Origin of the sequence: Pseudomonas sp. R9.37, from assembly GCF_963878885.1 — a bacterium.
Classification (GTDB): domain Bacteria; phylum Pseudomonadota; class Gammaproteobacteria; order Pseudomonadales; family Pseudomonadaceae; genus Aquipseudomonas.
In genome coordinates this window covers 167,456-280,317 of the sequence record NZ_CAWNZA010000032.1, presented here as the reverse complement: position 1 = coordinate 280,317, position 112,862 = coordinate 167,456, and the positions used below count along the sequence as shown (strand labels likewise).

104 protein-coding genes (2 of these 104 running past the window's edge) are annotated in these 112,862 nt (G+C 58.8%); 68 read left to right on the top strand and 36 right to left on the bottom strand.

Features of this window, described 5'->3' with window-relative positions; translation table 11 throughout:
* From AACU78_RS17070 to AACU78_RS17040, 7 genes are all read left to right on the top strand, one after another.
* Positions 1 to 384 carry the 3' portion of a hypothetical protein gene (locus AACU78_RS17070; protein WP_106576938.1) on the top strand. The gene continues 54 nt to the left of window position 1, outside the view, so the window shows 384 of its 438 coding nt (coding positions 55-438); the start codon falls outside the window, past its left edge; the stop codon is at positions 382 to 384.
* Positions 385 to 879: 495 nt separating this feature from the next.
* Positions 880 to 3,027, top strand: a complete 2,148-nt coding sequence (gene fadB / locus AACU78_RS17065) for a fatty acid oxidation complex subunit alpha FadB (protein WP_106576937.1) — start codon at positions 880 to 882, stop codon at positions 3,025 to 3,027.
* Between the two features lie 29 nt (positions 3,028 to 3,056).
* Positions 3,057 to 4,232 (top strand): acetyl-CoA C-acyltransferase FadA, encoded by a 1,176-nt coding sequence (gene fadA, locus AACU78_RS17060; protein WP_106576936.1) that lies wholly within the window; start codon positions 3,057 to 3,059, stop codon positions 4,230 to 4,232.
* Between the two features lie 96 nt (positions 4,233 to 4,328).
* Positions 4,329 to 4,565, top strand: a complete 237-nt coding sequence (locus AACU78_RS17055; protein ID WP_021490990.1) for a DUF1653 domain-containing protein — start codon at positions 4,329 to 4,331, stop codon at positions 4,563 to 4,565.
* Positions 4,566 to 4,679: 114 nt separating this feature from the next.
* Positions 4,680 to 7,301, top strand: coding sequence for a type I DNA topoisomerase (gene topA / locus AACU78_RS17050; protein ID WP_106576935.1), 2,622 nt, complete (start codon positions 4,680 to 4,682; stop codon positions 7,299 to 7,301).
* A gap of 127 nt (positions 7,302 to 7,428) precedes the next feature.
* Positions 7,429 to 7,950, top strand: coding sequence for a DUF6586 family protein (locus tag AACU78_RS17045; RefSeq protein WP_106576934.1), 522 nt, complete (start codon positions 7,429 to 7,431; stop codon positions 7,948 to 7,950).
* Positions 7,951 to 8,211: 261 nt separating this feature from the next.
* Positions 8,212 to 8,445, top strand: a complete 234-nt coding sequence (locus AACU78_RS17040; protein WP_053255041.1) for a hypothetical protein — start codon at positions 8,212 to 8,214, stop codon at positions 8,443 to 8,445.
* A 298-nt stretch (positions 8,446 to 8,743) separates the two neighbouring features.
* Here AACU78_RS17040 and sulA read toward each other — a convergent pair whose 3' ends face one another.
* Complete coding sequence (gene sulA, locus AACU78_RS17035) at positions 8,744 to 9,217, bottom strand: SOS-induced cell division inhibitor SulA (protein WP_106576933.1); 474 nt, start codon at positions 9,215 to 9,217, stop codon at positions 8,744 to 8,746.
* 10 nt (positions 9,218 to 9,227) lie between these two features.
* Entirely contained in the window at positions 9,228 to 9,836 is a 609-nt protein-coding gene (gene lexA, locus AACU78_RS17030) for a transcriptional repressor LexA (protein ID WP_017137423.1), read from the bottom strand.
* A 263-nt stretch (positions 9,837 to 10,099) separates the two neighbouring features.
* On the opposite strand from lexA, the gene AACU78_RS17025 reads away from it, so the two are divergent.
* Positions 10,100 to 10,807, top strand: coding sequence for a TetR/AcrR family transcriptional regulator (locus AACU78_RS17025; RefSeq protein WP_106576932.1), 708 nt, complete (start codon positions 10,100 to 10,102; stop codon positions 10,805 to 10,807).
* A 144-nt stretch (positions 10,808 to 10,951) separates the two neighbouring features.
* Positions 10,952 to 11,962 (top strand): beta-N-acetylhexosaminidase, encoded by a 1,011-nt coding sequence (gene nagZ, locus AACU78_RS17020; RefSeq protein WP_106576931.1) that lies wholly within the window; start codon positions 10,952 to 10,954, stop codon positions 11,960 to 11,962.
* A 101-nt stretch (positions 11,963 to 12,063) separates the two neighbouring features.
* Here the strand turns inward: nagZ and AACU78_RS17015 are convergent, their stop codons facing one another.
* Genes AACU78_RS17015 through mfd form a run of 3 tightly spaced genes read right to left on the bottom strand, consistent with a single transcriptional unit; the run spans position 12,064 to position 18,794 of the window.
* A complete protein-coding gene (locus AACU78_RS17015) occupies positions 12,064 to 14,754 on the bottom strand; it encodes a DEAD/DEAH box helicase (protein ID WP_106576930.1) in 2,691 nt (896 codons plus the stop codon).
* Positions 14,755 to 14,763: 9 nt separating this feature from the next.
* The gene (locus tag AACU78_RS17010; protein WP_106576929.1) at positions 14,764 to 15,333 is read right to left on the bottom strand and encodes a CsiV family protein; all 570 of its coding nucleotides are present in this window, start codon (positions 15,331 to 15,333) and stop codon (positions 14,764 to 14,766) included.
* 11 nt (positions 15,334 to 15,344) lie between these two features.
* Positions 15,345 to 18,794, bottom strand: coding sequence for a transcription-repair coupling factor (gene mfd / locus AACU78_RS17005; RefSeq protein WP_106576928.1), 3,450 nt, complete (start codon positions 18,792 to 18,794; stop codon positions 15,345 to 15,347).
* A gap of 340 nt (positions 18,795 to 19,134) precedes the next feature.
* Between mfd and AACU78_RS17000 the strand changes: the two genes are divergently transcribed.
* The gene (locus AACU78_RS17000) at positions 19,135 to 20,598 is read left to right on the top strand and encodes a glyceraldehyde-3-phosphate dehydrogenase (protein ID WP_023659083.1); all 1,464 of its coding nucleotides are present in this window, start codon (positions 19,135 to 19,137) and stop codon (positions 20,596 to 20,598) included.
* Positions 20,599 to 20,762: 164 nt separating this feature from the next.
* Here AACU78_RS17000 and AACU78_RS16995 read toward each other — a convergent pair whose 3' ends face one another.
* Together AACU78_RS16995 and AACU78_RS16990 are read right to left on the bottom strand one after the other, a co-directional pair.
* The gene (locus AACU78_RS16995) at positions 20,763 to 22,061 is read right to left on the bottom strand and encodes an MFS transporter (RefSeq protein WP_106576927.1); all 1,299 of its coding nucleotides are present in this window, start codon (positions 22,059 to 22,061) and stop codon (positions 20,763 to 20,765) included.
* A gap of 150 nt (positions 22,062 to 22,211) precedes the next feature.
* Positions 22,212 to 22,754: a chalcone isomerase family protein gene (locus tag AACU78_RS16990; protein ID WP_106576926.1), complete on the bottom strand. Its 543-nt coding sequence runs from the start codon at positions 22,752 to 22,754 to the stop codon at positions 22,212 to 22,214.
* Positions 22,755 to 22,989: 235 nt separating this feature from the next.
* Between AACU78_RS16990 and sthA the strand changes: the two genes are divergently transcribed.
* Complete coding sequence (sthA, locus tag AACU78_RS16985; RefSeq protein WP_005786183.1) at positions 22,990 to 24,384, top strand: Si-specific NAD(P)(+) transhydrogenase; 1,395 nt, start codon at positions 22,990 to 22,992, stop codon at positions 24,382 to 24,384.
* A 42-nt stretch (positions 24,385 to 24,426) separates the two neighbouring features.
* Here sthA and AACU78_RS16980 read toward each other — a convergent pair whose 3' ends face one another.
* Both AACU78_RS16980 and AACU78_RS16975 read right to left on the bottom strand, forming a co-directional pair.
* Entirely contained in the window at positions 24,427 to 25,149 is a 723-nt protein-coding gene (locus AACU78_RS16980) for a glycerophosphodiester phosphodiesterase (protein ID WP_106576925.1), read from the bottom strand.
* Between the two features lie 44 nt (positions 25,150 to 25,193).
* Positions 25,194 to 25,778 (bottom strand): PilZ domain-containing protein, encoded by a 585-nt coding sequence (locus AACU78_RS16975; RefSeq protein WP_106576924.1) that lies wholly within the window; start codon positions 25,776 to 25,778, stop codon positions 25,194 to 25,196.
* 94 nt (positions 25,779 to 25,872) lie between these two features.
* Between AACU78_RS16975 and AACU78_RS16970 the strand changes: the two genes are divergently transcribed.
* The 3 genes from AACU78_RS16970 to AACU78_RS16960 are packed head-to-tail and all read left to right on the top strand — an operon-like array spanning position 25,873 to position 29,119.
* Positions 25,873 to 27,123: a lipoprotein-releasing ABC transporter permease subunit gene (locus AACU78_RS16970; RefSeq protein ID WP_106576923.1), complete on the top strand. Its 1,251-nt coding sequence runs from the start codon at positions 25,873 to 25,875 to the stop codon at positions 27,121 to 27,123.
* A gap of 7 nt (positions 27,124 to 27,130) precedes the next feature.
* On the top strand, positions 27,131 to 27,814 hold the full coding sequence (lolD, locus tag AACU78_RS16965; RefSeq protein ID WP_164487915.1) for a lipoprotein-releasing ABC transporter ATP-binding protein LolD: 684 nt from the start codon (positions 27,131 to 27,133) through the stop codon (positions 27,812 to 27,814).
* Between the two features lie 60 nt (positions 27,815 to 27,874).
* Complete coding sequence (locus tag AACU78_RS16960) at positions 27,875 to 29,119, top strand: lipoprotein-releasing ABC transporter permease subunit (protein WP_106576921.1); 1,245 nt, start codon at positions 27,875 to 27,877, stop codon at positions 29,117 to 29,119.
* 115 nt (positions 29,120 to 29,234) lie between these two features.
* On the opposite strand, the gene AACU78_RS16955 is transcribed toward AACU78_RS16960, so the two are convergent.
* On the bottom strand, positions 29,235 to 30,590 hold the full coding sequence (locus AACU78_RS16955; RefSeq protein ID WP_106577290.1) for a heavy metal sensor histidine kinase: 1,356 nt from the start codon (positions 30,588 to 30,590) through the stop codon (positions 29,235 to 29,237).
* Positions 30,587 to 31,267 carry a heavy metal response regulator transcription factor gene (locus tag AACU78_RS16950; protein ID WP_106576920.1) on the bottom strand — a complete coding sequence of 227 codons (681 nt, stop codon included), beginning with the start codon at positions 31,265 to 31,267 and terminating at the stop codon, positions 30,587 to 30,589. The genes AACU78_RS16955 and AACU78_RS16950 overlap by 4 nt, the downstream gene beginning before the upstream one ends.
* A 156-nt stretch (positions 31,268 to 31,423) precedes the next feature.
* Between AACU78_RS16950 and copI the strand changes: the two genes are divergently transcribed.
* Both copI and queF read left to right on the top strand, forming a co-directional pair.
* Complete coding sequence (copI, locus tag AACU78_RS16945) at positions 31,424 to 31,945, top strand: copper-resistant cuproprotein CopI (RefSeq protein WP_106576919.1); 522 nt, start codon at positions 31,424 to 31,426, stop codon at positions 31,943 to 31,945.
* A gap of 66 nt (positions 31,946 to 32,011) precedes the next feature.
* Complete coding sequence (gene queF, locus AACU78_RS16940) at positions 32,012 to 32,842, top strand: NADPH-dependent 7-cyano-7-deazaguanine reductase QueF (RefSeq protein WP_106576918.1); 831 nt, start codon at positions 32,012 to 32,014, stop codon at positions 32,840 to 32,842.
* Between the two features lie 141 nt (positions 32,843 to 32,983).
* Here queF and AACU78_RS16935 read toward each other — a convergent pair whose 3' ends face one another.
* Both AACU78_RS16935 and AACU78_RS16930 read right to left on the bottom strand, forming a co-directional pair.
* The gene (locus tag AACU78_RS16935; RefSeq protein WP_106576917.1) at positions 32,984 to 33,250 is read right to left on the bottom strand and encodes a DUF4404 family protein; all 267 of its coding nucleotides are present in this window, start codon (positions 33,248 to 33,250) and stop codon (positions 32,984 to 32,986) included.
* A 110-nt stretch (positions 33,251 to 33,360) separates the two neighbouring features.
* On the bottom strand, positions 33,361 to 33,969 hold the full coding sequence (locus tag AACU78_RS16930; RefSeq protein ID WP_106576916.1) for a phosphatase: 609 nt from the start codon (positions 33,967 to 33,969) through the stop codon (positions 33,361 to 33,363).
* A 196-nt stretch (positions 33,970 to 34,165) separates the two neighbouring features.
* On the opposite strand from AACU78_RS16930, the gene AACU78_RS16925 reads away from it, so the two are divergent.
* The gene (locus AACU78_RS16925) at positions 34,166 to 34,855 is read left to right on the top strand and encodes an MlaA family lipoprotein (RefSeq protein WP_106576915.1); all 690 of its coding nucleotides are present in this window, start codon (positions 34,166 to 34,168) and stop codon (positions 34,853 to 34,855) included.
* 60 nt (positions 34,856 to 34,915) lie between these two features.
* On the opposite strand, the gene AACU78_RS16920 is transcribed toward AACU78_RS16925, so the two are convergent.
* On the bottom strand, positions 34,916 to 35,212 hold the full coding sequence (locus tag AACU78_RS16920; protein WP_106576914.1) for a PilZ domain-containing protein: 297 nt from the start codon (positions 35,210 to 35,212) through the stop codon (positions 34,916 to 34,918).
* Between the two features lie 276 nt (positions 35,213 to 35,488).
* Here AACU78_RS16920 and rssB point away from each other — a divergent pair, with 276 nt between their 5' ends.
* Together rssB and rssC are read left to right on the top strand one after the other, a co-directional pair.
* Positions 35,489 to 36,670, top strand: coding sequence for a two-component system response regulator RssB (gene rssB, locus AACU78_RS16915; RefSeq protein ID WP_064451404.1), 1,182 nt, complete (start codon positions 35,489 to 35,491; stop codon positions 36,668 to 36,670).
* Positions 36,670 to 37,152, top strand: a complete 483-nt coding sequence (gene rssC / locus AACU78_RS16910) for an anti-sigma factor antagonist RssC (protein WP_003172602.1) — start codon at positions 36,670 to 36,672, stop codon at positions 37,150 to 37,152. The genes rssB and rssC overlap by 1 nt, the downstream gene beginning before the upstream one ends.
* 201 nt (positions 37,153 to 37,353) lie before the next feature.
* On the opposite strand, the gene tal is transcribed toward rssC, so the two are convergent.
* Together tal and dusA are read right to left on the bottom strand one after the other, a co-directional pair.
* Positions 37,354 to 38,280 carry a transaldolase gene (gene tal / locus AACU78_RS16905; protein WP_106576911.1) on the bottom strand — a complete coding sequence of 309 codons (927 nt, stop codon included), beginning with the start codon at positions 38,278 to 38,280 and terminating at the stop codon, positions 37,354 to 37,356.
* Positions 38,281 to 38,614: 334 nt separating this feature from the next.
* Positions 38,615 to 39,601 carry a tRNA dihydrouridine(20/20a) synthase DusA gene (dusA, locus tag AACU78_RS16900; protein WP_106576910.1) on the bottom strand — a complete coding sequence of 329 codons (987 nt, stop codon included), beginning with the start codon at positions 39,599 to 39,601 and terminating at the stop codon, positions 38,615 to 38,617.
* 1,174 nt (positions 39,602 to 40,775) lie between these two features.
* Here dusA and AACU78_RS16895 point away from each other — a divergent pair.
* Positions 40,776 to 41,132 (top strand): DUF6124 family protein, encoded by a 357-nt coding sequence (locus AACU78_RS16895; RefSeq protein WP_106576909.1) that lies wholly within the window; start codon positions 40,776 to 40,778, stop codon positions 41,130 to 41,132.
* A gap of 145 nt (positions 41,133 to 41,277) precedes the next feature.
* Entirely contained in the window at positions 41,278 to 41,499 is a 222-nt protein-coding gene (locus tag AACU78_RS16890) for a hypothetical protein (RefSeq protein ID WP_106576908.1), read from the top strand.
* 113 nt (positions 41,500 to 41,612) lie between these two features.
* On the opposite strand, the gene AACU78_RS16885 is transcribed toward AACU78_RS16890, so the two are convergent.
* Entirely contained in the window at positions 41,613 to 42,800 is a 1,188-nt protein-coding gene (locus tag AACU78_RS16885; protein ID WP_106576907.1) for an MFS transporter, read from the bottom strand.
* Positions 42,801 to 43,294: 494 nt separating this feature from the next.
* Between AACU78_RS16885 and mqo the strand changes: the two genes are divergently transcribed.
* Positions 43,295 to 44,950: a malate dehydrogenase (quinone) gene (gene mqo / locus AACU78_RS16880; protein ID WP_106576906.1), complete on the top strand. Its 1,656-nt coding sequence runs from the start codon at positions 43,295 to 43,297 to the stop codon at positions 44,948 to 44,950.
* A gap of 72 nt (positions 44,951 to 45,022) precedes the next feature.
* Here the strand turns inward: mqo and AACU78_RS16875 are convergent, their stop codons facing one another.
* Positions 45,023 to 45,688, bottom strand: a complete 666-nt coding sequence (locus AACU78_RS16875) for an NADPH-dependent F420 reductase (RefSeq protein ID WP_106576905.1) — start codon at positions 45,686 to 45,688, stop codon at positions 45,023 to 45,025.
* 99 nt (positions 45,689 to 45,787) lie between these two features.
* Between AACU78_RS16875 and AACU78_RS16870 the strand changes: the two genes are divergently transcribed.
* Positions 45,788 to 46,684: a LysR family transcriptional regulator gene (locus AACU78_RS16870; protein ID WP_106576904.1), complete on the top strand. Its 897-nt coding sequence runs from the start codon at positions 45,788 to 45,790 to the stop codon at positions 46,682 to 46,684.
* A gap of 4 nt (positions 46,685 to 46,688) precedes the next feature.
* Here the strand turns inward: AACU78_RS16870 and AACU78_RS16865 are convergent, their stop codons facing one another.
* A complete protein-coding gene (locus tag AACU78_RS16865; protein ID WP_106576903.1) occupies positions 46,689 to 47,537 on the bottom strand; it encodes a LysR substrate-binding domain-containing protein in 849 nt (282 codons plus the stop codon).
* Positions 47,538 to 47,635: 98 nt separating this feature from the next.
* On the opposite strand from AACU78_RS16865, the gene AACU78_RS16860 reads away from it, so the two are divergent.
* Positions 47,636 to 48,535: a DMT family transporter gene (locus tag AACU78_RS16860; RefSeq protein ID WP_106576902.1), complete on the top strand. Its 900-nt coding sequence runs from the start codon at positions 47,636 to 47,638 to the stop codon at positions 48,533 to 48,535.
* A 131-nt stretch (positions 48,536 to 48,666) separates the two neighbouring features.
* Entirely contained in the window at positions 48,667 to 48,996 is a 330-nt protein-coding gene (locus AACU78_RS16855; RefSeq protein ID WP_106576901.1) for a YXWGXW repeat-containing protein, read from the top strand.
* Positions 48,997 to 49,052: 56 nt separating this feature from the next.
* Here AACU78_RS16855 and AACU78_RS16850 read toward each other — a convergent pair whose 3' ends face one another.
* From AACU78_RS16850 to AACU78_RS16840, 3 genes are all read right to left on the bottom strand, one after another.
* The gene (locus AACU78_RS16850) at positions 49,053 to 49,427 is read right to left on the bottom strand and encodes a hypothetical protein (protein WP_106576900.1); all 375 of its coding nucleotides are present in this window, start codon (positions 49,425 to 49,427) and stop codon (positions 49,053 to 49,055) included.
* Between the two features lie 68 nt (positions 49,428 to 49,495).
* A complete protein-coding gene (locus tag AACU78_RS16845) occupies positions 49,496 to 49,891 on the bottom strand; it encodes a PIN domain-containing protein (protein WP_106576899.1) in 396 nt (131 codons plus the stop codon).
* Complete coding sequence (locus tag AACU78_RS16840) at positions 49,888 to 50,145, bottom strand: AbrB/MazE/SpoVT family DNA-binding domain-containing protein (protein WP_106576898.1); 258 nt, start codon at positions 50,143 to 50,145, stop codon at positions 49,888 to 49,890. Before AACU78_RS16840 ends, AACU78_RS16845 begins: the two co-directional genes overlap by 4 nt.
* A gap of 155 nt (positions 50,146 to 50,300) precedes the next feature.
* On the opposite strand from AACU78_RS16840, the gene AACU78_RS16835 reads away from it, so the two are divergent.
* Positions 50,301 to 50,693 carry a RidA family protein gene (locus AACU78_RS16835; protein ID WP_106576897.1) on the top strand — a complete coding sequence of 131 codons (393 nt, stop codon included), beginning with the start codon at positions 50,301 to 50,303 and terminating at the stop codon, positions 50,691 to 50,693.
* A gap of 1 nt (position 50,694) precedes the next feature.
* Here AACU78_RS16835 and ppnN read toward each other — a convergent pair whose 3' ends face one another.
* Both ppnN and AACU78_RS16825 read right to left on the bottom strand, forming a co-directional pair.
* Positions 50,695 to 52,068, bottom strand: coding sequence for a nucleotide 5'-monophosphate nucleosidase PpnN (ppnN, locus tag AACU78_RS16830; protein WP_106576896.1), 1,374 nt, complete (start codon positions 52,066 to 52,068; stop codon positions 50,695 to 50,697).
* A gap of 149 nt (positions 52,069 to 52,217) precedes the next feature.
* Positions 52,218 to 53,042 (bottom strand): aspartyl/asparaginyl beta-hydroxylase domain-containing protein, encoded by an 825-nt coding sequence (locus AACU78_RS16825; RefSeq protein ID WP_106576895.1) that lies wholly within the window; start codon positions 53,040 to 53,042, stop codon positions 52,218 to 52,220.
* A gap of 273 nt (positions 53,043 to 53,315) precedes the next feature.
* On the opposite strand from AACU78_RS16825, the gene fabV reads away from it, so the two are divergent.
* Positions 53,316 to 54,509 (top strand): enoyl-ACP reductase FabV, encoded by a 1,194-nt coding sequence (gene fabV / locus AACU78_RS16820; protein ID WP_106576894.1) that lies wholly within the window; start codon positions 53,316 to 53,318, stop codon positions 54,507 to 54,509.
* Positions 54,510 to 54,718: 209 nt separating this feature from the next.
* Positions 54,719 to 55,342 (top strand): HAD family hydrolase, encoded by a 624-nt coding sequence (locus AACU78_RS16815; RefSeq protein ID WP_106576893.1) that lies wholly within the window; start codon positions 54,719 to 54,721, stop codon positions 55,340 to 55,342.
* On the opposite strand, the gene AACU78_RS16810 is transcribed toward AACU78_RS16815, so the two are convergent.
* Positions 55,339 to 56,244 (bottom strand): LysR family transcriptional regulator, encoded by a 906-nt coding sequence (locus AACU78_RS16810; protein ID WP_106576892.1) that lies wholly within the window; start codon positions 56,242 to 56,244, stop codon positions 55,339 to 55,341. The genes AACU78_RS16815 and AACU78_RS16810 overlap by 4 nt on opposite strands.
* A gap of 103 nt (positions 56,245 to 56,347) precedes the next feature.
* Here AACU78_RS16810 and AACU78_RS16805 point away from each other — a divergent pair, with 103 nt between their 5' ends.
* Positions 56,348 to 57,517, top strand: a complete 1,170-nt coding sequence (locus tag AACU78_RS16805; RefSeq protein WP_106576891.1) for an aspartate aminotransferase family protein — start codon at positions 56,348 to 56,350, stop codon at positions 57,515 to 57,517.
* Between the two features lie 127 nt (positions 57,518 to 57,644).
* Here AACU78_RS16805 and punR read toward each other — a convergent pair whose 3' ends face one another.
* Positions 57,645 to 58,559, bottom strand: coding sequence for a DNA-binding transcriptional activator PunR (punR, locus tag AACU78_RS16800; RefSeq protein ID WP_106576889.1), 915 nt, complete (start codon positions 58,557 to 58,559; stop codon positions 57,645 to 57,647).
* Positions 58,560 to 58,681: 122 nt separating this feature from the next.
* Between punR and punC the strand changes: the two genes are divergently transcribed.
* Positions 58,682 to 59,866 carry a purine nucleoside transporter PunC gene (gene punC / locus AACU78_RS16795; protein ID WP_106576888.1) on the top strand — a complete coding sequence of 395 codons (1,185 nt, stop codon included), beginning with the start codon at positions 58,682 to 58,684 and terminating at the stop codon, positions 59,864 to 59,866.
* Positions 59,867 to 59,995: 129 nt separating this feature from the next.
* Here punC and AACU78_RS16790 read toward each other — a convergent pair whose 3' ends face one another.
* Positions 59,996 to 60,829, bottom strand: a complete 834-nt coding sequence (locus AACU78_RS16790; protein ID WP_106576887.1) for a nucleoside-binding protein — start codon at positions 60,827 to 60,829, stop codon at positions 59,996 to 59,998.
* Positions 60,830 to 60,987: 158 nt separating this feature from the next.
* On the opposite strand from AACU78_RS16790, the gene AACU78_RS16785 reads away from it, so the two are divergent.
* Entirely contained in the window at positions 60,988 to 62,490 is a 1,503-nt protein-coding gene (locus AACU78_RS16785) for a nucleobase:cation symporter-2 family protein (protein WP_106576886.1), read from the top strand.
* Between the two features lie 100 nt (positions 62,491 to 62,590).
* Here the strand turns inward: AACU78_RS16785 and AACU78_RS16780 are convergent, their stop codons facing one another.
* Positions 62,591 to 63,523 carry a proline iminopeptidase-family hydrolase gene (locus tag AACU78_RS16780; protein ID WP_106576885.1) on the bottom strand — a complete coding sequence of 311 codons (933 nt, stop codon included), beginning with the start codon at positions 63,521 to 63,523 and terminating at the stop codon, positions 62,591 to 62,593.
* A gap of 93 nt (positions 63,524 to 63,616) precedes the next feature.
* Positions 63,617 to 64,381 (bottom strand): LuxR family transcriptional regulator, encoded by a 765-nt coding sequence (locus AACU78_RS16775; RefSeq protein ID WP_106576884.1) that lies wholly within the window; start codon positions 64,379 to 64,381, stop codon positions 63,617 to 63,619.
* A 183-nt stretch (positions 64,382 to 64,564) separates the two neighbouring features.
* Here AACU78_RS16775 and AACU78_RS16770 point away from each other — a divergent pair, with 183 nt between their 5' ends.
* Genes AACU78_RS16770 through AACU78_RS16745 form a run of 6 tightly spaced genes read left to right on the top strand, consistent with a single transcriptional unit; the run spans position 64,565 to position 70,722 of the window.
* On the top strand, positions 64,565 to 65,452 hold the full coding sequence (locus AACU78_RS16770) for a proline iminopeptidase-family hydrolase (RefSeq protein ID WP_106576883.1): 888 nt from the start codon (positions 64,565 to 64,567) through the stop codon (positions 65,450 to 65,452).
* 3 nt (positions 65,453 to 65,455) lie between these two features.
* Positions 65,456 to 66,403 carry an ABC transporter permease gene (locus AACU78_RS16765; protein WP_106576882.1) on the top strand — a complete coding sequence of 316 codons (948 nt, stop codon included), beginning with the start codon at positions 65,456 to 65,458 and terminating at the stop codon, positions 66,401 to 66,403.
* On the top strand, positions 66,400 to 67,257 hold the full coding sequence (locus AACU78_RS16760) for an ABC transporter permease (RefSeq protein ID WP_106576881.1): 858 nt from the start codon (positions 66,400 to 66,402) through the stop codon (positions 67,255 to 67,257). Before AACU78_RS16765 ends, AACU78_RS16760 begins: the two co-directional genes overlap by 4 nt.
* On the top strand, positions 67,254 to 68,210 hold the full coding sequence (locus tag AACU78_RS16755; protein ID WP_106576880.1) for an ABC transporter ATP-binding protein: 957 nt from the start codon (positions 67,254 to 67,256) through the stop codon (positions 68,208 to 68,210). The genes AACU78_RS16760 and AACU78_RS16755 overlap by 4 nt, the downstream gene beginning before the upstream one ends.
* A complete protein-coding gene (locus AACU78_RS16750; protein ID WP_106576879.1) occupies positions 68,207 to 69,226 on the top strand; it encodes an ABC transporter ATP-binding protein in 1,020 nt (339 codons plus the stop codon). Before AACU78_RS16755 ends, AACU78_RS16750 begins: the two co-directional genes overlap by 4 nt.
* A complete protein-coding gene (locus tag AACU78_RS16745; RefSeq protein WP_106576878.1) occupies positions 69,208 to 70,722 on the top strand; it encodes an ABC transporter substrate-binding protein in 1,515 nt (504 codons plus the stop codon). Before AACU78_RS16750 ends, AACU78_RS16745 begins: the two co-directional genes overlap by 19 nt.
* A gap of 152 nt (positions 70,723 to 70,874) precedes the next feature.
* Here the strand turns inward: AACU78_RS16745 and AACU78_RS16740 are convergent, their stop codons facing one another.
* The 4 genes from AACU78_RS16740 to AACU78_RS16725 form a co-directional block, all read right to left on the bottom strand.
* Entirely contained in the window at positions 70,875 to 71,615 is a 741-nt protein-coding gene (locus AACU78_RS16740; RefSeq protein ID WP_106576877.1) for a YciK family oxidoreductase, read from the bottom strand.
* A 187-nt stretch (positions 71,616 to 71,802) separates the two neighbouring features.
* Positions 71,803 to 72,474, bottom strand: coding sequence for an N-acetylmuramic acid 6-phosphate phosphatase MupP (gene mupP, locus AACU78_RS16735; RefSeq protein WP_106576876.1), 672 nt, complete (start codon positions 72,472 to 72,474; stop codon positions 71,803 to 71,805).
* 4 nt (positions 72,475 to 72,478) lie between these two features.
* On the bottom strand, positions 72,479 to 73,177 hold the full coding sequence (gene ubiG / locus AACU78_RS16730; RefSeq protein ID WP_003189760.1) for a bifunctional 2-polyprenyl-6-hydroxyphenol methylase/3-demethylubiquinol 3-O-methyltransferase UbiG: 699 nt from the start codon (positions 73,175 to 73,177) through the stop codon (positions 72,479 to 72,481).
* A gap of 63 nt (positions 73,178 to 73,240) precedes the next feature.
* Complete coding sequence (locus AACU78_RS16725) at positions 73,241 to 74,572, bottom strand: TRZ/ATZ family hydrolase (protein ID WP_106576875.1); 1,332 nt, start codon at positions 74,570 to 74,572, stop codon at positions 73,241 to 73,243.
* Between the two features lie 109 nt (positions 74,573 to 74,681).
* Here AACU78_RS16725 and mtnA point away from each other — a divergent pair, with 109 nt between their 5' ends.
* The 24 genes from mtnA (at position 74,682) to AACU78_RS16605 (ending at position 103,402) form a co-directional block, all read left to right on the top strand.
* Positions 74,682 to 75,752, top strand: coding sequence for an S-methyl-5-thioribose-1-phosphate isomerase (mtnA, locus tag AACU78_RS16720; RefSeq protein WP_106576874.1), 1,071 nt, complete (start codon positions 74,682 to 74,684; stop codon positions 75,750 to 75,752).
* 424 nt (positions 75,753 to 76,176) lie between these two features.
* The gene (gyrA, locus tag AACU78_RS16715; protein WP_106576873.1) at positions 76,177 to 78,834 is read left to right on the top strand and encodes a DNA gyrase subunit A; all 2,658 of its coding nucleotides are present in this window, start codon (positions 76,177 to 76,179) and stop codon (positions 78,832 to 78,834) included.
* Positions 78,835 to 79,065: 231 nt separating this feature from the next.
* Positions 79,066 to 80,151: a 3-phosphoserine/phosphohydroxythreonine transaminase gene (gene serC / locus AACU78_RS16710; protein WP_106576872.1), complete on the top strand. Its 1,086-nt coding sequence runs from the start codon at positions 79,066 to 79,068 to the stop codon at positions 80,149 to 80,151.
* On the top strand, positions 80,151 to 81,245 hold the full coding sequence (pheA, locus tag AACU78_RS16705) for a prephenate dehydratase (RefSeq protein ID WP_003172650.1): 1,095 nt from the start codon (positions 80,151 to 80,153) through the stop codon (positions 81,243 to 81,245). The genes serC and pheA overlap by 1 nt, the downstream gene beginning before the upstream one ends.
* 9 nt (positions 81,246 to 81,254) lie before the next feature.
* Positions 81,255 to 82,367, top strand: coding sequence for a histidinol-phosphate transaminase (gene hisC, locus AACU78_RS16700; RefSeq protein ID WP_106576871.1), 1,113 nt, complete (start codon positions 81,255 to 81,257; stop codon positions 82,365 to 82,367).
* Between the two features lie 28 nt (positions 82,368 to 82,395).
* Positions 82,396 to 84,606 (top strand): bifunctional prephenate dehydrogenase/3-phosphoshikimate 1-carboxyvinyltransferase, encoded by a 2,211-nt coding sequence (locus AACU78_RS16695; protein WP_234452488.1) that lies wholly within the window; start codon positions 82,396 to 82,398, stop codon positions 84,604 to 84,606.
* On the top strand, positions 84,603 to 85,292 hold the full coding sequence (cmk, locus tag AACU78_RS16690) for a (d)CMP kinase (RefSeq protein WP_016971485.1): 690 nt from the start codon (positions 84,603 to 84,605) through the stop codon (positions 85,290 to 85,292). The genes AACU78_RS16695 and cmk overlap by 4 nt, the downstream gene beginning before the upstream one ends.
* Before the next feature lie 119 nt (positions 85,293 to 85,411).
* Positions 85,412 to 87,106 (top strand): 30S ribosomal protein S1, encoded by a 1,695-nt coding sequence (gene rpsA / locus AACU78_RS16685; protein ID WP_064451489.1) that lies wholly within the window; start codon positions 85,412 to 85,414, stop codon positions 87,104 to 87,106.
* Between the two features lie 163 nt (positions 87,107 to 87,269).
* Positions 87,270 to 87,554, top strand: a complete 285-nt coding sequence (locus AACU78_RS16680) for a hypothetical protein (RefSeq protein WP_106576869.1) — start codon at positions 87,270 to 87,272, stop codon at positions 87,552 to 87,554.
* Positions 87,555 to 87,686: 132 nt separating this feature from the next.
* Positions 87,687 to 87,983 carry an integration host factor subunit beta gene (ihfB, locus tag AACU78_RS16675; RefSeq protein WP_003218804.1) on the top strand — a complete coding sequence of 99 codons (297 nt, stop codon included), beginning with the start codon at positions 87,687 to 87,689 and terminating at the stop codon, positions 87,981 to 87,983.
* Positions 87,984 to 88,007: 24 nt separating this feature from the next.
* Complete coding sequence (locus AACU78_RS16670) at positions 88,008 to 88,253, top strand: lipopolysaccharide assembly protein LapA domain-containing protein (protein WP_106576868.1); 246 nt, start codon at positions 88,008 to 88,010, stop codon at positions 88,251 to 88,253.
* A gap of 1,016 nt (positions 88,254 to 89,269) precedes the next feature.
* Positions 89,270 to 90,400, top strand: coding sequence for a DegT/DnrJ/EryC1/StrS family aminotransferase (locus AACU78_RS16665; protein ID WP_106576867.1), 1,131 nt, complete (start codon positions 89,270 to 89,272; stop codon positions 90,398 to 90,400).
* A 2-nt stretch (positions 90,401 to 90,402) separates the two neighbouring features.
* On the top strand, positions 90,403 to 91,662 hold the full coding sequence (locus tag AACU78_RS16660; protein WP_106576866.1) for an O-antigen translocase: 1,260 nt from the start codon (positions 90,403 to 90,405) through the stop codon (positions 91,660 to 91,662).
* A 13-nt stretch (positions 91,663 to 91,675) separates the two neighbouring features.
* Positions 91,676 to 93,124, top strand: coding sequence for a hypothetical protein (locus AACU78_RS16655; RefSeq protein ID WP_106576865.1), 1,449 nt, complete (start codon positions 91,676 to 91,678; stop codon positions 93,122 to 93,124).
* Positions 93,121 to 94,356 carry a hypothetical protein gene (locus tag AACU78_RS16650; RefSeq protein ID WP_146151419.1) on the top strand — a complete coding sequence of 412 codons (1,236 nt, stop codon included), beginning with the start codon at positions 93,121 to 93,123 and terminating at the stop codon, positions 94,354 to 94,356. The genes AACU78_RS16655 and AACU78_RS16650 overlap by 4 nt, the downstream gene beginning before the upstream one ends.
* On the top strand, positions 94,331 to 95,224 hold the full coding sequence (locus AACU78_RS16645) for a hypothetical protein (RefSeq protein ID WP_146151418.1): 894 nt from the start codon (positions 94,331 to 94,333) through the stop codon (positions 95,222 to 95,224). Before AACU78_RS16650 ends, AACU78_RS16645 begins: the two co-directional genes overlap by 26 nt.
* Positions 95,205 to 95,894, top strand: a complete 690-nt coding sequence (locus AACU78_RS16640) for an acyltransferase (RefSeq protein WP_106576862.1) — start codon at positions 95,205 to 95,207, stop codon at positions 95,892 to 95,894. The genes AACU78_RS16645 and AACU78_RS16640 overlap by 20 nt, the downstream gene beginning before the upstream one ends.
* Positions 95,895 to 95,904: 10 nt before the next feature.
* Positions 95,905 to 96,999 (top strand): glycosyltransferase family 4 protein, encoded by a 1,095-nt coding sequence (locus AACU78_RS16635; RefSeq protein WP_106576861.1) that lies wholly within the window; start codon positions 95,905 to 95,907, stop codon positions 96,997 to 96,999.
* Entirely contained in the window at positions 96,989 to 98,095 is a 1,107-nt protein-coding gene (locus AACU78_RS16630) for a DUF1972 domain-containing protein (protein ID WP_106576860.1), read from the top strand. The genes AACU78_RS16635 and AACU78_RS16630 overlap by 11 nt, the downstream gene beginning before the upstream one ends.
* 2 nt (positions 98,096 to 98,097) lie before the next feature.
* Positions 98,098 to 99,108, top strand: coding sequence for a UDP-glucose 4-epimerase family protein (locus AACU78_RS16625; protein WP_106576859.1), 1,011 nt, complete (start codon positions 98,098 to 98,100; stop codon positions 99,106 to 99,108).
* Positions 99,089 to 100,213 (top strand): acyltransferase family protein, encoded by a 1,125-nt coding sequence (locus tag AACU78_RS16620; protein WP_106576858.1) that lies wholly within the window; start codon positions 99,089 to 99,091, stop codon positions 100,211 to 100,213. The genes AACU78_RS16625 and AACU78_RS16620 overlap by 20 nt, the downstream gene beginning before the upstream one ends.
* Before the next feature lie 20 nt (positions 100,214 to 100,233).
* On the top strand, positions 100,234 to 100,794 hold the full coding sequence (locus AACU78_RS16615; protein WP_106576857.1) for a sugar transferase: 561 nt from the start codon (positions 100,234 to 100,236) through the stop codon (positions 100,792 to 100,794).
* Between the two features lie 120 nt (positions 100,795 to 100,914).
* Positions 100,915 to 102,912 (top strand): polysaccharide biosynthesis protein, encoded by a 1,998-nt coding sequence (locus AACU78_RS16610; protein ID WP_164487916.1) that lies wholly within the window; start codon positions 100,915 to 100,917, stop codon positions 102,910 to 102,912.
* A gap of 157 nt (positions 102,913 to 103,069) precedes the next feature.
* Positions 103,070 to 103,402: a ComEA family DNA-binding protein gene (locus tag AACU78_RS16605; RefSeq protein WP_106576856.1), complete on the top strand. Its 333-nt coding sequence runs from the start codon at positions 103,070 to 103,072 to the stop codon at positions 103,400 to 103,402.
* A gap of 27 nt (positions 103,403 to 103,429) precedes the next feature.
* Here AACU78_RS16605 and AACU78_RS16600 read toward each other — a convergent pair whose 3' ends face one another.
* Complete coding sequence (locus AACU78_RS16600) at positions 103,430 to 104,008, bottom strand: TetR/AcrR family transcriptional regulator (RefSeq protein ID WP_106576855.1); 579 nt, start codon at positions 104,006 to 104,008, stop codon at positions 103,430 to 103,432.
* A gap of 133 nt (positions 104,009 to 104,141) precedes the next feature.
* On the opposite strand from AACU78_RS16600, the gene AACU78_RS16595 reads away from it, so the two are divergent.
* On the top strand, positions 104,142 to 104,786 hold the full coding sequence (locus tag AACU78_RS16595; RefSeq protein WP_106577288.1) for a GntR family transcriptional regulator: 645 nt from the start codon (positions 104,142 to 104,144) through the stop codon (positions 104,784 to 104,786).
* Between the two features lie 14 nt (positions 104,787 to 104,800).
* The gene (locus AACU78_RS16590; protein ID WP_106576854.1) at positions 104,801 to 105,649 is read left to right on the top strand and encodes an urea carboxylase-associated family protein; all 849 of its coding nucleotides are present in this window, start codon (positions 104,801 to 104,803) and stop codon (positions 105,647 to 105,649) included.
* 8 nt (positions 105,650 to 105,657) lie between these two features.
* Here AACU78_RS16590 and AACU78_RS16585 read toward each other — a convergent pair whose 3' ends face one another.
* Positions 105,658 to 105,825 carry a DUF2897 family protein gene (locus AACU78_RS16585; RefSeq protein ID WP_083359476.1) on the bottom strand — a complete coding sequence of 56 codons (168 nt, stop codon included), beginning with the start codon at positions 105,823 to 105,825 and terminating at the stop codon, positions 105,658 to 105,660.
* 110 nt (positions 105,826 to 105,935) lie between these two features.
* Positions 105,936 to 107,300, bottom strand: a complete 1,365-nt coding sequence (gene eat, locus AACU78_RS16580) for an ethanolamine permease (RefSeq protein ID WP_106576853.1) — start codon at positions 107,298 to 107,300, stop codon at positions 105,936 to 105,938.
* Between the two features lie 393 nt (positions 107,301 to 107,693).
* Here eat and kdpF point away from each other — a divergent pair, with 393 nt between their 5' ends.
* The 5 genes from kdpF to AACU78_RS16555 all read left to right on the top strand — a co-directional run.
* Positions 107,694 to 107,783 carry a K(+)-transporting ATPase subunit F gene (kdpF, locus tag AACU78_RS16575; RefSeq protein ID WP_003218754.1) on the top strand — a complete coding sequence of 30 codons (90 nt, stop codon included), beginning with the start codon at positions 107,694 to 107,696 and terminating at the stop codon, positions 107,781 to 107,783.
* A gap of 9 nt (positions 107,784 to 107,792) precedes the next feature.
* Entirely contained in the window at positions 107,793 to 109,487 is a 1,695-nt protein-coding gene (gene kdpA / locus AACU78_RS16570; RefSeq protein ID WP_106576852.1) for a potassium-transporting ATPase subunit KdpA, read from the top strand.
* A gap of 11 nt (positions 109,488 to 109,498) precedes the next feature.
* Complete coding sequence (kdpB, locus tag AACU78_RS16565; RefSeq protein WP_371924118.1) at positions 109,499 to 111,556, top strand: potassium-transporting ATPase subunit KdpB; 2,058 nt, start codon at positions 109,499 to 109,501, stop codon at positions 111,554 to 111,556.
* Positions 111,557 to 111,620: 64 nt separating this feature from the next.
* Positions 111,621 to 112,166, top strand: coding sequence for a potassium-transporting ATPase subunit KdpC (gene kdpC / locus AACU78_RS16560; RefSeq protein ID WP_106576850.1), 546 nt, complete (start codon positions 111,621 to 111,623; stop codon positions 112,164 to 112,166).
* 126 nt (positions 112,167 to 112,292) lie between these two features.
* On the top strand, positions 112,293 to 112,862 hold the beginning of the coding sequence (locus tag AACU78_RS16555; RefSeq protein WP_106576849.1) for a sensor histidine kinase. The gene runs 2,082 nt beyond the window's last position; only the first 570 of its 2,652 coding nucleotides appear in the window; it begins with the start codon at positions 112,293 to 112,295; its stop codon lies off the right edge, out of view.

The following is a 112,862-nucleotide window of genomic DNA, read 5'->3' as shown; positions in this document are numbered from 1 at the left end:
TGGTTGCGTCCCTCGCGCCATCAGAGTGGGCGCATGGCCCTGCGCATGGAGGCGCGCCGCATTGGCCTGGCCATGCAATTGGCGCCGCAGGACTGGCCGTACTGGCTCAAGCACGAGCCGCCAAGCCCTTGCGCGCAGTACTGCCGACCGCGCCGCGCCAGTGCGCCTGCCCTCTGGTGTTACTGGCAGCTGGAGCCCGGGGTTTGGGTCAATCAGTGGCGCGAAGTGTGCGTCGATGAAACGTTGTTGGCGCATTTTGCGACCCTGCCGGATAACGTCTACAAGGTCGAGGCGGACAAACAAATGATCGCCCTGTACTGGGGCGAGAAGGGCGAGGCGAGCGTGTTGAAGGATATTGATGCGTTGCTCAAGGCCCTGGCTTGATGCCTGTCGGATAAAACCCAGGCAATAAAAAGCCCGACATCATCATCGGGCTGGAGTTGGCCAGGCAGGCCGGTAAATCGGTAACGCATGCGTCGGATGTTCATCCAGGCGCATTAAGGTTGTCGCTAGCCTAGCGGCATATCCTGTTCTGTACAGCCTTTTCCCACATAATTTCCGTTATTGATTTCGTGAATAGTCGAATATTGGCGCGGCGCAAGCCGTGGGCCTGGGTTCTGAACTGACTGGAAAGTCGCGTTTTTCCTAGCCTTTCGAGCGATTGACAATTGCCCGGAATTGGATGAAGGTGACGTACCCAAATCAAACGGGCGTATGAATTGAGCGTTTGTCTGTCAGACCGCTCATACAGAACCCCGACTAGCGCGTTGGCGGGTGTGCCTGGCGGATTGGCATGAGCATTGACCCAATAATCAATGTCCAACCAGAGGCCAGCGTCCAATGTGTACTGTTCAGCTTCCATATCGTGGAGATCAGTTGATGATTTACGAAGGTAAAGCCATCACGGTTAAGGCTCTTGAAAGTGGCATCGTCGAATTGAAATTCGACCTCAAGGGTGAGTCCGTCAACAAGTTCAACCGTCTAACCCTGAACGAACTGCGTCAGGCCGTAGACACCATCAAAGCAGATGCTTCGGTCAAGGGCGTGATCGTCTCCAGCGGCAAGGACGTGTTTATCGTCGGCGCTGACATCACCGAATTCGTCGACAACTTCAAGCTGCCCGATGCCGAGCTGGTGGCTGGCAACCTCGAAGCCAACAAGATTTTCAGCGATTTCGAAGACCTCAACGTGCCAACCGTCGCCGCGATCAATGGCATCGCGTTGGGCGGCGGTCTGGAAATGTGCCTGGCCGCAGACTTCCGTGTCATGTCGGCCACCGCCAAAATCGGCCTGCCTGAAGTCAAACTGGGCATCTACCCAGGTTTTGGCGGCACCGTGCGCTTGCCGCGCATCATCGGTGCCGACAACGCCATCGAGTGGATTGCCGCCGGCAAGGAAAACAAAGCGGAAGACGCGCTGAAAGTCGGTGCCGTCGATGCTGTGGTTGCCCCGGACAAACTGGCCGAAGCAGCACTGAACCTGATCAAAGGCGCCATCAGCGGCGAATTTGACTACAAGGCCAAGCGTCAGCCGAAGCTTGAAAAACTCAAGCTCAACGCCATCGAACAAATGATGTCGTTCGAAACCGCCAAAGGTTTCGTGGCAGGCCAGGCCGGCCCGAACTACCCGGCGCCGGTTGAAGCGATCAAGACCATCCAGAAGGCCGCGAACTTCGGTCGCGACAAAGCCCTGGAAGTGGAAGCTGCAGGTTTCGTCAAACTGGCGAAAACCTCGGCAGCCCAGAGCCTGATCGGTCTGTTCCTGAACGATCAGGAACTGAAGAAAAAGGCCAAGGCCTACGACGAAATCGCCAAAGACGTGAAACAGGCTGCCGTACTCGGCGCCGGTATCATGGGCGGCGGTATCGCCTATCAGTCGGCCTCCAAAGGCACGCCGATCCTGATGAAAGACATCAACGAACACGGCATCGAGCAAGGCCTGGCGGAAGCCGCCAAGCTGCTGGTGGGCCGCGTTGATAAAGGTCGCATGACCGCAGCGAAGATGGCTGAAGTGCTTAACGGCATTCGTCCTACGCTGTCCTACGGTGATTTCGGCCACGTCGACCTGGTGGTCGAAGCGGTTGTCGAGAACCCGAAGGTCAAGCAAGCCGTACTGGCGGAAGTGGAAGCTCAGGTTAAAGAAGACACCATTCTGGCCTCGAACACTTCGACCATTTCCATCAGCTTGCTGGCCAAGGCCCTCAAGCGTCCGGAAAACTTCGTCGGCATGCACTTCTTCAACCCGGTGCACATGATGCCGCTGGTGGAAGTGATCCGTGGCGAGAAGTCCAGCGAGCTGGCGATTGCCACCACCGTTGCCTACGCCAAGAAAATGGGCAAGAACCCGATCGTCGTTAACGACTGCCCGGGCTTTTTGGTCAACCGCGTGCTGTTCCCCTACTTCGGCGGTTTCGCCAAGCTGGTCAGCGCCGGTGTGGACTTTGTGCGTATCGACAAGGTCATGGAAAAATTCGGCTGGCCAATGGGCCCGGCGTACCTGATGGACGTGGTCGGCATCGACACCGGCCACCACGGTCGTGACGTCATGGCTGAAGGCTTCCCGGACCGCATGAAAGACGACCGCCGTTCGGCGATCGACGCACTCTACGAAGCCAAGCGTCTGGGCCAGAAAAACGGCAAGGGCTTCTACGCCTACGAGGCTGACAAGAAGGGCAAGCAGAAGAAAGTGGCCGACCCTTCGGTTCACGAAGTACTCGCGCCGGTCATCTACGAGCAGCGTGAGGTGTCCGATGAGGACATCATCAACTGGATGATGATCGCCCTGTGCCTGGAAACCGTACGTTGCCTGGAAGACGGCATCGTTGAAACCGCCGCCGAAGCCGATATGGGCCTGGTGTACGGTATTGGTTTCCCTCCATTCCGTGGTGGTGCGCTGCGTTACATCGATTCGATCGGTGTGGCCGAGTTCGTTGCCCTGGCTGAAAAATACGCTGATCTGGGCCCGCTGTACCACCCGACCGCGAAGCTGCGTGAAATGGCCAAAAATGGCCAGAGCTTCTTCGGTTAAGCGCCCAGACGAATAGAGCGAGAATATTTATGAGCTTGAATCCAAGAGACGTGGTGATTGTCGACTTCGGTCGCACACCGATGGGCCGCTCCAAGGGCGGCATGCACCGCAACACCCGCGCCGAAGACATGTCGGCGCACCTGATCAGCAAGCTGCTGGAACGTAACGTCAAGGTTGACCCGAACGAAGTCGAAGACGTGATCTGGGGCTGCGTCAACCAGACCCTGGAGCAGGGCTGGAACATCGCGCGCATGGCGTCTTTGATGACCCAGATCCCGCACACTGCCGCTGGCCAGACCGTCAGCCGCCTGTGTGGCTCCTCGATGAGCGCGCTGCACACCGCTGCCCAAGCGATCATGACCGGCAACGGCGATGTGTTCGTGGTCGGCGGCGTGGAGCACATGGGTCACGTCAGCATGATGCACGGCGTCGACCCTAACCCGCACATGTCGCTGTACGCGGCAAAAGCCTCGGGCATGATGGGCCTCACCGCAGAAATGCTCGGCAAAATGCACGGCATTACCCGCGAAGCCCAGGACGCGTTCGGCCTGCGCTCCCACCAGCTCGCCCACAAGGCGACGGTGGAAGGCAAGTTCAAGGATGAAATCATCCCGATGAACGGCTATGACGAAAACGGTTTCCTGAAACTGTTCGACTACGACGAAACCATTCGTCCGGACACCACCCTGGAAAGCCTGGCAGCCTTGAAACCTGCCTTCAATCCAAAGGGCGGCACCGTGACAGCCGGTACTTCGTCGCAAATCACCGACGGTGCTTCGTGCATGATCGTGATGTCGGCGCAGCGTGCCCAGGACCTGGGTATCCAGCCGATGGCCGTGATCCGTTCGATGGCCGTGGCGGGTGTGGACCCGGCAATCATGGGCTATGGTCCAGTACCGGCCACACAAAAAGCCTTGAAGCGCGCGGGCCTGACCATCTCCGATATCGACTTCTTCGAGCTCAACGAAGCTTTCGCCGCACAGGCCCTGCCAGTGCTGAAAGATTTGAAAGTACTCGACAAGATGAACGAGAAGGTTAACCTGCACGGCGGTGCGATTGCCCTGGGCCACCCATTCGGTTGCTCCGGTGCACGTATTTCCGGCACTTTGCTTAACGTGATGAAGCAAAATGGCGGCAACCTTGGGGTTGCAACCATGTGCATTGGTCTCGGCCAAGGCATTTCCACCGTCTTCGAACGCGTCTAAGCGTTGCGTTGACGGAAGCCGGGGCCCAGTGCCCCGGTTTTTGTTTTTTGGGATTTTTAATATTTTTTTCAACAAATTTTGTAAGAGGGCCAGAGCATGAAAGTCGAACCAGGGCTCTACCAACATTATAAGGGGCCGCAGTACCGCGTTTTTAACGTGGCGCGGCACTCCGAGACCGAAGAAGAAGTGGTGTTTTACCAAGCACTGTATGGCGATTACGGCTTTTGGGTGCGCCCATTGAGCATGTTCCTGGAGACCGTCGAAGTTGACGGCGAGCAGGTCCCGCGCTTTGCTTTGGTCCAGGCCGAACCCAGTCTTTTTTCAGGGCAATAACGGCAGGTCGCGCAGAATGCTGCGCTTGACCTCACCTTGTTGCCACTATATATAGCGTTGCCGCGACAGGCGCCAACTGCCTTTCACTTCTCGAATTCAGGAATTTTCCGATCCATGGGCAAATCGCTGGTCATTGTGGAATCCCCGGCTAAGGCCAAGACCATCAACAAGTACTTGGGCAACGAGTACGTGGTGAAGTCGAGTATCGGCCATATCCGAGACCTGCCCACCAGCGGTTCGGCTAGCGCCAGCAAGGAGCCTGCCGCCAAGCGCGGCAAGGTGGCTGCGGGCGAAGGTCCGGTGCTCACGCCTAAAGAGAAAGCGCGCAAGCAGCTGGTCTCGCGCATGGGTGTAGACCCGGAACATGGCTGGAAGGCCAAGTACGAGATCCTTCCCGGCAAGGAAAAGGTCATCGAAGAGCTGCGCCGGCTCGCCAAGGATGCTGACACCATCTATCTCGCAACCGACTTGGACCGCGAAGGGGAAGCCATTGCCTGGCACCTGCGCGAAGCCATCGGCGGTGATGACAGCCGCTACAAGCGTGTGGTGTTCAACGAAATCACCAAGAAAGCCATCCAGGAAGCCTTCTCCAAGCCGGGCGAACTGGACATCGATCGTGTAAACGCTCAACAGGCCCGTCGTTTTCTCGACCGCGTGGTGGGTTATATGGTCTCGCCACTGCTGTGGGCCAAAATCGCCCGTGGCCTGTCGGCCGGTCGTGTGCAATCGGTGGCGGTAAAGCTGGTGGTGGAGCGTGAGCGCGAGATTCGTGCGTTCAACCCTGAAGAGTACTGGGAAGTGCACGCTGACCTCGGCACCGCCAAGGGTGCCAACGTGCGCTTTGAAGTGGCCCGCGAGAAAGGCGAGGCCTTCAAGCCGCTGAACGAAGCCCAGGCCATGGCCGCGCTGGAGAAGCTCAAGGCTTCCAGCTACAGCATCGTCAAGCGTGAAGACAAACCGACCAGCAGCAAGCCGTCGGCGCCGTTCATCACCTCCACCCTGCAACAGGCCGCGAGTAACCGCCTGGGCTTTGGTGTGAAGAAAACCATGATGATGGCTCAGCGTCTGTATGAAGCTGGCTACATCACGTATATGCGTACCGACTCCACCAACCTGTCGCAAGACGCGGTGGCGATGGCGCGTACTTATATTGAAACCGAATTCGGCAAGAAGTACCTGCCGGAGAAGCCGAACGTCTACAGCAGCAAGGAAGGCGCACAGGAGGCTCACGAAGCGATTCGTCCTTCCGACGCCAATACCGAGCCAAGCAAGCTGACCGGCATGGAGCGCGACGCTGAGCGCCTTTACGAGCTGATCTGGCGCCAGTTCCTGGCCTGCCAGATGCTGCCGGCGCAATACCTGTCCACCACCGTCAGTGTCGGTGCTGGCGACTTCGAGCTGCGTGCCAAGGGCCGTATCCTCAAGTTCGACGGCTACACCCGCGTGATGCCGCAAATCGCCAAGCCTGGCGATGACGATGTGCTGCCGGACATGGCCCAGGGCGACACGTTGAAGCTGATCAAGCTCGACCCGTCCCAGCACTTCACCAAGCCGCCGGCGCGTTATTCGGAAGCCAGCCTGGTAAAAGAGATGGAAAAACGCGGTATCGGTCGTCCTTCGACCTACGCGGCGATCATCTCGACCATCCAGGACCGCGGCTACGTCGCGCTGCACAACCGTCGCTTCTACTCGGAAAAGATGGGCGACATCGTTACCGAGCGCCTGTCCGAGAGCTTCTCCAACCTGATGGACTACGGCTTCACCGCCGGCATGGAAGAGAACCTCGATGACGTGGCCCAGGGCGAGCGCGACTGGAAAAACGTACTGGATGAGTTCTACGGCGACTTCAAGAAGAAGCTCGAAGTGGCCGAAAGCCCTGAAAGCGGCATGCGTGCCAACCAGCCGGTGATGACTGACATCCCGTGCCTGACCTGCGGCCGTCCGATGCAGATTCGTACTGCGTCCACCGGCGTGTTCCTCGGTTGCTCGGGCTACAGCCTGCCGCCGAAAGAGCGCTGCAAGGCCACCGTCAACCTGGTGCCGGGTGATGAAATCGCTGCTGACGACGAGGGTGAATCCGAGTCGCTGGTATTGCGTGGCAAGCACCGTTGCCCGATCTGCAGCACGGCAATGGATGCCTACTTGCTCGACGAGAAGCACAAGTTGCACATCTGCGGTAACAACCCGGATTGCGACGGCTACGAAATCGAAGAGGGCAGCTACCGCATCAAGGGCTACGAAGGCCCGAGCCTGGAATGCGACAAGTGCGGCAGTGAGATGCAGCTCAAGACCGGCCGTTTCGGCAAGTTCTTCGGTTGCACCAACCCGACGTGCAAGAACACTCGCAAACTGCTGAAAAGTGGTGACGCGGCGCCGCCGAAGATGGACCCGGTGAAGATGCCTGAACTCAAGTGCGAGAAGGTCAACGACACCTACATTCTGCGTGACGGCGCCTCGGGGTTGTTCCTGGCGGCCAGCCAGTTCCCGAAAAACCGCGAGACCCGAGCGCCGCTGGTGCTGGAAATCGTGCCGCACAAGGACGAGATCGATCCCAAGTACCACTTCCTGTGCGAAGCGCCGAAGAAGGATCCCGACGGTCGCCCGGCCGTGATCCGCTACAGCCGCAAAACCAAGGAGCAGTACGTGCAGACCGAAGTGGACGGCAAGCCTACGGGCTGGAAAGCGTTCTACGACGGCGGCAAGTGGAAGGTCGAGGACAAGCGCCAGGGCGCTTGATCGACTACGCTGCGAAATACGAAGGCCGCCTGCATGGGCGGCCTTTTTTTGCGCTTGCAGGAGTCTCGGCTGATCCGTGACACTGTTGAGCCAGCATCAGGCTTATTTCGTTGTGGAGACTGCCGTTATGGCCAACGAACTCTATACCCGTACCAATCAAAAAATTTACTTCGCGGGTTTGTCCCTGGAAGCCCTTGGCCGTGCCGAGGAAGGGAAGGAGATGAACGCCATCGCGCTGGTCCAGGCGGGGCGTGAGGCTGCATTGTTCCATCTCTACGGCGCCCTGTTGGGGCTGTGCCATGAAATCGCCGGGTTCTACCGTTTGCCCCAGGCCGGTTCGCCGCGTGCAGAGCTGATCATGAACCGCGAAGTGCTGGAGAGCATGGCCATTCCTGAGCTGGCCGAGTTGGTGGAAATGGCCCAAAGCCCCGAAAGCTGGGTGGCCCGCCTGCTCAAGGCACATGCCGACATGTTCCAGCCGCCACGTATTCCTCATGTGCCCAAGGGGGACGTGACGCAGCCGCTGATCGTCGCTGTTGCCCTGCAAGAGGATGAGCCCAAGCCGTTGAGTCGCGAAGAGCTGGAGAGCTGGCGTCAGGAGCTGAAGAAGATGGCGCTGCGGTTTCGTGAAGGCTTGAACGAGTGCTGAGACGGAGTCGCTGACTGAACACGGTCAAAAATGTGGGAGCGGGCTTGCTCGCGAAAACGGAGTGTCAGTCGACAGATTCATTACTGATCCGCCGCATTCGCGAGCAAGCCCGCTCCCACATTTGTACCGAGTTAGAGAGAAAGTCCGGTGCGGGGCTCAAAAAGCACCATTCATCAAGCCGTAGAGAAACCTGTTCAGATCCTCAGCGAGGCTGGGTGGATGACTGATATAATCCCGGCCTTTCGTGGAGAACAGACTTTTATGCCAACGTCCTTTCTGGAAATTGTTGAATTACCTGACGGCCGAATCGAGCTGCGTCGGGCTGAGGACGAGGGTTCTCTGGTTATCCTGGATTTTTCCGAAGACGCAAAAGCATTCCTGCAAGGCCAGCACGTGGAAGTGGCGAAAGCCATGTTGAGCGTTGGTGTGCAGATGGCGGGTCGCCTGGCAGAAGGCGAACCGGAGAAGGACGACGGGCCGCGAGTTCTGCACTGAGTTGCAGTTAAGTGCGCTTTTCGTTGTAGGCGGTCTTGTTGCAGTGAGCAGGTCGCTGCAGTAAGCAGGCCTCTGAGGCGAGTCAGCTTGCTGTGGTGAGCGGGCTTGTTGTGGCGAGCGGGCTTGCCCCGCGTTGGCGCGCGAAGCGGCCCTAATGGATTAACGCGGTATATCAGGTATTCCACGGTGCTTGGTTATGGGGCTGCTCCGCAGCCCAACGCGGGGCAAGCCCGCTCGCTACAGTAGCCCGCGCGGCACAGATACCTATCTGTCACCTACGCAATCAGCTAGCTCCCTGTCACCCCAATCGAATATTCAAGCTTTGCGCATCGCCCGTCCGTGCGGCGCTGATCAGTTGTTGCTTGGCTGCAGTATTCAACGGGTTCAACCAGCTCACCACCGTATGGCTACGTCCCAGACGCAAGGCTTCGCAGGTCAACTGTTGGGCGCTTTGCGCGCCACGTGGTTGCAGCAGCAGGATGCGCTCGCGGTTGAGGCCGGCGTCTCGCAGCCAGGCCTGGGTCAGGCTGGCAGGTGGAGCGATCAGCGTCAGCCAGCGTGCGTCCTGTTCCTCGCTCAGTTCACGCAGGATCGGCGCCAGCAGGCTCAGGCAGCTTCCAGCTGCACCGCGCAACGACAATTCACTGAACGCCTCAGGTTCGGAGCCCCACGGGGCCTCGACCGTTTCCTTGAGGATAGGCGCAAGGGGTTGGGCCATGAAGGCCTCGAACAGCGACAGTTGAGTGTGTTGTGGGGTGTGCACGAGCTGCATGGTGCCTCCTTTAGCGGCGAATGACGCCGACGCTCAAGCCTTCGATCACCAGATCCTGATCTTTCAGGTTCACTTCAATCGGGGCGAACTCAGGGTTTTCGGCCATCAGCCAGACCTTGCTGCCTTCGCGCTTGAAGCGTTTTACGGTGACTTCATCGCCGATACGCGCAACGACGATCTGGCCATTACGGGCTTCACGGGTGGTGTGGACGGCCAGCAGATCGCCGTCGAAAATGCCCACGTCCTTCATACTCATGCCGTGTACGCGCAACAGGTAGTCGGCGCGCGGATGGAAGAAGGTCGGGTTGATGTTGCAGGATTCCTCGACGTGCTGTTGCGCCAGAATCGGCGCACCGGCGGCGACGCGGCCAATGATCGGCAGGGTCGATTCGTCGGCCTTGGCTTCAAAGCCAGGGATGCGAATACCGCGAGAAGCCCCTGGGGTCATCTCGATCGCGCCTTTGCGAGCGAGGGCCTTGAGGTGTTCTTCAGCAGCGTTTGGGGATTTGAACCCCAGCTCCAGCGCAATTTCCGCTCGTGTCGGCGGGTAGCCGTTGTCATCGAGGCAGCGCTTGATAAAAGCCAGAATCTCAGCTTGGCGTGGCGTCAGTTTTAGCATGTTGATCGCTCTGTCTTTTTATACAGTGACTGGGATTATATACAGTGAACTGCGCTTGGCAATCATCCTTTTTGGGCACACCGCTGGACGGTCATTCGTCACCCTTCCTACAAGGCAGAGACAGCGCTGCCTACAGACCAGGAAGGATGTGATTAAATAGCGGTTAAATAGATGACTGCCCGGCCGGAAAACGGACTCGCAGGCTTGACAAGACACACCCTGAAACGTATGTTTCAAACAAGTGTTTGTCAGGCGGAGTAGCCATGGCCCAGTCGGAAACCGTTGAACGCATTCTCGATGCTGCCGAGCAATTGTTCGCGGAAAAAGGATTTGCTGAAACTTCATTGCGGCTGATCACCAGCAAGGCTGGGGTTAACCTGGCTGCAGTGAATTACCATTTCGGCTCGAAGAAAGCCCTGATCCAGGCGGTGTTTTCGCGCTTTCTGGGACCGTTCTGCGCCAGCCTCGACCGTGAGCTGGAGCGCCGCCAGACCAAGCCTGATAACAAGCCGAGCCTGGAAGACCTGCTGGAAATTCTGGTTGAGCAAGCGCTGGTGGTTCAACCGCGCAGCGGCAATGACCTGTCGATCTTCATGCGTTTGCTCGGCCTGGCATTCAGCCAGAGCCAGGGCCACTTGCGGCGTTATCTGGAAGACATGTACGGCAAGGTGTTCCGCCGCTACATGTTGCTGGTCAACGAAGCCGCGCCGCGTATTCCGCCGATCGAACTGTTCTGGCGCGTGCACTTCATGCTCGGTGCTGCCGCATTCAGCATGTCCGGCATCAAAGCCTTGCGCGCAATTGCCGAGACCGATTTCGGCGTGAATACCTCCATTGAACAAGTGATGCGCCTGATGGTGCCGTTCCTTGCCGCCGGCATGCGCGCCGAAACCGGTGTGACCGACCAGGCCATGGCGGCCGCGCAGTTGCGCCCACGCAGTAAATCCACGCCGGCCGTCGCCAAGGCGTGATTGCCGCGGGTGTGCGCGGCCGCTTGCATCCGCTAAGCTAGCCGCCATGCCGATTTCAGCTATTTACTCGCAACCCGTTGTGCTCACCGCGCTTATTGCGCCAGGTGAGGGCAACGGGTTGTGTGCGTTATTTAAGGAAGGTTTATGACTGCTGCCCTGCAAGGTTCTTTGATGGTTGATGTGGCCGGTACCTGGCTGACGGCCGAGGATCGTCACCTGTTGCGTCAGCCTGAAGTGGGCGGCCTGATCATTTTTACACGCAATATCGAGCACCCACGCCAGGTGCGCGAGTTGAGCGCGGCGATCCGTGCCGTGCGCCCCGACCTGCTGCTGGCCGTGGACCAGGAAGGCGGGCGCGTGCAGCGCCTGCGCCAGGGCTTTGTGCGTCTGCCGGCCATGCGTTTGTTGGCGGATAAGCCGAATGCCGAATACCTGGCCGAGCAGTGCGGCTGGATCATGGCCACTGAAGTACTGGCGGTTGGCCTTGATTTGAGCTTCGCCCCGGTGCTGGACCTGGACTACCAGCGCAGCGCCGTGGTCGGCACCCGCTCGTTTGAAGGCGACCCCGAGCGCGCCGCCGTGCTTGCCGGTGCCTTCATTCGCGGCATGAACAGCGCGGGTATGGCCGCCACCGGTAAACACTTTCCGGGCCACGGCTGGGCTGAGGCCGATTCCCACGTCGCCATTCCCAATGACGAGCGTAGCCTGGAACAGATTCGCGCAAATGACCTGGTGCCTTTCGCACGCCTGAGCAAGCAATTGGCAGCCGTCATGCCTGCGCACGTTATTTACCCGCAGGTGGATGCTCAACCCGCTGGTTTCTCGCGGCGCTGGTTGCAGGACATCCTGCGCGGCGAGTTGCAGTTCGATGGGGTGATTTTCAGTGATGACCTGTCCATGGCCGGGGCACATGTGGTCGGTGATGCGGCCAGCCGGATCGAAGCGGCGCTGACCGCCGGCTGCGACATGGGCTTGGTGTGCAACGATCGTGCGGCTGCCGAGCTGGCGCTGACGGCGGCGCAGCGCATGAAGGTTACGCCTTCGGCGCGAATTGCGCGGATGCGTGGGCAGGCGATTGCTTCGACGGACTACAAGCAGGACCCGCGTTGGCTGGCGGCGCTTACCGCGTTGCGGGGTGCTCAGTTGATCGGCTGAACACCGTGGTGCGCCTATCGCAGGCAAGCCAGCTCCCACATTTTGATTTGTGAACACATTCAAAGGTGGGAGCGGGCTTGCCCGCGATAGCAATCTGAAGGTCAGCGCTTCTCTTGCTTATTGGGCAGCGGCGCAAACAACGCTTCGATGTCCTCATTGCCCAACTGCCAATCTCCCGTCGTACGCCCATCCAGCACGCCCGCCGCCAGGTCGGACTTTTCCTTTTGCAGGTGTTGGATTTTCTCCTCCACCGTGCCCCGCGCAATCATTTTGTAGACGAACACCGGCTTCTCCTGACCGATGCGATACGCGCGGTCAGTCGCCTGGTTCTCCGTGGCCGGGTTCCACCACGGGTCATAGTGGATCACCGTATCGGCTTCTGTCAGGTTCAAGCCCACACCGCCAGCCTTCAAGCTGATCAGAAAAATCTGCAACTTGCCGCTCTGGAAATCCTTCACCGGTGTGCGTCGGTCGCGGGTCTGGCCGGTCAGCAGTGCGTAAGCCACGCCGCGCTTTTTCAGTTCGACTTCGATCAGGCTCAGCATCGAAGTGAACTGCGAGAACAGCAAAATCCGGCGTCCTTCGGCAAACAGCTCTTCGAGCATTTCCATCAAGCTGTCGAGCTTGCCCGAGCTGCTGCCGCGCGCGGGCAGGGCGGCGTCGTTGACCAGGCGCAGGTCGCAGCACACCTGGCGCAGCTTGAGCAGCGCTTCAAGAATAATGATCTGGCTACGCGCCACGCCCTTGCGGGTGATTTCGTCGCGCACCTTCTTGTCCATGGCCAGGCGCATGGTTTCGTACACATCACGCTGGGCTTCGTTGAGATCGACCCAATGGATGATCTCGGTCTTGGGCGGCAATTCCGTGGCCACCTGTTCCTTGGTACGGCGCAGCAGGAAGGGCTTGATTCGACCGTTGAGGTGCTGCAATCGCACATCACTGGCGCGCTTTTCAATGGGCACGCGGTAATCGCGGTTGAAGCTTTTTACGTCGCCCAGCCAGCCCGGCAGCAGGAAGTGGAACAGCGACCATAGCTCACCCAGGTGGTTTTCCAGCGGCGTGCCACTCAGGCACAGGCGCTGGCGCGCATTGAGCTCGCGCGCGGCCTGAGCGGCCTTGCTGTTGGGGTTCTTGATGTACTGGGCTTCGTCGAGGATCAGCACATGCAAGGGCAGGGCGGCGAGTTGCTCGATGTCTTTGGGCAGCAGCGCATAAGTCGTCAGCAGCAGGTCGTGGTCCTGCAGGTTGGCGAAGTGCTTTTTGCGTGTCGCGCCATACAGCGCCAATACCTTGAGTTGCGGCGTAAAGTGCGCGGCTTCATCGAGCCAATTGGGGATCAGGCTGGTAGGCATCACCACCATGCACGGCCGATCCAGGCGCCCGGCGATTTTTTCACTGAGAATATGCGCCAGCGTCTGTAGGGTTTTGCCCAGACCCATGTCATCCGCAAGAATCCCGCCCACATCGAGTTGGCGCAGCGACTGCATCCAGCTCAAGCCTTCGAGTTGATACGGGCGCAGTGTCGCGTTCAAGCCTTCGGGCGCCTCGCAGGTGAAATCCTTGATGTCGCGCAGACGCTGGGCGAAGTTGCGGATCTTCTCGCCGCCTTCCCATTGCAGCGGCAGGTCTTCCAGCGGGTTGAGGCGAATCGCATCGGCCTTGGCCAGGCGCAGGGTGGTGGTGCCCGATTCCTGCAGGTAAAACTCGCCAAGGGTGGCCAGCACCGGTTTCAAGCGGCCGTAGGGCAGCGCCACTTGCAGCGGCCCGTGGCCGTTGGGCAGGCCGGGGATGTTCACCAGGATCAGCTCGTCATCGCGGCGCCGGGCGAGCTTTTCCGGGTTGAGAATCTCGGTGTGCGAGCGCATCAGGTTCAACAGAATCGGCAGCAGGCTCAGGCGCTCGCCGTTGACGATGATGCCCAGCTCCAGGTCAAACCAGTCGCGTTCCGGGCCTTCATCGACGGTGGCGTACCAGTCATCGACGGCGCTCAAGTCGAAACCGAAATCCTCATCGATCTGCAACTCCCAGCCCTCGGCGCGCAAGGTCGGCGAGGCGTTGAGGGTGAAGTTGAGCCAGGCGCTGTCGTTGACCATCTCGAACAATTCGCCGGCGCTTTCCGGCAACGCCTTGCTCTGGCGCGTGGCGATCTTGAAGCCGAGCAGGCGCAGTTGCTCGCGGTACGGCTGCTCCAGCTCCGGATGGCGCTTGATGCGCAGGCTCTGGGTTTCCTGGCGCACCACGATGTCGGCATTTTTTTGCCCGCTGACATAGTTGCCCAGGTAGTTGAACGACAACGCCGCACGGTGCTGGATGTAACGCTGCATCTTGCCATTGCGCGGTTCAAACGCGCTGAACTCGACACTCGCCAGCCACAGGCGCGGCACCGGCCGCACATCTTCCATCACCACTTGCGGCAGTACCACGCGGTTATCCAGCACGGCCTGGAGTTTCTCCAGCAGCTCGGCATCTTGCGCAGCCGCCGGGTAAGCCAGGGTTTCCTGGACCTTGAGCAGCACCGCCGCGATGTGTTTGCAGTTGGTGTGCACCGGGCACGTGCAGCGGCTGTCCACCAGAATCAGCATGCCCTTGGCCGATTCGCGCAGCGAGATGGTCTGCCGGTAAACGTTACCGCCCGAGCCTTCGCAGCTGGCAACAATGGTGCTATCGCCGGACTCGACGATGCGCACGCGGTTTTCGAGGGCGTAGCGCCGCCCGCGCTCAAGGCTTTGCTCTTTAAAGCGATTGGCCCACGAAGGGGCCAGGGGTTTGGTCAGTGACGATGTCAGGGGCATGGCGCTGGATCAGTCCTGAGCGTCGGGCGGTGGTGCGCTGGGTGGTTTGGCGGTCAGCGAGGTGATCTTGATCAGCAGGGCCAAGTGGCCGCCGTCCAGGTAGTTGAGCTGGTTGTTCTTGGTGCGCACGCCTTGCTGGCTCAAGTGTTCGCTGGCGATGACGCTGCCGTTGGCGTCGAACTGGTTGATCCAGAAGTCTGCGTCGATATCGGTAAAGCGCCCCAGTTGCAGGTTAAGCGTGCCTTCGATGGGAAACTGGCCAAACTGCTCCTGGCCATCGCTGATGGCGAGCTTCACCGGCTGCTCGCCCAGGTTCTGGTCCCAGGCCCGGTGCAGCAGCACCGTGTAACCGGTGTCGCCACTGAGCTTGTCGACGATGTTGCCCAGCCGCGGCGGGCTGATTTTGTCCGCCGGCAGCCGTGGTGCCCCGGCGTCCCAGTTTTCCGGTGCCGCGCGGCTATTGATCACCGGCTCGGCGTTCTGGCGCACCAGAATCATTTCCACCAGATAGGGGCTGTCGGCAAACGCCGAAGGAGCAACGACCACCAACAACAGGCTCAAAATGCGGAACAGGCGCATTGGGGCGTCCTTCAAGCAGATTTCGGGATGAGGCGCTCAAACAGCGCCTCTAATGTATTAAAGCGTTCTTCGGCACGTTCCATCGGCACCATGAACTTGAACAGCGTAGCCCCTTCGAACTTGTAGCGGTTGGGCTGGCCCTGAATCAGCTTGATCAGCACCAGTGGGTCCACCGGCGTTTGCGCTTCGAACTCGATACGCCCGCCTTGCGGCCCGGCGTCGACCTTTTTGATGCCCAATTGCTCGGCCTGCAATTTGAGCAGGGTCAGGCGCACCAGGTTTTTGGTCGGCTCCGGCAACAGGCCGAAGCGGTCGATCATCTCCACCTGCAGGTCCTTGAGACCTTCTTCGTCGGTGGCAGAGGCGATGCGCTTGTACAGAATCAGCCGCGCGTGCACATCCGGCAGGTAGTCTTCGGGAATCAATGCCGGCAAGCGCAGATTGATTTCCGGGCCGCCACCCAAGGGTTGATCGAGGTTCGGTTGTTCGCCCTTGCGGATGGCTTTCACCGCGCGCTCAAGCATCTCCATATACAGGGTGAAACCGACGGCCTGGATCTGCCCGCTCTGGCCGTCGCCGAGCAGTTCGCCGGCGCCACGGATTTCCAGGTCGTTGGTGGCCAGCACAAAGCCGGCACCCAGGTCCTGGGTGTTGGCGATCGCCTCCAGGCGCTTCTCGGCGTCGGAGGTAATCTGCTGACGCGGCGGCGTCAACAGGTAGGCATAGGCCTGGTGGTGACTGCGCCCGACGCGGCCGCGCAATTGGTGCAGCTGCGCCAGGCCGAACTTGTCGGCGCGCTCGATGATGATGGTGTTGGCGCTCGGCACGTCGATGCCCGTCTCGATGATGGTCGAGGCGATCAGCACGTTGAAGCGCTTGTGGTAGAAGTCGCTCATCACCTGTTCGAGTTCGCGCTCGCGCATCTGGCCGTGGCCGATGGCGATGCGGGCTTCCGGCACCAGTTCGGCAAGGTCGGCGGCGCATTTCTCGATGGTTTTGACGTCGTTGTGCAGGTAGTACACCTGGCCGCCGCGCAGCAGTTCACGCAACAGCGCTTCCTTGACCGTGCTTTTGTTCTGTTCCATCACGAAGGTGCGCACCGACAGGCGACGTGCCGGCGGCGTGGCGATGATCGACAGGTCACGCATGCCCGACACGGCCATGTTCAGCGTGCGCGGAATCGGCGTGGCGGTGAGGGTGAGGATGTCGACTTCGCTGCGCAGGTTCTTCAGTTGTTCTTTCTGGCGCACTCCGAAGCGGTGCTCTTCGTCGATGATCACCAAACCGAGGTTTTTGATCTTCACGTCGTCCGACAGCAGCTTATGGGTGCCGATCACGATGTCGATCTTGCCCTCAGCCAAGTCGGCGACGGCGGCGTTCACCTCTTTGGCGGACTTGAAGCGGCTCATCACTTCCACGCTCACCGGCCAGTCGGCAAAGCGGTCGCGGAAGCTGTTGTAGTGTTGTTGGGCGAGCAGGGTGGTCGGCACCAGAATCGCCACCTGCTTGCCGCCATGCACGGCAATAAAGGCGGCGCGCATGGCTACCTCGGTTTTGCCGAAGCCCACGTCGCCGCACACCAGACGGTCCATCGGCTTGGGCGCGAGCATATCGGCGCGCACCGCTTCGATGGTGGTTTGCTGGTCCGGGGTTTCCTCGAAGGCGAAGCCGGCACTGAACGTGGCGTAGTCGGCTTTCGGGTCGGCAAACGCGTAGCCTTCGCGGGCTGCGCGGCGTGCATAGATGTCGAGCAGTTCGGCGGCGACGTCGCGCACCTGTTCAGCGGCTTTGCGCTTGGCTTTCTGCCAGGTCTCGGAGCCCAGGCGGTGCAACGGCGCCAGGGCGTCGTCGCTGCCGGTGTAGCGCGCGATCAGGTGCAGGCTGGCCACCGGCACGTAAAGCTTGGCGCCCTCGGCGTATTCCATGGTGAGGAATTCGGCGGCCTGGTTGTCGATCTCCAGGGTTTGCAGCCCGAGGTAGCGGCCCACGCCGTGGTCGATATGCACCACCGGCGCGCCTTCGCGCAGCTCGGTCAGGTTTTTGATCACTGCGTCGTTGTTGATGTCGGCGCGTTTTTCACGGCGGCGGCGCTGCATCACGCGCTGGCCGAACAGCGGGCTCTCGGCGATCAGCGCCAGTGCTGGGTCATCCAGCAACAAACCTTCATCCAGCGGCGCAATGGTGATCGCCAGGCGGTCTTTGCTCTTAACAAAGTCAGGCCAGCTGTCGACGGTTTTCGGGCGCAGCTTCAGGCGTTCGAGCAACTCCAGCAGCACTTCGCGGCGGCCGGCGGACTCGGCGGTAAACAGCACGCGGCCGGGGAAGTCGCCGAGGAAGTTGGATAACGCTTCCAGCGGCTGCGTGGCTTTGGCCTGAATCGCCAGGTCCGGCAGCGTGCTCGCCGGGAAGCGCTCGCGGCCGCTGCCGGCGTCTACGTCCTGTTGGCTGGCGACTACGCGCGGCCAGTTTTTCAAGCGGGCGAAGCAGTCTTCTACCGGCAGGAACAGCTCGGCAGGCGGCAATAAAGGCCGCGATGGATCGACGCGGCGCTCTTCATAGCGATTGCGCACATCGTTCCAGAAGTTTTCCGCTGCCTGCTCAATGCCTGGCAGCGAGAACACTTGGGTGTCCTGGGGCAGGTAATCGAACAGGGTGGAGGTTTCGTCAAAGAACAGCGGCAGGTAGTACTCGATACCGGCCGGTGTAATCCCGCTGCTCAGGTCCTGAAAGATCGGGCAGCGGCGGAAGTCCACGTCGAAGCGTTCGCGAAAGCGGGCCTTGAAGCGTGTGACGGCGTCTTTTTGCAGCGGGAATTCCCGCGCAGGCAGCAGTTTGATCGACTCGACTTTATCAATCGAGCGCTGGTTCTCCGGGTCGAAGGTGCGCAGGGTTTCGATTTCGTCGTCGAACAGGTCGATGCGGTACGGCAACTTGCTGCCCATCGGGAACAGGTCGATCAACGCCCCGCGCACGGCGAACTCGCCGTGTTCGTACACCGTGTCGACGCAGCGGTAGCCACTGGCTTCCAGGCGCGTGCGCATCTGTTCTACATCGAGCTTCTGGCCGATATCCAGCACCAGGCTGCTGCCCAGCAGAAACTTGGTTGGCGCCAGGCGATGCAGGGCCGTGGTGATCGGCACCACCAGCACGCCGTGGGCCAGTTCCGGCAAGCGGTACAGGCTGGCGATGCGCTGGGAAATGATGTCCTGGTGCGGCGAGAACAGGTCGTAGGGCAGGGTTTCCCAGTCGGGAAAGTGCAGCACCGGCAAATCGGGGGCGAAGAAGCTCAGCTCCTGCTCCAGTCGCTCGGCACTTTGGCTGTCGGCGGTGAGCAGCAGGGTAAAGCGCTTGGCTGCGCTGGCAGCCTCGGCGATGGCCAGGCTCAGGGCGGCACCGGGCAGGTTGCCCCAGTGCTGTTTACCTGCCGCGGCAGGGAGAATCGGTAGACGCAGAACGGGCACGGAAGGTTGAGCTCCAAGCGTTGCGACAAAGTCGGTAATTGTAACGGCCCGAGGTGCCGCCTGTCAGTTGCTGACTGAGCCTATTACGGTTTGCAGGAAATGTAGTGGCTAAGACAAACAATGGTGGGTTTTGACTCAATATGTAGTGCCAAAAAGTGCGGATGTTTCGGAGGGTTACGGACAAGTTGGCGGCGCGGCGTCATTGGTGGCCTTCTGGAACCCGCGTATTTACTGGGCTGTAGCGGGGTGGTGTTTTTTTGCAAGCGCTTTTTGTTGTGGTTGGCGCATTGCTGAACGGCCGGTCGGACGACATAATGTAGCCCCTTTTTTCTGCCCCTACATGTGGAAGGTTCCCGTGACTCAGAAGCCCGACCAGTGTCTTGGTGAATGGATCGACCGTGAAGCACTCGCTGAAGCGATGATTCCGCTTATCGGTCAGCTGTACCGCAATAACAATGTGGTGAGCTCGATCTATGGCCGCAGCCTGATCAACCAATCAGTCATCGCGATTCTCAAGGCGCATCGCTTTGCTCGCCATCGTTCCGCCGACGACAGCGAACTCTCCGTCCACGAAACATTCCCTCTGCTTAAAGCCATGAGCGAGCTCAAGCTCGGCGCGGCCTCGGTAGACCTGGGCAAGTTGGCTTACAAATTCCGCAAAGAAGGCGCTGGCCGCACCGCCGAGCAGTTCGTGCGTGAAGAGATGGCCGATGTGGTTGGCCAGCAAAACGCCGCTGCCCGCAAAGGCACTGACGTTGTGCTGTACGGCTTTGGCCGTATCGGCCGCCTGCTGGCGCGCATCCTGATCGAAAAAACCGGTGGCGGCGACGGCCTGCGCCTGCGTGCCATCGTTGTGCGCAAAGGCGCCGAGAACGACCTGACCAAACGCGCCAGCCTCTTGCGCCGCGACTCGGTACACGGTCCGTTCAACGGCACCATCGTCATCGACGAAGAAAACAACACCATCACCGCCAACGGTAACCTGATCCAGGTGATCTACGCGAAGAACCCGTCTGAGGTGGATTACACCCAGTACGGCATCAAGGACGCCCTGCTGGTGGACAACACCGGCGTATGGCGTGATGCCGAGGGCCTGGGCCAACACCTGGCCTGCCCGGGTATCGACCGCGTTGTGCTGACCGCGCCTGGCAAAGGCAAGCTGAAGAACATCGTTCACGGTATCAACCACGGCGAAATCACCGCTGACGACAAGATCGTGTCGGCTGCTTCCTGCACCACCAACGCCATCGTGCCGGTGCTGAAGGCTGTGAATGACAAGTTCGGCATCGTTAATGGTCACGTTGAAACAGTTCACTCGTACACCAACGACCAGAACCTGATCGACAACTTCCACAAAGGCGATCGCCGTGGCCGTAGCGCGGCGTTGAACATGGTGATCACCGAGACCGGTGCTGCCACCGCTGCTGCCAAGGCCCTGCCTGAGCTGGCCGGCAAGCTGACCGGTAACGCGATCCGCGTGCCGACGCCGAACGTGTCGATGGCCATTCTCAACCTGAACCTTGAGAAAGCCGCCACCCGTGAAGAAATGAACGAGTACCTGCGCTACATGGCGCTGCACTCGGACCTGCATAAGCAGATCGACTTCGTTAACTCGCAGGAAGTGGTGTCGACCGACTTCGTGGGCTCGCGCCACGCCGGTGTGGTGGATGCCGAGGCAACCATCACCCAGGACAACCGCGTTGTGCTGTACGTCTGGTACGACAACGAGTTCGGTTACAGCTGCCAAGTGGTTCGCGTGATGGAAGACATGGCTGGGGTCAACCCGCCTGCATTCCCGCGCTAAGCCTTTGCGGTAAATGAAAAAGCCCCGACTGGTTCGGGGCTTTTTTTATGGCTGCTGTTTTGTGGTGAATGTTCGGGCCTCATCGCGGGCAAGCCCGGCTCCCACAGGTTTGATGTGTGAATACAGTCAAAGGTGGGAGCTGGCTTGCCTGCGATAGCGGTCTATCAGGCGCCGCCCACCACTGACGCCTGCGCAGTGCGCAGTTCATGCCGGTTGCCCTTGAACAGTATCAATGTAGCGATCAAGCCGAGTATCGCCGCACCACTGAGCCAGATCCCAGGCGCTGCCTTATTGTCCAGCACGTGGATCAGGTAGGTGCAGGCCGCCGGTGTAAACCCACCAAAGGTCGCGGTTGCCAGGCTGTAGGCCAGGGAAAACCCGGTAGTGCGCACTTCCACCGGCATGATCTCGGTGAGCGCCACCACCATCGCACCGTTGTACGAGCCATACAGGAACGACAGCCACAGCAGCACGATCAGCAGATGGCTGAAGCTCGGATTGGCCACCAGCCACGACAACGCCGGATACGCGGTAAGAATCGCCAGAATCGTCGCGCCGAGCAGCAGGGGTTTGCGTCCGATCTTGTCGGACACCGCGCCCATCACCGGCAGCCAGATGAAATTGGAGATACCCACGCACACGGTCACCAGCAACGCATCGAAGTCCGACAGGTGCAGCTCGGCCTTGCCGAAGGTCGGGGTGTAGGCGGTGATCAGGTAGAACGACACGGTGGTCATCACCACCAGCGCCATGCCGGCGATGACGATGCCGAAGTTCTGACCGATCGAGCGCACAATTTCCTGCAGGGTAGGGCGGTGTTTACGCGCTTGGAACTCAGGGGTTTCTTCCAGCGAGCGGCGAATCACGAAGATCACCGGCACGATCAGGCAGCCGATCAGGAACGGCACGCGCCAGCCCCAGTCACCCATTTCTTCGGGGCTGAGCCAGTGGTTCAGGCCCACGCCGAGCAACCCGGCGAACACCACCGCGGCCTGCTGACTGGCTGACTGCCAGCTGACGAAGAAGCCCTTGCGCCCAGGTGTGGCGATTTCGGCCAGGTACACCGACACACCGCCCAGCTCGACGCCGGCGGAGAAACCTTGCAGCAAGCGACCAAACAGCACCAGCAACGGCGCCGCCACACCCAGGGTGGCATAGCCAGGGACGCAAGCGATGAGGACGGTGCCGGCGGCCATCATGGCCAGGGTGATGACCAGGCCTTTCTTACGGCCGTGGCGGTCGATGTAAGCGCCGAGGAAGATCGCGCCCAGGGGCCGCATCAGGAAGCCGGCGCCGAAGGTCGCCAGGGACAGCATCAAGGAAGCAAACGCGCTGTCGGTGGGAAAGAAGGTTTTGGCAATGGCCGTGGCGTAGAAGCCATAGACCATGAAGTCGAACATCTCGAGGAAGTTGCCGCTGACAACGCGAAAAATCGCCTTGCCTTTGCCCGTGGTAGTGGACATGTCATGCACTCATTTTGGCTATCTTATTAGTGATCCCTGGTCATCGCTCATCCTTGCTGCTTCTTTGTAACCATATGTGTATTGGCCACTACCCGCAATAAAAACTGATAGCAAGCTGACTAAATGCGCAGGTGTCTTGGCGGGTGTTGATCAGTTGAGGAGGGAGTTGCGCAAGCTGTCGGACAAGCCCTTCGGCGCCAGCCAAATGCCGAGATAGGCTTTCGCCAATTCCTCATCGCGGCTGCTGAACACCACCTTGTCGTTGATCTCCAGATTCAACCCACGCCCAGGCCGAACGTCGAGGGCATACCGGTCGCCACTGCGGATATCGCGGAAGCTCGCGTGCAGCCGATCCAGTTCCGGCTTCAAGCGGGCGAGGGTGGCGCTGCTTTGCTGGCGCTCCAAGGTCGTGGTGGCCGCCTTGATCACGTCGTTACGGTCGATGTCGCGAAAGTAATACAGCGCCAGGCGCAGATTCTTTTGCTGGTCCCAGGCGGCTTTGGCGCTGGTGTCGGCGGGGGCATACACCGCTGCTGCATACACATCCGCCCAGAGATACACCAGCACCGTCTGGTTTTTCAGCACCAGGTCATGAGATTGCGCAGGAAAACCGGCCTGCTTCAGGCGGTCCGCCTCACTGGCCTGCACTGCCACACAGAAAATCAGCAATAAACAGAAAACGACATGCCGCATAATGGCTCTTCCTGCAAAAGGTGCGTGTCAGCAGTCTAATTGCAATTTGCGGGTTCTGTAGTAAAGGCAAGACTGGCCTACGACGCGACCAAGGGTTAATGTTCGCGGCGTTGAGCCTTCTATAGACTGTGCCCCGGCTCACACACTTGAGCCAAATTGTCCTTCATGCCCGCTGGCCGCGGCATGATTTAGCCAGGCGTCCAACCGTACGCCTGGTCTGTTCTGAGGAGTACGCATGGCTGTCTACAACTACGACGTGGTGGTACTGGGTTCCGGCCCGGCTGGAGAAGGTGCGGCGATGAACGCCGCCAAAGCTGGGCGCAAGGTGGCGATGGTCGATAGCCGTCGCCAGGTCGGCGGTAACTGCACCCACCTGGGTACCATCCCGTCCAAGGCCTTGCGTCACTCGGTGCGCCAGATCATGCAGTTCAACACCAACCCGATGTTCCGGGCCATTGGTGAGCCGCGCTGGTTCTCGTTCCCGGACGTATTGAAAAGCGCCGAAAAAGTCATCTCCAAGCAAGTCGCGTCGCGCACCGGCTACTACGCCCGTAACCGCGTCGACCTGTTCTTCGGCACCGGCAGTTTTGCCGACGAGCAAACCGTCGAAGTGGTCTGCGCCAACGGCGTAGTCGAGAAGCTGGTGGCCAAGCACATCATCATCGCCACCGGTTCGCGCCCGTATCGCCCGGCCGATATCGATTTCCACCACCCGCGTATCTACGATAGCGACACCATCCTGAGCCTGGGCCACACCCCGCGCAAATTGATCATCTACGGCGCCGGCGTGATTGGCTGTGAATACGCCTCGATTTTCAGCGGCCTGGGCGTATTGGTGGAGCTGGTGGATAACCGCGACCAGTTGCTGAGCTTCCTCGACTCGGAAATTTCCCAAGCGTTGAGCTACCACTTCAGCAACAACAACATCACCGTGCGCCACAACGAAGAGTACGAGCGGGTCGAAGGCCTGGACAACGGTGTGATCCTGCACCTCAAATCCGGCAAGAAGATCAAGGCCGACGCCTTGCTGTGGTGCAACGGCCGTACCGGCAACACCGACAAGCTGGGCATGGAAAACATCGGCGTGAAGGTCAACAGCCGTGGCCAGATCGAAGTGGACGAGAACTACCGCACCTGCGTGACCAATATCTATGGCGCCGGTGACGTGATCGGCTGGCCAAGCCTGGCCAGTGCCGCGCATGACCAAGGCCGTTCAGCGGCCGGCAGCATTGTCGACAATGGCAGCTGGCGTTATGTGAACGACGTGCCGACCGGCATCTACACGATTCCGGAGATCAGCTCGATCGGCAAGAACGAACACGAACTGACCAAGGCCAAGGTGCCTTACGAAGTCGGCAAGGCGTTCTTCAAGAGCATGGCGCGTGCGCAGATTGCCGGTGAGCCGCAAGGCATGCTCAAGATCCTGTTCCACCGCGAGACCCTGGAAGTCCTCGGCGTGCATTGCTTCGGCTACCAGGCCTCGGAGATCGTGCACATCGGCCAGGCCATCATGAACCAGCCGGGCGAGCAAAATACCCTCAAGTATTTTGTGAACACCACGTTCAACTACCCGACCATGGCCGAAGCCTATCGGGTAGCGGCCTACGACGGCCTCAACCGGCTTTTTTGAGCGGCTCCGGCCGGTGGCCTGAGCCGGCCGGGGAGACCGATTTCAGTAATTCTCGAGGGTGGCAGTGGCCAAACCGGGAAAGTCTGTAATCAGGCTATCTACGCCGAAGTCAGCGAGCCTGCGCATCAGCGCCGGTTCGTTGACCGTCCACACGGACACGTGCAAACCCTGGCGTTGGGCTTTTTCCAGACGCTCGGGGGTGCACAGCGTCCAGTTCAATGCCAGGTATTCACAGCCGTAGTTTTGCGCGACCTTCAGCGGGTCGAGCCACGCGTATTCGGCGACCAGGCCGCGTGACAGGTCCGGGGTAAGCTCCACGGCCGCTTTCAAGACTTCCCGCGAACTTGAGGTCACGGTGACCTTGTCCATCAGGCCATGACGCACGGCCATCTCACGAATTGCCAGTACGGTCGTCGCGGCGCGGGTGCGCGAAGCGCTTTTGACTTCCAACTGCCAGTGATCGAAGTCGCATTTTTCGAACAGCTCTTCCAGGCGTGGGATCGGGCAGGGGCTGACCCAACCCGGGCCGCCTTTGCGCGCGTCCATCTTCACAAGGTCGGCTGCCGAATACTCGACGACTTTGCCGCGCCGGTCGGTGGTGCGTTTGAGGGTCGGGTCGTGGATGACCATCAACTCGCCGTCCATGGACAGGTGCAAATCCAGTTCGCAGCGGCGTACACCGTGCTTGAGGCACTCCTGAAAGCTGGTCAGGGTGTTTTCCGGTGCTTCGCCTTTGGCACCGCGGTGGCCATAAATCAGGGTCACAGTTGCTCCTTTGCGCCAGATAGCCCGGCGGGGTCATACGAAATTCAGGTGTCTTGGGCGTCGCTTTGTTCCCGCGCCAGGCGTCGTTCCTGGGCTTGTTTCTGCAGGATGTAGCGCGCCAGCAATTGGCGTTGGGCATCGGTCATCGATTCGAATTCCGTGCCCACGTCAAAGCCGTCGCCCTTGGCGTCGCAATGCGTCACGCGGGCACGCAGCAGCAAGCCGAGCGCCTGGGGCATCAATACAAGCTTGACCGCCAGGTGTGTGTCGGGCGCCAGCGGCGTTGGATGCTTGAAGTCGATGCCGCCTTCGGAAAGGATCACCGGCTGCGGCGCGCCCACCTCATCCAACAGGCCGCGCGCCATGATCTGACTGAGCAGGTCCACGCGTTTGTTCTGGACTTTGAGGAAGGCGGCCAGGCTGCGATCTTTCTCGCTGATCTGGCGCAGCAGGTGCTGGGCTTCGAATTCGCTGAGGTGCAATTCGCTGAGCAGGTTGAACAGCGGTGAATCATCCAGCAACACTTCCTTGCTCGCCGCTTCGGGGGCAGAGAGGATGCTGATTTGAAGTGCGATCATGTCGTCGATACGGTAGTATTCGCGGCGTTCTTCTTCATCTAATGTCGACATGGCGAACCCAAAGTAGCGGTAATGGTCTGAGTGTAAAGCTGCTTACCTGACCCCGCCACCGGGACGTCTTCTTTTCCTCCGAACAAGCCCCGACATGTTCAGACCTCTCTTCGTATTTATCGGCACGCGTTATACCCGTGCAAAGCGTCGCAATCATTTTGTGTCGTTCATTTCCCTGACCTCGATGATCGGGCTCGCCTTGGGCGTGGTCGTGATGATCGTGGTGCTGTCGGTGATGAATGGCTTCGATCATGAGATGCGCACCCGCGTGCTGGGCATGGTGCCCCACGCGACCATCGAGGGCGATTCGCCCATCAGCGACTGGCCCAGCCTTGCCGACAAGGTCAGGCAGAACCCCAAGGTGGTGGCCGTTGCGCCGTTTACCCAGATGCAGGGGTTGCTGACCAACGACGGCAAGGTGCAGAAAATCCTGCTCAATGGCATCGACCCGGCCCAGGAACGTAACGTGTCGATCATCGACAAGTTCATGTTGCAGGGCAAACTCGACGATCTGGCGCCCGGCAGCTTCGGCATCGTGATCGGCGACAAGGCGGCGGCCAAGCTCGGCGTGGGCGTCGGCGACAAGCTGACCTTCGTCGCTCCGGAAGTCACCGTGACCCCGGCCGGCATGTTCCCGCGCATGAAGCGCTTCACTGTGGTCGGCACCTTCCACGTCGGCGCCGGCGAAATCGATGGCTACCTCGGCCTGACCAACCTCACCGACCTGGCCCGCCTGCATCGCTGGAAGCCGGATCAGGTGCAGGGCCTGCGCCTCAAATTCAACGACCTGTTCGACGCCCCGCGCGGCGCCTGGGAAATCGCCCAGCATTTGGGTGAATCCCAGTACTACGCCCGCGACTGGACCCGCACCCACGGCAACCTCTACCAGGCCATCCGCATGGAAAAAGCCATGATCGGCCTGCTGTTGCTGCTGATTGTCGCCGTGGCCGCGTTCAACATCATTTCCACCCTGGTGATGGTGGTGAACGACAAGAAAGGTGACATCGCCATCCTGCGCACCCTGGGCGCCACGCCGGGGCAGATCATGGCGATCTTCATGGTGCAGGGCACCGTGATCGGCGTGGTCGGCACCTTGATCGGCACCGCGGTCGGCATCCTGGCCGCGCTGAACGTCAGCGCTGCCATCGCCGCGCTGGAAAAAGTCATCGGTCACAAGTTTCTCAACGCCGACGTCTACTTCATCGACTACTTGCCGTCCCAGGTTCAGGCCCAGGACGTGATGATGGTAGGCGGCGCCGCGTTGGTATTGAGCTTCCTTGCCACCCTGTATCCAGCCTGGCGCGCGGCACGTACCCAGCCAGCACAGGCATTACGTTATGAGTGAATCGGGCATGAGTGAAAAAGCAATCCTGAGCTGCCGCAACCTGGGCAAATCCTACGAGGAAGGTCCGGAATCGGTGGTGGTGTTGTCCAACCTGCAACTTGAACTGCACCCGGGCGAACGCGTGGCGATCGTCGGCAGTTCCGGCTCCGGCAAAAGTACCTTGCTCAACCTGTTGGGCGGCCTGGATACGCCGTCCCAGGGCAGCGTGTGGCTGGCTGGCGAAGAGCTGTCGGCCCTGGGTGAGAAGGCGCGTGGCCAATTGCGTAACCGCTCGTTGGGTTTCGTGTACCAGTTCCACCACCTGCTGCCGGAATTCACTGCGCTGGAAAACGTCTGCATGCCGCTGCTGATCGGCAAGACCGCTATTCCGCAAGCGCGCCAGCGCGCCAAGGCATTGCTGGAGCGCGTCGGCCTCGGTCATCGCCTGGAGCACAAGCCGGCCGAGTTGTCCGGTGGCGAGCGCCAGCGTGTAGCGATTGCCCGTGCCCTGGTCAACAACCCAGGCCTGGTGATGCTCGATGAGCCAACCGGCAACCTCGACTCCCACACCGCCCAGGGCATCAAGGATTTGATGCTCGAACTGAGCACCCAGATGCGCACCGCGTTCCTGGTGGTGACCCATGACATGAGCATGGCCCGCCAGATGGACCGCGTGCTGCACCTGCAGGAAGGTCACTTGGTCGCCATCTGACCCGTTTCAAGCCCGGCGCCTGGCGCTGGGCTTTTTCATTTTTTTAAACGGTGCCCGCGAATGTTCAGACCGTTATCGATTTTCATCGGCACGCGCTATACCCGCGCCAAGCGCCGCAACCGTTTTGTTTCGTTTATCTCGATGACCTCGATGATCGGCCTCGCCCTGGGCGTGTTGGCGATGATCGTGGTGTTGTCGGTGATGAACGGCTTCCAGCGCGAAATGAGCTCACGCATCCTCGGCATGGTGCCCCACGCGACCATCGTCGGCGTGAACCCGATTGATGACTGGCAGCCGGTGGCCGCCGCCGCCATGAAGAACCCGCAAGTGACTGCCGCCGTACCATTCACGCAGATGGACGGGATGTTCTCCTACAAGGGCGCGATGCAGCCGATCGAGATCAGCGGCGTCGACCCGGCCCAGGAAGGCAAAGTCTCGATCGTGGCCCAGCACATCGTGCGCGGCAAACTGGACGACCTGAAAGCCGGCGAGTTCGGTGTGGTCATCGGCGACATCACTGCACGGCGCTTCCGCCTGAACGTGGGTGACAAGCTGACCCTGATCGTGCCGGAAATCAGCACGGCGCCGGGTGGCATCACCCCGCGCATGCAGCGGCTCAACGTGGTCGGTATCTTCAAGGTCGGCGCCGAGCTGGATGGCTCCATGGCCCTGATCAACATGGCCGACGCCGCCGAAATCCAGCATTGGCAGCCGAACCAGGTGCAAAGCGTGCGCCTGGCGGTGAAAGACCTGTACGCGGCACCGAAGGTCTCGGCGGACATCGCCGCCAGCCTCGGCGCGGCCTACAAGCCGGATGACTGGACCCACACCCAGGGCAGCCTGTTCAGCGCGATGAAGATGGAAAAGACCATGATCGGCCTGTTGCTGCTGATGATCGTCGCCGTCGCCGCGTTCAACATCATCGCCACCTTGATCATGGTGGTGAACGACAAGGGCGCCGACATCGCGATCTTGCGCACCATTGGCGCCACGCCCCGGCAGATCATGGCGATCTTCATGGTGCAGGGCACCGTGATCGGCATCGTCGGCACTTTGATCGGCGGCGTGCTGGGGGTGATTGCGGCGCTGAACGTGAGCGAACTGGTGGGCTGGCTGGAGCGCGTGACCGGGCAACATATCTTCAGTTCGGACGTGTATTTCGTCAGCAACCTGCCTTCGGAACTGCAGGGTGGGGATGTACTGCTGATTTGCACGGCCGGGTTTGTGTTGAGCTTTTTGGCGACGATTTACCCGGCGTATCGGGCGGCGAAGATTGAGCCGGCGCATGCTTTGAGATATTCGTAACATTTAAGACCGCTTTCGCGAGCAAGCCCGCTCCCACATTTGTCCGCGTACATGCTTTGGAATGGGGTCGAATGTGGGAGCGGGCTTGCTCGCGAAGGGGCCGGCCCAGCTTGCATCAATCTCCCTTGGGCAACTCAATCACAAACCGCGTCCAGTCCGCCCCAGACTCGCAATAGATCCTCCCGCCATGTGCCCGCACAATCGACTGGGTAATCGCCAACCCCAGCCCCGCATGCTCGCTGCTGCCTTCTCGGCGCGCCGGGTCGGCCCGGTAGAACCGATCAAATAACTTCGGTAACAACGCCGCAGGAATACCTTCCCCGGTATTTTCCACGGCCAGCGTCACACCTCGCTCGGTCTCAACCATCCGCACCCGCACCTCGCCACCGGCCGGGGTAAACCTGAGCGCGTTATCGAGCAAATTCGATAACGCCCGGCGCAACATGCCGCGATCACCCGCCGTATGCGCCGTGCCCTCGCGCACCAGCCTGACGTGCGCGTCCTCGGCCAGCAACGTGAAGAACTCGATCAACGCTTCCACTTCATCGCCCAGCACCAAAGCCTCGCGCTTGGGCATGAGCAAGCCGTGGTCGGCCTTGGCCAGGTACAACATGTCATTCACCAGTTGGGCCATCCATTGCAGCTCTTCGAGGTTGCTGTGCAGTGCCTCGCGGTAATCCTCCAGCGGGCGCGGCTGGGTGAGGATCACTTGGGTGTGGGTCAGCAGGTTGGAGAGGGGCGTGCGCAGTTCGTGGGCAATATCGGCGGAGAAGGCCGAGAGGCGCTGGAAGGCGTCGTCCAGGCGCCCGAGCATGGCGTTGAAGGCCTGGGCCAGTTCAGCCAACTCCACCGGCATGTGCTGCTGGGGCAGGCGCTGGGTCAGGGAGTGCGCCGACACGCTGGCGGCCACTTCACCCATGCGCCGTAGCGGCCGCAACCCACTGCGCGCGGCCCAGGCGCCGAGCAGCGCGGTGGCCAGGGCCGAGAGGCCGACGGTCAGCCAGATCAGGTGCTGCATGCGTTGCAGGAAGTGCTGGTGATGGGTGATGTCGAGCATCAGCGTCAATTGCGGCGAGCCGGGTTGACCGGCGACCAGCGGCGCGTTGTAGACGCGATACTCAGTCCCGGCATTTTGCAGGCTGTGCAAGCCCGGCGCTTCAGGCAGGCTGATGCCGGGCGCGCCGTCAAACCAGCGCTGGCCCTGGGCAGTAACGCGCAGCGCCAGTTCGGGTTGGCGATTGAGCTCGGCGCGCAGTTGCGCTTCGCGTTGCGCAAAAAATTGTGGCGAGTCGACCCCCTGCAAAGTGCTGCGCAGCGCCACCAACTGGCTGTCGAGTTGTTGCTGGTCCAGCTCGATAAAGTGCGCCTCACTGGCGTGGTTGAACAGCACGCCGGCAAGCAACGACACCACGGCGGTGCACGCCGCAAACAGCAGCGCCAGACGGCTGGCCAGGGACAGGCGCTTGATCAATTGCACCGCTCCTCCAGCACATAACCCATGCCGCGCACGGTGTGGATCAGTTTGTTGGGGAAGTGGTCGTCGATTTTCAGGCGCAAGCGGCGGATGGCCACTTCGATAATGTTGGTGTCGCTGTCGAAGTTCATGTCCCACACCTGCGAGGCGATCAGCGATTTGGGCAGTACTTCGCCCTGGCGGCGCAGCAGCAGTTCCAGCAGGGAAAATTCCTTGGCGGTGAGGTCGATGCGCTGGCCGTCGCGTTCGACGCGGCGGCGGATCAGGTCCAGGCGCAGGTCGGCCAGTTGCAGTGCAGTTTCCTGTGGCGTGCTGCTGCCACGGCGTAACAGGCTGCGCACGCGGGCCAGCAGTTCGGAAAAGGCAAAAGGCTTGACCAGGTAATCGTCGGCGCCCAGTTCCAGGCCGTGCACGCGGTCTTCCACGGCATCGCGGGCGGTGAGGAACAGCACCGGAATGTCCAGGCCGGCGCTGCGTACCGCTTGCAGAATTTGCCAGCCGTCGCGGCCCGGCAGCATCACGTCGAGGATCAGCAGGTCGTAATCACCGGTCAGTGCCAAGTGCTGCCCGGTGGTGCCGTCGGCCACCAGTTCGGTGGTAAAGCCCGCCTCGCTCAGGCCCTGGCGCAGGTAATGGCCGGTTTTCGGTTGGTCTTCGACGATCAGCAGTTTCATGGGCGACTCTTGGCAGCGGTGAACAACGGGCTTTATACCGTGGGTGCCAGGGCAGGGGCGCAACCTGACAAAGTTGTAATCTAGCAGTCAGCTGGCTGGCAGCGGCGCCATCTTAGAGTGCTGACAGAGCTGTTCACACACTTTTGGAGAATCGACATGGCGCTGCGTACATCTCTGATATTGGCGGGTTGCCTGTTGGCATTGAGTTTTGATGCGCTGGCGGACACGGCCCACACTTTCGCCTTCGGCCAGCCAGCCGCCGCCGATAAAGCCACGCGCACGGTGGAAGTGGTGCTGCAGGACATTTCTTTTTCGCCCAAGGCGTTGGAGGTAAAAGCCGGTCAGACCGTGCGCTTTGTGCTGGTGAACAAAGGCCAGTTGCTTCACGAATTCAACCTGGGCGACGCGGCGATGCACGCCGAACACCAGAAAGAAATGCTCAAGATGCAAGCCAGCGGCATGCTCACCGCCACCGGCATGGGCAAGATGGACCACAGTGCGATGGGGCACGGCGATATGGCGGGCATGCGGCATGACGATCCCAACAGCGTGCTGGTCGAGCCGGGCAAGACCGCCGAGCTGACCTGGACCTTCACCAAGGCCACGGGCCTTGAGTTTGCCTGCAACATTCCGGGGCATTACCAGGCGGGCATGGTCGGCACACTGACCGTTGAGTGAGGCGATTCTTAAGGGCGGGGGCAAAGGCTGGTAGACTGGCGCGGTTTATTTAGCCAGGTTTCCGCCATGCATCCCGCAGCCGAACATTCGCCGCTGGGCAAGTCCAGTGAATACATCTCCACGTACACCCCATCGTTGCTGTTCCCGATCCCTCGCGCCGCAAAGTGGGCCGAGCTGGGCCTCAGCGCCGAAACCCTGCCGTATAAAGGGGTGGATTTCTGGAACTGCTTCGAGCTGTCCTGGCTGCTGCCATCGGGCAAGCCGGTAGTGGCTATCGCAGAGTTCAGCATCCCGGCCGACTCGCCGAACATCATCGAATCCAAGTCTTTCAAGCTGTATCTCAATTCGCTGAACCAGACCGCGTTTGCCGACACGGCCAGCCTGGAAGCGACACTGCGCACCGACCTCAGCGCTGCCGCCGGCAAGCCGGTCAGCGTGCGCATCCGCAGCCTGGCCGAGGTTGAAGCCGAAGGCGTGCAAGCCCTGCCGGGTGTGTGCATTGACGACCTCGACATCAGCGTCAGCAACTACGAACACCCGCGCCCGGAACTGCTGCGTTGCGATGACTCGCTCATTGTCGAGGAGAGCGTGCACAGCCACTTGCTCAAATCCAATTGCCCAGTCACCAGCCAGCCGGATTGGGGCAGTGTGGTGGTCGAGTACCGTGGCCACGCGTTGGATCACGCCAGCCTGCTCGAATACATCGTCAGCTTTCGCCAGCACTCAGACTTCCATGAACAATGTGTGGAGCGGATCTTTCTCGACCTGCAGCGTTTGCTCAAGCCGCAGAAGCTGACCGTGTATGCGCGCTATGTGCGCCGCGGCGGGTTGGATATCAACCCTTATCGCAGCACTGAGGCCATGCAGTTCCAGAATGTGCGTCTGGCGCGTCAGTAACCATCACACAAAACAAATGTGGGAGCGGGCTTGCTCGCGAAAGCGGTGTATCAGTTAAATATCTATCAACTGACACACTGCCTTCGCGAGCAAGCCCGCTCCCACATTTTGCTCTGTGTTGGGCTTGGGTTGGCGTTCGGGTTAGATCCCGATATTGCCCAGCGTCACCACAATATTGCGCAAGGTCCCGGCAATGCCTGGGTGGTCCAGCTCGAAGCGTTCTACCGCCAGGTTCACGCCGTCGGCAATGCTGGGGTCCTGAATCGCGCCTTCCAAAGGCTCTTGAACTTCAAGTTCGGCAATCAATGCTTCGAGTTCGTCGCGTTTCTCCGCTGACATCAGCGGGTCGCTATTCAATTGCTCGCGCAATTCTCTGACTTGGTCTTTCAGCTGTTCGCGGGCAGGCATGGCGTTCTTCCTTTTATCGATAGGCACTGGCATAGACCGCGGCACGCCGGGAAAGGTCTACGGGCTGAGCAGTAGATTAATCCACCGGCGCCGACCGTGCATGATCTCGATCAGGGCTTCTCGCCTTTGAGCTGGCGCAGGCTGATGTCCGCCAGGCAGGTACCGAGCTCGCCGAGGTGGTCGATCACCGAATGCACGCCCAAGCCATACAGCGCCACCGTGGCCTTGGCGCGCTTGTGCTCGCGTTGCTGCTCGGTCAGCGCCTGCCATTGTTCGGGCGCCAGGCCGCACAGTGAGCCGCAGGACGCCAGGCCAATGGTCCACAACCCGGCATTGAGCCCCGATTGCAGCAAGCGTGGTTCGCCGCTGACCAGCACGCAGCCTTCAAGGCGTTCGATGTTCAACTCCATCAAGGCCTGCCAGCACGCATGCGGCGCCGGCCAGCGAATCGAGGAGGGCGATGCGGCTTTGAGCCAATCAGGCAGCACGGCGGCCAGAGGGGTGGTTACCGCGCCAGGGAGTTCATCCAGCCAGGCGCAGGGCACGCCCTGGTCTTTGAGGCTGCGCAGGATTTTCAGCGCGCCAGGTGTGGCGTGAGAGTCGGGGCAAGGGCTATCGGTGCGCGCCAGGGAACCAAAATCCACCAGGCAGCCACTAAGGCCAAACAGTACGGCAGTCAAGGAGGGTGCGCTGGCGACGGCAATCTCGGCGTGAGGCATTTTCAACATCCCTGAAATAGCTGTGACGCTATCGGGGCTGGATGACAAGCGCGTGACATCGGCAGTAATTGTAGGAATTTTGTGCATTTCCTATGAGAGCGATCCTACTGGATGCCTTATTCGACACTTCCGTCATATACTGACGGCCTTATTCAGGGCATAGCGCCCATGACAGACCATTCAAGGAGCCAAAGCTATGCGCTGGAGCCACTATTTCGCTCAGCTATCTGTGTGTGCCACTGTTCTTTTGGCCCCGTTCGCCGCTAACGCTGCGTCGGAAGACGATCCATGGGAAGCCGTTAACCGTCCGATCTTCACCTTCAACGACACCGTTGACACTTACGCGCTCAAGCCATTGGCCCAGGGCTATCAGTTTGTCACCCCGCAATTCGTCCAGACCGGCATCCATAACTTCTTCCGCAACATCGGTGATGTCGGCAACTTTGCCAACGACGTTTTCCAGCTCAAGCCGCACGCGGCCGGTGTCGACACTGCCCGTTTGCTGATGAACACCACCTTTGGCGTGTTGGGCTTTATTGATGTTGGCACCAAAATGGGGCTGCAACGCAACGATGAAGACTTCGGCCAGACCCTCGGTTACTGGGGCGTCGGCAGCGGTCCTTACGTGATGCTGCCGCTGCTCGGCCCAAGCACCTTGCGTGATGCGCCGTCCAAGTACGTCGACAGCTACACCCAACCGTATCGCTACATGAACGACATCGGCTGGCGTAACAGCACCTTCGGCCTGAACATCGTCGATACCCGTGCCAGCCTGCTCGACAGCGAGAAGCTGATCACCGGTGACAAGTACACCTTCATCCGTAACGCTTACCTGCAGAACCGCGAGTTCAAGGTCAAAGACGGCAAGGTCGTCGACGATTTTTAAGCCGTGACGTTTTGAAATGAAAAAGGCGACCCGAGTGGTCGCCTTTTTTGTGCGCGGCTTTTAGTGCATTTTCAGGATCTTGAGGCCCAGGTGCTGGCGCTCGCCCTCGTTTTTGGCCCACACCACTTCGGTATCTGCCTCCAGGCCCGCGAGAGCGGCGTGCTCCGAGTCAATGCGCACGGTCAACGGGTCGCCCACCTGAAACTGGCGGGGTGCTTGAACCTGCATGCCGGAGCTGGAGAGGTCCACGCAGACCCCGGCAATCTCCTGTCCGGCGTGGATCAGCGACACATCGGCATCCACTCGCATGCGGATGAAATCGCGTTTTTCGGCGTAGTCGCGCTCGTGTTCGCTCACGGGTTCCATCCTTACTTTGTGTTGTGGTCGTGGGTGTTCTTATAACTCCCGGTGATTTGCGGTGTAAAGACGCCCGGCGACCATCGGCATGAGCTTGAAACCCCTGACGGATGGGAGTACCGTCTGCGCCTTAGAAGGGCACCTCTGCTTTACCGTTGTGCATGGGCGAAATCCCAATGCTTTGTAGGACAGAGTGGCTAGAAAGCGAATCCAGTACGTGAGCCCGGCCATTGCCGAGCCGCCTACGCCAACCTAATTCTGGCGCCGTTTGCCCACATGCAAAAAACCAGTGCCACGCTGCTGATAATCGATGACGACGAAGTAGTGCGCGCGAGCCTCGCGGCCTATTTGGAAGACAGTGGCTTCAGCGTCCTGCAGGCCAGCAATGGCCAACAGGGTCTCCAGGTATTCGAGCGCGACAAGCCCGACCTTGTGATCTGCGACCTGCGCATGCCCCAGATGGGCGGCCTCGAGCTGATTCGCCAGGTGACTGAGCTCGCCCCGCAGACGCCGGTGATTGTCGTGTCCGGTGCCGGCGTGATGAACGATGCCGTCGAGGCCCTGCGCCTGGGCGCCGCCGATTACCTGATCAAGCCCCTGGAAGACCTGGCCGTGCTGGAGCACTCGGTGCGCCGCGCACTGGACCGTGCCCGCCTGCTGCTCGAAAACCAGCGCTACCGCGAAAAGCTCGAAACCGCCAACCGCGAACTCGAAGCCAGCCTCAACCTGCTTCAGGAAGACCAGAACGCCGGTCGCCAGGTGCAGATGAACATGCTGCCGGTGAGCCCCTGGACCATTGATGAGTTCAAGTTCGCGCACCAGATCATCCCGTCGCTGTACCTGTCGGGTGATTTTGTCGATTATTTCCGTGTGGATGAGCGGCGTGTGGCGTTCTACCTGGCCGACGTTTCCGGCCACGGTGCATCCTCAGCTTTTGTCACCGTGTTGTTGAAGTTCATGACCACACGGCTGTTGTTCGAATCCAAGCGCAATGGCACCTTGCCGGAGTTCACCCCCTCCGAGGTGCTGGGCCACATCAACCGAGGCCTGATCAGCTGCAAGCTGGGCAAGCACGTAACGATGGTCGGCGGCGTTATAGATGAAGAAACCGGTCTTTTGACCTACAGCATCGGCGGTCACCTGCCGATGCCGGTTTTATACACTCCAGACAGTGTGCGTTACCTGGAAGGCCGTGGTCTGCCGGTGGGCTTGTTCAATGAAGCCACCTACGAAGACCACATCCTGGAACTGCCGCCGACCTTCAGCCTGACGCTGATGTCCGACGGCATCCTGGACCTGCTTCCAGAGCCTACACTCAAAGAGAAAGAAGCCGCCTTGCCTGAAAAGGTCAAGTCGGCGGGCGGCAGCCTGGATGGCCTGCGGCAGGTTTTTGGATTGGCCACGCTAGGGGAGATGCCGGATGATATCGCCCTATTGGTGTTGAGCAGGAATCTTTGATGAGTACCGGAAGAATCCAATTCGCCGAGCAAGACGGGACCTTCGTCCTGAAGTTTGTCGGTGAAGTGCGCCTGACCTTGTGTTCGGCGCTGGATGCAACGATTGAGCGGATTTTCACTGCCCTGAATTTCTCGGCGATCGTGATCGATCTGACCGAAACCCGCAGCATCGACAGCACCACCCTGGGCCTGCTGGCCAAGTTGTCCATTCTGTCTCGGCAGAAGGTCGGCCTGTTGCCGACTGTGGTCACCACCCACGAAGACATCACCCGGCTGCTGCAGTCCATGGGCTTCGACCAGGTGTTCAACATCGTTGACCGCCCGATCCCGTGCCCGGAATGCCTGACCGACCTGCCGTCGCAAGACCAGTCTGAAGAAGTGGTACGGGTCAAGGTGCTCGAAGCGCACAAGATCCTGATGGGCCTGAACGAGTCCAACCGCGAAGCCTTCCACGACCTCGTGAACGCCCTGGAACGCCACTAGGCTCCCAGTTGAAACCCAATCCAACTGTGGGAGCGGGCTTGCTCGCGAAAGCGGTGTGTCAGTCAGTAAATTTTTAGCTGAACGACCGCATTCGCGAGCAAGCCCGCTCCCACAGTTGAGCTGCGCTTGGCTTGAGACCAGCGAAAGGCACAAAAAAGGGCGGCACCCGCGAGGGTGCCGCCCTTTTTGCTACCGCCGCTTTTACAGCTTGGCAGTCAACAGCGCCTCAAGCTTCTCCTGGTCCCGAGCAAACTGACGAATCCCCTCCGCCAGCTTCTCAGTCGCCATGGCATCCTCGTTGGACTCCCAACGGAACTGCGCTTCAGTCAAATGCACCCGCGCTTCACCGGCATGGCCTGGCGCCAACTTGCGCTCCAGTTTGCCTTCATCGGCCGCCAGCTTCTCCAGCAGGTCCGGGCTGATGGTCAGGCGATCACAGCCGGCCAGTTCTTCAATCTGGCTCAGGTTACGGAAGCTCGCACCCATCACCACGGTTTTGTAGCCATTGGCCTTGTAGTAGTTGTAGATGCGCGTCACCGACTGCACGCCCGGATCATCGGAACCGGTGTAGTCGTTACCGTTAGCCTTCTTGTACCAGTCGTAGATACGGCCCACGAACGGCGAAATCAGGAACACGCCAGCCTCGGCACAGGCGACGGCCTGGGCAAACGAGAACAGCAGCGTCAGGTTGGTTTGAATGCCTTCTTTTTCCAGCTTCTCCGCCGCGCGGATGCCTTCCCAGGTGGAAGCGATCTTGATCAGCACACGGTCACGGCTGACGCCGGCTTTGTCGTACAGGTCGATCAGACGGTGCGCACGCTTGAGAATGGCGGCTTCGTCGAACGACAGGCGCGCATCCACCTCAGTGGAAATACGGCCCGGCACGACTTTCAGAATCTCTTGACCTACCGCCACCGCAAAACGGTCGCTGGCCAGGCCCACGTCGCCGTTGCAGTCCTTCACGCACTCATCCAGCAGCTTGGCATAGCCTGGGATCGAAGCGGCCTTGAGCAGCAGGGAAGGGTTGGTAGTGGCGTCTTGCGGCTTGAGCTTGGCGAGGGTGGAAAAGTCGCCGGTATCGGCTACAACGGTGGTGAATTGCTTGAGTTGTTCCAGCTTGGAAGTCATGGGCGTGCTCTGTCCTGTGGGTCTGATGACATTACCCGAGCGCCGGCAGGCGCTCAAGGGCGCAAATGCGTTCGATCGTTTGCGAGGGCAACAACCTGAAAACAGCCGTTTGAATCACCGGCCGTACTGCTAAATAGGAGACCAAAACCGCCGACAGGTTCAACCCAACTGCCCGATGACCACCCCGTTCAAAATGTGGGAGCTGGCTTACCTGCGATAACGCCCGCCCAGCCACCAAACATCCCCTGACACCCATCACCCAAAACTGTGGGAGCGGGCTTGCTCGCGAAAGCGGCCTGTCAGCCCCAAATAACCCACTGACACCCAAAAACCATCACCGCCCCTCCAACAATTCCCCCGCCTGATCCAACAACGCCAACGGATCACTCGCCTTATGAATATCCACCGACAACATCTGCCGAAACTTACGCGCCCCAGGGAAACCCGTCCCCAACCCCAACACATGCCGAGTAATGTGATGCATCACCCCGCCACTGGCCAAATGCTCCGCAATATAAGGCCGCAACAGCGCCAACGCCTCCGCCCGACCAACCACCGGCGCCGCACTCCCAAACAACTGCTGATCCACCTCCGCCAGCAAGTACGGATTGTGATAAGCCTCCCGCCCCAACATCACCCCATCAAACACCTGCAAATGCGCCTGGCACTGCTCCAGCGTCTTGATCCCACCGTTCAGCACAATCTCCAGCTCCGGGAAATCCTGCTTCAACTGCGCCGCCACGTCATAGCGCAACGGCGGAATGTCGCGATTCTCCTTAGGCGACAATCCCTCCAGAATCGCAATCCGCGCATGCACCGTAAAACTGGTGCACCCGGCATCCCTCACCGTCCCGACGAAATCACACAGCTGGGCATAACTGTCGCGCCCATTAATCCCTATCCGATGCTTCACCGTCACCGGAATCGACACCGCATCCCGCATCGCCTTCACGCAATCCGCCACCAGGGCAGGGTGCGCCATCAGGATCGCGCCGATCATATTGTTCTGCACCCGATCACTCGGGCAGCCGACGTTCAAGTTCACTTCATCGTAACCGGCAGCCTCAGCCATGCGTGCGCATGCGGCCAGGTCAGCGGGTACACTGCCACCCAACTGCAGCGCGAGTGGGTGCTCGGCTTCGTTGTGGCGCAGGAAGCGGTCGTGGTCGCCGTGCAGGATCGCGCCGGTGGTGACCATCTCGGTGTAGAGCAGGGCGTGCTTGGAGAGCAGGCGCAGGAAGAACCGGCAGTGGCGGTCGGTCCAATCCATCATGGGGGCGACGGAGAAGCGGCGGGAGAGTGGGGCGGTTTGTAGGGGCATGGGGGAATCTGAGTTAGCGAGGCGAATGGGGCGCAGTTTATCAGGGATGGGTGTGGGGTGTGGGAGGGGCGTGTGCTGCGCCTTTCATCACCTCGCGTTGCACATTGCTTCGTGTTGAGCGTTTCGAGGATCTGCGGGAGCCAGTACGTTAGATCTCGTGGTCTGACCCCGGTATCCCAGAGTTGGGAGGACTATTTTAATTAACAAGGTATAAAGCCAGGACAGCCGATGCCCCATAGATGTAAGAGTTCTGTGAGTTTGATTAGGAAATCAACCATCGCCGTTAGCAGTATCAAGACATTCATGTTTTCTTCTCTCGCGGGGGCAGCGCCGCGATAAGTGCGGTGTTGCGATCGTTGGGGAGCGGTTGCTGCTAGAAAAGATACTGCTTGATGAGTGAGGTCGTCAATAAGTTAGAGGGGTGTTGGTTGAGTTATTTTTACTTCGTGTCTGTGTATGGCTGTTTATATGCTGCGGTATTGTCTGGAGGCCTTGTGTTTTATGGGTTGTAGTCTGGTGTCGGGTACGTAGTAGGAATGGGTGGTTTGTTAATTCCTTGCTTGGGAAGTGAGTTGAGAAGCTATCGTGGATATAGAACTTAAACTCCTAGGTTAGGAAATGAGTTGGAAGCTATCGTAGATGCAGAAGTTAAAAGCCTAGGTTAGGAAGTGAGTTGGAAAGCTATCGTAGATACAGAAGTTGAAAGCTTAGGTTAGGAAGTGAGTTGGAAAGCTATCGTAGATACAGAAGTTAAAAGCCTAGGTTGGGAAGTGAGTTGGGAAGTCATCGTAGATACAGAAGTTAAAAGTCTAGGTTAGGAAGTGAGTTGGCAAACCATCGTAGAAACAGGAGTTAAAAGCCTAGCTGAGGAAGAGAGTTGAAAAGTACTGTCCTGTAGACGCTATGCAAAAGGTTCAGCATTCTGGCCCAGAAGACCAGCCGCGGGCTAGGTGGAATGTCTTTCCTTGAATTTGACCAGCCCGATCCGCCAAAGCACCAGATATCGGGGGCCTGCCGCGATACCTTTCCTTGAGATATTTCCCACGCTTTTCTCAGCTTGTTCGTCAGACCCACCATCGCTAACCTCCGCAAGCCGCTGCAAACCCAGCGGCCGGAGGTGGAAGTCCGTATTGCTAAGGCGTTTTAACTCCCGAAAATATTTGGAGCTTCGCCCATGCCTAAAAAATCACGCAATCCTTATGTCGATCAAAGCACTACGCCCGTCGATGCCAAGCTACAAACGGCTGCCCAGCGAGCAATTCACCATTACCTGCCGCCATCTGACGATACCGCTCCCGCCGATCTCCCAACCACCAACCTATTCCTAGTCAGCCCCAACATCGACACCGAAACCCTCTTAGCCAACGCCGCCGAAAACCTCGAATCCGCCAACCAAATGGCCGCAACCCTGGCCTTCGACCTCGAAGACCCCCACCGCGCCATAATCCTCGGCATCCAACAACTCATCGACCTAAGCGCTCTACTCGTCGCCCGAGCCCAAGACCAAGTCGCGCCTGCCGCCACCGCCTGACCCCCAACCCCGCCGCCTCACCCAAGGCGGCAACCTGAACCCATCCTGTCACCCAGCAAAGTTTCATAATTCCCCGCACCGTTGAGGACTACGCTCCCACTTAGAGAGGCCCCCCCGCACCTCCAGCCCACAGGGAACTGAAAACATGATCTCGAACCTGGTTAAAGTCGCGCTGATTGCTGGCACGTTGCTGTTGGGCGCTTGTTCGACGGGGTCGTCGGGCGGGAGTGGTGACCCTTGTTTTTCGGGGGGATGTCAGGCGTTTGGGGACCATAGCCCGAGCAAGGCGGCCAAGATGAATTTTGGCGGGAGCGGGTTGGGGAGTAGTTATGGGGAGTATGGGTCGGGGCTGTTGCATGATGATTGATGGGGTGGTGGGGCAATCAGAGGTGTGTTGACTGGCCCACCGCTATCGGGGGCAAGCCCCCTCCCACATTGGTGCAGGGCTCCCACATTCGTACAAGGGTGGCCTGAGATGTATCAGTGGCCGCCTTTCATGCGGCGGGCGATGAGGTAGATGCCCAGGCCTACCAGCGCTGTGGCGGCGCCGATGTAGCCGGTGCTCGTCCAGCCATACCCTGCGGTAATCGCCATCCCGCCAAACCACGGCCCCAGCGCGTTCGCCAGGTTGAATGCTGCGTGGTTGGACGCCGCCGCCAGGCTTGGGGCTTCGTGGGCGATGTCCATCAGGCGGATTTGCAGCGGCGCGGCCATGGCAATCATGGTGCCGACCAGGCCGATACCGAGTAGCACGCTCCACAGCGCACTGGCGGCGAAGGTGAAGAAGATCAGCACGGCCATCGACCACACCATAATCCAGCCCACGGCGCGAAATTGCATGCGGTCGAACAGTTTGCCGCCGGCGATGTTGCCGATGATGCCGCCGACGCCAAACGCGGCGAGGCCGAAGGGAATCCACTGGGGCGAGACTTTGGTCACTTCGAGCATGGTCGGGGCGAGGTAGCTGAACACGCAGAACATGCCGGCAAAGCCAATCGCGCCGATGGACAGGGCCATCCACACTTGCGGTTTGGTGAAGGCGCGCAGTTCTTTGCGCGGGTCGCTGCGTGGTTCGTCGTGGCGGTCGGGGACGAATTGCCAGACGAGGGCGATGGTGCATACGGCGATGGCGCTGACCAGGGCGAACGCCGAGCGCCAGCCCAGGTGTTGGCCCAGGAACGTGGCGATGGGGTTGCCGAGCAGCATGGCCAAGGTCAGGCCCATCATCACCCGGGCCACGGCGCCGGCGCGTTTGTCGTTGGGCACCATGCTCGAGGCGACGACGGCGGCGATGCCGAAGTAGGCGCCGTGGGGCAGGCCGCTGATGAAGCGGAAGGCCACCAGCGAGCCGAAGGTCGGGGTGAAGGCGGTGGCGAGGTTGCCCAGCGCGTACAGGCCCATCAGCAATAAGAGCATGTGTTTGCGCAGCAGCTTGGCGCCGAGGATGGCCAGCAGTGGCGCGCCGACCATGACGCCGAGGGCGTAGGCGCTGATGGCGTGGCCGACTTGGGGTTCGCTCAAATTCAAGTTGTGGGCGATGTCGGGCATCAGGCCCATGATGGCGAATTCGCCAGTGCCGATCGCGAAGGCGCCCACGGCCATGGCAGCTTCCATTTTGGCGGCGCTGCGCGCGGGCAGTACGTGCCCGGGTGTTTGCTGGATAGTCATGGGTAACTCTGTTTGGAAGGATTGCACGAAGGACTGCCGCCGATGCTACGCAAGCAACGGCGGAGGTGTCTAGAACAGCCGTTTGCAGCAGAGTTCAGTTTCATCTGGCCACCTGTGACGCCACGTCGCGCCTGCCAGGCTTGACACTGACGGGTTAAAACCCGCGATTTAGAGCTGTCAATTGGCCAAACGGCGCATAAACGCCCTGTGGCGTGATATTCTGCGCGCCGTCTTGGTCTGGTCTTTCCCCGGCACGTACACCCGTATACGTCCCGGCGGTTGGCTGTCGTCCAGGTAGCTGAAGCCAATAATGATAAAAAGTCAGCGCAGAAGGGACATAAACAGTGAGGTCGATACGTCGGCCTTGTGTGCCCACCCTGCGGCTCTCTCGTAAATGTGCAAACCCCGCGGCGCGCTGCCTGGCGCGGCGTGATAGAGGGTTGCCCATGCTCAGGGGCGGTAGGGCGGATGGCGTTTTATCATAGGTGCTACTGATGTTTAAAAAAGTAAACACTGCCCTGCTGGGGCTGGCTTTGTCGATGGGGATCACCTCCGTTCACGCGGAAGAGGCAAAGAAAGTCGATGTGCTGCTGATCGGCGGCGGCATCATGAGTGCGACCCTGGGTGTTTGGCTCAACGAGCTGCAGCCGGACTGGTCGATGGAGATGGTCGAGCGCCTGGATGGCGTGGCCGAAGAAAGCTCCAACGGCTGGAACAACGCCGGTACCGGTCACTCGGCCCTGGCTGAGCTGAACTACACCCCGGAAAACAAGGACGGCACCGTTGAGATCCCGAAAGCGGTCGAGATCAACGAAGCGTTCCAGATCTCCCGTCAGTTCTGGTCCTGGCAGGTCCAGCAGGGCGTGTTGAAGAACCCACGTTCGTTCATCAACTCCACACCGCACATGAGCTTCGTGTGGGGCGATGACAACATCAAGTTCCTGAAAAAACGCTACGAAGCCCTGCAAGCAAGCCCGCTGTTCGCTGGCATGCAGTACTCCGAAGACCCGGCGCAGATCGCCAAGTGGGTTCCGCTGATGATGGAAGGGCGTGACCCGAACCAGAAAATCGCGGCCACCTGGACCCCGATCGGCACCGACGTGAACTTCGGCGAGATCACCCGCCAGTTCGTTGCCCACCTGCAAACCACGCCGAAGTTTGATCTGAAACTGTCGAGCGAAGTGCAGGACATCACCAAGAACGCCGACGGTTCGTGGCGTGTGAGCTACAAAAACCTGAAAGACGGCACCAAGACTGAAACCGACGCCAAGTTCGTGTTCATCGGCGCCGGCGGCGGTGCACTGCACCTGCTGCAGAAGTCGGGCATTCCTGAAGCCAAGGAATACGCGGGCTTCCCGGTGGGCGGTTCGTTCCTGGTGACCGATAACCCAGCGATTGCCGAGCAGCACCTGGCCAAGGCCTACGGTAAGGCTTCGGTTGGCGCGCCACCGATGTCGGTTCCGCACCTGGACACCCGCGTGCTGGATGGCAAGCGTGTAATCCTGTTTGGCCCATTCGCGACCTTCTCGACCAAGTTCCTGAAAGAAGGCTCGTACCTGGACCTGCTGACCAGCACCACTACCCACAACATCTGGCCAATGACCAAAGTCGGTATTCGTGAATACCCACTGGTCGAGTACCTTGCCGGCCAACTGATGCTGTCGGATGACGACCGCTACAACGCCCTGAAAGAGTACTTCCCGAACGCCAAGAAAGAAGACTGGCGCCTGTGGCAAGCCGGTCAGCGCGTGCAGATCATCAAGCGTGACGAAGAGCAGGGCGGCGTCCTGAAACTCGGCACCGAAGTGGTCAGCTCCGCCGACAACACCATCGCCGGCCTGTTGGGTGCATCGCCAGGCGCGTCGACCGCGGCTCCGATCATGCTCACCGTGCTGCAGAAAGTGTTCAAGGACAAGGTCGCGACCCCTGAGTGGCAGGCAAAACTGCACCAGATCGTACCGAGCTACGGCACCAAGCTGAATGACAGCCCTGAGGCTGTTGCGAAGGAGTGGGCTTACACTGCCAGCATCCTGCAACTGACCCCACCGCCTGCGATTCCGCAGTTGAACGCGCCAAAGGCAACCGAAGCCACCGAGGCTGCCAAGTCTGCGGCTGAGCCGAGCAAGCCGGCGTCTGACCTGGCGCTGTAAGCCAAAGGTTAAACCGCTGTAAGAAGCCCGCTGAACCGGTCACGGTCAGCGGGCTTTTTTGTGCGCGCGTGTTCAGGCACGCACGCGTTCGACCGGCGGCAGTTCCACCGTGCGTTCAGCAGCTGCTAGCGCCGCAGTTAAACCCGCTTGGTCCAGCGGCACGCAGTACGCAGGTTTTGCCCGCTCAAAACGCCAGCTTTCATCCAGCCCTCCTGCGTCTACGGCGTCGAAACCGAGCTCGTCGAGCAGCTTGATGACCTGCGCCTTCGCTGCGGCGTCATCGGCGGCCACCGGCAGTGCACGGCGGTCGGGCGCGCCGTGGGGGCGGGCGTCTTGCGTCAGGTCGGGGGCAAAAATCGCATTGAACACCTTGACCACGTGGGAATGCGGTAGATGTTCGGCGAGCAGCCGACTGGTGGTGGTTTCAAAGCGGTCCAGCACGGCGATATGCCCGTCGCGGTTGGGGTAGTAATTGTTGGCGTCCAGCACCGTTTTGCCTTCCAGCCATTGCGCGGGCACGCTGCGGTAGTGTTCAAACGGAATGGCCACCAGCACGACATCGCCAAACCGGGCGGCGTCCTCGGCACTGCCCACCTCAACGCCGAGCAGGCCGCTGAGCACACTGCTCATGGTCTGCGGGCCACGAGAATTACTCAGCATCACCTCATGCCCGGCGGCCAGCGCCAGCTGTGCCACGGCCCGCCCGATGAAACCTGCTCCAATCACGCCGATCTTCATGGTCTTGCTCCTCGTAAGTCATCGAGCAGCTATGATGATTAGCAACTGGCTGGCGATAAATAAGCGTTTTGGCGTGGGTGTTGTTACTGGGAGTAGGCAATGATGGACCGTCTTTCAAGCATGCATGCCTTTGTGATGGCCGCCGAGTTGGGCTCCTACGCCCGCGCCGCCGAGCGCTTGAACATGTCCGCGCAAATGGTTGCCAAGCATGTTGCCGCCCTGGAGCAACGCCTCGGCGCGCGCTTGCTTAACCGCACCACGCGTCGGCAAAGCCTGACGGAGCTGGGGCACGCGTACTACGAACGCTGCAAACATATCCTGACGGAGGCCGAGGCTGCCGATTCGCTCGCCCAGATCATGAATGACACGCCGCGCGGCAAGCTGAGAGTCACCGCCCCGGTCACCTTCGGTTCCTACAGCCTGATGCCGCTGATTACCGCGTTTTTGCGTGACAACCCGGACGTAGAAATTGACCTGCACCTGACGGATCGTTTCGTCGATTTGGTGGAGGAAGGCTATGAGGCGGCGTTTCGTATTGGCCCTTTGGCCACCACCGGTTTAACGGCCCGGCCCTTGGCACCTTATCGCTTGGTGGTGTGTGCGGCGCCAGCGTATCTGGCGGTGCGAGGGACGCCACAGTGCCCGGCGGACCTGGCGCAACATGAATGCCTGGGCTACGCCTTTTGGTCACGCCCGGCGGACCGTGAATGGGTCTTCCACCAGGGCGCGACGCCCTACACGGTGCAGGTCGCCAGCCGCCTTCAAATCAACGAAAGCCGGGCATTGATGTCGGCGGCACTGGATGGCTTCGGCATTGTGCTGGGCGCCGAAGACTTCCTGCGTCCGGCCTTGGCCCGGGGCGAGTTGGTGCGGGTACTGCCGGCATTTGAGGCGCCCAGCCGCCCCATGCACCTGGTTTACACCGCCAACCGACAGCGCACCGCCAAGTTGCGGCGGTTTGTCGAGGCGGTGCTGGCACGCTTCGGCCAGGCGTGAGGGCTCAAATGTGGAAGCCCTGTTTTACCTGCGCATACAGATGCAGGGCCAGCGCATTGCTGCTATCGCACAGCAGGTACGGATGATGCACCGGCAGTGGGGGTAACTCGAACCCTGCAATCTTTTGCGTCAGCCCGCTGCCCATGCGGCTTTCTTCGATCAACCCCACCGCCACGCCGCTGCGGATACAGGCCTCGACCGCCGTGGAATTGGGGCTCTCCAGCAATACCCGGTGGTAAATCCCGTGATCCTTCAGCGCCTGCAACGCCGCCGCACGGTACGGGCAGCCGGCAACCGGCACGGTGATCGGCAGCGCCGCATTCGGCGCGCAACTGAAGCCCTCGGCCGCCACCCACAACGGCTGCACTGGCCCCAGGCGTTCGCCCTGAGCCAGCGGTTGTGCGCTGACGGTGATGGCCAGGTCGAGCTGATTGGCCATAAACATATTCAGCAGTTCACCGCTGGTGCGCGCTTCGACTTCCAGCTCCAGCAAGGGGTTGTCGGCGATCAAGCGCGGCAAAAACGCCTGCATGAACGCCGGCGCATAGGTATCGGGAATGCCCAGACGAATCTTGCCCTGCATGCGCTGTGGCATCAGCGCGATCAGCAGGCGGTCATGGCTCTTGAGAAACTCGGTGGTTTCGCCGAGCAGTTTCTGGCCATACAGGGTCAGCTCCACGCCCTGGTTGCTGCGGCTAAACAGGCGCTGGCCGATTTGCTCCTCGAGCTTTTGAATTTGCGTAGTCACGGTCGACGCGCTGCGGTGCACATGTTCGGCCGCCTCGTTGAAGCGCCGAAAGCGCGCCACGGCGTGAAAAGTGCGTAACAAGTCGATGTTCAGTTGTTTGGCCATGATTCCACTATTGCGAATTTATGGTGCAAGTAATTCAAATATACAGAAGCATGCGCGGCCCTTAGCCTTTGAGTCAACGTGCACTGACGGGAGGCCTCATGACGCGATCAACCTTGAAACGGCTGCTCTTGCAGGTGGCGTTTGTGCTGTCCTGGAGCTCCGGCTACATCGGCGCCAAGTTGGGTACGCAAGGCAGCGGGGCATTCAACTTGCTGTTCTGGCGCTTCCTGCTGGTGTCGGTGTGCCTGGGGCTGTTTTTGAACGTGAAGCTGTTGAAGGTGACCTGGGCTCAGATTCGCCATTACGCCGTGATCGGCTTTCTCTCGCAGTTCCTCTACCTGAGCTGCCTGTATGTGGCGATCCAAAACGGATTGCCGCCCGGCATTGCGGCCATCATCGCGGCGCTGCAGCCGTTGATGACGGCGGCATTGTCGACCGGAAGCGCTGCCGAGCGCAGCGGTGGCTGGCAGTGGGTCGGGTTGACGATCAGCTTTGCCGGGGTCTCCATCGTGATCGCCGGGCAGTACAGCAGTGGCGGGCAGAGCGTCGGCTTTGTCATGTACTTGTTGCCACTGGCCGCAGCGCTGGGGCTGACGCTGGCGACCTTGTACGAGCGCCGTACCGCGCAGCGCCAGGACGCGGGGTTGGTGTTGCCGCTGTTCATCCAGTCGTTGCTCACGCTGATCGGCTTTTCCGGCGCCGTGCTCTATACCGGCACCTTCAGTGTTCCTCATGACTCGGACGTGTTGATCTCTATCGCCTGGCTGACGGTGTTTTCCACATTCGTCGCGTATTTGAGCTTGTGGATGTTGTTGCGGGTAATGACAGCGACCCACGTGGCAGCGCTGGTCTATCTGGAGCCACCGGTCACCCTGGTGTGGGCGGCGTTGATGTTCGGCGATGCCATCCAGGGCTCAACCTACGCCGGCATTGCAGTGGTGGTGGCGGGGCTGGTGCTGGTGCGTCTGAAACAACCGACCGTCGCCTGTACTTCCTGAGGTCCGCAGGTTCAGCAAGCCGACAGACATCACCTGTTAAAAAGAACCCATAGCCAAGCAGGAGCGCGGCTGAAACATGGGGGCATTTTTTACTGGTGCAGGTGCTGGGCGTACGCGCCCGAGGATTTTGTATGTTGCTACGTTATGCGGCATTGGCGGCAGTTGTCGTCGCAGCGTCCGGGTGTGTGCAAGAGCGTGTGGTGCATGAGCGCGGGCCGGTACAGCGTGAGTATGTCGAAGTGGTCGCGCCGCAACCGCCGCCGGTTCAAGTGATCGAGGTCGAACCGGCGCCGCGCTACGGTTATGTCTGGTCACGCGGCTACTGGCGCTGGGCCGGCGGGCGATACGTCGCGGTGCACGGCCATTGGGAGCAAGTGCGCGAAGGCTATCGTTATGTGCATCCGCATTGGGTGCAGCGCAATGACGGTTACCACTGGCAGGGTGGTGGCTGGGTTCGCTGAACCCTGGCCGAACGCCTTGCCGCAGGCGTGAGCGGGTTCGCGCCTGTAAAAAATCGCTAGGTCGGCTTTTGGGTGCCCAGCAGCCGAACCTCCCGCAGTAACGCGGCACCGAGCTGATCGGTGCCCAATTCCTTGTAGCCCACCGCCTTGATCTCGCCGTTTTCTTCTGCCTGGATGATGATCACCGGCGTTTCCTTGCCGGTGGCTTCGTCCACATGCAGGGCGTACTGGGGAATATCCAGCTTGATCGGCGTGCCCGCTGCCTTGCCTTGCACATTGATCAGGAACGCCGCGCAGCCTGTGTCGACATCCACACTGGTGGCGGGGCGGCCGCTGACGAAGCAGGTCTGCGGCAGGTCGGGCCAGGCGATGGTGTCGGCCAGGGTAAAGGTCGGCGTCAGGGCCAAGGCTGCGAGCAAAAGCGTGCGCACGTTGGGTTTCTCTCGATCAAGGGTAGAGGCGGTTTTTACCAAAGCCCGCAATTCACTGCAACGCTGCCTCAGGTCAGGCGTTTCATCCCGGTGGCCTTGGCCGCGTTGAGGTCAAAGGTGGCGGTGTATTCACAGCCTGCCGCATGGGCACAGCGCTCTATCAGGTAGTCGGCAAACTCGGCTTTGCCTGCCGTGAATCGTCGCAGCGCCTGCCAGATGATCTCGGCATGTTCGACGGTCAATTCACGCGTACGCAGCAGCGTTTCCAGAACCGTCACCACGTCACTCTTGGCCGATTGGTAGCAGCTTTGTAACACCCATACCAGTTCCACCACGCACACCAGGCTGACAAAACCCGGCGAAAGCGTGGTGAGCGATTCGATCAGCTCGGACGCCTTCGGGGATTGAACGGGATCATCCTGGGTGACATACCGCACCAGCACATTGGTATCCAGGCCGATCATTGCGCTTTTGCTCCCTGCGCAGCGATGGCGCGGTTCATGTCGTCAATCGACACGGCCTGGGCGGGCTTGCGGATCAACCCCTTGAGGTCCTGAACGGTTTTGCTCGCGGCGATGATGGAAAACTTGCCGTCTTCCGTTTCGACAAATTCAACCCGGTCGCCGGTTTCCAGGCCGAGTGCGGTCCTGACTTGGACAGGGATGGTGATTTGCCCTTTTGAAGTAAGTGTGGCGGTCGCCATAGTGAAGATCTCCATCGTAATGTTCCTTACCCTAAGGTAAGGATTGATGAAGGACAAGATCCGTTGGTCCATAGGTCGCTCTGCTGGTAGGCGTGGGTGGGAACAGGTAAAACCCTAGTTCGAAGTTTTCACGTTCACACGCTTTTTAGAGCCCTCAAGAGATACAAGCTATGACCGACCGCCACCGCATCATCCCGCCCGCCATGCAACCCATCGTAGAGCGCGCGGGCTACGTGCCTGCCGTAAAAGTTGGCAACACTTTGTATTGCGCAGGCCAGGTCGGCCGCACGCCGGAATTGGCCGTGATAGAAGACCCCGAGGCGCAATTCATCGCCGCCTGGGAGAACCTGCGGCAAGTGTTGGAGGAGGGCGGCTGCCGTTTTGAAGACGTGGTCGACATGACCACGTATCACGTTGATATGAGCCAGCACATGGCGGTTTTTCGCGAGGTGAAAAACCGCCTGTTCCCACGCGGGCATTGCGCCTGGACGACCATTGGCGTGTCAGAACTGGCGCATCCCGGGTTACTGGTGGAAATCAAATGTGTGGCGGTACAGCGCTAATTCATTGCACAACGCGATAGCACGGCACATACGCGGCACCGCCCGGCAGCTTCATGCGGTGCTGGGCGACAAACGCCTGTAGCAGCTCGTCCAGCGGTTTCATGATGGCCGGGTCGCCGTGGATTTCGTACGGGCCGTGCTGCTCGATCAGGCGAATGCCCTTGTCCTTGACGTTACCGGCCACGATCCCCGAGAACGCACGGCGCAGGTTGGCGGCCAGTTCGTGGGGCGCCAGGGCGTGGCTCAGTTGCAGGCTGGCCATGTTTTCGTGGGTCGGGTCGAATGGGCGCTGGAAACCTTCGTCGATCTTCAGCAGCCAGTTGAAGTGGAAGGCGTCGTTGCGCTCGCGGCGGAACTGCTTCACGGCCTTGAGCCCGGCCGTCATCTGGCGCGCGACTTCGGCTGGGTCGTCGATGATGATCTGGTAGTGCGCCTGCGCCGCTTCGCCGAGGGTGGCACCGACGAAGGCATGCAGTTGTTGCAGGTACGGCGCCGCATGTTTCGGCCCGGTGAGGATGACCGGGAACGGCACGTCGCGGTTGTCCGGGTGCATCAGGATGCCCAGCAGGTACAGGAACTCTTCAGCCGTGCCGGCGCCGCCCGGGAAGATGATGATGCCGTGGCCTACGCGCACGAAGGCTTCCAGGCGTTTTTCGATGTCCGGCAGGATCACCAGCTCGTTAACGATCGGGTTTGGCGCTTCGGCAGCGATGATGCCCGGCTCGGTCAGGCCCAGGTAGCGGCCGCCGGTGATGCGCTGTTTGGCGTGGGAAATGGTCGCGCCTTTCATCGGACCTTTCATCACGCCGGGGCCGCAGCCGGTGCACACGTCGAGGCTGCGCAGGCCCAGTTCGTGGCCGACTTTCTTGGTGTATTTGTATTCTTCGGTATTGATCGAGTGGCCGCCCCAACACACCACGATTTTCGGCTCGACACCCGGGCGCAACGTACGGGCGTTGCGCAGCAGGTGGAACACGTAGTCGGTGATGCCCTGGGAATTGCTCAGGTCGATGCGCTGGCTGTCCAGCTCGTTCTCGGTGTAGACGATGTCGCGCAGGGCGCTGAACAGCATTTCGCGGGTGCTGGCGATCATTTCTCCGTCGACGAAGGCGTCGGCCGGCGCATTCAACAGTTCCAGGCGTACGCCGCGATCCTGTTGATGGATACGCACTTCAAAGTCTTTGTAGGCGTCGAGGATGGTCTTGGCGTTGTCGATGTGCGCGCCGGTGTTAAGGATGGCCAAAGCGCACTGGCGGAACAACGTGTAGATGCTGCCGGTGCCGGCTTCGCTCAGTTGCTGGACTTCACGCTGGGACAGGGTTTCGAGGCTGCCCTTGGGGCTGACGGAGGCATTGATGACTTGACGTTGGGGCATTCTGATTCCTTGAAAGCACAGCCACCGCACCCGCCAGGGGTGGCGATGGCTGGAGAATGGTGAGCGCCGAACTCGGTCGCACGAGACGCACAGTTTGGCAGGCATGAGGCCGTGCGCAAACTCCGTCCAGCACCATCATGCCGCAGAACTTACTGAATCAGCTTCCAGTTTTTGTAGAAAACCCGACGCAGGGTGAACACCAGCCCGGCAAAGCCCGAGATCACGGCGTTGAGCACGGAGGGCAGCAAGGTCGGCCGCACAATATCGATGAACAGGCAGTAACGCTTGGCGTCGTTCTTGTTGAAGGACGCGTGCATCAGCGTGTCATCGAAGATAAACAGTGGGTCGTCGTGCCAGTAATGCTTGTGTTTGCCCACCTGGATGTAAACACCCTCGTGGTGCGGCGCCGGCGCCATGTTGTAGAGCACTCGGAACATCATGCGCAGCGGGCCGAAGTGGAACGACGTCGAGCGGTTTTCGTTGAACACCGACACCCCGATGGTCTTCACGAACGGCAGTTTTTTGCGCAGCTGCGGGATGTCCAGCGTGGTTTCGATCGGGCGGCCGTACCATTGGAAAAACAACATGCCGCGCTTTTTCTCGGCCATGCGTTCGTCCAGGTAACCGATGATTTCGTCCTTGTGGGCCATGGCGTCGTCGATTACCTGTTGCAGGTCTTCACGCCAGGCGGGCGGCAGGTCGTTCATGGTGTAGACGTGGCGGTTGCGCAGGCTGAAGAGGTCGAACAGGGTATTGAACGGCGCCAATATCCAGGTGTTGCGGCCGTTGCCAACGAAGTATTTCTTGATCGTGTCGCGGTCGTACAGGCCGTTGCGCAGGAAGTCATAAATGCCGCAGAACAGCACCAGCAACAGAAATACCAGGGTGGTGCGCGGGAAGCAGTACATGAACAACAGAACGCCCAGCACCCAGGCGGCTGAGACCAGCTTTTTTTGAACAGCACTTTTACTCATGAAGCGTGGCTCCGAACCTGAAACAAAGCGAAACAATGTTGCCATGATAGTGGGTTCCGGCGGCGCTGGGCGTTTTAAATATTGCGAAATTGTGAAGGCCTGGCACAGTTTTTAACCCGCGCGGTGGCGTATCCGGCCTTTTGTTGATTGGATTTTGTAAACAGAAGATTTGCGACTATCGTGACGCTTCGGTTTTTTGGACGTCATAGACCGGTACGATTAAGTTGAATGGCCACCATTGGCCTTCGGCACCTTGGAAGAGGCAGAAATTTTATGATCATCAAACCGCGGGTTCGTGGCTTTATCTGTGTGACCGCTCACCCTGTTGGCTGTGAAGCGAACGTCAAAGAGCAGATCGACTACGTCACCCAGCATGGCGTCATCGAGGGCGGCCCAAAGAAGGTGCTGGTCCTCGGCGCCTCCACCGGTTACGGCCTGGCCGCGCGCATCAGTGCTGCGTTTGGCTGCGGCGCCGATACCCTGGGTGTGTTTTTTGAGAAAGAAGGCGAAGAAGGCAAGCTGAGCTCCGCCGGCTGGTACAACAGCGCAGCGTTCGAGAAGTTTGCCGTTGAAAAAGGCCTGTACGCCAAGAGCATCAACGGCGACGCGTTCTCCGACGAGATCAAGCGCCTGACCATCGAAACCATCAAGAAAGACCTCGGCAAAATCGACCTGGTGGTGTACAGCCTGGCCGCGCCACGCCGTACCGACCCGCAAGGCGTGGTGCACACCTCCACCCTCAAGCCGATCGGCAAGGCCGTGACCCTGCGCGGTATCAATACCGACAAAGGCGTTGTGGTCGATACCACGCTTGAGCCTGCGACCCAGGAAGAAATCGACGGCACCGTGAAAGTCATGGGCGGCGAGGACTGGCAGCTGTGGATCGACGCGCTGCGTGACGCCGACGTGCTGGCTGAAGGCGCCAAGACCACCGCCTTCACCTACCTCGGTGAAAAGCTGACCCAGGACATCTACTGGAACGGCTCCATCGGCGAAGCCAAGAAAGACCTCGACAAGAAAGTCCTGACCCTGCGCGACAACCTCGCCGCACTCAAGGGCGACGCCCGTGTGTCGGTGCTCAAGGCGGTGGTCACCCAGGCCAGTTCGGCGATCCCGATCATGCCGCTGTACCTGTCGCTGCTGTTCAAAGTGATGAAAGAGCAGGGCACCCACGAAGGCTGCATCGAGCAGGTCTACGGCCTGTTCAAGGACAGCCTGTACGGCAAAGAGCCGAAACTGGATGCCGACGGCCGCCTGCGTGCCGACCTGGCTGAGCTGGAGCCCAAAGTCCAGGACGCCGTGGCGGCGCTGTGGAACCAGGTAACAGACGACAACGTTAACGAAATCAGCGACTTTGCCGGTTACAAGGCTGAGTTCCTGCGTTTGTTCGGTTTTGAAATCGACGGCGTTGATTACGAAGCTGATGTGAACCCGACCGTGAAGATCAAAGGCCTGATCCAAGCCTAAACACGGTCAAAAATGTGGGAGCGGGCTTGCTCGCGAATGCGGTATGTCAGTATCAGATACAGGGGCTGACACACCGCTTTCGCGAGCAAGCCCGCTCCCACATTTGCTTTGTGTGAACTCAAACCCCTCCTACACGCCATCGCGCTCCCGCCACTGCCCTTAATCTGCCAGACTCCTGCGGCTATCAAGCCACGCTAACGGAGGATCTGATGACGATTCGTGCAGTAGTTTTTGATTTCGGCGGTGTCCTGTTCGACTGGAACCCGCACCACCTGTACCGCCAGCTGATTGCCGACGATCACGAGCGGCAACACTTTCTCGACACCATTTGCACTCAAGCCTGGAACACCGAGCAGGACGCCGGTCGCAGCCTGGCCGAAGGCACGCGCCACCTGATCGAGCAGTACCCGGAGCATGCACCCTTGATTCAGGCCTATTACGACCGTTGGCACGAAATGCTGCGCGGCGCGTTGCCCGAAGGTGTGGCGATTCTCGAGGCGTTGCATCAAGCCGATATGCCGCTGTTCGGGCTGACCAACTGGTCGGCTGAAACCTTTCCCTATGCGCGGGCCAACTACCCGTTCCTGCAGTATTTGCGCGACATTGTGGTCTCCGGCGAGTTGAAGCAAATCAAGCCGGACGCGGCGATCTATCACGCGAGCCTCGGCCAGGTGCGCGCCCATCTGCCGGATATCCAGCCGGGCGAGGTGGTGTTTATCGACGACGTGGCGGGCAATGTCGAGGCCGCCGTCGCCCTCGGTTGGCAAGGTATTCATCACGTGTCGGCCGAGCGTACTGCGGCGCGCCTGCGGGCGTTGGGCGTGGACTTCTAGCGCGCCCATTTTTCCATGGCGAAATCCACAAAGGCGCGCAGCTTGGGCAGGCGGTAGCGGTCCTGTCTGTAAAGCAGGTGCATGGGGCGGCGGGGTAGCGTGTAGGACGTTAACAAGGCTACCAGCTTGCCGCTCTCCAGGTCCGGTTGTACAAGGGCATCGGCCAACATGATGATGCCCATGCCGTTTAGGGCCGCCTGGCGCAGGCCTTGCGAGCTGTTGATGGTCAATGACCCGGACACCGGCACCTCCACCTCGCCTTCCCCGCCAGTCAAGCGCCAGAGTTTGTCGGAGTCGCGCCAGTTGTCGGTCGCGGGGTAGGCGAACGCCAGGCAGTCATGGTGCTGCAGGTCACTGGGTGTCTGCGGCGTGCCGCGGCGTGCCAGGTAATCCGGTGAAGCGCAGAGGGTGAGGGTGTAGGCCTGCATGGGCCGGGCGATCAGGCTGGAGGTTTCCAGCTCGCCAAGGCGGATTGCTACGTCGAAGCCGCTGTCGACCAGGTCCATCCGCTCGTTGCTGAGCACCACGTAGAGGTTGATCAGCGGGTAGCGCTGAGAAAATTCGCTCAGGGCGGGCGTCAGGCGTTCGGTGCCGAATACCGGTGGCGCGGTAATGCGCAGGTTGCCCTTGGGCGTTTCGCTGTGGGCCTGCTCCGCCAACACTTCAGAGTCGGCAACCAGCCCCAGTACCTCCAGGCAGCGCTGGTAATACTGCCCGCCAAACTCGGTGAGGCTTTGCTTGCGCGTGGTGCGCTTGAGCAGGCTGACGCCCAGGCGCTGCTCCAGGGCGCGGAGGTGATTGCCGACCATGGTGGTCGACATCCCGCATTCCTGCGCGGCGGCCGTCATGCTGCCGCTCTCCACCACCTTGACGTACACCGACATTGCCTGGAACAGATCCATTATCAAGCCTTGGTTTAAAGTCATTACAGGAATGCGCAGTTTATCCAGCTCGAGTGGCTAACGATACTGGTGCCATCACTATGATGCACTGGAGCTTGCCACCATGACCGCCGCCTGCCTGATGACCACGTATCAACCCTTGGCCCTGAGCTTCACCCGTGGCCTGGGCACGCGCCTGTGGGACCAGCAGGGCCGTGAATACCTCGACGCGGTCGCCGGCGTGGCGGTGACCAATGTCGGGCATTCCCACCCTCGGCTGGTGACGGCGATCAGTGAACAGGCGGGCCTGTTGCTGCACACCTCCAACCTCTACAACATTGATTGGCAGCTACGGCTGGCCCAGCGCCTGGCACAGTTGTCTGGCCTTGACCGTGCGTTCTTCAACAACTCCGGCGCAGAAGCCAACGAAACGGCGCTGAAACTCGCTCGGCTGTATGGCTGGAAAAAGGGCATCGAAGAGCCGCTGGTGGTCGTGATGGAAAATGCGTTTCACGGGCGCACCCTTGGCACCATGGCTGCCAGCGACGGGCCGTCGGTGCGCCTGGGGTTTCAGCGCTTGCCGGGGGATTTTCTCAAGGTCGGGTTTGGCGACCTGGCGGCGCTGGAAGCCATCACGCAACAATTCGGCCCGCGCATTGCCGCGGTGCTGCTGGAACCGATCCAGGGCGAGAGTGGCGTGCTGCCAGCGCCGCCCGGCTACCTGAAAGCCCTGCGCGAGCATTGCACGCGCCACGGCTGGCTGATGATGCTCGATGAAATCCAGACCGGCATCGGCCGCACCGGCGCATGGTTTGCGTTCCAGCATGAAGGCATCGTGCCGGACGTGATGACGCTGGCCAAAGGCCTTGGCAATGGCGTGCCCATCGGCGCCTGCCTGGCCCGGGCCGCTGTGGCCCAGCTGTTCACACCCGGCAGCCACGGCAGCACATTCGGCGGCAACCCGCTGGCCTGCCGCGTGGGCTGCACGGTGCTGGACATTATTGAAGAGCAAGGCCTGCTGCAGAACGCCGCGCAACAGGGCGAGCGGCTGTTGGCGCGGCTGCGTGTGGAGTTGAGCGAGCATCCGCAGGTGCTGGCGATTCGCGGGCAAGGCCTGATGGTCGGGATCGAACTGGCACAGCCTTATCGCGATCTGGCCTATCGCGCAGCGCACGAGCACGGCCTGCTGATCAATGTGACGCGCGGCAAGATCATCCGCCTGCTGCCGCCGCTGACGCTGGAGGCCAAGGAGGTAGAGATGATCGTAAGGGCCATCGCCCGCTTATTGGACTGAAACCCGATAAAAGTGTGGGAGCTGGCTTGCCTGCGATAGCATCACCTCGGTCTGACATTAAGACCGAGGCGCTTGCATCGCAGGCAAGCCAGCTCCCACACATGCCCACATTGAATCCGTGTGACTTTCACAGATCTGGGCCGTTGAGCCACTCCTGATTCATGGTGTCGGTATCGCCCAGGTACTCCAGCAACCAACTCATCGCCGGCGACAATTTGCTCTGCGCCCAGGCCACGCACGATGGGCTGGCCGGGAACGGCCGACGCAATTGCAGCGCGACCAGCTCGCCACGTTCGATCCACGACAACACCTGATGCGCCGGCGCCATGCCGACGCACAGGCCATCGCGCAGGCAATCAAGCGCCGAGGACCAGTTGGGTACCACCAGCCGGCGTTGGTTATCCAGGGTCCAGGTGTCGCGCTTGGGCAGGTTGCGCGAGGTGTCGGTCATGCACAGCGAGGCGAACGGCCGCAGTTGATCGTCACTGAGCAAGCCGTCCAGCGCCGCCAGCGGATGCCTGGCGCTGACCACACACAGCCAGTTCAGCAGGCCCATGTCGCGAAAGGTGAAGTGGCTGGCCACCGGCACCGCGCTGGTGGCGCCGATCACAATGTCGGTGCGTTCATCGGCCAGGGCATCCCATACGCCGTTGTACACCTCGTATTCCAACAGCAATTCCACCTCGGGAAACTGCCGATAGAAGTCCAGCACCAGTTGCCGGCAGCGCTGGGGTTTGACGATGGAATCCACCGCAACCTTCAATTGGCCGCTCCAGCCATTCGCCACCTGCTGGCACAAACGCCGTGTACCGAGCATTTTTTTCATCACGCCGCGGGCTTCGTCTATAAATAGACGGCCGGCCGGGGTCAGCTCCACGTCACGATGGCGACGCACAAACAGCGGCACCGCCAGCCATTCCTCGAGCTGACGCACCGTATAGCTGATGGCCGAAGGCACGCGGTGCAGTTCCTGGGCGGCCGCGCTGAAGCTGCCGTGGCGCGCCACGGCATCCACCACGTCCAGCGAGTATTCGGACCACATGATGGTTGCCTTCAAAATATTTGATAGAGGTGTCCAATTATTATCGCTTCACACCCACACTGTCAGCTTCATAATGGGCGCCAGTCAGCAAATAGTTTGATGGCAAGTTCAGCAAGGCTTCAATGAAAAATTCTTTTGGTTTCACGTGGTACCTGGCGGGGCTGAGCATGCTCGGTTATCTCGCCATGGATATGTACTTGCCGGCGTTCGGCGCCATGGGCGAGCAGTTGCAGATCAGTGCGGGCGCCGTGGGCGCCAGCTTGAGTATTTTCCTCGCCGGTTTTGCGGTGGGGCAGTTGTTGTGGGGGCCGTTGTCCGACCGCCTCGGGCGCAAGCCGATACTGCTGGCGGGCCTGAGCCTGTTTGTAGTGGGTTGCCTGGGCATGTTCTGGGTCGAAACCGCGCCGCAACTGCTGGCGTTGCGTTTTATGCAAGCGATTGGCGTGTGTTCTGCGGCGGTGAGCTGGCAGGCACTGGTGATCGACCGATACCCGGCCGATAAGGCGCATCGCGTGTTCGCCAGCATCATGCCGCTGATGTCGCTGTCACCGGCCCTGGCGCCGTTGCTGGGCGCCATGGTGTTGAATCACTTCGGCTGGCAGGCGATCTTCGGTGTACTGCTGGGCGTGTCGCTGCTGTTGCTGCTGCCGACGTTGTTGCTGCGCAAAATGCCCAAGCGTCGGGCAGAGGAGGGCGAGCCTTCGCGCCTCGGTTATGGGCAGTTGCTGACCTCCCGCGTGTTCACCGGCAACGTGATGATCTTCGCTGCCTGCTCGGCCAGTTTCTTTGCCTGGTTGACGGCTTCGCCCTTCATTTTGGGCGACATGGGTTACAGCCCGAATGACATTGGCCTGAGCTACGTGCTGCCGACGTTGGCGTTTCTGATTGGTGGTTACAGCTGCCGCAGCGCATTGCAGCGCTATCAGGGCAAAACTCTGCTGCCCTGGTTACTGGTGGCTTACTGCATCAGCATGGTGGCGTTGTACCTGGTCGCCACGTTGACCGTGCCCACCCTGACCACCTTGCTGATTCCGTTCTGCCTGATGGCGCTGGTCAACGGCGCCAGTTACCCGATCGTGGTGGCGAATGCGCTGATGCCGTTTGCGGAAAATTCCGGCAAGGCAGCGGCACTGCAAAACACCTTGCAGCTGGGGCTGTGCTTTCTCAGCAGCCTGCTGGTGTCGTCGATGATTGACCAGCCGTTGCTGATCACCGTGATCGTGATGCTCGCAACGGCGCCGTTGGCGGTGCTGGGGTATTGGCTGGCGCGGCCGAAGACGGATAACTCGGAACTCGCAAACGCTTAAATCTGCACTGCGATCAAAAATGTGGGAGCTGGCTTGCCTGCGATAGCATCGACTCGGTGATTCCGAAGTACCCAGGTGCCTGCATCGCAGGCAAGCCAGCTCCCACAGTTGATTGGGTTTCTTCAGGGGTTAGAACGTGACTTCCATGTTCAGCGTTGGCGTGGAAGTCCGAGTCCCCCGGCCGCCGTCCACGCCGAACTTGTTGTGCCAGTACTCATAGCCCACCCCGAGATACAGGTTCGGCTTCACACTTTTACCCGGCCTTACCGCCACCATCAGCGCGGTGCGCATCAGCGTTTCTGGCGCGGTGTCGCGGCCATGGTAGTCCTCGCCTTTTTCCCCGACGTAATTGATAAAACCCTGGAATTTCGCCGCATGGTTGGCGATGTCGAACGGGCGCATCCACGTCAGGTTGAGCATGTAGGTGTCGTCAAACGTATGGTTTGACTCCTGCGCGCCGGGGATGCCGGTGTGGTTCTTTTCCTTGTAGTACATCAGGCTCAGGTCCAACACACCAACCGTGTTGAACTTCAGCGTCGGGCCGATCACCAGTGCGCGCTTTTTGGCTGAGGCGACGTTGTTGTTGCGGTTGGCATCAAAGCCCAGCGTCAGCGCGTAATCCTTGATCAACCCAGTGCCGAGCGGCACATCAAACACCCGCGATGCATACAGTTGATGCCGGTAAACGGCATAGACCTCACTGCCGCCATGGTCGGTGCCCTTGCGTGGGTCGTGGCTGTCGGACAGGAACACATCCAGGTTCAGGTAGTTGCTGCCGTATTGGTAGCCACTGGCGTGGGTAAAGCTGTAGATGCGTTTGCTGAAGTCATCGGGGTTGTTCGGATTGGTGAAGTGTTGGCCGTAGCGAAATCCTACGCTGTTGTTCATCCATTCCACCGCGACAGCCTCCCCACCGCCGAGAAGGGTCAATGCAACGGTTGCGCCCTGTAATGCCTTTTTCATTGTTTTAGGTCCTTTGGCGTTCTGGCTCATGACGGCCGGATTGTTTTTGTAACGCCGATGGAGGGTATCTTGTTCGATTGATTGTATACAACTCTATGGACATACAGTCCAAACATTGCATACAGTGTTCGCACAACAAAAACAGAGAACCCCTCACCATGACTATCCCGAAGGCGTCACCGCAGCGGCCAGAAGATGAGAATCTTGGCACCGCCGCCAACATGGCTTACGGCCTGCAGCATGTGCTCACCATGTACGGCGGCATCGTTGCCGTGCCGTTGATCGTCGGCCAGGCGGCCGGTTTGTCGCCGGCGGATATCGGCCTGTTGATCGCCGCGTCGCTGTTTGCCGGTGGCCTGGCCACGCTGTTGCAGACCCTGGGCCTGCCATTTTTTGGCTGCCAGCTGCCGCTGGTGCAGGGCGTGTCCTTTGCCGGTGTGGCGACCATGGTGGCGATAGTCGGCAGTGATGGCGCCGGCGGACTACCGGCGATTCTCGGCGCGGTGATGGCCGCGTCGTTTATCGGCTTGCTGATCACGCCGGTGTTCTCACGGATCACCAAGTTTTTTCCGCCGTTGGTCACCGGCATTGTGATCACCACCATTGGCCTCACACTGATGCCCGTGGCGGCACGCTGGGCCATGGGCGGCAACAGCCGCGCGGCGGATTTCGGCAGCATGGCCAATATCGGCCTCGCCGCGTTGACCCTGGTGCTGGTGTTGCTGCTGAGCAAGATCGGCAGCGCGGCCATTTCGCGGCTGTCGATTCTGTTGGCGATGGTGATCGGCACTGTGATCGCGGTGTTTCTGGGCATGGCGGATTTCTCCGGTGTGGCCCAGGGGCCCATGTTCGGTTTCCCCACGCCGTTCCATTTCGGCATGCCGACCTTTCAGGTGGCGGCAATCATTTCCATGTGCATCGTGGTGATGGTCACCCTGGTGGAAACCTCGGCGGACATCCTCGCGGTGGGCGAGATCATCGACACCAAGGTCGATTCCAAGCGCCTGGGTAATGGTTTGCGCGCCGACATGCTGTCGAGCATGTTCGCGCCGATCTTCGGTTCATTCACCCAAAGCGCGTTCGCCCAGAACGTCGGCCTGGTGGCGGTGACCGGGGTAAAGAGCCGCTTTGTGGTGGCCACGGGTGGGGTGTTTCTGGTGGTGCTGGGGCTGTTGCCGTTTATGGGCCGGGTGATCGCGGCCGTGCCGACATCGGTGCTCGGCGGCGCCGGGATCGTGCTGTTCGGCACCGTGGCGGCCAGTGGTATTCGCACGCTGTCCAAGGTGGATTACCGCAACAACATGAACCTGATCATCGTGGCCACGTCTATCGGCTTCGGCATGATCCCCATCGCGGCGCCGAACTTCTACGACCACTTCCCCACCTGGTTCGCGACCATTTTCCACTCGGGCATCAGTTCGTCGGCGATCATGGCGATCCTGCTGAACCTGGCGTTCAACCACTTCACTGCGGGTAACTCGGACCAGCAGTCGGTGTTCGTGGCGGGCACTGAGCGCAGTTTGTGCTTCCACGATGTGGCGGCATTGCGCGATGGGGATTACTTCAGCGGCGGCAAGTTGTTTGATGCTGAAGGGAAAGAGATTCCGGTGGTGGCTGACGTGCCAAGGAAGGCCGTAAAACCTGAAACCACCGAAGTCTAAAAATGTGGGAGCGGGCTTGCTCGCGAATGCGCTGGATCAGTCGAAACCTTCCTTGGCTGACACCCAGCATTCGCGAGCAAGCCCGCTCCCACAGTGGGAATTAGCCCGCCTTGAGGACGTTGTGCGGCACTGAGCACACCTCATCCAGAAACTTCACCACGGTCCCCATGCACGCCTGGCGCTCTTCCACGTGGGGCATGTGGCTGGAATCTTCAAACAGCGCCCAGCGCACATCCGCGATCTCATCCAGAAACGGCTTGACCACCAGTGGCGTCGCCTCGTCGTGTCGGCCGGAAATCACCAGGGTCGGCACATTGATCGCCGACAGGCGGCCAATCACATTCCAGTCCTTGAGGCTGCCAATCACGTGAAACTCGGTCGGGCCGCTCATGGCGTGGTACACCGTCGGGTCGGCGTCCACCGCTGCGAAGGTGCGGGCCACTTCTTCCGGCCACGGGATGACGCGGCACACGTGCTGGTCATAAAAAATCCGCGAGGCGGCGAGGTATTCCGGGTCCTGGTAGGTGCCGGCCTGTTCGTGTTTGAGCAGGGTTTCGTGCACGCCTTCAGGCAGCAGTTGGCGCAGGCGGTTGGCTTCGCTGACCCACGTGCGCATGCAGGTGGGCGAGTTGGCCGGGATAAACGCGCGCAAGCCCTTCGGCTGCAGAATCGCGTGCTCGCTGCCGAGCATGCCGCCCCAGGATTGCCCGAGGATCGCGTAGTTGTCGCTGATCTGCAGGTGGTCCAGCAGGTTGTTCAACTCTTCAAGGAACAGGCCGATGGTCCAGAACGACGGGTCTTTGTCCGGCAAATGGGTGGAGCGGCCATTGCCCAACTGGTCGTAGTGAATCACCGCATGGCCGCTGGCAGCCACGTCTTTGAAGGCGTCGACATAGTCATGGGTGCAGCCGGGGCCGCCGTGGATGATCACCAACGGTGTACGGCCGGTGGTCAGGTCGCCAGTGACGCGGTACCAGGTCTGGTAGGCGCCGAATGCCGCATAACCTTCGCGGACTTTCTCGATGAATTCCATTTCGTACCCTGCTCTGAAAAAAAGGATCAGGGATACGATAGTCCGCACACGAGGTTTAAGTAACTAGCAAAACAGCTAGGTTTTGCCGAAGGTTCAGTCTTCCAGCAAGCGGTAATGCGTGGCGCGAACCACCGCCTGCACGCGGTTCTTGGCCCCCAATTTATGCATCGCCGACGCCAGGTGCAGGGTGACCACCGCCAGCGAGCGGCTCAACTGGGTGGCGATTTCGGCAGCGGTCAGGCCATCGGCAGCCCATTTCAGGCATTCACGCTCGCGTTTGGTCAGGTGAATATGCGGGTAAGTGCGCAGCTCTTTGCTGAACAGCGGGTAGGCCGCTTCCTGCAGGGCATGGGTGATCAGGCTGAAGTCCGCCAGGGTCTGCTGCGCATCCTTCAACACCGTGCTGGCCTTGCCGGTGCGCAAGCCGGTGAGTGACGCGAAACCGCCGCGAGGCAGGTGAATCGGCACGCTGACGCCGCAGGTCAGTTGGCGTTCATGCAGGTAAGAAGACACGGGGGCGTGGCAGGGGTCGATGATTTTCTGCAGTGCGGTCTGGGCTTTTGCCTCGTAGGACCATACGAACGGGGACACCGTGCTCAGGGCCAGGTGTTGCACCGGGTCGATCTGGTAAAACCCTTCGCTGCACCACAACGCATGCCAGTCGGGCGGCGTGTTGCGCAGCTCCAGCACCGAGGGTGTGATCAGCGAGCCGTCCTGGTCGATGGGCACCGGCGTGTAGTCGTACACCAGCGCGTCGAAGCCCAGTTGCTGGGCCAGGATAAAGGTATTGTCCATATGTTCATCCAGGCTCCTGCCCGGCATCAGACGATTATTGAAGGCAGTCAGCCTGGTCAGCATCCGTTCTGCTCCCGAATTCATTTGAATCTCGACTTGCGGCAAGTAGAATGCCACGCCCCGGCGAAGGACTGCCAGGCCAAACCTATAAGAAATACTAGGTTATGGACGCACGGCATCCTCGGTAGTGTTGGCCTGATAAACGGCCGCTACCCGCCAGGCCGATACAACACAAGGAATGTATGCATGTGGCGTGAAATTGCCCCCGACCAGCAGTACAACGTGCAAGTCGACGGCCATAACCTCGTGGTCTACAGCTTTGGCGCTGGCGATGAGGTGCTCTTGTGCCTCAATGGCGGCCCGGGCCTGCCGTGTGACTACTTGCGCGACGCCCATGGCTGGCTCAAAGCGCATAACCTGCGAGTGGTTGCATTCGACCAGCTTGGCACCGGCGCATCAGCCAGACCGACTGATGTTTCCTTGTGGGAAATCAGCCGTTATGTCGAAGAAGTCGAAACCGTGCGCCAGGCCCTCGACCTGGGCCGCGTGCACCTGCTCGGGCATTCCTGGGGCGGCTGGCTGGGCATCGAATACGCCATCCATTACCCCGATGCGCTGAAAAGCCTGATCCTCGAAAACACTGTCGGCGACATCCCGCACCTGTCCCAGGAACTCGAACGCCTGCGCGGCGCCCTCGGCAGCGAAACCGTGGCCATGATGCAGCGTCATGAAGCCATGGGCACCCTGGACCACCCGCAGTACCAGGCCGCCATCACCTTGCTCAACTACCGCCACGTCTGCCGCCTGGATGAATGGCCGGAGCCGGTCAAGCGCTCGCTCGGCGACTGGAACATGGGCCCGTACGAAACCATGCAAGGCCCCAACGAATTCCTCTACATCGGCAACCTCAAGGACTGGAACCGCATCCCCGAGATGGCCGAGTTCAAGATGCCGATCCTGATCACCACCGGCCAGCACGATGAGCTCACGCCCGCCTGCGCGCATCGCATGAAGCTGGCCGCCAGGCATGCCGAGTTGCACGTGTTCCCCAACAGCAGCCACATGCCTTTTTATGAGGAGCCCCACGCGTACTTCCCGGTGCTGCTGGACTTCCTCGCGCGTCACCGGGGCTGACGGATGAACCTGGCGCGCTACCGTTTTGTGCTGTCCCGGCCGCTGCAATTGCTGCCGGTGCTGTTTGGCATCAGCCTGATCACCTTTGTGCTGGTGCGCTCGATCCCGGGCGACCCGGCCCGGGCCTTGCTCGGCTCGCGCAGTACGCCGGATGCCTTGCTGAAAATCCGCGCCCAATACGGCCTGGATCAGCCGTTGTGGCTGCAATACTTCTACTTCCTCAAGAACCTGCTCAAGGGCGACCTCGGCCAATCGCTGCTGTACAAAGTCGATGCCTTGAAGCTGATCGTCACCCGCATCGAGCCGACCCTGGTGCTGGTGCTTGGCAGCGTGCTGCTGGCGCTGTTGATTGCGCTGCCGCTGGCGACATGGGCGGCGCGTAATAAGGGCGGATGGGCGGACAACCTGATTCGTGTGTTCACCACCGTCGGCCTGGGCATGCCGGCGTTCTGGCTGGGCTTGATGTTGATTCTGTTGCTGAGTGTGAAGTGGGGCCTGTTCCCGGTGTCTGGCTACGGCCGCACCTGGCTGGACAAGGCCCACCATATGCTGCTGCCGTGCCTGACCATCGCCCTGGCGCTGTCGGCGGTGCTGGTGCGCAACCTGCGCGCGAGCATGTTGATGGAATTGCAGGCCGATCACGTCACCGCCGCGCGGGCGCGTGGGCTGTCGGAGGCCGCCGTGTTCCGTCGGCATGTGTTGCCCAATTCGCTGGTGCCGGCGGTCAACCTGCTGGCGGTGAACATCGGCTGGCTGATCAGCGGCACGGTGGTGATCGAAAGCCTGTTCGCGATTCCCGGTATCGGCCAATTGCTGGTGCGCGGCATTTTCACCCGTGACTACATGGTGGTGCAGGGCGTGGCCATGGTGCTGGCCTGTGCGACGGTGGTGGTCAACTTCGTTGCCGACGTGGTGACGGTGGCCCTCGATCCACGGGTGAAGATGCAATGAGCAGCCGCCCACTGATTGCTCCGTGGCGTTTGCGCCTGCGTTTTGGTTTTCGCAATGGCCGGCTGACGGCGGCGTGGGGCCTGCTGATCCTGCTGGTGTGGTTGGCCCTGGCGCTGTTTGCACCGTGGGTCGCACCCTTTGACCCGATTGCGCAGAACACTGACATCAGTTTGCTCGGGCCTAGCCTGGCGCACCCGTTCGGCACGGATAACTACGGCCGGGACATCCTTTCGCGCGTGATCTGGGGCGCGCGCATCGACCTGCAACTGGCCATTGTCGGGGTGATTTTCCCGTTCATGATCGGCACCTTTGTCGGCGCGGTTTCGGGCTACATCGGCGGGCGTTTCGACAGCTTCTGCATGCGCGTGATCGACGTGATCCTGGCATTCCCGTTTCTTGTGCTGATGCTGGCGATCATGGCGATTCTCGGCCCAGGCTTGAAAAGCTTTTATATCGCCATGGCGCTGGTGGGCTGGGTGTCGTATGCGCGGCTGATCCGCTCGCAGATCCTGGTGCTCAAGGAAAGCGAGTTTGCGCTGGCCGCCAAAAGCCTGGGCTTTGGCCATGGGCGCATTCTGTTCCGGCATTTGCTGCCCAACGCCATGTTCGGTTCGATTGTGTTTTCCATGTCTGACGCCGTGCTGGTGCTGCTCAATGGCGCCGCCGTGAGTTACCTGGGCCTGGGCGTGCAACCGCCGACCGCCGAGTGGGGCACGATGGTGGCCGAAGGGCAGGCGTTTATCACTACGGCCTGGTGGATTTGCACCTTTCCGGGCCTGGCCATCGTCACGCTGGCCATGGGCTTCAGCCTGCTCGCCGATGGCGTGGCGCAAGTGTTGGGGGATCGCGCATGAGCCTGCTGCAAGTGCGTGACCTCAGCGTGATCGCCAACAATGCCGGGCGCGATGTCACCTTGGTCGACCGCGTGTCCTTTGATTTGGCCGAGGGTGAAATCCTTGGCCTGGTGGGCGAGAGCGGCTCGGGCAAGACCCTGGCCTGTCGCGGGTTGATGCGCCTGCTGCCGTCGCCCAACTTGCGCGTGCAAGGCGCTGCTGTGCGCCTGGCCGGGCAGGACCTGTTGACGCTGGACGAGGCCGGCATGCGCGCCGTGCGTGGCGGGCAACTGGGCATGATTTTCCAGAACCCCAGCAGCCATCTGGACCCGTTGATGCGCATCGGCGAGCAGATCGCCGAGGGCATTCGCCTGCACCAGGGCGCGTCGAAAAAAGACGCGCGCCTGCAAGCCATCGACGTGCTGCGCCAGGTCGGCATTCCCGATCCCAAGGCACGGGTCGACAACTACCCCCACGAGTTTTCCGGCGGCATGCGCCAGCGCGCGATGATCGCTGTGGCGTTGGGCTGTAATCCTGAAGTGCTGATTGCCGACGAGCCGACCACCGCCCTCGATGTCACCGTACAGGCGCAAATCCTGCGCCTGTTACTGGAGCTGCGCGATCAGCGCGGCCTGTCGATCATCATGATCACCCACGACCTCGGTGTGGTGGCGCAAACCTGTGATTCCATCGCGGTGATGTACGCCGGGCGCCTGTGCGAGCACGGCAGCAAATACGAGTTGCTGGCCAACCCGCAGCACCCGTACACCGCCGGCTTGATTGATTGTCAGCCTGCCCACAGCAGTGGGCACGCGTTGCTGCGCACGATTCCCGGCCAGCCGCCGTTGCTGGACGCATTGCCGCAAGGGTGTCGCTTCAACCCGCGCTGTGCGCAGGCGGGCGCCTTGTGCACGCAGTTGTTGCCCCAAGGTGCGCGGGTGGCGTGCCACTATCCCTTGGGAGACCGATCATGAGCCTGTTGCAGATCAAGGACCTTGAGGTGCGTTTCGCGGCGCCCGGTACGGGCCTGTTTGGCCTGCATAAACAGTGGGTGAGGGCGGTCAATGGTGTCTCGCTGAACCTGGCCGCCGGTGAAACCCTGGGGCTGGTTGGCGAGTCCGGCAGCGGCAAGAGCACGCTCGGCCGGGCGATCCTGCACCTCAACCCGATCAGCGCCGGCCAGGTGCTGTTCGATGGCGTCGACATGGCCCATGGCAGCGCTATTGATATCGCCCGCCTGCGCCATGAAACCGCGATGATTTTCCAGGACCCGTACGCCGCGCTGAACCCGCGCCACACCATCGGCGAAACCCTTGCCGAAGTGTTGCGCGTACAGCGCAAAGTGGCGCCGCAGCAGATACCGGCCCGCGTGAATGAACTGCTCGATCTGGTCGGCCTGCGCCCCGAATTGGCCAGCCGCAAACCCGGCTCTTTAAGCGGCGGCCAGTGCCAGCGTGTCGGTATCGCGCGGGCGCTGGCGGTGGAACCGCGCTTGATCATCGCCGATGAATGCGTGGCGGCGCTGGATGTGTCGATCCAGGGCCAGATCATCAACCTGTTGCTGGAACTGCAGCAGCGCATGAACCTGGCGATCCTGTTTATCGCCCATGACCTGGCCATCGTGCGGCGCCTGTGCGACCGCGTGGCGGTGATGTACCTGGGCAAAATCGTCGAGGAAGGCCCGGTGGAAGCGGTGTTTACCGCACCGCGCCATCCGTACACGGCGGCGCTGATCGAGGCGATCCCCGAGATCGATCCGCATCGGCCGTTGCCTGCAGAACCGTTGCCCGGTGAGCCACCGAGCCCGCTGAATTTGCCCACAGGCTGCGCCTTTCACCCGCGTTGCCGGTTCGCCCGAACGATGTGTTCCGTGGTGTTGCCGCCGACGCATTTCCTGCACGAGCATCGATACAGTTGCGTGCTTGAAGCGCCACTCACCCCTTCTGCCATTCATGAACAAGGAGTTATGACATGCAATCGCGCCACTTGAAGTTGCTCGCCGCTGCTACGTTGACCGCGTGGTCCCTTACTGCCGGCCTGGCCCAGGCTGCCGGTGTGCTGACCATCGGCTGCCGTGAAGACAGCACCACGTTTGACCCGATCAAAAGCGCGCAAAACCGCGACACCTGGGTGTTCGCCAACGTCTACGACACGCTGGTGCGCGTGGATAACCTGGGCACCAAGATGGAGCCAGGCCTGGCAGAAAGCTGGGACATTTCCAAGGACGGCCTGACCTACACCTTCAAACTGCGCGAGGCGAAGTTCTCCGACGGCTCGCCGATCACCGCCGACGACGCAGCGTTCAGCCTGCTGCGTATCCGCGACAACAAGGCCTCGTTGTGGAGCGACCCGTTCAGCCTGATCAACACGGCCAAGGCGTCGGACCCGCACACCCTGGTCGTCACCCTGAAAACTCCGGCTGTAGCCTTCCTCTCGCAATTGGCGTCGCCGACGGTGTCGATCCTGTCGGAAAAAGCCATGACCAAGATGGGCGAAGACGCTTACTCGGAAAACCCGGTGACGTCCGGCGCGTTTACCGTGGACGAGTGGCGCAAGGGCGACCGGGTGATTCTGAAAAAGAACCCGAACTTCTGGCAGGCCAACAACGTGAGCCTGGATGGCGTTGAGTGGGTATCGGTCACCGACGACAACACACGCATGCGCATGGTGCAGAACAACGAGCTCGACACAGCGATCTTCGTACCGTTCTCCCGCGTGGAAGAGCTGAAAAAAGACAAGAACGTGGTGATCCACTCAGATCCGTCGACCCGCGAAGACCACTTGCTGATCAACCACGCCCACGGCTTGCTGGCCAAACCGCAAGTGCGCGAGGCGCTGGACATGGCCATCGACAAACAATCGCTGGTCAAGACCGCCACTTACGGTCAGGGCACCGTGGCCTATTCCTACATCCCCAAAGGCTCGCTGTACCACTACGCCAACAACCTGCAACGCCCGTATGACCCGACCGCCGCCAAAAAGCTGCTGGAGGCGGCCGGTGCCAAGGACTTGAAGCTCAACTACGTGGTCAACGCCGGCAACGAAGCCGACGAGCAGATCGCGGTGATCATCAAGGACCAATTGGCCAAGGTCGGCGTGACCGCCAACCTGCAGAAAGTTGACCCGACTCAAAGCTGGCAGATGCTGGTGGACGGTGAGTACGATATTTCGGTGATGTACTGGACCAACGACATCCTCGACCCGGACCAGAAAACCACTTTCGTGCTGGGCCACGACACCAACCAGAACTACATGACCCGCTACAAGAACGACAAGGTCAAGGAGCTGGTGGCGACTGCGCGGATCGAGGCTGATCCGGTCAAGCGTGAGCAGATGTACATCGAGTTGCAGAAACTGGCAAAACAGGATGTGAACTGGATCGACCTGTACTACAGCCCGTACATCAACATCTCACGCAAGAATGTGAGCAACTTCCTGCAGAACCCGCTGGGGCGCTTCACCCTGGAAGAAGTAGTGAAAAACTAACCCTCCCAGATACACCGCAAAACAATGTGGGAGCTGGCTTGCCTGCGATGGCATCCACTCGGTATGTCAGATACACCGCGGTGAGGCCATCGCAGGCAAGCCAGCTCCCACTTAAACCCGGTTCCACAGTTTGATTTGTGCTGTGTCAGGTTTTACTGCGCATCAAACGCCTGCCCATTGACGCCCGCACTGTCCGGCCCCATCAGGTACAGGTACACCGGCATGATGTCTTCCGGCGCCGGCCTTTCCATCGGGTTTTCCCCTGGATACGCCTGTGCACGCATGCTGGTGCGCGTGCCACCTGGGTTGATGCTGTTGGAGCGCACCGACGCGACATCCTCCAACTCATCGGCCAGGGTTTGCATCAAGCCTTCAGTCGCGAACTTCGACACGCCGTACGCGCCCCAGTAGGCACGGCCCTTGCGCCCGACGCTGCTGGAGGTGAACACCACCGACGCATCCTGGGACAGCTTGAGCAGCGGCAGCAGCGTGCTGGTCAGCATGAACATTGCGTTGACGTTGACGTGCATCACCCGCATGAAATTCTCACCGGACAGCTGCTCGATCGGCGTGCGTGGGCCGATGATCGAGGCGTTGTGCAGCAGGCCGTCGAGGTGGCCGAACTCCTTTTCGATCATCGCGGCCAGCTCATCGTATTGATGGGGCAGGGCCGTCTCGAGGTTGAACGGGATCACCACCGGTTGCGGATGGCCTGCCGCTTCGATTTCGTCATACACCTGAGCCAGGTTGGCTTCGGTTTTGCCCAGCAACAGCACGGTAGCGCCATGGGCGGCGTAGGTTTTTGCCGCCGCCGCGCCAATCCCGCGACCGGCGCCGGTCACCAGGATCACCCGGCCTTTGAGCAATTCTGGACGTGCGCAGTAATCAAACATAAATAGCCTCGACAGAATTCAAGATGTTGCCAGCACCAAGCTTGAGAACAGTGGAGATCCCTGTGGGAGCGGGCTTGCTCGCGAAAGCGGTGAGTCAGTTAACACATTCATTGACTGGCACGCCGCCTTCGCGAGCAAGCCCGCTCCCACATTTGGATTTTCATCGTTCAGAACAGTCGGTGAACAATCAGCAACTGCACAGTGCGTTATCCAGCACCTTGCGCAGCTCCAACGGGTGGTCCACGACCACGTCGGCGCCCCAGTTGCGGGGGTTGTCGTCCGGGTGGATGTAGCCGAACGTGACCGCTGCGGTGCGGGTGCCGGCGTCGCGGCCGGACTCGATATCGCGCAGGTCATCGCCCACGAACAGCACGCTGGCAGGGTCCAGGTCGAGCATCTTGCACGCCAGGATCAGCGGCTCCGGGTCTGGCTTGCTGTTCTTCACGTGGTCCGGGCAGATCAGCAGCGCCGAACGCTCGGCCAGGCCCAGTTGCTGCATGATCGGTTCGGCAAAGCGCAGCGGCTTGTTGGTGACCACGCCCCAGACCAGGTTGGATTTTTCGATGTCCTGCAGCAGTTCTTCCATGCCGTCGAAGAGCTTGCTGTGGATCGCGCAGCCCTTGAGGTAGCGCTCCAGAAACTCCAGGCGCAGGGCTTCAAAACCTGGGGATTCCGGGTCCATCGAGAAGGTCACGGCAACCATCGCCCGCGCGCCGCCGGAGATTTCATCGCGGATGTGCTGGTCGTTGATCGGCGCCAGGCCGCGGTCGGCGCGCATCGCCTGGCAGATCGCGATGAAGTCCGGCGCGGTGTCCAGCAACGTACCGTCCATATCGAAGAGAACCGCTCGCAACTTCACAGGCTTACTCCTCGCGCAGGGTCTGGATCATGTAGTTGACGTCAACGTCGTTGGCCAGCTTGTAGTGCTTGGTCAGCGGGTTGTAGGTCAGGCCGATGATGTCTTTGACGGTCAGCCCGGCCTGGCGGCTCCAGGCGCCCAGCTCGGAAGGGCGGATGAATTTCTTGAAGTCGTGGGTGCCGCGCGGCAGCAACTTCATGATGTATTCGGCGCCGATGATCGCGAACAGGTAGGCCTTGGGGTTGCGGTTGATGGTGGAGAAGAACACCTGGCCGCCTGGCTTGACCATGCGGAAACAGGCGCGGATCACCGAGGAGGGGTCTGGCACGTGCTCGAGCATCTCAAGGCAGGTGACCACGTCGAACTGCTCGGGCATTTCCTCGGCCAGGGCTTCGGCGGTGATCTGGCGGTATTCCACGCTCACGCCGGATTCCAGCTGGTGCAGTTGCGCGACGGCCAGTGGGGCTTCGCCCATGTCGATGCCCATCACGGTGGCGCCACGCTGGGCCATCGCTTCGCTGAGGATGCCGCCGCCACAACCGACGTCGAGTACCTTTTTGCCGGCCAGGTTGACGCGTTCGTCAATCCAGTTGACCCGCAGCGGGTTGATGTCATGCAGGGGTTTGAACTCGCTTTCGCGGTCCCACCAGCGGTGAGCCAGGGCTTCGAATTTGGCGATTTCGGCGTGGTCGACGTTGCTCATGGTGAATCCTCTAAATCTGATAAATCGGTTTGCAGGTGTTCAAGCGTAGGTGCAAACGCTGCGTTATTCGCTGTGCCCGCTGATGCGTTGGCCCCAGGCAATGGCCGTGGCGGTCAACTGTTGTTCATCCATGCGGGTCAATTGCCGGTCGTCGAGCAACTGCTTGCCGGCGACCCAAAGGTGTTTCACGCAATCGCGTCCGGTGGCATAGATAAGCTGTGAGACCGGATCGTAGATCGGTTGTTGCGCCAGCCCCGAAAGATCAAAGGCCACGATGTCGGCAGCCTTGCCGACCTCCAGCGAGCCAATCTCGCTTTCCAGGCCCATGGCGCGCGCGCCGTTGAGCGTGGCCATGCGCAGGGCGCGGTGGGCGTCCAGGGCGGTGGCCGAACCGGCGACGGCTTTGGCCAGCATGGCGGCGGTGCGGGTTTCGCCCAGCAGGTCGAGGTCATTGTTGCTGGCGGCGCCGTCGGTGCCGATCGCCACGTTGACGCCAGCCTGCCACAGACGCTCCACCGGGCAAAAGCCGCTGGCCAGTTTCAGGTTCGATTCCGGGCAATGGATGACGCTGGTGTTGCTTTCTACCAGCAAAGCCAGGTCGTCCTCGCTGATTTGGGTCATATGAACGGCCTGGAAGCGCGGACCGAGCAGGCCGAGGCGGCCCAGGCGCGCCAGCGGGCGTTCGCCGGTCTGCTCGACGGCTTGCTGCACTTCGAAGGCGGTTTCGTGCACGTGCATGTGGATCGAGGCGTCCAGCTCTTCGGCAATTATCCGGATTTTTTCCAGGTTTTCATCGCACACGGTGTACGGCGCGTGGGGACCGAAGGTGATCCGGATGCGCGGATGATGCTTGAGGTCGCCGAACAGCTCGACGCCCTGGCGAATCGCCTCGTCGGCCGTGCTGGCGCCGGGAATCGGGAAGTCGAGGATCGGAATCGCGATCTGCGCGCGCATGCCGCTGTTGTGCACGCAGTCGCTGGCGACCTTGGGGTAGAAATACATGTCGCAGAAGCAGGTGATGCCGCCCTTGAGCTGCTCGGCGATGGCCAGGTCGGTGCCGTCGCGCACGAAGGCTTCATCGACCCACTTGGCTTCGGCGGGCCAGATGTGTTTTTCCAGCCAGGTCATTAGCGGCAGATCGTCGGCCAGCCCGCGAAACAGGCTCATCGCCGCATGGCCGTGGGCGTTGATCAAGCCCGGGCTGAGCAGCATGCCCGGCAGCTCGCGCACCTCGGTGGCGGCCAGCTTCAATGCCGCGGCCCGTGGCCCGATAAAGGCGATGCGACCATCGCGGATGCCCAGGCCATGTTCCTTGAGCACCACGCCGGCAGGTTCGACAGGTACCAGCCAAGTCGGCAGCAGCAATAAGTCGAGCGGGGCGGCAGTGGAGGTCATCGCAGGCTTCTTCCCGGGCAGCTATAAAAGAAGGGCGAAGTATACCCGAGCGTCCTGGCTGGCGGATCGCTATAATCGGCGGCTTTTGTTCATGAGTGCGGGGTAAGGGATGCGCGACCGACTGTTAGCAGCGGAGAAAGTGAAGGCCATCGAATGGCGTGATGGCGCGCTGCACCTGCTCGATCAGCGTGCCTTGCCGTCTCGGGAGTCCTGGGTTGCCTGCACCACTGTGGTTGAAGTGGCCGATGCCATACGCACGATGGTGGTGCGCGGCGCGCCGGCCATTGGTATCAGCGCCGCCTATGGCCTGGTGCTCGCCGCGCGTGAACGCATCGCTGAAGGCGGCGACTGGCAGGCCGCGTGGGAAGAAGACTACGCACTGTTGGCTGACAGCCGTCCGACAGCGGCGAACCTGTTCTGGGCCTTGAAGCGCATGCGCGATCGCCTGGACCGCATCAAGAAGCACGCCGAGCCGCTGGCGGCGCTGGAAGCGGAAGCGATTGCGATCCATGAAAGTGATCGAGAGGCCAATGTGGTCATGGCCCAGTTGGGCCTCGAGCGGATTCGCAAGCACCAGGGCAACGCCCAGGCGATCCTGACCCACGGCAATGCCGGCGCACTGGCCACAGGCGGGGTCGGCACGGCCTTGGGGGTGATACGCGCCGCGTTTCTGGAAGGGTTGGTCGAGCATGTCTATGTCAACGAGACGCGCCCCTGGCTGCAAGGTTCGCGGCTGACGGCGTGGGAGCTGGCAGGCGAGGGTATTGCGGTCACGGTGAATGCTGACTCGGCTGGCGCGCATATCCTCAAAACCAAGGGCGTGACGTGGGTGGTGGTCGGCGCCGACTGCATTGCCGCCAACGGTGATGTGGTCGGCACGATCGGCACGTATCAGTTGGCCGTATGCGCGATGCACCATGGCGTGCGCTTTATGGTGGTGGCGCCCAGCTCGACACTCGATTTGATGATGGCCACGGGCGAAGACGTCGCCCTGGAGGAGCGTGATCCCGGTGAGTTGCTGGACGTCATGGGGCAACAGTTGGATGTGGCAGCTTTGAATCCCGTGTTCGACGTCACCCCGGCTGATCTGATTGATGTGATCGTGACCGAAAAAGGCATCGTCGAGCGCCCGGACACCGCCAAGCTGGCCAAGTTGATGTGCCGTAAGCGCCTGCATTGAGGGGGGTTGGTGACTGTCAGGCTGCTATCGGGGGCAAGCCCCCTCCCACATTTTGACTGTGTTCACACTTCGAGTGTGGGAGGGCGCTTGCCCCTGATTGGCCTTATAAGTCAATAAAACCCTTGGATCTGCCCTCAAAAAACAGCACCACCCCACCTCTGAGCCCCTCTCGTCGCCCTCAGGCCCGTCATCCGTCAACTTACTATGCTCCATGCGCATCTGGGGGATAGGTGCGTGGCGGCGATTGTGATAACATCCGGCGGTTTCCAGGGCTGCCTCAAGGGGCTGCCCATAACGTGCAGATCCGTGTCATAACTCGTTGATTTGTCGTAAGTCGTTGTCAGGCACTCTGCCGGCAGCGGCGAGCTTCGTTCGTCCCATAGGATGTGACGAGGTTTCACCCGAAAAAGGAATCAGGCTTCTCATGGGCGAACTGGCCAAAGAAATCCTCCCGGTCAATATCGAAGACGAGCTGAAACAGTCCTACCTCGACTACGCGATGAGCGTAATTGTCGGTCGGGCACTGCCTGATGCGCGCGATGGCTTGAAGCCCGTGCACCGGCGTGTGCTGTTCGCGATGAGCGAGCTGGGTAACGACTGGAACAAGCCGTACAAGAAATCTGCCCGTGTTGTCGGTGACGTGATCGGTAAGTATCACCCTCACGGCGACACTGCGGTGTACGACACCATCGTTCGGATGGCGCAGCCGTTTTCCCTGCGCTACCTGCTGGTAGACGGCCAGGGCAACTTCGGTTCGGTCGACGGCGACAACGCTGCGGCCATGCGATACACCGAAGTGCGCATGACCAAGCTGGCGCACGAGCTGCTGGCCGACCTGCACAAAGAAACCGTGGACTGGGTGCCGAACTACGACGGCACCGAAATGATCCCGGCCGTCATGCCGACCAAGATCCCCAACCTGCTGGTCAACGGCTCCAGCGGTATCGCCGTGGGCATGGCGACCAACATCCCGCCACACAACCTCGGTGAAGTCATCGACGGTTGCCTGGCGCTTATCGACAACCCCGAGCTGACCGTCGATGAGCTGATGCAATACATCCCCGGTCCGGACTTCCCGACCGCCGCGATCATCAACGGTCGCGCCGGCATCATCGAAGCCTACCGCACCGGTCGCGGCCGCATTTACATGCGCGCCCGCTCGATCATCGAAGACATCGACAAGGTCGGTGGCCGTCAACAGATCGTCATCACCGAGCTGCCTTACCAGTTGAACAAGGCGCGTCTGATCGAAAAGATCGCCGAGCTGGTTAAAGAGAAGAAGCTCGAAGGCATCACCGAGCTGCGCGACGAGTCCGACAAAGACGGTATGCGCGTGGTGATCGAGCTGCGTCGTGGCGAAGTGCCTGAGGTGATCCTCAACAACCTCTACGCCCAGACCCAGCTGCAAAGCGTGTTTGGCATCAACGTGGTTGCACTGATCGACGGCCGTCCGCGCATCCTGAACCTCAAGGATCTGCTGGAAGCCTTCGTGCGTCACCGCCGCGAAGTGGTTACCCGCCGTACCGTGTTCGAACTGCGTAAAGCGCGCGAACGTGGTCACATCCTCGAAGGCCAGGCCGTTGCCCTGTCGAACATCGACCCGGTCATCGCCCTGATCAAGGCTTCGCCGACGCCGTCGGAAGCTAAAGAAGCGCTGATCAAGATGCCGTGGGAATCCAGCGCCGTTGTGGCGATGGTTGAGCGCGCCGGCGCCGACTCGTGCCGCCCTGAGACCCTCGACCCGCAATACGGTCTGCGTGACGGCAAGTATTTCCTGTCGCCGGAACAGGCCCAGGCCATTCTGGAACTGCGCCTGCACCGCCTGACCGGTCTGGAGCACGAGAAGCTGCTGGCCGAGTACCAGGAAATCCTCAACCAGATCGGCGAGTTGATCCGCATCCTCAGCAGCGCCGTGCGCCTGATGGAAGTGATCCGCGAAGAACTGGAAGTGATCCGCGCCGAATACGGCGATGTGCGTCGCACCGAAATCCTTGATGCCCGCCTCGACCTGACCCTGGGTGACATGATCCCGGAAGAAGAGCGCGTGGTGACCATCTCCCACGGTGGCTATGCCAAGACCCAGCCGTTGGCTGCGTACCAGGCCCAGCGTCGTGGCGGTAAAGGCAAATCGGCTACCGGCGTGAAGGATGAGGACTACATTGCTCACCTGCTGGTCGCCAACAGCCACACCACGCTGCTGCTGTTTTCCAGCAAAGGCAAAGTGTACTGGCTGAAAACCTACGAAATCCCGGAAGCCTCGCGTGCCGCCCGTGGTCGCCCGTTGGTCAACCTGCTGCCGCTGGACAGTGACGAATACATCACCACCATGCTGCCGGTCGATGAGTACACCGAAGGTCACTTCATCTTCATGGCCACCGCCAAAGGCACCGTGAAGAAGACCCCGCTGGAATCCTTCAGCCGTCAGCGCAGCGTGGGCCTGATCGCCCTGGAACTGGACGAAGGCGACGTGCTGATCTCCGCTGCCATCACCGACGGCGAGCGTGAAGTCATGCTGTTCTCGGACGGCGGCAAAGTAACGCGCTTCAAGGAATCCGACGTGCGTGCCATGGGCCGTACCGCCCGCGGTGTGCGCGGCATGCGTCTGCCAGAAGGGCAGAAGCTGATTTCGATGCTGATTCCGGAAGAAGGCAGCCAGATCCTCACCGCGTCGGCGCGTGGTTATGGCAAGCGCACCGCGATTACCGAGTTCCCGGAGTACAAGCGTGGCGGCCAGGGCGTTATCGCCATGGTCAGCAACGATCGCAACGGCCGTCTGGTCGGCGCGGTGCAGGTGCTCGATGGCGAGGAAATCATGCTGATTTCCGACCAGGGCACCCTGGTGCGTACCCGTGTGGCCGAAGTGTCGAGCCTGGGCCGTAACACCCAGGGTGTGACCCTGATCAAGCTGGCCAAGGATGAAAAACTGGTCGGCCTGGAGCGTGTGCAGGAACCGTCGGAAGTTGAAGGCGAAGAGCTGGAAGAAGGTGAGGAATTCGACGGCGAGGTGATCGCAGCTGGCGATGACAACGTCGACGAGCCAACCCTCGATGCTGCCGCAGACGAAGAAGAACCGCAGGAATAAGCGGACACACAGGGGGCGGATGAAGATTCGCCCCCTTGTTGTTTGTCCGAACGGAAATATCGACAGCTGTGGAGATCGAGTGTGGGAGCGGGCTTGCTCGCGAAAGCGGACTGACATTCACCAGAGATGTCGCCTGTTGGATCGCTTTCGCGAGCAAGCCCGCTCCCACATTGGATTGGGTGTCGGCTGATATGTTTGTGTGACTACCACCAGATCAGAGTGAGATTGGATGTGAGCAAGAGAGCCTATAACTTCTGTGCCGGTCCCGCGGCGCTTCCTGAAGCAGTCCTGCAGCGCGCGCAGGGTGAACTCCTCGACTGGCATGGAAAAGGCCTCTCCGTGATGGAAATGAGCCATCGCAGCGATGAGTTCGTGTCCATTGCCACCAAGGCCGAGCAGGATCTACGCGACTTGCTGGACATCCCTTCAAACTACAAAGTGCTGTTCCTGCAAGGCGGCGCGAGCCAGCAGTTTGCTCAACTGCCGCTGAACCTGCTGCCCGAAGGCGGCACGGCCGACTATATCGACACCGGTATCTGGGGGCAGAAGGCCATTGAAGAGGCCTCACGTTACGGCCACGTCAATGTCGCAGGCACCGCCAAGCCTTACGATTACTTCGCCATCCCGGGTCAGAACGAGTGGAAGCTGTCTGCGGATGCGGCCTACGTTCACTACGTCGCCAACGAAACCATCGGCGGCCTGGAGTTTGACTGGGTGCCGGAAGTGGGCGATGTGCCGTTGGTGTGCGACATGTCCTCGGACATCCTCTCGCGCCCGATCGATGTGTCCAAGTACGGCATGATCTACGCCGGGGCGCAGAAGAACATCGGCCCGAGCGGCATCCTGGTCAACATCATCCGTGAAGACTTGCTGGGTCGCGCCCGTTCGGTGTGCCCGACCATGCTCAATTACAAGGTCGCGGCTGACAACGGCTCGATGTACAACACGCCGCCGGCATTTGCCTGGTACCTCTCGGGCCTGGTGTTCGAGTGGCTCAAGGAGCAGGGCGGTGTCGCCGCCATGGGCAAGCTCAACGAAGAGAAGAAGCGCACCCTGTACGACTTCATTGACGCCAGCGGCCTGTACAGCAACCCAATCAACCTCACTGACCGCTCGTGGATGAACGTGCCGTTCCGTCTGGCTGATGACCGCCTGGACAAGCCGTTCCTGGCCGGTGCCGACGCACGTGGCCTGCTGAACCTCAAGGGCCACCGTTCGGTCGGTGGCATGCGCGCCTCCATCTACAACGCTGTCGACATCAACGCGATCAACGCGCTGGTTGCCTACATGGCAGAGTTCGAAAAGGAACACGGCTAATGTCTGAGCAAGAACTCAAGGCCCTGCGTGTACGCATTGACAGCCTGGACGAGAAAGTACTGGAGCTGATCAGTGAGCGCGCGCGGTGCGCCCAGGAAGTGGCACGGGTAAAAATGGCATCCTTGGCTGAAGGCGAAGTGCCGGTTTTCTACCGGCCTGAGCGCGAAGCCCAGGTGCTCAAGCGCGTGATGGAACGCAACAAGGGGCCGTTGGGCAACGAAGAAATGGCGCGGTTGTTCCGTGAAATCATGTCCTCGTGCCTGGCCCTCGAGCAGCCGTTGAAAGTCGCGTACCTCGGACCGGAAGGCACTTTCACGCAAGCGGCGGCCATGAAGCATTTCGGCCACGCGGTGATCAGCAAGCCGATGGCAGCGATTGACGAAGTGTTCCGTGAAGTGGCGGCCGGTGCGGTGAACTTTGGCGTGGTGCCCGTGGAAAACTCCACCGAAGGCGCGGTCAACCACACGCTGGACAGCTTCCTTGAGCACGACATGGTGATCTGCGGAGAGGTCGAGCTGCGTATTCACCACCACTTGTTGGTGGGCGAGAACACCAAGACCGACAGCATCAGCCGCATCTATTCCCACGCCCAGTCACTGGCCCAGTGCCGCAAGTGGCTGGACGCGCATTACCCGAATGTCGAGCGCGTAGCGGTGTCCAGCAACGCCGAAGCGGCAAAGCGGGTCAAGGGCGAGTGGAATTCGGCCGCGATTGCCGGTGACATGGCTGCGGGCCTGTATGGCCTGACGCGCCTGGCCGAGAAAATCGAGGACCGCCCGGACAACTCCACGCGCTTCCTGATGATTGGCAGCCAGGAAGTGCCGCCGACCGGCGACGACAAGACCTCTATCATTGTCTCCATGAGCAACAAGCCCGGTGCGCTGCATGAGCTGCTGGTGCCGTTCCACGACAACGGGATTGACCTGACGCGAATCGAGACACGTCCTTCGCGCAGCGGTAAATGGACTTATGTGTTCTTTATCGACTTCATCGGCCATCACCGCGACCCATTGGTTAAAGGTGTGCTGGAGAAAATCAGTCAGGAAGCCGTGGCACTCAAGGTGCTGGGCTCTTACCCGAAAGCGGTTTTGTGAGGCTTTAACATGAGTGGCAACTTCCTCGCCCTGGCTCAGCCGGGCGTGCAACAACTGTCGCCTTACGTTCCCGGCAAGCCTGTGGACGAGCTGGCGCGTGAGTTGAACCTGGACCCGTCGAAGATCGTCAAGCTGGCCAGCAACGAAAACCCGCTGGGCCCGAGCCCCAAGGTGCTGGCGGCGATTCGTAAGGAGTTGGCCGAGCTGACCCGCTACCCGGACGGTAATGGCTTTGCCCTTAAGTCCCTGCTGGCGGAAAACTGCCGGGTCGAGTTGAACCAGGTGACCCTGGGTAACGGCTCCAACGACATCCTTGAATTGGTCGGCCGTGCCTACCTGGCGCCTGGCCTGAATGCCGTGTTCAGCGAGCACGCGTTTGCCGTCTACCCGATCGTCACTCAGGCGGTCGGCGCCGACGCGCGGGTTATTCCGGCCAAGGACTGGGGTCACGACCTGCCGGCCATGCTGGCGGCCATCGACGCCCAGACCCGCGTGGTGTTTATCGCCAACCCGAATAACCCGACCGGCACCTGGTTCGATGCGCAGGCGTTGAACGACTTCCTGCAAGACGTGCCGGCGCATGTGCTGGTGGTGCTGGACGAGGCCTACATCGAGTACGCCGAAGGCAGCGACCTGCCGGATGGCCTGGATTTTCTCGCGGCTTACCCGAACCTGCTGGTATCGCGCACCTTCTCCAAAGCCTATGGCCTGGCCTCGCTGCGGGTTGGCTACGGCTTGTCGACGGCGGTGGTGGCCGACGTGCTGAACCGCGTGCGCCAACCGTTCAACGTCAACAGCCTTGCCCTGGCGGCGGCGTGTGCGGCGGTGAAAGATGCCGAGTACCTGGAAGAAGGTCGTCGCATCAACGAAAGCGGCATGCTGCAACTGCAGGAAGGTTTTCGTGAGTTGGGCCTGGGCTGGATTCCGTCCAAGGGCAACTTCATTTGCGTCGATCTTGCTCAAGTCGCCGCCCCGGTATTCCAGGGGCTGCTGCGCGAAGGCGTGATCGTGCGTCCGGTGGCCAACTACGGCATGCCGAACCACCTGCGTATCACCATCGGTTTGCCGGCGGAAAACAGCCGCTTCCTGGAGGCATTGGCCAAGGTTCTGGCTCGTGGTTGATGTCACTGCATTGCAACCTGCTGTGCCTATGATCGGTCGCCTGGTGGTGGTCGGTCTGGGGTTGATCGGTGGCTCGTTTGCCAAAGGCCTGCGCGAAAGCGGGCTGTGTGGCGAAGTGGTCGGGGTGGACCTGGACCCGCAATCGCGCAAGTTGGCGGTTGAGTTGGGCGTGGTGGATCGCTGTGAAGCAGACCTGGCGCTGGCGTGCCAGGGGGCGGACGTGATCCAGCTCGCGGTGCCGATTCTGGCGATGGAGAAGCTGCTGGCCTTGCTGGCCGGCATGGACTTGGGGCAGGCGATTCTAACGGATGTCGGCAGTGCCAAAGGCAATGTGGTGCGCGCGGCGCAACGGGCGTTTGGCGGCATGCCGGCGCGGTTTGTACCGGGCCACCCGATTGCCGGTTCCGAGCAGAGTGGTGTCGAGGCGTCCAATGCGCAGTTGTTCCGTCGTCATAAAGTGATCCTGACGCCGCTTGAGCAAACCGACCCGGCAGCCTTGGCTGTGGTCGATCGCTTATGGCGCGAGCTGGGTGCTGATGTGGAGCACATGCAGGTCGAGCGTCACGACGAGGTGCTGGCGGCGACCAGTCATTTGCCGCATCTGCTGGCTTTTGGTCTGGTGGACTCGCTGGCTAAACGTAACGAAAATCTCGATATTTTCCGCTACGCCGCGGGTGGTTTCCGCGATTTCACGCGTATCGCCGGCAGTGATCCGGTGATGTGGCATGACATCTTCCTTGCCAATCGCGAGGCGGTGTTGCGCACCCTGGACACCTTCCGCAGCGACCTCGACGCCTTGCGCGACGCGGTCGATGCCGGGGATGGCCATCAATTATTGGGCGTGTTTACCCGTGCGCGGGTGGCGCGTGAACATTTCAGCAAAATTCTGGCGCGCCGGGCCTATATGGAAACTGCTGTGAACGCCGATGAGCAGACCTTCCTCGCCAGCCCGGGTGGTCGCTTGAGCGGACAGATTCGGGTGCCGGGCGACAAGTCGATCTCTCATCGCTCGATCATGCTCGGCTCATTGGCCGATGGCGTCACCGAGGTTGAGGGTTTCCTTGAGGGCGAAGATGCCCTGGCGACCTTGCAGGCGTTTCGCGACATGGGCGTGGTGATTGAGGGGCCACACCATGGGCGCGTGATCATCCATGGTGTTGGCCTGCATGGCTTGAAACCGGCGCCGGGGCCGATCTACCTGGGCAACTCCGGAACATCGATGCGCCTGTTGTCCGGCTTGCTGGCGGCGCAGCGCTTTGACAGTGTGTTGACCGGCGATGCCTCGCTGTCCAAGCGCCCGATGAGCCGCGTGGCCAAGCCACTGCGCGAAATGGGCGCGGTGATTGAAACCGGGCCGGAAGGGCGTCCGCCGTTGACTATTCGTGGAGGTCAGGCATTAAAAGGTCTGACCTATACGCTGCCAATGGCCAGTGCACAGGTCAAATCCTGCCTGTTGCTGGCAGGTTTGTATGCCGAGGGTAAAACCTCGGTGACCGAGCCTGCGCCGACCCGTGACCACACCGAGCGCATGCTGCGCGGCTTCGGGTACCCGGTGCAGGTGCAGGGCGCTACGGTGTCGGTCGAGTCGGGCCATGCGTTGACCGCCACGCATATTGAGGTGCCAGGGGACATTTCTTCTTCTGCATTCTTTCTGGTCGCGGCGTCGATTGCCGAAGGCTCCGAGCTGTTGCTGGAGCATGTGGGGATCAATCCGACACGGACCGGCGTGATCGATATCCTGCGTCTGATGGGCGCGGACATCACGCTGGAAAACCTGCGTGAGGTCGGCGGTGAGCCGGTCGCCGATCTGCGCGTGCGTGCTGCTGCGCTGAACGGCATCGAGATTCCTGAGGCGTTGGTGCCGCTGGCGATTGATGAGTTTCCGGTGTTGTTCATCGCGGCGGCCTGTGCTCAGGGCCGTACCGTGTTGCGCGGCGCTGCAGAATTGCGCGTGAAGGAATCCGACCGTATCCAGGTAATGGCCGACGGTCTGCTGGCATTGGGCGTGAAGTGTGAACCGACACCTGATGGGATTATCATTGACGGTGGCCTGATAGGCGGCGGCGAGGTGCATTCCCATGGCGATCACCGGATTGCCATGGCCTTCAGTGTGGCGTCGCTGCGGGCGACAGCGCCGATTCGTATCCGTGACTGTGCCAATGTGGCTACATCTTTTCCGAACTTTCTTACACTGTGTGCCCATGTCGGCATTCGTGTTGCCCAAGAGGCTCAATTGTGAATATCAAAGCACCGGTGATTACCATCGACGGGCCAAGCGGCTCGGGCAAAGGCACGATTGCCGGCATTCTGGCCAAGCGCCTGGGCTGGTGCCTGCTGGACTCCGGCGCGCTGTACCGTTTGCTGGCCTTTGCCGCGCGTAACCACGGCGTCGACCTGACCAACGAAGAATCCCTGAAGCTGCTGGCGGCGCATCTTGATGTGCAGTTCGTCGGCGCGACGGAAGGTCATCCGCAACGCATCATCCTCGAAGGCGATGATGTGACCGATGATCTGCGTAATGAACAAGTTGGCTCCTGGGCCTCCCAGGTTGCCGCGCTGCCGGCCGTGCGGGACGCGCTGCTGCAGCGCCAGCGGGCGTTTCAGGAGCCGCCGGGCCTGGTCGCGGATGGTCGCGACATGGGCACCGTGGTGTTTCCAGATGCGCCGTTGAAGATTTTCCTGACCGCCAGCGCCGAAGAGCGGGCGCGCCGCCGTTACTTGCAGTTGAAGGGCAAAGTCGATGGTGTTAGTCTGTCGAGTCTGCTAGATGAGATCCGTGCACGCGATGAGCGTGATACCCAGCGTGCGGTAGCCCCGCTCAAGCCGGCGGCTGACGCCATACAGCTGGATTCCACGGAGTTATCCATCGAGCAGGTGCTGGAACGCATCTTGAGTGAAATCGCCATTCGCGATATCGCCGGGTGACCAAGAAGGCTGCAGGGGACCAGTCATAGTCCTGCGGTGCTTCTTTTAATTGAAACTGACCCACACCGTCTGGGGTGTGGAGATGGGCGTATTCTTCGCCCTTATCAACAGGAATTAAAATGAGCGAAAGCTTTGCGGAACTCTTTGAAGAAAGCCTAAAAACCCTGAACCTTCAGGCAGGCTCCATCATCACCGGTGTTATCGTTGATATCGATTACCAAGCTCGCTGGGTAACCGTTCACGCTGGTCTGAAGTCTGAAGCTCTGATCCCGCTGGAACAGTTCTACAACGATGCTGGTGACCTGACTATCAATGTCGGTGACGAAGTTCACGTTGCTCTGGACTCGGTTGAAGACGGTTTCGGTGAAACCAAGCTGTCCCGTGAAAAAGCCAAGCGCGCTGAATGCTGGATTGTTCTCGAAGCAGCCTTCGCAGCTGAAGAAGTGGTCAAGGGCGTCATCAACGGTAAGGTTAAAGGCGGCTTCACTGTCGACGTTAACGGCATCCGTGCGTTCCTGCCAGGTTCTTTGGTCGACGTTCGTCCAGTGCGCGACACCACGCACCTGGAAGGCAAAGAACTCGAATTCAAGGTCATCAAACTCGACCAGAAGCGCAACAACGTTGTCGTTTCCCGTCGCAGCGTCCTGGAAGCAGAGAACTCCGCCGAGCGTGAAGCTCTGCTGGAATCCCTGCAGGAAGGCCAACAAGTCAAAGGTATCGTCAAGAACCTCACCGATTACGGCGCATTCGTCGATCTGGGTGGCGTCGATGGCCTGCTGCACATTACCGACATGGCTTGGAAGCGTATCAAGCATCCTTCCGAAATCGTCAACGTTGGCGACGAGATCGATGTCAAGGTTCTGAAGTACGATCGTGAGCGTAACCGCGTTTCCCTGGGCTTGAAGCAGCTGGGCGAAGATCCATGGGTTGCTATCAAAGCTCGTTACCCAGAAAGCACCCGCGTAACCGCGCGTGTTACCAACCTGACCGACTACGGCTGCTTCGCAGAGCTGGAAGAAGGCGTGGAAGGCCTGGTACACGTTTCCGAAATGGACTGGACCAACAAAAACATCCACCCTTCGAAAGTCGTACAAGTCGGCGACGAAGTGGAAGTTATGGTTCTGGACATCGACGAAGAGCGTCGTCGTATCTCCCTGGGCATCAAGCAGTGCAAATCTAACCCATGGGAAGATTTCTCTGGCCAGTTCAACAAGGGCGATAAAATCTCCGGCACCATCAAGTCGATCACCGATTTCGGTATCTTCATTGGTCTGGACGGCGGCATCGACGGCCTGGTTCACCTGTCCGACATCTCCTGGAACGAAGTTGGCGAAGAAGCTGTTCGTCGTTTCAAGAAGGGCGACGAGCTGGACACCGTTATCCTGTCGGTTGACCCAGAGCGCGAGCGCATCTCCCTGGGTATCAAGCAACTGGAAAGCGATCCGTTCTCCGAGTACGTTCAAGAGAACGACAAAGGCGCAATCGTTAAAGGCACTGTGAAAGAAGTTGACGCTAAAGGCGCCATCATCACTCTGGCCGACGATATCGAAGCGACTCTGAAAGCCTCCGAAATCAGCCGTGACCGCGTTGAAGACGCACGTAACGTTCTGAAAGAAGGCCAGGAAGTAGAAGCCAAGATCATCAGCGTTGACCGCAAGAGCCGCGTAATCCAGCTCTCCATCAAGTCGAAAGACGAGATCGAAGAGAAAGAAGCCATTCAGAGCCTGCGCGACAAGCCAGCCTCTTCTGAGCCTTCTGCTGGTCCTACCACTCTGGGCGACCTGCTGCGTGCACAGATGGAAAAACAGAACTAAGTTCTGTCAGACCATAGAAAAAGGGCGACTTCGGTCGCCCTTTTTTGTGCCTGAAATTCGTTGAATCAATACTGAGAACCAAGGTGCGCTGCATAGTGTCAGAACTGGCTATAGTTTTATTAAAAGCACGGTTGTCAGTGATGTTGTTTCAATAAGGATTTGGATGAACAAGTTTATTTTAATCTTCGCCGTAGTCATGCTTGCTGGCTGCTCTACCACCAGCGCCAAAACTCATGTCAAGCGTGGTGTCAGCGGTATCGAGGTCGACTGTTCGGGCCTTGGTGGCAATTGGAGCAAGTGCGAGAAGCGCGCTGCCCGCGAGTGCAAGATGCAAGGCTATAAGGTCATCACCCGATCCAGCGATGCCAAGGACGAAGAGGGCGACTACCTGTTCGGCTGGAATCCCGCCGGCGCTGTAACTCGCACTATGCTGGTGATCTGTAATTGAGGCTCAAAGGCGCATGTTGCGGGTGTCCGCCTATGCAGCAGATAAGTTGTCGAGTGGGCTGTTCAAATTCATCAAGTCATGCTAAAACCTTTGAAGCGCTTTTCCTAGCTGCTTGAAAAAGAAGGGAAAAATATGACGAAGTCGGAGTTGATCGAACGAATTGTCACCCATCAAGGGCTGCTTTCATCCAAGGATGTAGAGCTGGCTATCAAGACTATGCTTGAGCAAATGTCCCAATGTTTGGCTACTGGGGATCGGATTGAGATCCGTGGTTTTGGCAGCTTCTCCTTGCATTACCGCGCACCGCGCGTCGGCCGTAACCCTAAAACCGGGCAGTCAGTCAGCCTTGATGGCAAGTTTGTGCCTCACTTCAAGCCAGGAAAGGAATTGCGGGACCGGGTGAACGAAGACGAAGAAGAAGGCGTCTGAGTCTTTTTGGGGTAGGAGAAGTTTATGCGTGGAGCAAAGCGCGTTGTTTTTGTGCTGGTAGCGTTGATTGTTGCGCTAGTGATTTTAGGCTTTGTGCTGGAAAACCAGCAGAGCGTGGCCCTTTCATTCCTGGGCTGGACGACTGTACAGATGCCAGTGTCGGTATTTGTAGTAGTCGCGTTAATCATCGGGATGTTGATCGGTCCACTGCTAGGCGTTGGGTTGGCGCGTAGTCGGCGCCACAGGTCGATCTCGGCAGCGCGTGGTTAACAGTCTATCCTGATCCCAAGACGTGCGGTGAGGCCGTTGTTTAACAGCTAAAGCTCTAGCGTGTAGGGCTTCGACTGTAAGGTGTCTGATGGCGGCGTATGGATGTAATAGGGTTGGCCAGCGTTTTTAGCGCCGCAGTTGGATATCCAGAGGTTAGCCGTTCCAATGTTTCTTGTTTGAGTCTTCAGGTGCCGCACTCTGAGTGCTCGGATATGTACTACACGTATGTCTGACGTGTTAGGTGTTAGGTGTCAGATTTTAGATTCAGGCTAAGCGGGAAAATGCTGCTGAAAGATAGCGCGTAATGCGCCCTATTTGGTTGCAGTGTCAGGTTCGTAGATAGATTAACAACGTGTAAAATTAAAAATTTCTGTATACCCATCTTGCAAAACTGCCCTCTGCGCAGCTTCAACTCGTTTTACCTCAAAGCAAATTTCTGTCATTAGTGTCTCGGATGGCAGCGTCCGCGGTCGCCCGTATTGCTTGTGATTACCCTCCAATACAACGCAAGTAGGGATTATTGCTCTGGAACGATTGACCCTCCGCTTTGAATCGAGCAGCGAACAAATCAGCAAACGCTGGTGCGACGACTCAGTAAGGGCGCCGTTTGGCGTGCGTATTTTCTGTAGGCTCATTATGCGAAAGCTGTTGAAGGTCTTATACACCGAATAAGTTAGCGAGCTATTTAATAGTTGCGCACTAATGGGGCGTGGCAGATTAGTATCATTTTGGGCAGCCCTTTCAACGTTAGTCGCTTTTTCATCATTCAGTTTTGTTGAATTAGAGAATAGGCGCTGTATCATCAACGCCCCAGCGTCGATAACACATACGCGCACAGTTAAAGATGGAAAATTTCGCGGAGCCGATCAATCAAGCGTGACGCTTGGAGCGATCAGGCATCGCAGCCCGGATTTCCGATCCTAGTCGGATCAAAGAGGGCATGAATTTGCGGTGGCGCAGAGGCCTTCTGTGCCCTCACGCACCTAATAATGAAGCACCTACGTCAGGTATTTTTGATGATTCAATTTCTCGATCTAAAGTCATTGAACAACGCTCTCCGTGAAGAGCTCGTTGAGGCGGCTACGCGTGTCATCGACTCGGGCTGGTACATTCAAGGTGAGTTTCTCAAGCGCTTCGAGGAAGAGTTTTCCACTTATACCGGTGCCAGCCATACCGTCGGCGTTGCCAACGGCCTTGATGCTTTGACACTGACCATTCGTGCCTGGAAAGAGCTGGGCAAGCTCAAGGACGGCGATGAAGTCATCGTTCCGGCCAACACCTACATCGCAACGCTGCTGGCCGTGACGGAAAACAACCTGAAACCGGTTTTGGTCGAGCCTGACGAAAATACATACAATCTTTGTCCTGAGAAGGTCGAGCGTGCGCTGACGGCGAAAACTCGATTGATCCTGCCGGTCCATCTCTATGGGCAACTGGCCGATATGCGCGCGATCAATAGGATTGCCGAGCGTGAGAATCTACTGGTACTCGAGGACTGTGCCCAGGCGCATGGTGCGCAGATCGACGGCAGAAGTGCTGGTAACTGGGGTGACGCGTCCGGTTTCAGTTTCTACCCAGGTAAAAACCTGGGGGCGTTGGGTGACGCAGGCGCCATCACGTCTAACGATGCTGAGTTAGTCAGCATGATTCAGGCTCTGCGAAATTACGGTTCACACGAAAAGTATAAGAATTTGGTGCAAGGCGTAAATAGCCGCCTGGATGAGATTCAAGCCGCAATGTTGAGCGTCAAGCTCAAGTACCTGCAGGCACAGACCGAGGCTCGTCGGCGTGTGGCAAGCCTTTATATGAATGGCATTAAAAATCCCTTGATTAAACTGCCCTTGGGCAGCGACGTCGATGTACTGAAGCATTTTTCTCACGTCTGGCACCTGTTCGTGGTGCGCTCCGAGGTGCGGGAAAAACTGATACATCATCTCAACGCGTCGGGTATTCAAACATTAATTCACTATCCGATTCCGCCTCATCAGCAGCAGGCCTATGCAAGCGCCGAGTTTTATAATAAATCGCTTCCTACCACAGAGCGCATTCATCGCGAAGTATTGAGCTTGCCGATGAGCCCGATCATGACCGATTCAGAAGTCCAAAGTGTCGTTGAGGCCTGCAACGCTTTCTCTATAGACGCCTGAATATGACGCTGCTCAGAACAAGCTTCCTCAACGGTATCGCGGTCGTTATCAAGATGCTCACCTTGCTGGGCATCAATAAAATGTTGGCCATCTATGTGGGCCCGTCGGGCTACGCTGCCCTGGGGCAGTTTCAGAACGCCGTGCAAATGGTAACGACGTTCTCGACAGGGGCCATCAGTACTGGCGTCACGAAGTACACGGCTGAATATCAAAACGATGAAGATGCCCAGCGCCGGGTTTGGCGCACGGCGGGTACGATTGCCTGTATGGGATCTGTATTGACATCAGTGCTTATCGTTATATTCAGCAAGCCGTTGGCTGTGTGGTGTTTTAATGATGAGGCCTTGTACAGCGTATTTATCTGGTGTGCGGCTACCGTTATATTCTTTTCATTTAATACATTATTGCTTGCGATCCTTAATGGTAAAAAGGAAATTAATCGATACATACTGGCTAATATCGGTGGAAGCCTCCTTTCTCTACTAGTTATTATTATTATGGTGAGACAGTTTGGTCTATATGGTGCGCTGATTTCATTGGTGCTGTATCAGTCTATCGCCTTCCTCGTGACATGCCTGCTGTGTTACAGAACCGAATGGTTTCAATTTTCCAATCTGCTCGGAAAGTTAGACAGGCAAATTGCGATAAACCTGACAAAGTTTACCGCCATGGCGCTCACGACTGCTGCATGCGTGCCCGTTAGCCATATTCTGGTGCGTAATTATCTAGGCGCGGAGTTTGGCTGGGAAACCGCTGGGTATTGGGAAGCCATGTGGCGTCTGAGTACCGCTTATCTTCTATTAGTGACAACAACGCTGGGCTTGTATTTTTTACCCAAGTTGTCAGAACTGATCAACCCGCTGGATATCAAGAGAGAGATTCTTCAAGGTTATAAACTGATTCTTCCTGTGGCGATGGTGTGCGGGGTAGTGATCTACAGTTTGAGGGATTTTATTATCGGCTTACTGTTTACCCAGGCGTTCAGTCCGATGCGGGATTTTTTCGCATGGCAGATGCTGGGAGACACGCTTAAAATTGCCAGCTGGATTCTCGCTTACCTGATGCTGGGTAAGGCAATGGTTAAAATGTATATTCTTACAGAGGTATTTTTTGCACTCAGTTTTTACGTGCTTACGGTGTTGCTGACCAAGGTGGGCGGTCCGGTGGGTGTGACGTGGGCTCACGCAGCTAATTACGGTATGTACTTGATAGTCATGTACTTTCTTATTTATAGAAAGTTGAATAAAAATAACGCAGGATGAGGATGTGTTGCCCATGAGTCGCTTGCTATCTTCAATCCGCGATTTGATTCTAATGCAAACAGACGTCAACAAGAGCGTCGATTTGGCGGAAGTGTATGGGGCGATACTATGGGCGGCCGATAAAGGTATTTATGACGACCCCGAACTGGAAGAAATATTAACTGCTCGATGCATGAGTAGGCTGTCAGTGGACGAAATTCACTCGCCGTTGAAGGATTGTATTCATCTGATCTCGGAGCCCTATCTGATTGGCGGGCACACGCGGCTTATGGAGCAACTTTCGACAATGCATGCGGAAAAGCCTGCTCTGCTGATAACGCGTAAAAGTGCCCAGAGTGCGATCGAACGAACTCAAGGTTTTTTTTCCGAAAGCACCCTGACCAGTGCTTCCACACCCATCGAGAAAATTGCTGAGATTATTCAGTGCCTCAAACCGTATAAAAGAGTGGTGATGCATATTCACCCAGATGATATGGTTTCTGTCATCGCATGCAAGATTCTAAAGACTGTCAGCACGGCGAAGATTTATTTTGTAAATCATGCTGATCATGTGTTTACTTACGGCAGCTCGGTGGCAGATGTCTACTTTGAACTAAGCACGTTTGGCCGTCGTCGAGACCTGAAAAAAACGATCTCTAGCAGTAAGTCTTTTCTAGGGATTCCGTTGACAAGTAAGTTGGTACCAAAGCATCACAGCCTACCCAATAAAAATAGCACGTTAAATTTTTTCAGTGCGGCGTCGCCCTTCAAGTTCAAACCGGTCAAAGGCTATGATCTTAGGCCTGCCATACGCAAGGTGCTGACTGAGTTTAAACATTCCACCTTCTGGATCGTCGGTGCCAACCCGCTTACCAATACGTGGTGGTGGCCAATAAAGTTGCGATACTGGAACAGGTTTAAAGTGGTTTCCTCGCTGCCATACGAAAGCTACCTGGCGCTCTTGGAACGTGCAGATTTTTACGTCGACAGTTATCCAACGCCGGGTGGGACTGCCTTCGCGGAGCAACTTTTCAATGGGCGCCGTTGTGTCGGGTTACGCGCGCCTATACAAGGTTATTCACCCGCCGATAATTTGAAGAGTGAGAGTGTAGAGGGGTTTATCGACAGTGTTTTTCAGGGGGGTAATGATAGAGCTGTCATTGCGTCAGTGCTGGCCGTTAATGGGTATGAGGCAGTTAAGTCACGGTATCTGGATTGTCTCTACGAAGATATCATGTGCGCCAATGAGATGGAGAAGCACGTGGCGTGGACGGGGGATATTAGCGTCTACGAGCAGCCGGGAAAAATAACCTCGGCAATTCCGCCGGAGGTCGTTTCCAGATTAATCGAATTTGATAAAAAATTTATGCGTGTTCTGTTTCTCGAGCTCAGCGCCACGCAGAAAATCAAAGTGGCCCTTAAACTTGCGCGTTTGAAAGTCAGCGAGCTTCTCCCTAAAAAAAGCCGGTCGGGTAAAGCATGAGGGCATTAGCGTTACGCTTACTTCTAATAATGCTCATACTCTCGGACTATGTCATTTTAACGCTCCACGCTCCCAGTGCCGTTGGAGCCTGGCGCGAAGGGCTTGTACTGGCGTATGTGCTTCTGACCGGGTTAATCACATTTTTCCAAATCGGAACACGTTATACAATTCCCGCGCGGTATAAAGAACAGCTGTTGATTATTCTGTTTTTTATAATATTTTATTGTATCTGCGGCGAGCTTTCCGAAGCATCATTTCGGATGTTCCGGTCGTTTGCTATGCCGATCCTCTTTGCCCTCATGATCAATGCGGTGTGCCTGGGCCTGGCGCTAGAAACGAAGTTGCGTATTATATTTGCAACACTCGTCGTAATGACGTTTGTCTCAGGCGGTTATGCCATTTATCAATACCTGACAATCAGCGATCCGGAACAATTCTGGTATTGGTCGCTATTGTCCGAGAAAGGTTTCGAATTGGAGACTTATAATTCCATGAGAGACGGAAATCCGAGAATGTCGGGTTTCTTTACGGGCACCCTTGAGTTTGCGGCCTTTAATTTGAACACCACGCTCTTTGCGTGTTGTCTGCTTGTGCAAGCCTTTAGGGAGAAGACCTATGACCGACGCTTTTTCCTGTATCTGTTGGTGGCCCTTTTTTCCACTGCGCTGATTATTTATGGTTCGGTGAGGACGGCAGCTATCGGTATGGTTTCAGCTGTGTTTTTCCTGGCAGTGTTACAGTTATTGCGTCGAAGCTTTTTTATCGGCTTTCTCGGATATAGTTATTTTATCTGCGTGACGGGCTCTATTTTTCTATACCTTGCACTGGGGTATACGGAAGATCTTTCTGCCCTTGACCGGGTTCGGCAGTGGTTGGTGGTGCTTGAATCACTCAATACAATGCCACTGGGTCTGGGTTTCGGTGCTATTGGACCAGGTCAACTATATTGGTTTGATTCACTGTGGTTGAATCTGCTGGCGTCCTCTGGTTATCTGGGCGTCGCTTTGATGCTCGGTTTGATCTGTTTCTACAGCAGGATTGTCATCGCTACCCAACAGCTGCGTATTGGGGGTAATGTATTTATGAGGGGGGTGGCTGATTATATGGTAATCAGTTACCCGTTTTTCCTGAGCAGCTTTTTCTTTCAGTCATATACGAATAGTGTAGTACTGTACCTTTTTGCGTCGATTGCAGTGGTGGTGATGTATGAGTCGAAATATCGTGCAAGCTAAAATGTCGATATTGATCGTTCTTTATAAAAGGCATTATAGAGAATCTGCTGCCATCACGACGTTATTGAGTAATGTCGCACCTTTTTGTGCGCAAGGTATCGACGTTGAATTTTTTGTATGGAATAACACGCCTGAATGCTCTCCGGCGTTATCGGCTGAAAATTTGACGTGGCTTGAAGGTAATAATGACGGTTTAGCTTACATTTATAATCGCGTTGCAGACATGGCGTTTGCAGGGGGAGCGACGCATTTCATGATCTCGGATGACGATACGGATTACTCAAGCCAGAATTACGTAGAGGCGATTTCCCGCGCGCTTGAATTCGAAGCCACTTCGGCAGCTGATTTGTTTGGCGTCATGGTGCCGAAAGTTTACTCAAGAGAAAAATTGGTAAGTCCGGGACTTCGCTTCTGGTTCTTCGGCCGATTATCCGACGACGTTGACAGTGGCATAAACTCATCGCGTAATAAACTAGCTATCAATAGTGGTGTGATTTTCAATAAGTTTTGTTATGAGAAAATGTTACCGCTGTTTGATGAACGTCTTAAGTTTTATGCGACGGATACCGCATTCTTTGTAAGGTATGAATCTTTTTATCCTCATTTTTATGTGTTGGACACGTGTTTGCAGCACGACCTTTCCGAACATACATCGGACAGCGCCGAACGAGCCATTTTTCGCTTTCAGGAAATGATCTTGGGCTTACGCGTCATCTTCGAGCATAAGGGATACCTCTTTCATGGCTTGATGGAGGCGTATTTGCTCGTGTCCTCGTTAAGAAAAAGCCTCTCCTATAAAAACACAGGATTTTTCCGTTCCTATTACACGTCGTTTAAAGGAAAAAATAATGCTGATAGAATTAGTTGAATTTCTTTCTTTAAAAGTGAGAAAACGTGGCATCACAATTGATAAGCGCATTTCTGATGCCTATCTGTTGAATCTCGTTTTGTCAAAAGTGGTAATGGCGATAAACGGGTTTTTAAAATTTAGAAGGTTGTCAGTTATTCTTGTAGGAAAAGGCGTTACTCTAAAAGCCAGATCAATGATCACTACAGGTAAAGGCTTGGTTATTGATGAGGGATGCTTTGTCGACGCATTGGCGGTCAAGGGTATTGTCTTCGGGCGGGGGGTTTCCTTAAAGAAAAATGTTACAATCGAGTGCACGGGTAGTTTGACTAAATTAGGCGAAGGGCTCTCGGTGGGTAACGATGTGGGCATTGGCAGCGGTAGTTTTTTAGGCTGCGCCGGTGGCGTTACTATAGGGAGTGACACAATCATCGGGAATTATGTTTCGTTTCATTCGGAGAATCACAATTTTTCCGACCCCGAAATACCGATTCGTCTTCAGGGCGTTAACAATGAAGGAATCCACATCGGCAATAATTGTTGGATAGGGGCTAAAGTGACTGTTCTGGATGGTGTTGTTCTTGAGGACGGGTGCGTTGTAGCCGCAGGAGCAGTCTTGAAGGCGGGACGATACGCTGCCAACTCCATATACGCGGGCGTTCCGGCAAAGCGCATAAAAGAACGCAGCTAAAGGATTTGCAGTGAAAAAAATTATATTTTTCCATTTGTTGAATGACTACAGCGGGAGCCCTAAGGTTCTTTTGCAGGTTATTGAGGCAGTGGCAAAGAAAGGCTTTGAGGCCGAATTATATGTGGGAGGGGGCGCTGAAGGCGGTTTTCTCTCTTCGGCGCCATGCGTGCAAAAACGCTATTTTTATAAGAGATTTGAAAATAAATATTTGACGCTGTTGAGCTATAGTCTTTCGCAGCTGATTCTGTTTATAAAATTATTACGCTATCGTCACGCCTCTGCGATTTTCTATGTCAATACGTTACTTCCCTTCGGCGCGGCGTTAGCAGGGAGAGTGCTCGGCATCCAGGTTATTTATCATATTCATGAAACGTCAATCCGCCCTAGACCCCTAAAGCTCTTTCTGCGGTGGATGGTTGAAAGGTGCTCCAGCGAAAATATTTTCGTCTCGCACTTTTTAGCCAAGGCTGAGTCTTTTACGAACATAGAAAGTCGTGTGATTTATAATTCGATTCCGCAGAATATGGTCAGTAGTGGTGCGAATCACGTATATCCTTACGCGTCGGGTAATAAATTCAATGTGCTGATGATCTGCTCCTTAAAAGCTTACAAAGGTGTGAATGAATTCGTACGTATTGCTGATCTGTTAAGCGGTCAACAGGATATCGAATTTAATTTGGTGCTCGGTGCCAGTGATTCTGAGGTGGATGATTTTTTTTCGTCCGTCACGTTGCCTGATAACTTGACCATTATTTCCCGGTGCAAGGATGTTATTCCTTATTATCAGAGGGCAAGTGTTTTACTGAGCCTTTCGAAGCCGGAAGAGTGGGTGGAGACGTTTGGCTTGACGATTCTCGAGGCGCTTTCGTTTGGTGTACCTTGTATTGTTCCTCCGGTAGGTGGACCTGTCGAACTGGTGTCGGAGGACAAGGAAGGTTATCTCATTGATTCAAACCGTGTGGAGGACATCGCCGCCAAACTGGCGTTTCTCCATAAAAATCCTGAGGTGTGCTTTCGCTTGTCTGAGGCTGCAAGAGTGAAGTCACTTAGTTTCTCAGTTGATAACTTTGAAAGTGATGTGATTGAGGTGTTTAATGGGGTTTAAAATAGCAGTGATCGGCACGGTCGGTCTCCCAGCCCAGTATGGTGGGTGGGAAACGTTATCGGAGCAATTGGTCACTTACCTTGACCGAGAATATGGGATCTCGGTCTATTGCAGCGCACGGTCATATCCAACTCGGCCTGCAAAGTATCGCAATGCCGACTTGATTTACCTTCCGTTAAAAGCTAACGGCGTGCAAAGTATTCCTTATGATATTGTCAGTATGCTGCATGCCTACCGAAAGAATGATATTTTGGTGGTGCTGGGTGTGTCGGGTTGTATTGCGCTTCCTTTTTTAAAGCTGCTTACCAAGAAAAAGATTGTAGTCAATATTGACGGCTACGAGTGGAAACGCGCTAAGTGGTCAATGCTGGCGAAGAAATTCCTGAAGTTCTCAGAGGCCATGGCGGTTAAATACGCCGATGCTATTGTTACCGATAATAAAGTGCTTCAGGACTATGTCCGCGATGAGTACTCACGTGAAAGTACTCTTATTGCCTACGGTGGCGATCAGGCGGCTACCAGTGCACTGAGAGAGGCGGACTTTGAGCATTATCCATTCCTTCGTAAGCCTTACGCGTTCTCAGTCTGTAGGATCGAGCCGGAGAATAATATTCATATTATTCTCGAGGCCTTCAGTACGGGTAGTTTGCCGTTGGTGATTGTGGGGAACTGGAAACAAAGCGAATACGGTGTGGCCCTGCAGGATAAATACGCGAGCGTCGGGCATCTTCACTTATTGGATCCTATCTACAAAAGTGAAGAACTGAGCCCGTTGCGCAGTAACGCGACCGTCTACATTCACGGTCATAGTGCGGGTGGCACCAACCCGTCCCTGGTTGAGGCCATGTGGCTGAGTTTGCCTGTGATTGCATTCGACGTATCTTTCAATCGTGCGTCTACTGAGGACGGTGCACAGTTTTTTTCGTCCAGCCAGGCACTTGTCGATTGCGCGTCACGTCTTTTTGCCAATGAAACCGAGCGCGCTGAGCTGGGTGGAAAAATGCATGAGATTGCGGTGCGTCGTTATCGTTGGGAAGGCGTCTCTTCTCAATACGACAAATTATTCAAAACGCTTCTTTCATCTGAGAGGACTTAACAATGCTGGATGAAATTAGCGTTAGTTACGCTCCAGGTGCGCCCACTGTACTTCTTACGGGCGGAACGGGATTTGTAGGGCGCTCAGTGCTGGATGCGTTGGTTAAGGCTCAGTATCAAGTGGTGAATGTAACCCGCAAGACGGTCCCTTCGCCGCTCCCTGGCGTGCAGGATTTTATTATTGATTCGCTGACAGGGGGCATCGACTGGACAGCGCCACTGTCGGGTGTGGACGTGGTCATTCACTCTGCCGGTCGAGCGCACATCATGAACGAAACCCATAGCAATCCATTGCAGGCGTTTCGGGAAGTTAATGTGAACGCTACGCTCAACCTGGCTCGGCAAGCCGCTGACGCCGGCGTTCAGAGATTCATTTATATAAGCTCGGTTAAAGTCAATGGTGAAGAAACCAGCGCTGGCCGTGCGTTTACGCCAAATGATGTCCCTGCGCCGCTCGACGATTATGGAGTGTCCAAGCTGGAGGCAGAGCAAGCGCTCTTGGAGCTGGCGCGTCATACCTCAATGGACGTCGTCATCATTCGGCCCGTCCTGGTGTATGGGCCAGGCGTGAAAGCCAACTTTGAACGAATGCTCTCTGTCGTTGACAGGAAGCTGCCACTTCCTTTTCGCACGATTGATAACCGAAGAAGCCTTGTCTTCATTGATAATTTGGTCGATCTGATTTGCGTGTGCATCAAACATCCTGCCGCTTCGAACCGCGTGTTCCTGGTAAGCGATGGTGACGATCTGTCTATTGGACAGATTCTGAAAAAGCTCGCCATGGCGATGAACAAGCCATCCTATGTGTTTGCTTTTCCTTACGCGTTATTGAATGTTGCAGCAGCGATAATCGGCAAGAAAGATTTTTTGCAGCGGTTGTGCGGTTCGCTTCAAGTCGATATCACAGACACGCGGGAATGCTTAAACTGGACACCTCCAGTCACTATTGACGAGGCTTTTGCAATCACGGCTCGGCATTATCAAAAAAAGCAGAATGGGCCATCGCATGGGTAATTTGGCTGAGATGCTTAAGTCCAGGGATAATAATTTTAATTTTATCCGGATGGTTGCGGCATTTTTTGTGTTGGTGTCACACTCGTTTCCGCTATCCCGTGGCGCTACCGAAGTTGAGCCGTTGATGGCTCAGCTTGGAATAACACTCGGTGGTTTAGGCGTATTTACTTTTTTTTGCATATCCGGATTTTTCATATCGCTGAGTTATGAGCGGTCCAAGACCAAAATCGATTTTATCGTGGCCAGATTTTTGAGGTTGTATCCTGCGCTGTTGGTTGTACTGGTGTTAAGCGCCTGGGTAATTGGTCCGTTGTTCACTGACTTTAGTTTGCATGATTATTTTTCTTCTAAAGAAGTACATAAATACATCACAGGGAATTTGAAACTGAAAGATATTCACTTTCAGTTGCCAGGCTTGTTTCAGGATAATCCCTATCCCGGAATCAATGGTTCGCTATGGACGTTGTATTACGAGGTGCTGCTGTACGCAATGGTGTTTGCGCTCGGTGTTGTCGGTTGTTTGACTCATACTCGTCGGGTTTCGATATTTTTTGTGCTGTATTTTGTCTTTTATACAGTATTCAACCTGTTGCAAAAAAATGAGTACCTGATTGCAGGTTTCCAGCTTCGCACGTGGGTGCAGTGGAGCTTCGCATTTGTCATCGGGATGGTATTTTATGCCTACCGAACCAAGGTTCGGCTGAGCGTCTGGATGTTAACCCTTGGCTGGTTGGCCGCGCTGTGTTCCTACAGGTCTCCCTTGTTCGTAGAAGTGTTCGTGATCGCATGGAGTTATTCCGTCTTTTTCGTGGCCTTCAACACCCAGTGGTTCGCACGCCAATACAATAAGCTCGGGGATTACTCTTACGGTTTGTACATATATGCTTTTCCTACTCAGGAGATCCTTGCGCACACGTGGAAAGGAATATCGCCCGTTGAAATGATTCTTGTGGCGCTTCCCGTTGCACTGGTTCCGGCTGTCCTGTCGTGGCATTTGATAGAACACCCTTGTATTCTGCGCAAAAAAGCGCTGGCGTCCTGGTTGTCCCTTTCAATCGCCAAATATTCGGAAAAGTTTGCTAAGTATTCGTCTAAACGGTTGTGAATTGAAAGGTTGGTGAAAACATGAAGCGTTTTTTTGATCTGGTACTGAGCCTCTTTGCCTTGCTCATACTCTTGATCCCGATCTTGCTTGTTACGGTGGCAGTTAAATTGACGTCAAAGGGGCCTGCACTGTATTGGTCTGACCGCGTAGGGGTGAACAACGTATTGTTCAGGATGCCAAAGTTTCGCTCAATGCGAATTGGTACGCCTGCTGTCGCCACGCATTTGCTGCTCGATCCGTCTAAATACTTGACGCCGATTGGCAACTTTCTTAGAAAGTCCAGCCTTGATGAGTTGCCCCAGCTGTGGAGTATCATTGCAGGTGATATGAGTTTTGTAGGACCAAGGCCCGCGCTTTTTAATCAGGCCGATCTGATTGAGCTGCGTACCGAGCAAGGCGTACACCTCATCCGTCCAGGTCTCACGGGGTGGGCGCAGGTCAACGGCCGTGATGAGTTGCCCATCCCGGTTAAGGTTGGCTATGATGCTTTTTACGCGAAAAACATGAGCGTTCTTTTCGACCTTAAAATCTTGTTTTTAACAGCTTTGAAGGTCATTAAACGTGATGGTGTTTCACATTAATACCGTACCAAGTGTTTGATTGGCCGATTCAGGTTGATTATGCAAAGTATGTTTTTTGTTCTGCGTTGGAACGCGATCAACAAAAAATTTTTGATCTGACGCATAGGCGATAGGTGAGTCATGATAAACCGGTTGCGTACGTGGCTATTAAAATTGCCTCGTCATCAAAAACGACTGATTCAGGTATTGGCAGACGTCATACTCGTATTTTTGGCGCTGTGGATGGCGTTTTTAGTCCGTCTCGGAATCGACGAGATGGTCAACCCGGTCAAAATGCACTTATGGTTGTTTCTGGCGGCGCCGGTGGTTGCGATACCTCTGTTCATTCGCTTCGGTATGTACCGCGCTGTCATGCGTTATTTTGGCAATGATGCGTTGGTCGCAATCATCAAGGCCGTCAGTCTTTCTTCTTTAATCCTGGGTGTTGTTGTTTATTGGTATAGCAATCATCAGAACGTGGTGCCCCGGTCGATCATTTTCAACTATTGGTGGTTGAGCCTGATCATGGTCGGTGGCTTGCGTTTGACCATGCGTCAGTACTTTTTAGGCGATTGGTTTGCCGCTGCCCAACATGTCCCGTTTACCAGCCGGGACGACGGTCTTTCACGCGTCGCAATCTATGGTGCCGGCGCAGCGGGGAATCAACTGGTGGCAGCGCTTCGTATGGGGCGAGTGATGCGCCCGGTTGCGTTCATTGACGATGACGCGTCTATTTCGGACCGTGTCATCTCGGGCCTCCAAGTCTATAAGCCCAAGCATATCCAGAGGATGATCGACGCCACGGGCGCACAAGAAATTCTCTTGGCAATCCCGTCCTCCAATCGCGGTCGGCGCCGGGAGATTCTCGGTTTTCTCGAAGGTTTTCCGCTCCACGTTCGTAGCGTCCCGGGGTTTATGGACCTGGCCAGTGGAAGGGTCAAGGTTGACGATATTCAAGAGGTCGATATTGCGGACTTACTGGGTCGTGATTCGGTGCCTGCGCAAGGCGATTTGCTTGAGCATTGCATCAAGGGGCAGAGTGTCCTTGTCACGGGTGCGGGTGGCTCGATCGGTTCAGAGCTCTGTCGGCAAATTCTGGAGCTTAAGCCTAAAACCTTGCTCTTGTTTGAGCACAGCGAGTTCAATCTCTACAGTATTCTTTCAGAGTTGGAACAGCGTATTACTCGTAAATCGCTACCGGTAAAGCTGCTACCCATTCTGGGTTCAGTAAGGGACCCGTCAAAACTGCTGGATGTCATGAAGGCCTGGCGGGTGGATACCGTTTACCACGCGGCCGCCTATAAGCATGTACCCATTGTTGAGCACAACATCGCAGAGGGTGTGCTCAACAATGTTATCGGCACGCTGAACGCGGCGCAGGCGGCGGTTCAAGCGGGCGCATCGAATTTTGTTTTGATTTCCACCGACAAGGCAGTGCGCCCAACAAACGTGATGGGCAGCACCAAGCGACTTGCCGAGTTGACGTTGCAGGCGTTGAGCCGCGAGCCTGCCCCCGTGCTGTTTGGGGACAAGTCCAACGTGTCGCGGGTGAATAAAACCCGTTTTACGATGGTTCGATTTGGCAATGTATTAGGCTCCTCCGGTTCGGTGATCCCGCTGTTTCACAAGCAGATAAAGTCTGGCGGACCGCTGACGGTCACGCACCCGAAGATTACCCGCTACTTCATGACCATTCCTGAAGCGGCTCAGTTGGTCATCCAAGCGGGTTCCATGGGGCTGGGCGGAGACGTGTTCGTGCTGGATATGGGTGAGCCGGTCAAGATCGTCGAACTGGCTGAAAAAATGATCCATCTGTCAGGGCTGAGTGTGCGGTCCGACAAAAATCCTCACGGCGATATTGCCATTGAGTTTTCCGGTTTGCGGCCGGGCGAGAAGTTATACGAAGAGTTGCTTATCGGAGACAATGTTGTTGCAACGCAACATCCGATGATCATGAGCGCTAACGAGGACTACTTGCCGTGGGAAGTGTTGAAGGTCAAGCTTTCTGAGTTACTGGCCGCAGTCGATCAAGACGATTTCGGCCGGGTTCGCCAGTTGTTGCGCGACACCGTCAGTGGTTATACGCCGGATGGGGAAATTGTTGACTGGATATATCAGCAGCGTCGGCTTGAGCCATGAGTTTAAAAGTTACAACTTTACGGGTGAGTCACTCTGCCCGAATAGAAAAACACACGCTGTAACCGACTCACTTTTGACTCTCTCCAAACATCACCTAAGTTAGAAAGGCAGCTTCGGAAAGCTGCTTTTCTTCTACCGATGTCATGGAGCGTCACCTATGCAAAACACCTATATCTCTTCCCTGATCTTTGCCTTCCTCGCGAGTGTCTCCGTCGCCACCACCGCAGCCCCATCCGCCAAACCCGAAGCCCCAACGCCTATCGTCGCCCAGATGGCCAAAGTTGAAGAAACGACCAAGGTCAATCTGAACACGGCCGACGCCGAAGTCCTGCGCCGCGATCTGTTCGGCATTGGCGCCGCCAAGGCCAAGGCGATTGTCGCCTATCGCGACAGCAATGGGCCTTTCACTGCGGTAGACGAGTTGCTGGAAGTCAAAGGTATCGGTAAGGCATTGTTGGAGAAGAACCGCGACAGGTTGGCCATTAATTAAGGCTGTAAACCTTGCTCAAAAGGCCGGTCATTGACCGGCCTTTTCTCTGTCTGAGATTTGAGCTTTCAAGTTCTCGCGCACAACTTTCATGATCCGCGTCGCCAACGCTTGGCTCTCTACGCTCCTGGCCAGCACCAATGCCCCTACCAACGTCGACATCAGTACCAGGCTTCGTTCGTTGGCATTCGCGTGATCCAACGTTGATTCAACCTGCCTTAATCGCGCTTCAAGCACAGCGTCTGTGGTCGGGCTCTGCTGCCCCCTCAGGCCCAATTCCGAAGACATGGTCGGTAGCGGGCAACCTTCAGCGGGAGAGGTCTGGTGCCATTCAGACAGGTAGTTGTCTATGAATGCATCCAGCGGCCGTGCCTGGCTGAACAGTGTTTCGCAATGCGCGTCCAGTTCTGCAGCCGCAGCCTGCAGGGCCTTTTCCACCAGATCATCCTTGGACTTGAAATGCGCGTAAAAGCCACCGTGCGTCAGATCGAGTGCCTTCATCAGGGGTTGCAGGCCGGTCGCGCTGATGCCGTCGCGGCGAAAGCGCACTGAGGCTTCCTTGATGATGCGTTGATGGGTCTGGGCTTTATGGTCTGCTGAATAACGCATGGGACGGCCTCGTGGACGAGCGGGCATGTTAACGGAGTTAAGCTTTTTTACCCATCTACACATCGTTCAGCGGTACTGGCATGAAAAGTGATTACATCTGGTTCAGGGATTGTTCAACAATCGTGAGGTGGTGATGACGCTCAGCTTGTCTCTGGCCGATCAGATTGCACGCGAACTGCGTGCCGACATCATTGGCGGGCGGCTGTTGCCCGGCATGGCGCTGGTCGAGGTGGATCTGGTCAAAATTTATAACGCATCGCGCAATACCATTCGCGAGGCCTTGCACCGTTTGGGGCAGGAAGGGCTTACCCGTTATGTGCGCAACAAAGGCGTGATGGTGCGGCGACTGGAACGAGATGAAGTGCGTGACCTGTTCGTTGTACGTCGAACCCTCGAATTGCAGGCTATCGCCCAGAGCGGGGTGCTGACGGATGCTCAGTCCGAGCACATGCAAAACGCAATCGAAGCCACCTCCCTGGCCAGGGAGCGTGAAGACTGGCGCGCGGTGGCGACTCACAGCCTGGCGTTCCACCAACGGATTGTCGGGTTGATGCGCAGCCCGCTGTTTGATGAGTTTTTCGCCCAGGTGATTGCTCAATTGCGCCTGGTGTTTTGCGCGGCACCCGATGAGCAGCGTTTCCAGTCGCCCTGGCTGGAGCGTGACCAGGAGATCTACGCGTTGCTGGCGGGCGGCAACAAAGCGGCTGCACAGGAGGCGATGAGCCTGTATCTGGACGATTCCGAACGCCTTTCCCTGGCCTTGTTTGATCACCCCTGATGGAGGATTGCCCCATGTATAAAGACTATCCGGCCGCGTACCAGGTCAGCAAAGGTTCTGCGCTGCAGGTTGATACCGCGTTCTATGAGCGCATTCGTGAGCGTGCGGACCAACGCACATTGATCGAGCAGTTCGTAGTGCCGATTCGCACGGGCAGGGCGTGGAAGGTGCCGGCCGGGCATGTGTTCCGTGTTACCACGCCGGTTGGGCCACAAGTGGGTGACTTCAATGTGTGGAATGCCAACGATCCTCGCGAACGTCTTTGGGCCGCACGCACCCGCCAGTTACAAGGCGCACATGTCAGCACTCATGATCGACTGTGGTCGAACCTGCCGTTTCTGCGGCCGCTGGTGACCATCACCGATGACAGCCAGGCGAGTTATGGCATCGACGAGCATGGCGGACGCCTGCACGATTTGCTCGGCACGCGCTGCGATCCGTATGTGAATCGCATGCTTACCGGCGAAGACTTTCATCACCATTGCCACTCAAACCTGACGCGCGCGGTGCTGCCCCACGGCCTGACGGAGTTCGACGTGCATGACGTGCTGAACATTTTCCAATGCACCGGCCTCAATCACGACGACATGTACTTCATGAAAGCCTGCCCGGCGCAGAAGGGCGACTACCTGGAGTTTTTTGCCGAGATTGACTTGCTCTGCGCTTTATCGACGTGCCCAGGCGGGGATTTGTCGCTGCCGATGTGGGGGCCGGACGCGCAGGATCCGTTAACGGTGTGTCGCCCGTTGGGTGTGGAGATTTATCGCCTGGAGGAGGAGTTGCTCAATGGCTGGAGCCAGCCTGAGCGTGCTGCCTACAAGGGGCAGCACGGATTGCATATTGCCAAGGCGGCGTGGGAGTAGCGGCAGCTTCAGCGGTCCTGGGCGTCCTTTGAGTCTGCCTGGGCGTTGCGCTCGGCCACGCGTTTGCGTTGTTCGTCGGTGAGTTCCACCTTGTTGGCGCTGTCACGCAGCATCAATAAACCACCGACGATCGAACCGATCGCGACCACTAAAATCAACCAGGCATACCACGGCATAGGGCTCTCCTTGAGGCAGCAAACCGTGGGGAAATTTCCCACGGTAATAGCTGCTTTGAGTAACGGGCTTTCTTAGTAGTTCATTGTAGGCCCGTTATGCTCCAGTAGCCTCAGAGCCCCGTCAACATCGCATCGGCCGGTGCGTCGGCACGGTCTTGCGCAGTCAGCTGGAAGTAGATGAATCCCACCAGCATAAAGCCCAGGAAAATCAGCCCGATCAGCGCGTTGAACCAGGCCATGGCCACCAGGCAGACCACCGCCAACACCAGCGCTATGCCGGGCACGATCGGATAGCCCGGCGCACGGAAGGTGCGCTCCAGCAGTGGCTCGGTCTTGCGCAGTTTGAACAGGCTGAGCATGCTCATGATGTACATCACGATGGCACCGAACACCGCCATGGTGATCATCGCGGCGGTCAGCGTCATACCGCCCAGGTTGATCAGGCCGTCGCTGTAGATGGCGGCGATGCCGACCACACCGCCGGCGATAATTGCCCGGTGCGGTGTCTGAAAACGCGACAGTTTGGCGAGGAAGGAAGGCAGGTAGCCGGCGCGCGCGAGGGCGAAGAACTGGCGCGAGTAGCCCAGGATGATGCCGTGAAAACTTGCCACCAGGCCGAACAGGCCGATCCACACCAACATGTGCAGCCAGCCGGAGCTGTCGCCCACCACGGTTTTCATCGCTTGCGGCAACGGGTCATTGATATTCGACAGCGTGCGCCAGTCGCCCACGCCGCCGGCAAAGAACATCACACCCATGGCCAGCACCACCAGCGTCAGGATGCCGCTGATGTAGGCTTTTGGGATGGTGCGCTTGGGGTCCTTCGCTTCCTCGGCAGCCATCGCTGCACCTTCGATGGCAAGGAAGAACCAGATGGCGAAAGGAATGGCCGCAAACATCCCGGCTATCGCCGGCGCGCCGAAGGTGTCGGACCCGGCCCAGCCATTGAGGGCGAAGTTGCTGAAGCTGAACGCCGGCGCTACCACGCCCATGAACACCAACAGTTCGGCGACGGCGAGCACGCATACCACCAACTCGAAGGTGGCCGCGAGTTTCACCCCAAGAATATTCAGGCCCATGAAGACGATATAGGCACCGACGGCCGCGTGTTTGGGGTCGAGTGCCGGAAACTGCACATTCAGATAGGCGCCGATGGCCAAGGCAATCGCAGGCGGGGCGAAGACAAATTCGATCAACGTCGCCAGGCCTGCGATCAAGCCGCCTTTCTCACCGAATGCGCGACGGCTGTAGGCAAATGGGCCACCTGCGTGAGGAATCGCCGTAGTGAGTTCGGTGAAGCTGAATATAAAGCAGGTGTACATGGCGGCGACCATCAGCGAGGTCACCAGAAAGCCCAACGTACCGGCGACGCCCCAGCCGTAGCTCCAGCCGAAGTACTCGCCGGAAATCACCAAGCCGACGGCAATGCCCCACAGATGCAGGGTGCCCAAGGTGGGTTTGAGTTGTGTATTCATCGTGTTGCTCTCCCTGAACCGTTTGGAATGATTCAAGGTGTTGCAGCGGCCATGCCAGTGCGTCATTCATTGTCGTAAAGACGCCGAACTGTCGTCGAGGAGACGGTTTGGCGTTTGAAATCTTCTGCCATTGCACCAGTTGAGTGCAGGGGCGTTTGAGCTGCCGTCATCGCGGGCAAGCCCGGCTCCCACAGGTAACCGCAATCCCCTGTGGGCGCCGGGCTTGCCCGCGATGAGGCCCCAACAGCCTCCACCGACCTCTGTAAACCCCGCATAAACCCACTCTTTACGCCGTCTTTACGCCCGGCCCCCAGCGTCGCTCTCGTTCCTTTACGCCACTCCTGCGGACAATTGCCTCACACGCGGCAATCGCCGCAAAACGGAGAGACTTCCATGAGCGTTCTGGACGGGGTGTCACTGCTATTGGCCGTGGCGCTGTTCATTTATCTGCTGGTTGCGCTGTTACGCGCGGATCGGAACTAGGAGCAGGCTATGCACAGTTATGACTATTGGCTGATCATCGCCTTCTTTGCCGTGGTGCTGGTGCCGGCACCGTTCCTGGGAAGGTTCTATTACAAGGTGATGGAAGGCCAGCGCACCTGGCTCACGCCGGTGCTCGGCCCGGTTGAGCGCGCGTGTTATCGCCTGTCCGGCGTGGACGAGCATCAGGAACAGAGCTGGCAGAAGTACACGCTGGCGCTGTTGGCGTTCAATCTGGCCGGTTTCGTGTTGCTGTTCGCTGTGCTGTTGTTCCAGGAATACCTGCCACTGAACCCGCAGAAATTGCCGGGTCAGGAATGGACGCTGGCCTTCAACACCGCGGTCAGTTTCATGACCAACACCAACTGGCAGAACTACAGCGGTGAAGCCTCCCTGAGCTACCTCAGCCAGATGATCGGCCTCACCGTGCAGAACTTCGTCAGCGCCGCCACCGGCCTGGCTGTGCTGGTCGCGCTGTGCCGTGGTATCGGGCGCAAATCCACCAAGACCCTGGGTAACTTCTGGGTCGACATGACCCGCGCTACCCTCTACGGCCTGTTGCCGTTGTGCCTGGTGTTCGCGTTGTTCCTGGTGTGGCAGGGCGTGCCGCAAACCTTCGCGCACTACGTGAATGCCGTGACGATGCAGGGCGTGGACCAAGTGATCCCACTCGGCCCGGCGGCCAGCCAGATTGCAATCAAGCAGTTGGGCACCAACGGCGGCGGGTTCTTCGGTGTCAACTCGGCGCATCCGTTTGAAGACCCGACGGCGTGGGCCAACCTGTTCGAGCTGTCGGCAATCATCCTGATCCCGGTGGCGTTGGTGTTCACCTTCGGTCACTACGTGAAGGACCTGCGTCAGAGCCGCGCGATTCTGGGCTGCATGCTGGCGCTGTTCCTGATCGGCGGCGCGACGTCGATGTGGGCCGAATACCAGCCCAACCCGACTCTGAACAACCCAGCGGTTGAACAAACCGCACCGCTGGAAGGCAAAGAGGCGCGCTTCGGCACCACCGGCACAGTGTTGTGGTCGGTGGCCACCACGGCGGCGTCCAACGGTTCGGTCAACGGCATGCAAGACAGCCTCAACCCGCTGACCGGCATGGTGGCACTGGTCAATATGATGGTCGGCGAAGTGATCTTCGGCGGCGTCGGCGCCGGTATGTACGGCATGTTGCTCAACGTGTTGATCGCGGTGTTCCTCGCCGGCTTGATGATCGGCCGCACCCCGGAATACCTCGGCAAGAAGCTGCAGGCCAAGGAAGTGCAATTGCTGGTCGTGACCTTGCTGGTGATGCCAATCGGCACGCTGGTGCTGGGCGCCATCGCTGCCAGCCTGCCAGGTCCGGCGGGTGCCATCAGCAACCCCGGCCCGCACGGTTTCAGTCAGCTGCTGTATGCCTACACCTCGGCCAGTGCCAACAACGGTTCGGCGTTCGGCGGTTTCAGTGCCAACACCGCGTTCCACAACCTGATGTTGAGCCTGTCGATGTTGCTGGGGCGTTTCGGTTACATCCTCCCGGTACTGGCCCTGGCCGGCAGCCTGGCGATGAAAAAGACCGCTCCGATTGGCCAGAACAGCTTCCCTACGCATGGCCCGCTGTTCGTGACCCTGTTGACCGTGACCATTTTGCTGGTGGGCGGCCTGACTTTCCTGCCGACACTGGCACTGGGCCCAATCGCTGAACATCTGAGCATGGGCTTCTGAGGGATATGAAAATGAATATGCCTGCAAAAAATGCGGCCCCGGTGCACACCCAGGAGCCCGCCAAAACCGCCATCTCTGCCTTGTGGCGCCCGGCGCTGGGCCAGGCGTTCGTCAAGCTGGACCCGCGCCAGCTGCAACGTTCGCCGGTGATGCTGGTGGTCGAACTGACCGCCATCCTCACCACCGTGTTGTGCTTCGTGCCCGACACCGCCGTGCCGACGTTTGTCGCCGTGCAGATCGCCGTGTGGTTGTGGTTCACCGTGTTGTTCGCCAACTTCGCCGAAGCCTTGGCCGAAGGTCGCGGCAAGGCCCGCGCCGACAGCCTCAAGGCTGGCAGTGAAGGCCTCAGCGCACGTCGCAAGGAGGCCGACGGCAGCTTCAAGGTCGTGCCGGCCACCAGCTTGCGCAAAGGCGACGTCGTACGCGTCGCCGCCGGAGAAATGATCCCCGGTGACGGTGAGGTCATCGAAGGCATTGCGGCGGTCAACGAGGCGGCGATCACCGGCGAGTCCGCGCCAGTGATCCGCGAGTCCGGCGGCGACCGTTCGGCTGTCACCGGCAACACGCGGCTGGTGTCGGACTGGTTGCTGATCCGCATCACCGTCAACCCGGGCGAGTCCACGCTGGACCGCATGATCGCCCTGGTGGAAGGCGCCAAACGCCAGAAAACTCCCAACGAAGTCGCGCTGGATATCCTGCTGATCGGCCTGACCCTGATCTTCCTGCTGGTGGTGGTCACCCTGCAGCCGTTCGCGCACTTCGCCAATGGCAGCTTGCCGCTGGTGTTCCTGGTCGCACTGTTGGTGACGCTGATTCCTACGACCATCGGCGGCCTGTTGTCGGCCATCGGTATCGCCGGCATGGACCGTCTGGTGCGCCTCAATGTGATCGCCAAATCCGGGCGCGCGGTGGAAGCGGCGGGTGACGTGCATGTGTTGCTGCTGGATAAAACCGGCACCATCACCTTTGGCAACCGTCGCTGCGCGGCAGTGATCGCCGCGCCTGGCGTCAGTGGTCGGGATTTGGCCGAGGGTGCGCTGCTGGCATCGCTGGCGGACGACACCGCAGAGGGCAAATCCATCGTCGAATACCTGCGCGCCTTGCACCCGCAGGCTGAGCCGACCCTGGAGCAACTGACCTCGGTGCCCTTCAGTGCTGAAACGCGTTTGTCCGGTGTCGATTACGAAGGCCGTGTGTTCCGCAAGGGCGCGGTGGATTCGCTGCTGGCGTTTATCGGCCAACAACGCCGCGACCTGCAACCGGCACTCTCGCGGGAAATCGACAAGATCGCCCAAAGCGGCGGCACACCTTTGCTGGTGTGCGCCGACGGCAAATTGCTCGGTGCGATCCACCTCAAGGACGTGGTCAAGCCTGGCATCCGCGAGCGGTTTGCCGAGCTGCGCAAACTGGGGATTCGCACCGTGATGGTGACGGGCGATAACCCGCTGACCGCTGCGGCGATTGCTGCCGAAGCCGGCGTGGACGATGTGCTGGCCGAAGCCACGCCAGAGAAAAAACTCGCGCGCATTCGCCACGAACAGAACGACGGTCGTCTGGTTGCCATGTGTGGTGACGGCGCCAACGACGCCCCGGCACTGGCCCAGGCCGACGTCGGCATGGCGATGAACGACGGTACCCAGGCGGCGCGCGAGGCGGCCAACATGGTCGACCTCGACAGCGACCCGACCAAGCTGCTGGACGTGGTGCAGATCGGCAAGGAACTGCTGGTGACGCGCGGCGCGCTGACCACGTTTTCCATCGCCAACGACGTGGCCAAGTACTTTGCGATCCTGCCGGCACTGTTCGCCTCGATCTACCCGCAATTGGGCGTGCTCAACGTGATGCATTTGCAGAGCCCGCAGAGCGCGATTCTCTCGGCCATTGTGTTTAACGCGTTGATCATTGTGGTGCTGATCCCGCTGGCGCTGCGCGGTGTGCGCGTGCAGGCGGCGAGTGCGGCGGCGTTGCTGCGTCGCAACCTGCTGATCTATGGGCTGGGCGGGATTGTGGTGCCGTTCGTGGGCATCAAGGCGATCGACATGCTGCTGACCGCGCTGCACCTGGTTTGACCCGATTCCTGGGGGCGCCACGTCGGCGCCCACAGGCTGCAATGACTCACGTGAGGAATCTGAAATGTCCACCATGATCCGCCCGGCCTTGAGCCTGCTGGTACTCATGACCCTGATCACCGGCGTCGCCTACCCATTGGTGGTGACCGGTGTGGCGCAAGTTGCTTTTCCTGACCAGGCCAACGGCAGCCTGGTGCGCGATGCCGACGGCAAAGTGCGCGGTTCCAGCCTGATCGCCCAGGATTTTACCGGTGATCAGTGGTTCCATCCGCGCCCGTCGGCCGGCGCATTTGCGACGGTTTCCAGCAGCGCGAGCAACCTGGGCCCAAGCAACCCGGCGTTGGCCACGCGGGTTTTCGATGATGCCAATAAACAACTAGTGCCAGGCCAGGGGCCGGTGCCGTTGGCATCGCTGACTACCTCTGGCAGCGGTCTTGATCCACACTTGCCTCCACCGGCGATTGCCTATCAACTGGCGCGGGTGGCAGCCGCACGAAATGTGCCGGTGGCAACCCTGCAGCGCTTGCTGGATGAGCACATCGAAAGCCCGTTGGTGGGGCCGCCGGTGGTGAATGTGTTGGCGCTGAACATGGCGCTGGAAAAGTTGTAAGTAGTGGTGCCGCCATCGCGGGCAAGCCCGGCTCCCACAGGGGAATACATTCCTACTGTGGCAGCGGGCTTGCCCGCGATGGCGGCCTGAAGGACTCCAGATAAACACCTGAAGGAACCGCAAAGCATGAGCGACTCCGGCCGCGCCGACGCCCTCTTAGCCGATCTGCCCCGGGACGGCCGTGGCCGGCTCAAAGTCTTTCTCGGCGCTGCGCCGGGCGTGGGCAAGACCTACGCCATGCTCCAGGCCGCCCACACCCAGCTGCGCCAAGGCGTGCGGCTGATCGCCGGGGTGGTCGAAACCCACGGCCGCGCCGAGACCGAGGCCTTGCTCAGCGGCTTGCCGCAGCAACCGTTGGTGCGTACCGAATACCGCGGCGTGATGCTCGAAGAAATGGACCTGGATGGCCTGCTCGCCGCCAAGCCCAAGCTGGTGCTGGTCGACGAACTGGCCCACAGCAACGCCCCCGGCAGCCGGCATGAAAAACGCTGGCAGGACATTCAGGAGCTGCTCGGCGCCGGCATCAACGTGTTCACCACGGTCAACGTCCAGCACCTGGAAAGCCTCAACGACCAAGTGCGCGGGATCACCGGCGTGCAAGTGCGCGAAACCCTGCCGGACTGGGTGCTGCAAGAGGCAGACGAGTTGCTGCTGATCGACCTGCCATCGCGCGAGCTGCTGGAGCGTCTGCGCGAC

Excerpts from the sequence above, each read along its gene's own strand:
- AACU78_RS16785 (WP_106576886.1), top strand. The coding sequence starts at position 60,988 with ATGACTATCCCGAAGGCGTCACCGCAGCGGCCAGAAGATGAGAATCTT.
- AACU78_RS16665 (WP_106576867.1), top strand. The coding sequence starts at position 89,270 with ATGATTCAATTTCTCGATCTAAAGTCATTGAACAACGCTCTCCGTGAA.
- AACU78_RS16775 (WP_106576884.1), bottom strand. The coding sequence starts at position 64,381 with ATGCTGACCAGGCTGACTGCCTTCAATAATCGTCTGATGCCGGGCAGG.
- AACU78_RS16855 (WP_106576901.1), top strand. The coding sequence starts at position 48,667 with ATGTTGCTACGTTATGCGGCATTGGCGGCAGTTGTCGTCGCAGCGTCC.
- AACU78_RS16990 (WP_106576926.1), bottom strand. The coding sequence starts at position 22,754 with ATGCGGCATGTCGTTTTCTGTTTATTGCTGATTTTCTGTGTGGCAGTG.
- ppnN (WP_106576896.1), bottom strand. The coding sequence starts at position 52,068 with ATGCCCCAACGTCAAGTCATCAATGCCTCCGTCAGCCCCAAGGGCAGC.
- AACU78_RS16930 (WP_106576916.1), bottom strand. The coding sequence starts at position 33,969 with ATGCCTCACGCCGAGATTGCCGTCGCCAGCGCACCCTCCTTGACTGCC.
- nagZ (WP_106576931.1), top strand. The coding sequence starts at position 10,952 with ATGACTGCTGCCCTGCAAGGTTCTTTGATGGTTGATGTGGCCGGTACC.
- AACU78_RS16835 (WP_106576897.1), top strand. The coding sequence starts at position 50,301 with ATGACCGACCGCCACCGCATCATCCCGCCCGCCATGCAACCCATCGTA.
- AACU78_RS17025 (WP_106576932.1), top strand. The coding sequence starts at position 10,100 with ATGGCCCAGTCGGAAACCGTTGAACGCATTCTCGATGCTGCCGAGCAA.
- AACU78_RS16805 (WP_106576891.1), top strand. The coding sequence starts at position 56,348 with ATGACCGCCGCCTGCCTGATGACCACGTATCAACCCTTGGCCCTGAGC.
- AACU78_RS16925 (WP_106576915.1), top strand. The coding sequence starts at position 34,166 with ATGCGCTGGAGCCACTATTTCGCTCAGCTATCTGTGTGTGCCACTGTT.
- AACU78_RS16870 (WP_106576904.1), top strand. The coding sequence starts at position 45,788 with ATGATGGACCGTCTTTCAAGCATGCATGCCTTTGTGATGGCCGCCGAG.
- sthA (WP_005786183.1), top strand. The coding sequence starts at position 22,990 with ATGGCTGTCTACAACTACGACGTGGTGGTACTGGGTTCCGGCCCGGCT.
- AACU78_RS16590 (WP_106576854.1), top strand. The coding sequence starts at position 104,801 with ATGTATAAAGACTATCCGGCCGCGTACCAGGTCAGCAAAGGTTCTGCG.
- tal (WP_106576911.1), bottom strand. The coding sequence starts at position 38,280 with ATGACTTCCAAGCTGGAACAACTCAAGCAATTCACCACCGTTGTAGCC.
- AACU78_RS16750 (WP_106576879.1), top strand. The coding sequence starts at position 68,207 with ATGAGCCTGTTGCAGATCAAGGACCTTGAGGTGCGTTTCGCGGCGCCC.
- AACU78_RS16645 (WP_146151418.1), top strand. The coding sequence starts at position 94,331 with ATGAGTCGAAATATCGTGCAAGCTAAAATGTCGATATTGATCGTTCTT.
- kdpF (WP_003218754.1), top strand. The coding sequence starts at position 107,694 with ATGAGCGTTCTGGACGGGGTGTCACTGCTATTGGCCGTGGCGCTGTTC.
- AACU78_RS16885 (WP_106576907.1), bottom strand. The coding sequence starts at position 42,800 with ATGACTATCCAGCAAACACCCGGGCACGTACTGCCCGCGCGCAGCGCC.
- AACU78_RS16780 (WP_106576885.1), bottom strand. The coding sequence starts at position 63,523 with ATGGAATTCATCGAGAAAGTCCGCGAAGGTTATGCGGCATTCGGCGCC.
- AACU78_RS16670 (WP_106576868.1), top strand. The coding sequence starts at position 88,008 with ATGCGTGGAGCAAAGCGCGTTGTTTTTGTGCTGGTAGCGTTGATTGTT.
- AACU78_RS16600 (WP_106576855.1), bottom strand. The coding sequence starts at position 104,008 with ATGCGTTATTCAGCAGACCATAAAGCCCAGACCCATCAACGCATCATC.
- AACU78_RS16695 (WP_234452488.1), top strand. The coding sequence starts at position 82,396 with ATGATCGGTCGCCTGGTGGTGGTCGGTCTGGGGTTGATCGGTGGCTCG.
- fabV (WP_106576894.1), top strand. The coding sequence starts at position 53,316 with ATGATCATCAAACCGCGGGTTCGTGGCTTTATCTGTGTGACCGCTCAC.
- hisC (WP_106576871.1), top strand. The coding sequence starts at position 81,255 with ATGAGTGGCAACTTCCTCGCCCTGGCTCAGCCGGGCGTGCAACAACTG.
- topA (WP_106576935.1), top strand. The coding sequence starts at position 4,680 with ATGGGCAAATCGCTGGTCATTGTGGAATCCCCGGCTAAGGCCAAGACC.
- AACU78_RS17010 (WP_106576929.1), bottom strand. The coding sequence starts at position 15,333 with ATGCGCCTGTTCCGCATTTTGAGCCTGTTGTTGGTGGTCGTTGCTCCT.
- AACU78_RS16760 (WP_106576881.1), top strand. The coding sequence starts at position 66,400 with ATGAGCAGCCGCCCACTGATTGCTCCGTGGCGTTTGCGCCTGCGTTTT.
- AACU78_RS17040 (WP_053255041.1), top strand. The coding sequence starts at position 8,212 with ATGCCAACGTCCTTTCTGGAAATTGTTGAATTACCTGACGGCCGAATC.
- AACU78_RS16630 (WP_106576860.1), top strand. The coding sequence starts at position 96,989 with ATGGGGTTTAAAATAGCAGTGATCGGCACGGTCGGTCTCCCAGCCCAG.
- dusA (WP_106576910.1), bottom strand. The coding sequence starts at position 39,601 with ATGCCCCTACAAACCGCCCCACTCTCCCGCCGCTTCTCCGTCGCCCCC.
- ihfB (WP_003218804.1), top strand. The coding sequence starts at position 87,687 with ATGACGAAGTCGGAGTTGATCGAACGAATTGTCACCCATCAAGGGCTG.
- AACU78_RS16860 (WP_106576902.1), top strand. The coding sequence starts at position 47,636 with ATGACGCGATCAACCTTGAAACGGCTGCTCTTGCAGGTGGCGTTTGTG.
- AACU78_RS16895 (WP_106576909.1), top strand. The coding sequence starts at position 40,776 with ATGCCTAAAAAATCACGCAATCCTTATGTCGATCAAAGCACTACGCCC.
- punR (WP_106576889.1), bottom strand. The coding sequence starts at position 58,559 with ATGTGGTCCGAATACTCGCTGGACGTGGTGGATGCCGTGGCGCGCCAC.
- AACU78_RS16755 (WP_106576880.1), top strand. The coding sequence starts at position 67,254 with ATGAGCCTGCTGCAAGTGCGTGACCTCAGCGTGATCGCCAACAATGCC.
- pheA (WP_003172650.1), top strand. The coding sequence starts at position 80,151 with ATGTCTGAGCAAGAACTCAAGGCCCTGCGTGTACGCATTGACAGCCTG.
- mqo (WP_106576906.1), top strand. The coding sequence starts at position 43,295 with ATGTTTAAAAAAGTAAACACTGCCCTGCTGGGGCTGGCTTTGTCGATG.
- lolD (WP_164487915.1), top strand. The coding sequence starts at position 27,131 with ATGAGTGAAAAAGCAATCCTGAGCTGCCGCAACCTGGGCAAATCCTAC.
- AACU78_RS16605 (WP_106576856.1), top strand. The coding sequence starts at position 103,070 with ATGCAAAACACCTATATCTCTTCCCTGATCTTTGCCTTCCTCGCGAGT.
- AACU78_RS16865 (WP_106576903.1), bottom strand. The coding sequence starts at position 47,537 with ATGGCCAAACAACTGAACATCGACTTGTTACGCACTTTTCACGCCGTG.
- AACU78_RS16815 (WP_106576893.1), top strand. The coding sequence starts at position 54,719 with ATGACGATTCGTGCAGTAGTTTTTGATTTCGGCGGTGTCCTGTTCGAC.
- AACU78_RS16625 (WP_106576859.1), top strand. The coding sequence starts at position 98,098 with ATGCTGGATGAAATTAGCGTTAGTTACGCTCCAGGTGCGCCCACTGTA.
- AACU78_RS16840 (WP_106576898.1), bottom strand. The coding sequence starts at position 50,145 with ATGGAGATCTTCACTATGGCGACCGCCACACTTACTTCAAAAGGGCAA.
- AACU78_RS16950 (WP_106576920.1), bottom strand. The coding sequence starts at position 31,267 with ATGAAACTGCTGATCGTCGAAGACCAACCGAAAACCGGCCATTACCTG.
- rpsA (WP_064451489.1), top strand. The coding sequence starts at position 85,412 with ATGAGCGAAAGCTTTGCGGAACTCTTTGAAGAAAGCCTAAAAACCCTG.
- kdpA (WP_106576852.1), top strand. The coding sequence starts at position 107,793 with ATGCACAGTTATGACTATTGGCTGATCATCGCCTTCTTTGCCGTGGTG.
- AACU78_RS16810 (WP_106576892.1), bottom strand. The coding sequence starts at position 56,244 with ATGGATCTGTTCCAGGCAATGTCGGTGTACGTCAAGGTGGTGGAGAGC.
- AACU78_RS16765 (WP_106576882.1), top strand. The coding sequence starts at position 65,456 with ATGAACCTGGCGCGCTACCGTTTTGTGCTGTCCCGGCCGCTGCAATTG.
- AACU78_RS16680 (WP_106576869.1), top strand. The coding sequence starts at position 87,270 with ATGAACAAGTTTATTTTAATCTTCGCCGTAGTCATGCTTGCTGGCTGC.
- rssB (WP_064451404.1), top strand. The coding sequence starts at position 35,489 with ATGCAAAAAACCAGTGCCACGCTGCTGATAATCGATGACGACGAAGTA.
- eat (WP_106576853.1), bottom strand. The coding sequence starts at position 107,300 with ATGAATACACAACTCAAACCCACCTTGGGCACCCTGCATCTGTGGGGC.
- queF (WP_106576918.1), top strand. The coding sequence starts at position 32,012 with ATGCATCCCGCAGCCGAACATTCGCCGCTGGGCAAGTCCAGTGAATAC.
- AACU78_RS16845 (WP_106576899.1), bottom strand. The coding sequence starts at position 49,891 with ATGATCGGCCTGGATACCAATGTGCTGGTGCGGTATGTCACCCAGGAT.
- AACU78_RS16740 (WP_106576877.1), bottom strand. The coding sequence starts at position 71,615 with ATGTTTGATTACTGCGCACGTCCAGAATTGCTCAAAGGCCGGGTGATC.
- AACU78_RS16725 (WP_106576875.1), bottom strand. The coding sequence starts at position 74,572 with ATGACCTCCACTGCCGCCCCGCTCGACTTATTGCTGCTGCCGACTTGG.
- AACU78_RS16595 (WP_106577288.1), top strand. The coding sequence starts at position 104,142 with ATGACGCTCAGCTTGTCTCTGGCCGATCAGATTGCACGCGAACTGCGT.
- punC (WP_106576888.1), top strand. The coding sequence starts at position 58,682 with ATGAAAAATTCTTTTGGTTTCACGTGGTACCTGGCGGGGCTGAGCATG.
- AACU78_RS16975 (WP_106576924.1), bottom strand. The coding sequence starts at position 25,778 with ATGTCGACATTAGATGAAGAAGAACGCCGCGAATACTACCGTATCGAC.
- AACU78_RS16995 (WP_106576927.1), bottom strand. The coding sequence starts at position 22,061 with ATGTCCACTACCACGGGCAAAGGCAAGGCGATTTTTCGCGTTGTCAGC.
- rssC (WP_003172602.1), top strand. The coding sequence starts at position 36,670 with ATGAGTACCGGAAGAATCCAATTCGCCGAGCAAGACGGGACCTTCGTC.
- AACU78_RS16655 (WP_106576865.1), top strand. The coding sequence starts at position 91,676 with ATGAGTCGCTTGCTATCTTCAATCCGCGATTTGATTCTAATGCAAACA.
- copI (WP_106576919.1), top strand. The coding sequence starts at position 31,424 with ATGGCGCTGCGTACATCTCTGATATTGGCGGGTTGCCTGTTGGCATTG.
- AACU78_RS17055 (WP_021490990.1), top strand. The coding sequence starts at position 4,329 with ATGAAAGTCGAACCAGGGCTCTACCAACATTATAAGGGGCCGCAGTAC.
- AACU78_RS17045 (WP_106576934.1), top strand. The coding sequence starts at position 7,429 with ATGGCCAACGAACTCTATACCCGTACCAATCAAAAAATTTACTTCGCG.
- fadB (WP_106576937.1), top strand. The coding sequence starts at position 880 with ATGATTTACGAAGGTAAAGCCATCACGGTTAAGGCTCTTGAAAGTGGC.
- lexA (WP_017137423.1), bottom strand. The coding sequence starts at position 9,836 with ATGCTAAAACTGACGCCACGCCAAGCTGAGATTCTGGCTTTTATCAAG.
- AACU78_RS16890 (WP_106576908.1), top strand. The coding sequence starts at position 41,278 with ATGATCTCGAACCTGGTTAAAGTCGCGCTGATTGCTGGCACGTTGCTG.
- AACU78_RS16970 (WP_106576923.1), top strand. The coding sequence starts at position 25,873 with ATGTTCAGACCTCTCTTCGTATTTATCGGCACGCGTTATACCCGTGCA.
- AACU78_RS16770 (WP_106576883.1), top strand. The coding sequence starts at position 64,565 with ATGTGGCGTGAAATTGCCCCCGACCAGCAGTACAACGTGCAAGTCGAC.
- AACU78_RS16745 (WP_106576878.1), top strand. The coding sequence starts at position 69,208 with ATGCAATCGCGCCACTTGAAGTTGCTCGCCGCTGCTACGTTGACCGCG.
- AACU78_RS16615 (WP_106576857.1), top strand. The coding sequence starts at position 100,234 with ATGAAGCGTTTTTTTGATCTGGTACTGAGCCTCTTTGCCTTGCTCATA.
- mtnA (WP_106576874.1), top strand. The coding sequence starts at position 74,682 with ATGCGCGACCGACTGTTAGCAGCGGAGAAAGTGAAGGCCATCGAATGG.
- AACU78_RS16620 (WP_106576858.1), top strand. The coding sequence starts at position 99,089 with ATGGGCCATCGCATGGGTAATTTGGCTGAGATGCTTAAGTCCAGGGAT.
- AACU78_RS16960 (WP_106576921.1), top strand. The coding sequence starts at position 27,875 with ATGTTCAGACCGTTATCGATTTTCATCGGCACGCGCTATACCCGCGCC.
- AACU78_RS16640 (WP_106576862.1), top strand. The coding sequence starts at position 95,205 with ATGCTGATAGAATTAGTTGAATTTCTTTCTTTAAAAGTGAGAAAACGT.
- kdpB (WP_371924118.1), top strand. The coding sequence starts at position 109,499 with ATGAATATGCCTGCAAAAAATGCGGCCCCGGTGCACACCCAGGAGCCC.
- AACU78_RS16650 (WP_146151419.1), top strand. The coding sequence starts at position 93,121 with ATGAGGGCATTAGCGTTACGCTTACTTCTAATAATGCTCATACTCTCG.
- fadA (WP_106576936.1), top strand. The coding sequence starts at position 3,057 with ATGAGCTTGAATCCAAGAGACGTGGTGATTGTCGACTTCGGTCGCACA.
- AACU78_RS16825 (WP_106576895.1), bottom strand. The coding sequence starts at position 53,042 with ATGAGTAAAAGTGCTGTTCAAAAAAAGCTGGTCTCAGCCGCCTGGGTG.
- AACU78_RS16790 (WP_106576887.1), bottom strand. The coding sequence starts at position 60,829 with ATGAAAAAGGCATTACAGGGCGCAACCGTTGCATTGACCCTTCTCGGC.
- AACU78_RS16875 (WP_106576905.1), bottom strand. The coding sequence starts at position 45,688 with ATGAAGATCGGCGTGATTGGAGCAGGTTTCATCGGGCGGGCCGTGGCA.
- AACU78_RS16610 (WP_164487916.1), top strand. The coding sequence starts at position 100,915 with ATGATAAACCGGTTGCGTACGTGGCTATTAAAATTGCCTCGTCATCAA.
- AACU78_RS17015 (WP_106576930.1), bottom strand. The coding sequence starts at position 14,754 with ATGCCCCTGACATCGTCACTGACCAAACCCCTGGCCCCTTCGTGGGCC.
- AACU78_RS17000 (WP_023659083.1), top strand. The coding sequence starts at position 19,135 with ATGTGGAAGGTTCCCGTGACTCAGAAGCCCGACCAGTGTCTTGGTGAA.
- AACU78_RS16935 (WP_106576917.1), bottom strand. The coding sequence starts at position 33,250 with ATGCCTGCCCGCGAACAGCTGAAAGACCAAGTCAGAGAATTGCGCGAG.
- AACU78_RS16585 (WP_083359476.1), bottom strand. The coding sequence starts at position 105,825 with ATGCCGTGGTATGCCTGGTTGATTTTAGTGGTCGCGATCGGTTCGATC.
- sulA (WP_106576933.1), bottom strand. The coding sequence starts at position 9,217 with ATGCAGCTCGTGCACACCCCACAACACACTCAACTGTCGCTGTTCGAG.
- kdpC (WP_106576850.1), top strand. The coding sequence starts at position 111,621 with ATGTCCACCATGATCCGCCCGGCCTTGAGCCTGCTGGTACTCATGACC.
- AACU78_RS16660 (WP_106576866.1), top strand. The coding sequence starts at position 90,403 with ATGACGCTGCTCAGAACAAGCTTCCTCAACGGTATCGCGGTCGTTATC.
- ubiG (WP_003189760.1), bottom strand. The coding sequence starts at position 73,177 with ATGAGCAACGTCGACCACGCCGAAATCGCCAAATTCGAAGCCCTGGCT.
- gyrA (WP_106576873.1), top strand. The coding sequence starts at position 76,177 with ATGGGCGAACTGGCCAAAGAAATCCTCCCGGTCAATATCGAAGACGAG.